Below are 109773 nucleotides of genomic sequence, written 5' to 3'. Positions count from 1 at the left end.
CAACACCGCCAGCTCCGCGAGGACGACCGAGACGACGAGCGACTCCGAGAAGCTCCGGGACACCTGGGTGGCGCCCGCGACCGGCACCACGAGCATCGCCGCGACGAGGATGACGCCCATGATCTGCATCGCGCCGACGACGACCATCGCCGTCAGCATCACCATCACGCGGTTGTACCAGTTGACGGGGATGCCCGAGACCTCGGCCGCGGTCTCGTCGAAGGTGACGTACAGCAGCTGGTTGCGCGTGACCGCGACCGTGCCGACGATGACGGCGAACAGCACCAGGAGGATCGCCGCGCTCTGGGGCGAGACCGTCGAGAGGTTGCCGAAGAGGAACTGGTTGACGCCGACGGCGAGCCCGCCCGCGTTGAGGCTGATGAGCGTCGTCCCCAGCGCGAACCCCGTCGAGAGGACGATGGCCATCGAGACGTCGTTGTAGGCGTCGGTGACCTCCGAGATGAGTTCGATACAGAGCGCGGCGATCATCGCCACGACGACCGCGGTGAGGTAGGGCGACACCCCCAGGTCGATGACGGCGTTGAGGAACAGCCCGACGGCGACGCCGGCGAACCCGGTGTGGGCCAGCGCGTCGCCGATGAGCGCGAGCTGGCGGTGGACGAGGAAGGTGCCGATCAGCGGCGCCATCACGCCGACGCAGAGCCCGACGAGGACCGCCCGGTGCATGAACCGGTAGCGCGGGTTCAGCATCTCCAGGCCCGTGAAGTAGTACACCCAGTCCATCAGCCAGTACCACTGCTCCAGGACCCACAGGAGGACGGCGAAGACGAGGTCGCCGACGCTCCCCAGTCCGCCCTGGAGCGGGAGGGCCACCGACGGGTCCGCGGCGGCGAGGACGGCCGTCAGGAGCGTAGCCGCCACGTCCGCGCTCATTCGGACACCCCCGCGAGCGACCGCGCGCCGGTCCCGAACGCCCGGGCCAGGGCGTCGCTGTCGACGAACTCGTCGGTCGGGCCGTCGAAGTACACCTCGCGGTTGAGGCAGACGACGCGGTCGGCGTGCTCGACGACCGCCCCGAGATCGTGCTCGATGAGGAGGACGGTGATCCCCTCGGCGTTGAGCGCCGCCAGCAGGTCGTAGAAGGCGTCGACCGACTCGGCGTCGACGCCGACGGTCGGCTCGTCGAGGACGAGCAGGTCCGCCTCGCCCGCCAGCGCCCGCGCGATGAACGCGCGCTGGCGCTGACCGCCCGACAGCTCGGTGATGCGGCGGTCGGCGAACCCGCTCATCCCGACGGTCGCGAGCGCGTCGTCGACGACGGCCCAGTCCTCGCTCGACAGCCGGCCGAACCCCACGTGGGGGAACCGGCCCATCTTCACCACCTCACGGACGGTGATGGGCATCCCCGTCGCGGCGCTGGCCTGCTGGGCGACGTAGCCGATCCGTTCGCCGTCGTCGAAGCGGTCGGCGCGGTCGCCGAACAGTCGAGCGGTCCCCGCGTCGGGTTCGAGCAGGCCGAGCATCAACCCCATCAGCGTCGACTTGCCCGAGCCGTTCGGTCCGACGACGGCGACGTACTCGCCCGCTTCGACGGTCAGCGACACGTCCTCGACCACGGGCGTCGCCGTGTAGCCGAAGGTGACGTTCGCGATGTCGACGACCGGCTCGACCCCGTCGGACTCCCGGTCGCTGGCCGCGTCGGCGGTCCCGGCGGTCGTTCGTTCGTCCGCGTCGGTCCCGTTCCCGGGATCGGTTTCCTGCGTGGTCATATCGGTTCGAAGTTCCGCCACTGTTCGAGCCACTCCGCCGACGGGGCCGCCTCCTCCGGCGTCTCGTTGCCGAGGACGATCTCGAAGGTGGGCATGTTGATGTTGTCGGCGATCTCCTCGTAGCCCCAGTTCTCCGCGACCCACTCCTCGCGGACGCCGGCGTACGGCGTCACGGGGAAGTACGCCTCCACCGCCGTCTCGCGGAGGAGCTGGCGGGCCGGCCGCTGGGACTCGAAGACGCCGTTGGCGATGTAGCGGATGTCGTTCTCGCGGATGACCCGCTCGGCCTCGCGGATGTCCGCGGGCTTGACGTCACCGCTGGCCGCGAGGTTCGTCACCAGCGGCCGCATCTCGACGCCGTAGCGCACCCCGAGGTACTGGAAGGCGTTGTGCGCGGCCAGCTGGACGATGTCGCGGTCGGACCGGTCGAAGATGGCCTCGTAGTCGGCGTCGATGCGGTCGAGCACCTCGGACTTGTACGTCTCGGCGTTCTCGCGGAAGGCGTCGGCGTGGTCCGGGACGATCTCCGCGAACCCCTCGGCGATGTTGTCGACGGACTGCTTCGCGCGTCGCGGGTCCAGCCAGAAGTGGGGGTCCTTCCCGCGCTGGGCGCCGACGCCCTCCTCGTCGCGGTCCAGCGACGCGGCCAGGTCCACCAGTTCGACCCCCTCCCGGACGTTGATCAGCGCCGTGTCCACGTCGTCGCCCTCGATAGTCTGGATAGCGCGGTCGGCCCACGGCTGGAACTCCGGGCCGACGTGGACGAACGCGTCCGCTTCGATGATGCGCTGGGTGATGCTGGCGTTTGGCTCCCAGCCGTGGCCGTGCAGCCCAGCCGGGACGAGGTTCTCCACCGTCAGCGGGGTCCTCTCTGCGATCTGCCGGCCGAAGTCGAAGAAGCTGAAGAAGGACGCCACCGCGACCGGGTCGCCCCCGTCGTCGCCGTCGCTCCCGGCCTCGACGGGCGCGCTCGGCAGGGCCGTGCAGCCGCCCAGCCCCGCCAGCGCCGCCGCGCCGCCGGCGCGGAGCGCGTCCCGCCGCGTTACCCCTGGTCCGTCGTCTGTGTCGAGTGACATAGTTTAACACCAAATCCGAAGATTAGACTTGTCTAATCCATAGTTTGGCGACCGAGCGCTTATAAGTTGTGGTCGAAAGAACGGCGGTTGACGGGGACGCTGCAACGGGGACGGACGCCGGCTCGTGCCCGTGGATCGCCGAGCTGAGTCTCCGTCGGGTCCCACCGGTTAGAACGTCGTGCGGATCGCCGGCTCGGCTACGGAGCCGCTGGCCCGCTACAGCCGTTCGAGCACCGCGTCGGCGTCGTAGTTGAGCGTCAGTTCCCGCGAGCGGCCCCGACCGTCCACGTCGGCGTAGCTGGCGGTGATGATCCCCAGCTGGTCGAGCTTGTTGGTCACCTCGGAGTAGCGGGTGTACCCGAGGCCGGTCTCGTCGTTGAACACGTCGTAGATGTCGCCCGCGCGCTTGCCGTCGTGTTCGGCGATCACCTCCAGCAGGGCGCTCTCGGCCTCCGAGAGTTCCTGCAGCCGTCGCGAGAGGTGGACGTACTTCGACTTGTCGTAGGCCTTCTCGACGTCCTCCATCTCGATGGCCTTGCTCGCGCGCATCTCGGCGTTGAGCCCGGCCCGGCGCAGCAGGTCGATGCCGACGCGCAGGTCGCCGCCCTGCTCCTCGGTGAACTCGGCGGCCCGGTCGAGCACCGGCGCGGCCATCACGCCCTCGTGGAACCCCCGGTCGACCCGCTCCTCGAGGATGTCGACGATCTCCGTCTGGTCGTACTTCGGGAAGTACACGTCCTCCGGGCGGAAGACGCTCTGGACCCGGGTGTCCAGCGCGTCGATCACGTCCAGATCGAGGTCCGAGGAGATGCAGACGACGCCGATCTTCGCGCCGCCCTGCTCCTCGTGGGCGCGCAGCAGCGAGTAGAGGGTGTCGGAGGCCTCGTCCTCGTAGAAGAGGTAGTTCACGTCGTCGAGCGCCACCGCCAGCACGCGGTCGTCGGCGACGAGCTGGTCGGTGATCTGCGAGAACAGCTTCTTGAACGAGATGCCCGAGGAGGGCGGCTCGTAGTCGAACACCCCTTCGAATAGCCGCGAGAACACCGAGTACCGCGTCGAGTTGACCTGGCAGTTCACGCGGACGGTCTTCACGTCGGTCTGGGCCTGCAGCTCGCCGAACAGCTTCTGGACGGCGGTGGTCTTGCCGGTGCCGGGCGGGCCGCGCGCGACGACGTTCAGCGGCCGCGACCCCCGGACCGCGGGCCGGAGCGCGTACTTCAGCGTCTCCATCTGCGTGTCGCGGTGGAGAAACGTCTCCGGCAGGTAGTCGATCTCGAAGACGTGTTCGTCGCGGAACACCGACTCGTCCCACGACAGCATCCCCTCCTCGGGGTCCTCCGTCATTACTTTCACCACGCTCCCCGCGCCACTTAACCGTTTGCCAGTCGGAGCGAAAGTGGGACGCAAGCGCGGGCAGACGGTATGTTTCCGACGCGTACGGGCCGAAATCTGGTCGGCGTCCCGCGGAATCCCCGTCGAGCGGCCTGGAAGTGAAAGGGCGGGGTCACGGTGGCGCGCGCTGTCGCGGCCTCTGTGCCGCGACGTAGCCGCGCGAGGGATGAGAGAGCGACCAGCGGGAGCGAGCGAATCGGGTGGGGAGGTGTGTGGCCGTCTGCGGTGCTGTGCGGTGTTGTCCTGGCGGACTGAAAGGGCGAGGGGCGCTCGCGTGCAGTTCAGTCGCCTGAGCGACCTCTACCCGAGTGCAACGAGGGTATGTCGCTCAGCGACCGCGAGCGGGCCGAGGGCTTTCAGCACCTTCTGTGTCCTGCGGTCACTTCGATCCAGAGCGAGCAGGCCGAGGGCTATCATCACCCCCAGCCGAATCGACTCACAGAACGACCTCACCTCGCGACCGCGTAATCGAAGTTTCCAAGAGCGTCGGGCGGGTCCGTGAACGTATGAGCACGGACGACGCCGACGGAGACGGGGAGCCCGCGGCCCGCACGGAGCGGTTCGCGGACGTGCCCGACCAGTACGACCCCGACGCGGTCGAGGACCGGGTGTTCGACTACTGGGACGCCGTCGACGCCTACCAGCGCACGAAAGAGCACCGCGCCGACGGCGAGGACTACTTCTTCGTCGACGGCCCGCCGTACACCTCCGGGTCGGCCCACATGGGCACCACCTGGAACAAGACGCTGAAGGACTGTTATATCCGCTACCTCCGCATGCAGGGGTACGACGTGACCGACCGGCCGGGCTACGACATGCACGGCCTGCCCATCGAGACCCGCGTCGAGGAGCGCCTGGACTTCGAGAACAAGAAGGACATCGAGGCGTTCGGCGAGGACGCCTTCATCGAGGAGTGCAAGGCCTACGCCGACGAGCAGCTCGAAGGACTGCAGGAGGACTTCAAGTCCTTCGGCGTCTGGATGGACTGGGACGACCCCTACAAGACGGTCGAGCCCGAGTACATGGAGGCGGCGTGGTGGGGCTTCGAGAAGGCCCACCAGCGCGGCCTCGTCGAGCAGGGCCAGCGTTCCATCTCCCAGTGTCCCCGCTGTGAAACAGCCATCGCGAACAACGAGGTCGAGTACGAAGATGTCGAGGACCCCTCGATCTACGTCAAGTTCGACCTCGAAGACAGGGAGGGCTCGCTGGTCATCTGGACGACGACGCCGTGGACCATCCCCGCCAACACGTTCGTCGCGGTCGACGGCGAGGGGGAGTACGTCGGCGTCGACGCGACGAAGGACGGCGAGACCGAGCGGCTCTACGTCGCCGCGCCAAAGGTCGAGTCGGTGCTGTCGGCCGGCCGCTACGACGACTACGAGGTCGTCGAGGAACTGACCGGCGAGGACCTGGTCGGCTGGACCTACGAGCACCCGCTGCGCGAGGAGGTCCCCGACGCGCCCGGCGGCGAGGGCGCGCTCGAAGTGTACACCGGCGAGTACGTCGACACCGAGGGCGACGGCACCGGCCTCGTCCACTCCGCGCCGGGCCACGGCGAGGAGGACTTCGAGCGCGGGACGGAACTGGGGCTGGACATCTTCTGCCCCGTGGGCGCCGACGGCGTCTACGACGAGTCGGCTGGCGCCTACGCTGGCGAGTTCGTCAAGGACGCCGACCGCGACATCATCGCGGATCTGGACGACAACGGCGCCCTGCTCGCCGAGGGGACCACCACTCACAGCTACGGTCACTGCTGGCGCTGCGACACCGGGATCATCCAGATCGTCACCGACCAGTGGTTCATCACGATCACCGACATCAAGGACGAACTGCTGGAGAACATCGAGGACTCGGAGTGGTACCCCCAGTGGGCGCGCGACAACCGGTTCCGTGACTTCGTCGAGGACGCGCCCGACTGGAACGTCTCCCGCCAGCGCTACTGGGGCATCCCGATCCCCATCTGGATCCCCGAGGATTGGTCGGGCGAGATGGCCGACGCCGTCGTCGTCGGCGACCGCGAGGAACTCGCCGAGCGCGTGGATCAGGACATCGACCCCGACGAGGTGGACCTGCACAAGGACACCGTCGACGACCTGACGATCACCGAGGACGGCGTCGTCTACGAACGCGTCCCGGACGTGTTCGACGTGTGGCTGGACTCGTCGGTCGCGACGTGGGGCACCCTCGATTACCCCGAGGACGACAGCCGCTTCGACGACCTGTGGCCCGCCGACCTCATCATGGAGGCCCACGACCAGACCCGCGGGTGGTTCTGGTCCCAGCTCGGCATGGCCACCGCGGCGATGGGCGAGATTCCCTACGAGCAGGTGCTGATGCACGGCTATGCCAACATGCCCGATGGCCGCGGCATGTCCAAGTCGAAGGGCATCTTCGTCGACCCCCACGAGGTCATCGACGAGTACGGCGTCGACCCGATGCGCCTCTTCTTGCTGTCGGTCACGGCCCAAGGCGAGGACATGAACTTCTCGTGGGACGAGACCCAGGAGATGCAGCGCCGGCTCAACATCCTCTGGAACGTCGCGCGGTTCCCGCTGCCGTACATGCGCGCCGACGACTTCGACCCCGAGGCGACGACGCTCGCCGATGTCGAGGACGACCTCGAACTCGTCGACGAGTGGGTGCTCTCGCGGCTCCAGAGCGTCGAAGCGGAGATGACCGACGCCATGGAGGACTTCGAGAACGACCGCGCGGTCAACGCCCTCATCGACTTCGTCGTCGAGGACGTGTCCCGGTTCTACATCCAGGTCGTCCGCGAGCGGATGTGGGACGAGTCCGACTCGCCGAGCAAACAGGCCGCGTACGCCACGCTCTACACCGTCCTCGAAGAGGTCGCCGCGCTCTTCGCCCCGTTCGCCCCCTTCGTCGCCGAGGAAGTCTACGGCTCGCTCACCGGCGACGTCGGCCACCCGACGGTCCACATGTGTGACTGGCCCGAACCGGACGACGAGTACCGCGACGTGGGGCTGGAACAGGATATCGAGATCGTCCGCGAGATCGAGGAGGCGGGGTCGAACGCCCGACAGCAGGCCGAGCGGAAACTGCGCTGGCCGGTCAAGCGCGTCGTCGTCGACGTCGACGAGACGGGCGACGAGGCCGACGCCACCGACGTGGCCGGCACCGTCGAACTCCGCGCCGACCTGCTGGCCGACCGACTCAACGCCCGCGCCATCGAAGTGGTCGACCCCGACGAGGACTGGGGCGAACTCACCTACTCCGCGGAGGCCGACATGAGCCTCCTGGGACCGGAGTTCGGCGACGACGCCGGCCGAGTCATGAGTGCGCTCAACGACGCGCGCGTCGCCGAGCCGACCGTCGCGGCGCTGGAGTCCGCCGTCGCCGCCGAACTCGACGAGCCGGTCGACCTCGACCGGGAGATGGTCGAGTTCGTCCGCCACACGCCCGACGGCGTCGCCGGCGCCGAGTTCGAGGCGCTCGACAGCGAGGGCGTCGTCTACGTCGACACCACCCTGACCGAGGACATCGAGTCGGAGGGCTACGCCCGCGAGGTCGTCCGCCGCGTCCAGGAGATGCGCAAGGAACTGGAACTGGACATGGAGGAGTCCATCCGCCTGGAGTACGAGGTGCGCGACGACCGCGTGGCCGACCTGGTCGCCGACCACGCCGACCTGATCGCCGAGGAGGTCCGCGCCGAGGAAGTGGGGAGGGTCGCCGACGGCCACCGCAAGACCTGGGAGGTCGAGGGCATCGAGGTCGAGATCGCCATCGAACCGCTCGCCGCGGCCGAGGCGTCTGACTGACCACGCCGTCCCCGGGCAGTTTCTCGCCGCCTGTCGTGTGACCGTACCGTCACGTTGATTCGGCGCCCGTTCGATCTGCGGGTGTGGATCCGGACCGATTCGAGCCGTGGGCTTCGGGCACGCTGGCGGTCGCCGGCGCCGTCCTCGCGGTCGGCAGCGCCTACGGCGCGGTCGCGCTCGCCGAGACGCCGCTGACCCTGGCCGCCTACGTCGCTGCCGTCGTCGGGTTCGGCGTCCACGCCGTCGCGAAGGTCGGGCACGCCCGAGCGTACGCGGCCGGCCGTCGCGACGCCGAGTCGGTCGGCGGAATCGACACCACGTTCTTCTGCTTTCTCGGCGCCGTGGTGTTGACGACGGTTCCGAACGTCGAGCCGTCGTGGCGTCCCCTCTTCTTCGCGCCGGCGGCGTTCACCGTCCTGCTCGGCGTCGCCGGACTCCTCGCCGGGAACCGCCGCGTCCGCGAGCGACTCGGGTGGGAGACTCCGGAGTGACTCGCGACGGCCCACCGGGCGATCCGCGACGATCGCTCGCCGGCGCCGTGACCGACCGGCCAGCGATCGAAGCGAGTTCCTCGACTATCGCAACCGCTTTTGGCACGTACCGCAGACGCCCGAGCAGTGACAGACACCGGGAGACAGTTGCGCGCGCTCTACTTCACGCGCTTCGCGAGTTCGTTCGGCTTCGTGACGCTGCTGACCCTGTTGCCGAAGTTCATCAACCAGCTCGGCGCGGAGGGGTTCGTCCTTGGCCTGTTCGCGACCGGCCTGACGTTCGCCCAGGCGGTCGGTATCGTCCCCATCTCGTGGGCGGGCGACCGCTACGACAAGCGGACGGTCCTGCTCGGCGGGCTCGGCCTCGCCGTCTTCGTCTACCTCGGGTTCGCGCTGGTGGAGACGAGCTGGCAGTTCATCGCCGTCCGCGCGGTCCAGGGCATCTCGATGACCGCCGCCGGCCTGATCGCGCTGGCGCTCGTCGGGGACCTGGCCCGCGAGTCCGAGCGCGGGACGACCATCGGCACCTCCAACGCCTGGCGGTTCGCCGCGGCCATCGGCGGCACGTTCTCCGCCGGCGCGCTGTACGACCTCTTCGGCTTCGAGGCCGTCTTCGCCCTGCTGATGGTGATCGCCGCCTCGGCGTTCGTCGTCGTCTGGCTGTGGGTCGAACCCGACGACACCCGGGTCCACGGGTTCCCGTTCACCGACCTCGCGCTGAACAGGCGCATCCTGACGATGACGAGCTTCCGCGCCCAGTACGCCGTCGCGGTGACGCTCGTCCGGACGTGGGTCCCCATCTACGCGGGGCTGGCGGCCGCCCGCGGCGGCCTCGGGTTCGAGGCCGCGACCGCCGTCTCCGTGATCATCGCCGCCGAGAAGTTCACCAACATGCTCGGCCAGCCCTACATGGGCGGCCTCTCCGACAGGTTCGGCCGGGCCAGGTTCGTCTTTATCGGCGGCCTCTTCTACGGGACCGTCGCCGTCGTCGTCCCGTTCACCCCGGCTATCGGCGAGGCGCTCGCGCTGCCCGCGGCCTTCCCGTTCCTCGGGACGCTCTCGGCCGCCTTCCTCCCGCTGGTCGCGCTGAACGCCCTGCTGGGCGTCGCCGACTCGATCCGCGAGCCCGCCAGCATGGCGCTGTTCGCCGACGAGGGCAAGGGCAAGGGCGTCGCCTCCAGTTTCGGCGTCCGTGATCTGGTCTGGCGGCCGGGCTCCGTCCTCGCCCCGCTGGCCGGCGGCTGGCTGACGAGCAACGTCGGCATCGGCTGGGTGTTCTTCCTCGGCGGCGCGTTCGCCTTCACCGGCGTCTTCGCCTTCCTCGGCATCCTCTCGTACAGCCACGGCCGCGACGCCCTCGCTGCGTGGTGACGAGGATTCGGTAGGGCGATCGGAATCGGTACCGCGACTGCCGCTACTCCTCCTGCGAACAGCGTGAAAGCCCCGACCCGCTCGACTCGGGGGCCTCGTTGCGCTCCTCGGCCTTCGGCCTGCGGTGTCTGAGGGCAACGGCCTCAGATTAGCGGGACCTCCGGTCCCGCGTCACTTACGTCGTCCGCCTTCGTCGAGCGGGTCGCCCCTTTCATTCCCACCCGTGTCGCTAACCGGCCAGTCTATGCGGGCGGGAATGAAAGGGGCCGCGCGCTGCGGGAAGACGGGCGCAGTAAGCACTGGAACGAGCGAAGCGAGTGAAGCGCGCAGCGAGCCCCTCGACCGCAGCGCGCGGGGGCTTTCACACTGTCTGCGGTTCCAGCAACGGGAGCGGTCGCGGTAGCGACGGTTGTTCGAGCGTCTTTCACGCTGTACTCGGTCGCGGAGTTGTCCGTCGCCGCGGATCCGTCGTCGTCGACAGCCGCTCCAACCCCTCGACCACAACGCACACTATGGACCCCGACGACGGACACACCATGTCACCGACGGTCCACGCGCTGCGCAACGAGATCCGCGTCTCGGTCGGCCGCTTCGAACGGGAGGTCTCCAGCGCCTTCACGAAGGAGGCGCTCGCGGCCATCTGCGACGCCGTCGACGCCGATATCGACACGGACAGCCAGCCCTCGAAACCGGCGATGCGGACGGCGATCCGCGAGGCAGTCGACGGGCTGGGCGGCGACGGCGAGGACAGCGGCGACTCGTTCAGAAAGGCGGACCTGCAGGCGATAGCGGAGGCGCTCCGAGACGACGAGCAGTAACCCAGCGACGGCGACGGTCGCTCAGAACTCCCGGGCCATCACGAGCGCGTCCTCGCCGTTGGAGTAGTAGCTGGGGAGCCGGCCCTGGCGCTCGAAGCCGAAGCCACGGTAGAGTCGCCTGGCCGTGTCGTTGGATTCGCGGACTTCGAGCTTCACCGAGCCGACGCTCTCGGTCGCGAGGACGGTCAGCGCTCGCTGGAGCAGCCGGCGGCCGACGCCCCGGCCGCGACACTCCTCGGCGACGGCGATGTCCTTGATGTGCCCGAGCGAGTCGCCGTGCTCGGGGACCACGTCGGCGACGACGTAGCCGACGACGCGGCCGTCGTCGCCGACCGTCGCCGTCTCGCGGGAGTCGGCATCGTCGCGGACCTGCGCGACGAGGAAGCCGGGTTCGTCGAGGAAGCGCTCGAACGCCGAGAACGGCCACGGCTGGGGGAACGCCTCCTGCTCGATGTGGAAGACCGCGAGCAGGTCCGCGCGTTCGGCCTCACGGACGTGCACGTCCGAGCCCGACTCCTCGTCCGCTGGGACGGTCGTCACTACCGCCGGGTAGGCGACGGCCCTACAAATGTCTACTGCCGGCTGACGAGCCCGGTCCCCGCGCTTCGCCCGAACGCGTCGCCGACCGCCGATCCCTCACGAAAAACCACGCGACGCCGCGGTGATCAGAAAATTCATAACCGCGACCCACCCACCGGCGAACGCACCCGCAATGGGTGCCACCCCACCCTCCCCACCCCACCCACTCTCTTTCCGTTTCCGCGGTTCCATAGCTGAGCGGCGCCGCCGCTCACCGAGTTGCGCGCGAAAAATGCGAAGGTGTGGCGGGCCGGTCAGTCGTCGGCGGGCGCGGCGCCGTCGCCCGACTCGTACTGCTGTTTGACGTGGGTGAGCTTGCCGCCGTCGGCGAGGATCTCGCGTTCGCGCTCGGAGGCGTCGAGGTTGGCGGTCGCCTCCCAGTCGTCGTTGATCCGGACCGTGATCTCCTCCTGGCCGGAGCGGACGGCCTCGGCGACGTCGTCGACGATCTCGACGGAGTCGCCCTGGTCGATGTCCTCGTAGGTGTCCTCGTCGATGGTCAGCGGCACGATGCCGAAGTTGAAGAGGTTCGCCTTGTGGATGCGGGCGAAGCTCTGGGCGAGGACGGCGTCGATGCCGAGGTACATCGGGCACAGCGCCGCGTGCTCCCGGGAGGAGCCCTGGCCGTAGTTCTCGCCGGCGAGCAGGACGCCGCCGTCGGCCTCTAAGGCGCGCTCGGGGAACGTCTCGTCGACCCGGGTGAGCGTGAACTCCGACAGCTTCGGGATGTTCGACCGGTACATCAGCACGTCGGCGTTGGCCGGGCTGATGTGGTCGGTCGTGATGTTGTCGGGCATCTTCAGGAGGACCTCGCCCTTCAGGTCGGCCGGGAGCGGGTCCTTCAGCGGCACGTCGCCGATGTTGGGGCCCTTGATGAGCTCGTCGTCGACGGCCTCGTCGGGCGCGATGAGGTCCGAGCCGCTCACGCCGACGTAGTTGTCGCCGAGCTCGAAGCCGGGGTCCTCGAGGTCGCCGAGTTCGTCGGCCAGGTCACGCGGGTCGACGATCTCGCCCTTGAGGGCGGCCGCCGTCGCGACCTCCGGCGAACAGAGGTAGACGGAGTCGTCCTCGATGCCGGAGCGGCCCTCGAAGTTGCGGTTGAAGGTGCGCAGCGAGACGGAGTCGGAGGCGGGCACGTGGCCGTTGCCGATACACGCGCCGCAGGTCGCCTCGGAGAAGTTGACGCCGGCAGCCATCATCTCCGCGGTCCAGCCCTCGCGGGCCAGCATCTCGGAGGCCTGCTTGGAGCCGGGCGCGACGATCATCTCGGTCGTCTTGTTGATCTCGCGGCCCTCAAGCATCTTCGCGGCCGGGAGGATGTCCTCGTAGGCGCCGTTCGTACAGGAGCCGATCATCACCTGGTCGACGTCGGTGCCCTCGACCTCGCGGACGGGCACGACGTTGTCGGGCATCGACGGCTCGGCGATCAGCGGCTCGAGCTCCGAGAGGTCGACCACGATCTCGTCGTGGTACTCGGCGTCCTCGTCGGGCTCGACCTGCTCGAAGTCCTCGGGGCGACCGACGGCTTCGAGGTACTCTTCAGTGCGCTCGTCGGTCGGGAAGATCGAGGAGGTGGCGCCCAGCTCCGTGCCCATGTTGGTGATGGTCGTCCGCTCGGGCACCGAGAGGCTCTCGACGCCGGGGCCGGTGTACTCGAAGATCTTGCCGACGCCGCCCTTCACGGACAGCCGCCGGAGCAACTCGAGGATGACGTCCTTGGCGGTGGCCCACTCGGGCAGTTCACCCTCCAGGCGGACGTTGACGACCTCGGGCATGTCGATGTAGTAGGCGCCCCCGCCCATCGCGACGGCCACGTCGAGGCCGCCGGCGCCGATGGCGAGTTCGCCCAGGCCGCCGGGGGTCGGCGTGTGGGAGTCCGACCCGAGCATCGTCTTGCCGGGCGCGGCGAAGTTCTCCTTGTGGACGTTGTGGCAGATACCGTTGCCCGGCCGCGAGAAGTGCGCGCCGAACTTGCCGGCCGCCGACCGCAGGAAGCGGTGGTCGTCCGTGTTCTTGAAGTCGAACTGGTAGGTCTGGTGGTCGCAGTACTGGGCGGCGATCTCGGTCTGGACGTTGTCCAGATCGAGCGCGTCGAACTGCAGCCAGACGAGCGTTCCCGTCGTGTCCTGCGTGAGGACCTGGTCGATCTCGATCCCGATCTCCTCGCCGGGCTCGAGTTCGCCCTCGACGAGGTGGTCGTCGAGGATCTTCTCGGTGAGTGTCTGTCCCATAACGTCCCACAATGGCACACGAGCGGATATAAAACCCGCGAGTCGCCGCGAGTGTTGTCAGGTGCCACAGCCGCGCAGTCCTGCGATTTCGACCATCGTCGTTCGCGGTCACGACTAACGTCGCCGTCGGACGTTCGGCTTCGGTGAACGCGTTCGGTCGGCGGGGCGACGCGCGCGGTCACCGGACGAGCGGTCGCACGGGCGCTCTGGGGGAGAGACGGGGGGTCCGCGGACGCTTTCCGGAACGAAACGGCTATGCGGGCGAGGTGTCCACGGCCGGTATGTTCAGGAGCGGGCGGTTCGTCGCCGACGCGCTCGGCGACGTGGACGACGAGCAGGTACAGCCCAACGGCGTCGACCTGCGGCTCGGCGCCGTCTACGAGCAGGTCGAACCCGGCCGGGTCGGCACCGACGGCAAGACCGTCGGCGAGCGCCGGAAGCTCGACCCCGACGAGGCGGACGGGACGGCGGTCTACCGGCTGGACGCCGGCGGGTACGTCGTCGCCTACGCCGACACCGTCCGGATCCCGGAGGGCCACGTCGGGTTCCTCTACCCGCGGTCGTCGCTGCTGCGCAACTCCTGCATGCTCGACACCGCCGTCTGGGACGCCGGCTACGAGGGCCGCGGCGAGGGGTTGCTGGAGGTGTACCACCCGGTCGAACTCGAGGCCGGCGCCCGGATCGCACAGCTGGTCCTCGCCGAGGCGAACCACGCCGACACCTACGACGGGTCCTACCAGCGCGAGGGCATCTGACCCGCGGGTTCGGCGGTCCGGCCCGCCGGTCAGAAACCGGGGTCCGACCCCCCCGGGACCGGCCGCCGCCGGTCCCGGCCCGCTATCCGCCACCGCCCCGAACTGTCGGTCGCCGGCGCGGCGGCGGCCGTATTTAAATACACTTGTTCTACCATGCCAAAAGATTAATCGAGGTTGTCGAGTATGATACGGACGGTGTTGGGGGGAGCAGCCGGACCGTGCCTCTGACATCCGACTTCCGGACGACGCCTCCAACACCGGTGTATCGGGGCATCCCCGATTTCGATCGCGCCCGTCCCGCGTGCCGGACATCCCCGACAGCGGCGACTCCGGCCGGTCGGGACGCGGATAGCGGTCGTCGGGGAGCGTAAAAAGCGCCGGTCCCGGCGACCGGGGCGCCGCCCGGAGTCGGCGGACGGGCCGGGGCAGTTCTTTCAGAGCGTGAAATCGCAGTCGTAGTACTATATAGCGCTCCGGTGACGTACAGGGTATGCCAGCCAGCGAGGACCTGTACGTACTCGCCCCAGGGGAGGGCGAGGACGAGAGCGACGGGTGGGTCAGTCCGCGACCGATCGACGGGGCCGTACGGACAGCCGTCGCCGACGCGACGGACACCGACCCCGACGAGATAGACGAGGCCGAGTCGTACGTCGACCTCGAGGCGGTCGCGGCGCTGCTCGACGGCGACGGCGAGGAGGAGTCGCTGACCTTCACCGTGGAGGGCCACGAGGTCACCATCGACGGCGGCGGCCACGTCACCGTCGACCCCGAGTGAGCGGCCACGTCACTCGACTCGGCGCACCCGCCGGACCGGGGGCCGCGGGACAGGCCTAACCCGCCGGGGCGCGAAGCCGCGGGTATGACGCGCCTGGCGCTGATCGCCCACGACGACGAGAAGCCCGAGATGATCGACCTCGCGGAGACCTACGAGTCGCTGCTGTCGACGTTCGACCTGGTCGGGACCGGCACCACGGGCAAGCGGGTGGCCGAGGCGACGGGCCTGACGGTCGAGCGCAAGGAGTCGGGGCCGATCGGCGGCGACGCGCAGATCGCCGCCGAGGTCGCCGAGGAGCGCCTCGACGGGATCATCTTCCTGCGGGACCCGCTGACCGCCCAGCCCCACGAGCCGGACATCAGCGCGCTCCTGCGGATCTGCGACGTGCACGACACGCCGCTGGCGACGACCCGGACCACCGCCGAGTACCTCCTCGACGGGCTGGCGGCCGACGCGGACCCCGACGAGTGAACGGCGGGCTCGCGGTCCGACGGCAACGCGATCCGGAACGGGGCGGGGAGAAGCGGGAAGAACGGGGACGGGATGTGGGTGGAGGGCCGACAGCGGGGAGGGATGGGAAGGCGTCCCGTGCTACACACCACCAGCTTAAACCCCTTCGCGAGACTCAAAGAGCCGTTGTACCTATCGCCCGCCGTCGCCGACGGACCGTCCTGGCGCCGCCCGCCCGAGGACAAGACCTAACAGCCGGCCGCGCTTCGGGTCGGGCATGAGCGATTCGTCCCTGCGAGCGCCAGCCGAGACCGCGGTCAGGCAGTGCATGAACCTGGGGAGCGACGAGTCCTGTGCCGTCGTCACCGACGACGAGCGACAGGCCATCGGCGAGGCGCTGCACGCCGTCGCGAGCGAGATCGCCGACGACGCCGCCATCGTCCGCTACCCGCCGGGCGACCAGCACGGCGAGGAGCCGCCCGAACCCGTCGCGGCCGCGATGGCCGGCGCCGACGTGGTGCTCGCGCCCACCACCAAGAGTCTCACCCACACCGAGGCCCGCACCGACGCCACCGGGGCGGGCGCCCGGGTCGCGACCCTCCCGGGGATCACCGACGGGGTCTTCCTGATGGGGCTGGACGCCGACTACGACTCCATCGCCGCCGAGTCCGAGCGCCTGCTCGACCAGGTCGCCGGCTGCGAGCGGGTCCGCGTGACGACCGACCGCGGCACCGACATCACCTTCGATCTGGGCGACCGGGCGTGGCAACTGGACACCGGGATCGTCCACGAGCCCGGCGAGATGTCGAACCTCCCGGCCGGGGAGATCTTCGTCAGCCCCGAGGACGCGAACGGCCGCTTCGTCGTCGACGGGACGATGATGCCCCACGGCAGGCTCGACGACGGACAGACCCTCGAGTTCGAGGTCGAGGACGGTTACGTCACCGAGGTCTCCGACGACGCCGTCCGCGAGGAGCTCGAGACCGCGGCCGACGAGGTGGGGAGGGACGCCTACAACCTGGCGGAGCTGGGTATCGGCTCCAACCTCGCCGTCGAGGAGCTCGTGGGATCGGTCCTGCTCGACGAGAAGGCCGCCGGCACCGTCCACATCGCCGTCGGCGACGACCACGGTATCGGCGGCGACACGCACGCACCGGTCCACCTCGACGGGATCATCACCGGGCCCACGGTGTACGCCGACGGGGAAGAGATCGAACTGCCGTCGACCGAGTAGGTCGTTTCAGACGCTTTCGGTGCCGGAATCCGACCGACCCGTTTCGCCGGGGTAGAGCCAGTCGGTCCGGACGAACAGGACGGCGGCGACGGCGAGCCACGGGGCGACGCCGACCAGGCCGACCGGCGTCGGGCCGAACACGGGGTTGGGGACGGCGGTGGCGAACAGCGTCGCGAGGCCGGCGCCCCCGTTTATCATCGCGTGGCCGACGACGGCGGGGAAGACGCTCCCGCTCCGGAGCGTGACCCAGCCGAGGAACACCCCGAGTCCCACGGTCGCGACGGTCATCGCGAGCAGGCCGAGCCACGGCGCGCCCGTGTACGCCAGGCCGTAGTTGTACCCCATCGCGATGACCGGCCAGTGCCAGACGCCCCAGACGACGCCGTGGGCGACCAGCGCTCGCCGCCAGCCCAGCGGCGCGAGCTTCGGCAGCAGGTACGCGCGCCAGCCGAACTCCTCGCCGAAGGTGGCGACGCTGTTGACGAGCGGCGCGGCCACGAGCGCCTGGACGAACTGGACGGCGAGAAACGCCGTCGGCGAGAGCGGGACCGCCTGGCCCGTCTCTTCCTCAACCGCCGCGAGCAGGTCCGCGACCGCCCCCATCCCGCCGAAGAGATCCGGATACACCAGGAAGTACAGCCCCGCGCCGGCGAGGATCAGGACGAGGGGGCCGACCCACCCGACGAGCCACGGGCGCGGCCGCGTCCGCACGCGGAGGAGCAGCTCGCCGCGGTCGAACCCCTCGTCGGTCACCCACCGGGTCGCGACGTGACCGACGGCCGGTCCCCACATGTAGGGGCCGGCGAGCAGGACCAGCCACAGCGGGATCCCCAGCGCCAGCGTCGGTCCCCCGTCGATCCCCCCGAGCCAGTAAATGACGGCCGCCGTCGCCCACGACACCGCGAACGTGACGCCGAGGAAGACGGCGATCCGGCGGCGCTGCAGCCGTTCCCCAGTCCGGGGTCGGCCCTCCCATTCGCCCCCCGGTCGCTCGGATCCGGTGTGCATGCCCCGTTCGTTCGATGCCGACCCACGTGAATATTCTCCCCGTCCCGGGGTCTCAGAGGTCGGGTCCGTTCCCTCCGCCGACCGGTCGGGCGGCCGACCGGCCGCGGCCGCCCGCGGGCCGACTCAGCGGACTTTTACGCGCTCGGGGGCAACACGGGGGTATGACCGAGTCCGCCGAGCGGGTCGCCGTCGCCTGCCCCTCGTGTTCGCCCTCGCTGGAGACCGTCCACGAGGTGCTCGCGACGGGCGGCGGCCACGCCACGATCCGCTGTACCGAATGCGGCCACACGCACAAGGACCAGCTCCCCTCGACCACGGAGTACGAGCGCGACGTGGTCGTCTCCCAGGACGGCGAGTCCTTTACCGCCACCGCCGACGTGCCGGAGGGCGAACAGCTCGCCGTCGGCGAGGAGTTCCTGCTGGAGACGGAGGAGGCGATCATGACCGTCCGGATCACCAGCCTCGAACTCGGCGAGGAGCAGCGCGCCGAGGAGACGACCGCCGAGGAGGTCCGGACCATCTGGACCCGCGCGGTCGGCAACGTCAGCGTCGACCTGACGCTGCACCCCAAGGACGGCACGCACGACGAGACGGAGTCGCTGACCGTTCAGGTGCCCGGCGACTACGAGTTCGTCGTCGGCGAGACGGAGGAACTGGGCGACGAGGAGTTCACCGTCGAGGGCATCCACGTCCGCGACGACGCCGTCGGCTACGAGCACGCCAAGCTCGACTTCGACGGCGACAGCGCCTTCGCGAAGGACATCAACCGGGTGTACGCGCGCGACGAGTCCTCGTCGGCCTGGTCGGCGTGGTAGCATGGACTTCGCGGCCGCCCGCGAGCGGTTAGTCGAACGGCTCGACGACCGCGGCCGGATCGACGACGAGCGGGTCCGCGAGGCGATGGCGACCGTCCCCCGCCACGAGTTCGTCCCCGAGGCCCAGCGCGAGGACGCCTACCGCGACACGCCGCTGCCCATCGGCGAGGGCCAGACGATCAGCGCCCCGCACATGGTCGCGGTCATGACCGACCTGCTCGACCTCTCGCCCGGCGACGACGTGCTGGAGGTCGGCACCGGCTGTGGCTACCACGCCGCCGTCACCGCCGAGGTCGTCGGCCCCGAAGGCGTCTACTCCGTCGAGTACCACGATTCGCTGGCCGGGGAGGCTCGGGAGCGGCTGGACCGCCTCGGCTACGGTGCGGTGTCGGTCCGCGCGGGCGACGGCAAGGAGGGGTGGGCCGAGCACGCCCCCTACGACCGCGCGTATCTGACCTGCGCCGCTCCCGAGTTCCCCGAGGCCGTCGTCGAGCAGGTCCGTCCCGGTGGGATCCTGCTCGCCCCCATCGGTCGACGCCAGCAGACGCTCGTCCGCGCCCGCCGCCGGGCCGACGGCTCGCTGGACCGGAACGAGTACGGCGGCGTCCGGTTCGTCGAGCTGCAGTAGCCCGGCGTTTCCTCGACGACGGTTCTCGACGGCCGACGAGCGCGTCACGCTCGACCCGACCTCGTTCTCATCTCTCAGTAGTGTATTCTAGAATAAATTAGAATTAACGGTACAATTATGTAGAAAGCATATGTAACCGAAACTGGAGTTATGGAGTACAAAACCGCAGGCCGGTTCCTGGCATCGCTGGTAGTACTGTCGATGATCGCGACCAGTTTCACGGCGGGGACCGCCGCCGCCGACACGACGGCGGCGGCGGATGCGGCCGTCAGCGGCGCGGAGGGCGCGACTGCGGAGTTCGGGTCGATCCTCGTCGGCGAAGCGTGTGAGAAGGCCGACTCCTTCCAGGCGGAACTCGCCTGTCAGGTCCTGCTCGGCGCGTCCACGGTCACGAAGTACACGACGCTCGCCAGTCTGGTCGGCGGTCCGTACGGGTGGGCCGCCTCCATCCTGATCGGACTCTGACCGCCGGGTGACCCACACTTTTTTATCCGTCACACGACAACCGATAATGAAGTTACATCAATCAGAAAAACATATGAATTCGAAAGAGACAGTCCGCTCGTCGTCGGACCCGGACAACGCGCGCGGTGACCTGGTACAGTTGCTCGTCGTCGTGGTGCTCGCGACGCTACCGCTCGACGCGCTCGGGCTCTCCTTCGCGGGCGTCCTCCCCGAGAGCGTGTCGCTACTCGCGCTGGATCCGGTCTGGGCCGGCGTCGTCGCGGTGCTGGGCCTGGCCTTCGGGGCCGTCGTCGCCCACAACCACAGCCTCCCGGCCGAAAACCAGCGCGCGGGCCGAGTCGCGGCCGCCGGCATCGCGCTGGCCGTTCCGGCGCTGGCCGCGAACGTGTTGCTCGCCGCCAACGGATACCTGTTCGCGTACGTCCTGTGCAACGGCACCGGCTACGGGGTCGGGTACCTGTACTACCAGTACGGTCCCGGAGCCTAGCCCGGTACCAGCGGATGACGGTCACTGACGGGCCGGTCGTCGCGGGGGCGCTGACGCGTCGGTTCGCGGTGCTCCGGTCGGCGGTCCGAGCCAACGGACGGCTGATCGGCGCCGCGGCGGCCGTCTATCTGTCCGGCGCGGTGCTGGGGCTGGGCGTCGGTTCGACGCTCGACTACGCGCGACTGGCACGGGCCAGCGGCGACACCGCGGTCGCCGGGGCTGGAGCGGGCGCTTCCTTCGCCGACCTGCTGGTGATCAACCTCGCAGTGGCCGTCGCGCTGCTCGCCGGCACCGTGACGTTCGGCACCGTGTCGCTCGTGGTACTGTTCTCCAACGGGGTGTTCCACTTCTACTTCGTCGGGCTGGTTCCGGCCGCCCCCCTCGAGGTCGCCGCGTTGCTGGTCCCACACGGGCTGTTCGAACTCCCCGGGCTGTGGATCGCGGGGGCGGCGGGGTTCCGACTCCCCGTCAACTTCCTGTCGTACCTGCGCGAACGACGCGACACCGTGGTCGACCGGTCCGAACTTCGCGAACTCGGCGTGCTCGCGGCGCTCGCGCTCTCGCTGATCGTCGTCGGCGCGGTCGTCGAAGCCACGGTCACGACCTGGCTGGCCGGTCACGTCCTGTGACTCGCTGTCGACCGCGTCCGGCAGCACCCGCGCGGAGGCCCGGACCCGCGGCGGCGTCAGAGTCCGAGCAGCCGGGCGTTGAACACGAGGACCGTCAGGAGGACGCTACAGACCGTCGGCACCGCCGCGATCGCCCCCGCCGTCCGGAGCTCGATGTCGTAGGCGTGTTTGACCGCGAACGCCCAGATGAACCCCCGCCAGAGCAGGATCACCGCCGTGACGGCGACGGTCATCCGCATCGCGGTCGCGCCCTGCAGCGACGCCGCCAGCACGCTCGCGTCCAGCTCCGACGGCTCCGCCGTGGCGAAGACGGTTCGCACCGTGAGAAACGTCGCGACCGCCTTGTTGATCCCGGCCAACACGTCCGGGAGGAACCCGCATCCGACGAACAGACTGAGCCGTCTGAACGACCCCTCCGGAACGGAGAGCATCGACCCCTCGGTGATCCCCATGGCGAGGAGGTGGATCACGACGGCGTACACGAACCAGAACGCGAACACCGAGAGGACGTTCGCGAGGAGCGTGACCACCCCTCCGGTCAGCAACAGCGTCGTCGCCGCTCCGGGCACGATCTGCAGCTGGTAGTAGAGGAGCACGATCGCCGACAGGGAGCTGGCCACGCCCGCCAGCCCGACGATCCCGAGCACGTACCGCACGCTCAGGCCGCTCTTTCCCCGCTCGTAGAATCCGTTCGGGTCGCTCACGACCGACACGGCCGGTCCCCCCCGTCCGACGGTGTGCGCTGTCTCCGGACGTCGCCGCCCCCGTCGAGTGCGACCGTCGGTTCGTCCGCGCGACCCGGGGGCTTCGGGACCGGACCGCGGGTCGCTCGACGCTGTCGAACCCCTGTCGTTCCGTCGACCATGTATCTGCCCGAATGATATTTCTCAAAGGATAAAAAACTAACAGTAAGTGGGGGCGGGTCCGGCTGGCCGAACCCGCCCCCCGCGAACACGGGGTGGCAGGGATCGGAGCCGCGCCATTCATTACCGTCGAGAGCGGACGGGCGGGCATGGATCCGGCGGTGGTGCGCGACGACATGGTCGACAGCCTGGAACACGAGAGCAAGGGCTGTCTCCGCAGCGAGGCCCTCTCGGTCGCGATGCGCGAGGTGCCCCGCGAGGCGTTCGTCGCGGAGGACCGCGGCGCCTACGCCGACCGGCCGTTCGAGCGGCTGGGGACGCGCGTGCTCGCGCCGAGCACCGTCGCGCGGCTGCTCGAAGCCCTCGACGTCCGCGAGGGCGACTCGGTCCTCGTCGTCGGCGCGGGCGTCGGCTACACCGCCGCCGTCGTCGCGGAACTGGCCGGCGCCGAGCGCGTCCACGCGATCGACATCACGCGCCGGCTGGTGGTCGAGGCCAGGGAGAACCTCGCCGAGGCGGGCTACGGCGGCGTGCTCGTCGACCGCCGCGACGGCGCCGACGGGCTCCCGGAGTACGCGCCGTTCGACCGCATCCTGCTCGAGGCGGCGGCGGTCAGCCCGCCCGCGGCGCTGGTCGACCAGCTCGCCGAGGGCGGCCGGCTGGTCATGCCCCACGGCGCCGGCGAGCAGCACCTCGCGGTCGTCGAGGACGGCGAGGTGGTCGAGCGGCTCGGCGGCGTCGCCTTCCGGCCGATGCTCGTCGAGGGCGAACAGGCCGACACGGTCGAGCGCAACCGCACCCGCCGCGAGGACCGCGAGTTCGCCCGCCGCAACGCCGAGGGCCGGACCGGCTGGGAACAGGAGTGGATCGACTGGGACGACGCCGTCGGGCGCTGAGCCGACCGACGCCTATCCGTCGGCGACCACCAGCACCTCCGTGTTCCCGCGCTCGTCGGCGTACTGGCCGCCTGCGGGCGGTTTCACGTCGAACTGTATCGTCCCCTCCTGCTGGTTCGGGCCGAGCGACGGCGACAGCGACAGCGTCGCGGTCCCGTTCGCGTTCGTCCGCGCGGTCGCGACCGAGTCGAGCGTCGCGGTGCCGCCGGTGGCGACGACGGTCGCGTTGGCGACGCGGCCGCCCTCCGGTTCGACGACCGCGACACTGATCTCGGTGCTGGCCTCGTCGACGACCTCGGGGGTGGGTTTCACGTCGAGTTCGGTGACCCCGAGCGTCTGGATGCCGCCGAGCGTGTTCATCATCACGCTGAGGCTGGCGACCCCGACGACCAGGGCGATGACGAGTCTGATGGGCAGTCCCTCGATGGCGCGTTCGTCGCGCCCGAGCGCTCGTGGCTCCATGGGCGGCCCTGGTCCCGTCTCCGGGGATAAACGCTCGTGCGAAGGTTTTCCACGGGTCGGGAACCAGTCCGACGGCTGTCGGTTCGCGGCCGTCAGGTAGGTCCGGACAGCTCCGGCACCGGCACGACCACGACCGGTACGGCCACGTCCCCCAGCAGCGCGCGGACCGTCGAGCCGGGAGCGACGCCGGTGGTCGAGTCGTCGCCCCCGCCGCTCGCCGCCGGGTCGCCCCGGCGCGGCCCGAGGAGGAGCACGTCGGCGTCTCGCTCGGCGAGGACGGTCCGGATCTCGTCGGTGGGCTCGCCCTCCTGTTCGACGACCTCGACGGTCGCGGGCAACAGTCGAGAACGGGCGACGTTGGCTGCGTCGCCGGCGTCCCGACCGTCGAGGTCGGGTTCGGCGACGGTCAGGACGACGACCTCGTCGTCCGCCGAGAGCCGGTCGGCGAGGTAGTCGGCGGCCGCGGCGGTCGTGTGGACCGACGCGGTCGCGAGCAGATAGCGGGTCACGCCCGACGAGTGGCGCCGCGCCTACTCGAAGGCGGCGAACTGCGTCCGGCAGTCGGGACAGACCAGGGCTCGCAGCGGGTGGCCCTCGGCGTCGGTGCGGGGCGGGCCGCAGCAGCCGCCGGCTTTCCGCTCGGCCAGGTCGGCGTTACAGACCGGGCAGGAATCGAGGAAGACCGACAGGCCGTGGGCGGCGACGGCGCGGCGCGCGGGGGCGAGGTCGGTGGTCGCGCCCAGCGCCCGCGCGGCGGCCGTCTCGGCGACCGCCACCGGCCGGCGGATCCACACCTCGCCGGCGGGCTCGTCGGCGCCCTCCGAGAGGACGACGTAGGTCCGGTCGCGGTCGGTCGTCGTCTCGACGGCCGACGCGGCCGGTGCCGCTGCGAGCGTCGCGGCCGCCAGGTCCGCCGGCTCGGCCTCCCGCAGCGTCTCGATCTCCGCCTGCCACCGCCGCCCGAAGTCGGCCGCGAGGGCCACGTCGTCGCCGCCCGCGTCGACGGCACCCGCGTCGATCAGGTCGGCGAGGACCGCCTCGCCGTCGGCGGCCGTCGCGTCGGCGAGTGTGGCCGGTGTCGGTCGGTCGTCACTCCCGCTCGCCCGGTCGCTCGAAGCGTCGCGAGCGGCCCCCGCACCGTCACTGGACTCGGTCCCCCCGTCGCCGCCGGGACGCGACTCCCCGCCCGGGCGGCCGCCGTTTGGCTGCATGGCCCACACTGCGACGCTCGCCCGTTTGAGGGTGTCGTCGGTTTCGACAGGTACGGTCGCCTTACCGGGCGTAGGCGGGTACTACGGGCGCGGGAGATCCCAGGTGTCGGTCGTCACGCCGTCGACGCCGCGGTCGGCCAGCGCCCGGACCGTGGCGGCCCGGTCCGCCCGGTCGTCGGCTGCCGGCCCCTCCCGGTCGCCGGTCGTCGGGTCTTCCCGTTCGCTGGCCGCCGCTTCGAGTCCCCACGCGTAGACGCCGAACCCGGCCTCGTGGGCCCGTTCGACGAGGGCGCGGCCGCCGGGGTCGAGACACAGCCGCGCGTGCGGGTGGACGTTCGCACAGTCCAGGCAGGTCGCGAGGTCGAGGTTCGCCGTCGGGTGGGCGCCGAACAGGAGGCCGGTCTCGGGGTCCCAGTCGGAGCGTGCGATCTCGGCCAGCGCCGGCGCCGAGAACGACGACAGGCGGACGTTCGAACGGCCGTCCGCCGCCAGCGCCGCCCGCACGTCCCGCCAGAGCCCGGGCACCTTCAACTCGACCTGCAGCGTCACCGCACCGGGAACGGCGTCGAGGATCTCGGCGAACGTGGCGACGTACTCGTCGGACCCGTCGACGCGAAACTCCCGTAGCGCGGCCAGGTCGAGGTCGGCGACCCGGCCCGTCCCGTCGGTGACGCCGTCGACGCGCTCGTCGTGGACGGCGACCAGTTCGCCCGAGCCGCAGCGCCGGAGATCGATCTCGACGGCGGGGAGGTGACGGGCGGCCGCCCCGACGGCCGCGGCGGTGTTCTCCGGTCCGTGGTCGGGACAGCCGCGATGGGCGACGAGTTCCATGAGGTGTGTCGGACTGCCGTCATCAAGTCGGCGGCGACCGTTTCGACAGCGGGGCCGGCGGTAACCCGGGATTATTCCGAGCGTGTCAGCGGATGCCGGACTATACCTTAGTCTGGAAGCATCGATCGTGAAAGACATGTCGCACGACTCATCGTCGGGAGCGGAGAGCGGGCCCGGAACGTCGAGGTCGCGGCGGCGGTTCGTCAAGGCCGTCGGCGTGGCCGGGGCGGTCGGGCTCGCCGGCTGCCAGGACGGCGCGGGGCCCGGCGCGGGCAACGGGACGAACGGCGACGGCGGTGACGGCGGGGACGGCGCGACCGTCGAGATGGCGATGCCGTCGAACGTCACCGACCGCGCGGAGGACACCCGCCAGGCGCTGTACGACGCCGGCCTCTCCGAGGACATCGAGGTGACCTTCCTCTCGACCTCGGAGATCTCCGGCGACGTGCAGGCCCAGTACCGCAGCTGGCTCAACGCCGGCCGCGAGACGCCCGACATCTTCCGGATGGACAGCGGGTGGACGATCCCCTTCATCGTCCGCGACCAGCTGGTCAACCTCAGCGAGCACCTCTCCGACGACGCCCAGTCGATGCTCGACGAGCACTACTTCGAGGCGCCGCTGGAGAGTGCGCGGGCCCCCGCGCAGGCGGTCGGCGGCGGCGCGACCGACACAGACACCGAGGCCGGCGGGGGCGGCGGCCCGCGGGGCGAGCTGTACGGCGTCCCCTGGCAGGTCGGCTTCCCCACGATCCAGTACCGCAAGGACCTGGTGACCGACGCCGGCTTCGACCCCGAGGGCGAGAGCTGGGCGACCGAGCCGATGACCTGGCAGCGCTTCTCGGAGGTCGTCGCCGAGACCCACGGCAACGCCGACGTGGAGTACGGCTTCAACTGGCAGGGGACCGACTACGTCGGCCTCTCCTGCTGTACGTTCAACGAGTTCATGTCGACCTGGGGCGGCGCCTACTTCGGCGGCCGCGACACCCTGTTCGGCCCCGTCGGCGACCGCCCGGTCACCGTCGACGAGGAGCCCGTCCACCAGGCGCTGCGGATGGTCCGGACGCTCATCCACGGCTCCGACGACGAGTTCGCGCTGGACGGCTACCAGCAGATCTCGCCCAACGCGGTCCTCGAGTGGACTGAGGGGCCGTCGCTGTCGCCCTTTACGAACGGCAACGCCGTCGCCCTGCGCTACTGGCCCAGCGGCATCTTCGAGGCGGCGACCGCCTTCGAGGAGTCCGAGGATCTCTCGCCCGACGACCTCGGGACGATGCCGATCCCCTACGCGGTGACCGAGGACGAGTCGGAGTACGAGGGCATCGGCGGCACCGCCTCGGCGCTGGGCGGGTGGCACCTCACGGTCAACCCCAACTCGGGGAACGTCGACGCCGCGGTCCAGGTGATCGAGGCGACGATGCAGCAGAGCTTCCGGACCTTCCAGTTCAGCGAACTCGGTTACCTCACCGGCGACCGGCGGCTGTTCGACCCGGAGAACGTCGGCGACGTGGACCCCTGGGGCCCGCACCTGGAGACGCTCCGGATCGCCGGCGAGAACGCCATCCCGCGGCCGGTGACCGTCGTCTGGCCGGACCAGTCGTCGCAGATCGCCGGCAGCGTCAACGCCGTGATCGCCCAGCAGGAGGAGCCCGAGCCCGCGATGTCGGGTCTCGCCGAGAGCCTCCGGGAGCTCGAAGAGAGCGTCTAGCATGGCGACCAGCGACGAACACTCGCGGGGCCGCCTGCGGTCGGCGGCCGTCGCGCCGGCCAACTGGACCGAGCGCCTCTCCGAGCAGGGGTTCGCGTACGTCCTCCTGGTCCCGACGCTGCTGCTCGTCTCGACGATGGCGCTGTGGCCGCTGGTCAGCACCTTCGAGATGTCGCTGCGCGCCGACGCGCTGTTCTCGGCGGAGTACGTCGGCGAGTTCGTCGGCCTCGAGAACTATGTCGAGCTGCTGACCGGCGAGCGCAACGCCGTCCTCGGCAGCCCGTTCGTCGACTTCGGCCAGCCGCTCCAGAGCGCGCTGACGGTCACGCTCGTCTACGTCGCCATCGCGGTCACCCTGGAGACTATCATCGGCTTCGGCCAGGCGCTGGTGCTCGACCAGAGCTTCCGCGGGCGCCGGTGGGTCCGCGTGGCCATCCTCATCCCGTGGGCGGTCCCCATCGCCATCCAGGGGCTGATCTTCTGGCTGTTCTTCCAGCCGGGGATCGGCGTCGGCACCCAGTTCATGCAGGACCTGGGCATCTTCTCGGCGAACCCGCTGATCAACACCACCGACACGCTGATCATCGTCATCGTCGCCGACGTGTGGAAGACCTCGGCGTTCATGGCCCTGCTCATCCTCGCCGGGCTCCAGAGCGTCGACCGCAGCCTCTACGACGTGGCGAAGGTCGCCGGCGCCTCGAAGGTCCAGCAGTTCCGCTACATCACCTTCCCGCTCGTGTTGCCGGCGCTTCTGGTCGCGCTCCTCTTCCGCACCATCCAGTCGATGCGCGTCTACGGGATCATCGAGACGACCGGCGGCTGTTCGACCCTGCCGTCGCTGACCTGCATGGTCGTCTCGACCTTCCGCGCGGGCCGGTACGCGACCTCCGCGGCCGTCGCGTTCATCACCGCCGGCATCGTCGCGCTGGTCGCGCTGGTGTACATCGTCAAGTTCGCCGACCTGGAGGTGGGGACGTGATGGCCTCCCAGACCGTCGAGGAGGGAGAGAGCGACGACGACGGCCCCATCGCCCGCCGCACGCGGGAGGCGATCCGCAACCCCGACGACGCCTACCAGTTCCTCTTCTACGTCGTCACCGCCTTCTTCCTCGTGACCACTCTCTTCCCGTTCTACTGGCTGCTCGTGCTGGCGCTGACGCCCGGCGACCGGATGACGAACGTCGGCCTGGTGCCCAACGGGTTCAACCCCTACTCGTTCGTCGAGATGTTCCAGCGCCTGCCCTTCCACGTCTACATGTTCAACAGCATCGTCATCGCGCTGACGACGACGGTCATCGTCCTGCTGGTGGCGAGCTTCGCCGGCTACGCGTTCGGCCGCCTGGAGTTCCGCGGCAAGACCGCCCTGTTGCTCGTCCTGCTCGCAATCTCCTACTTCCCGCCGGCCGCGTTCATCATCCCCCTGTTCCAGTTTTTCACCGGGAACGTCGAGCTCCTCACGCTCCCCGCTGTCGGGACGATATCGAGTCCGAACTGGTTCAACACGCCGGGGGCGATGGTGACGCCCTTTAGCGCGCTGTTCCTCCCCCTGTCGATCTTCATCCTCACCACCTTCTACAGCCAGATCCCGGACGGGCTGGAGGACGCCGCCCGCGTCGAGGGCGCGACCCGCATCGGCGCGCTATTCAGAGTGATCATCCCGCTGTCGGCGCCCGGCGTCGCGACAGCCGGAGTCCTCACGTTCATCGGCGTCTACAACGAGTTCTTCATCTCGTTTTTGATGACCGACGGGCAGGCCCAGAACTGGGCGCCGATCGTCTGGGGCGTCGTCAACTACCAGGGCCAGTACCAGGCCTTTTATAACCTGATGGCGGCGGCGAGCATCGTCGGCGTCCTCCCCGTGGTGATCCTCGTCGTGGTCGCCCAGGAGCGCATCGTCAGCGGACTGACCGCGGGCGCACTCAAGGAGTAATTATGGGAAACGTTACACTCGAACACGTCACGAAACGCTACGCGGACGTCACGGCGGTCGACGACATGAACCTCGACATCACCGACGGCGAATTCGTCACGCTCGTCGGCCCGTCGGGGTGTGGCAAGTCGACCACCCTCGAAACCATCGCCGGTCTCACTATCCCCTCCGAGGGGACGATCACCATCGCCGGCCAGGACGTGACGACCAAGCCGCCGAAGGACCGCGACATCGCGATGGTCTTTCAGAATATCGCGCTGTTCCCCCACATGGACGTCCACGACAACATGAGCTTCGGGCTCCGGCTGCGCGATTTCCCCCAGGAGGAGATCGACCGCCGGGTCGACCGCGCCGCCGAGATCCTCCAGATCGAGGAGCTGGTCGACCGGATGCCCGACGAACTCTCCGGCGGCCAGCGCCAGCGGGTCGCCATCGGCCGCGCCATCGTCCGCGAGCCCGCCGTCTTCCTCATGGACGAGCCGCTGGCGAACCTCGACGCCAAGCTCCGGGTCCACATGCGCACGGAACTGCAGCGCCTGCACAAGGAGCTGGACACGACCATCATCTACGTCACCCACGACCAGGCCGAGGCGATGACGATGTCCGACCGCATCGCGGTCATGAACGAGGGGCACCTCCAGCAGATCGCACCGCCGCTGGTCTGCTACGACGAACCGGCCAACCTGTTCGTCGCCGGCTTCATCGGCTCGCCGAGCATGAACTTCGTCGAGGGGACCGTCGAGGGCGGCGAGATCCGGACGGCCGGCTTCGACGTGGAGTTCGACCCGGCGCAGGTGGCCGAACTCGCCGCGGGCGACGACGTGACCGTCGGCGTCCGCCCCGAGGACGTCTACCCCGCGACGAAGGCGGACGAACTCGCGAACCCGACCCGTCCCATCCGCGCCCGGACGGACGTGCTCGAACCGATGGGCGACGAGATCTTCGTCTATCTCGTCCTCCGCGGCGAGGACGCCGCCGGCGACGACGCCGGCACCAGCGGCGCCGCCTCCGCCCGCGGCGCCGACGAACTCCTGATGAGCGTCGAACCGGACAGCGACCTGGCCGGCGACGAGGACATCGAGGTGGTCCTGGACCGCCGGAAGATACACGTCTTCGACACCGAGACGGGCGACGCCGTCTGCCACGACATCCTCCGCTCGGAGGCGATGGGCGGCGGCCACCGCAGCGCCCGGGAGGAGACCTGATGGTCTCGACCGCTACCCTCCTGTACTTCGGGATGGGGACCCTGCTCTTCTTCTTCTGGGTCTACGGCATCTGGGCGTTCGTCCGCGACTGCCGGCGGACGTACGTTCCGGGGTTCAAGGGGTGGCTCGCCCGCCGCCGGGAGTCGAAGGCCGAGGGGGAACGTGAACAGGAGCGCGAGGAGAAGGAGAAGCAGCTCTACTGAGCCGGATCGACGGATCTCCAGGGTTCGGAAGCCGCCGGAACCCTTATCACGAGTTATCGATAATTCACAATCGAGATGGCGAAGTCCCCGACGCGGTCGGATCACCCGCCGATCCGGCACCTCCAGACCGTAGTGGACGTGCTGGAGACGCCCGCGCTGGCCCGGATCTACGCCCACATCCTCCGTGACGGTCCGGTGACCGTCGCAGACCTCGTCGAAGAACTCGGCGTGCCCCAGGGGACGGCGTACGACTACGTCGAGAAGCTGGAAACGGCGGGCCTCGTCGAGACGGTCCGCGACCAGCGGCCGTACGAGTACGACGCAGAGCCGGTTTCGCTGACGCTGACGACCGACGGGGCCTCCCGGACGATCACCCCGGCGCTGATCGCGGCCGTCGCGCGCCGCGAGGACGACGGCGACATCGACACCTTCGTTGACCGCCACGGCCTCGACGGCCTCGCGCGGGCGCTCGACTACGCCGCCGAGTACGTCGAGGGGTCGGTCAACAGCCGTATCGCGGCCCGCGAACTCGATATCTCGCCGCTCGAAGCCGAGATCGTCCTCCAGGCGCTCGAACCGGTCGTCGAGGCGTACGCCGTCGAGGAATGACGACCGCCTACGTCGCCGATACGGGTGTCTTCGTCCGATGCGGTGGTCCGGACAACGACAAGTTTCAGCGGCTGCGCGGGGCGGTCCGCCGGGCCGGCGTCACGCTCACGGTCCCGCGGCGCGTGTACGAGGAACTCGGCGGTGACCCGATCGCCGAGGAGTACCCGTCCGGGGACATCCCGTACTCGACCGGGTTCGAGGAGGGGTGGATCGCCGTCGCCGACGAACTCGACTACGCGAACCCTGTCGTCTCGACGGCGATGGACGACGCGCGGCGAGCGATCGCGAACGAAACCGGCCGCGACGAGGACAGCATCGAGAAGGCGGACACGGCGCTGGTCGGCCTCGCGGCTCAGTTGCTCGACGAGGGTGGCGCGGAGTCGGTCGTCCTCCTGACGACGGACAAACCGGCGGGACGGGCCGCCGAACGACTTCTGCCCGAACGCGGTTTCGACGGGCAGATCGAATACCGATACGCCGGCGAGTCGTATCTGGAGAATGTGACGGCGGCGGAGTTTCAGTGAGGTCGGCCTCGTATCGCTCCGTTCGGACGCACTGACGACTAGTACAGCTCGAAGGACTCGACGGCGGACTCCTCGCCGCCGCGGCGCCACAGCACGGAAACGCGCTCGACGAGACCGATCTCGACACGGACGGTCTCGCCGGCGATCCCGTCGTCCGGGGCCAGACCGCCCAGTTCGTGCCACGGAACGATCCGCCCGGTCTCGGGTTCCGGCGGGTAGTCGTCGGCGACGCCGGTCAGGAACACTTCGTCGGCCGGCAAATTTTGACCGTCGACGTGGCGGACGGCCAGCCGGTCCAGCGCGTCGTCGGCCCCCCGGTGGATGGCCTCGAAGCAGGCCGCGCCGCGCTCGCAGTCCGCCACGCGGAACGCGCCGAGTTCGACTGGCTCGCCGTCGCGAGTCCACGAGAGCCGGACGGCGTCGACCAGCGCCGGCTCGACGGTCAGGGACCGACCGGCGATCCCCGCCTCGGGATCCAGGTCGCTCAACTCGGCCCACGAGTAGGTGAAGCCGGACTCGCGGGCGGGCGGCCAGTCGAACGCGACTCCGGAGACGGCGACCGCCCCCGCGGACAGGTCCCGACCGGCGACGTGGGTGAGCGTGAGGCTGTCGGGACCGTCCTCGGCGCGTTCGAGGTCCGCCTCGAAGCAGGCCGCGTCGCAGTCGGGCGTGGCGGTCCGTCCGCCGATGGCCCCGCAGCCGGCGAGGCCGGCGACCGCGGCGGCCGGGACCGCCTGCAGGAAGCGGCGGCGGCGCATCCGGCCGACGTTTCAGTCACTGTCGGCAAGTATTTTCCGCCCGTCCGACAGATCTGCGCCAACGACACCCACACCACCACAGCGGCTTTGCCCGGCGGCTCGGTGGCGTTCAGTAGCCATGCCGGGTCCGTTCGCGCAGGCGCTCTACGACCATCACTTCGGCGAACAGTCCGGACCGCTCCGCTACCGGAACGGCGAGGAGATCGAGGAACCGGGCGTCGAGATCTACTTCGACGAGGCCGCGCCCGAACCCGACGACTGGCTGCCCGCGCACCTCGACGGGCCGCTCGTGGACCTGGGCGCGGGCGCCGGTCGGCACGCGCTCGCCTTCCAGGAGCGCCACGGGACGGTCGCGGTCGAGCGGAGCGACCTGCTCGTCGAGGTGATGGAGGACCGTGGGGTGCGCGACGCCCGACGGGCCGACATGTTCGCGCTCCGGGAGCACTTCGAGCGCGACCGCTTCCGGTCGGCGCTCGCCGTCGGTACCCAGACGAGTCTCGCCCGGTCGATGCGGGGGTTGCGGGCGTTCCTCGGCGACCTCGCCTACGTCACCGCGCCCGACGGGACGGCCGTGATCGACGGGTTCGACCCCGACCACGAGCGGACGCGGGGGAAACTGGACTACTACGAGGACCCGTCGGACGGCCTCGCCTACCGGGTGATGCAACTCGAGTACGACGGAACCCTGAGCGAGCCGTGGCTCTATCGGCTGTTCTCGCCCGACCGCGTTCGGGAGGCGACGGCGGGAACCGGCTGGCGCGTCGCCGACGTGAGATACGGCGACGACGGATGGGACCACCTGTTCGAGGTCACGCTCGAAAAGCGGTGAGTGGCGGGCACCCGTCGGCCCCGGGACCGTGCCGCTACAGCGTTGAATCCGCCCGTGACGGCCGCAACAGGTGTAGCCGCCCAGCGGCCAGCCCGATCAGCAGCCCGGCGAAGTGAGCGACCAGCGCGACGCCGGGGCCGGCGGTGGCGACGGTGACGGCGCCGGCGACGAGGACGAACACGCCCAACTGCGCCCGCGGGCTGAGCGGCGTCTTGTCCAGCAGCGTGTCGCTCATGCGGTTGCCCGCGAGGACGTACCCGACCAGCCCGGCGATGCCACCGCTGGCGCCCAGCACGGCGACGCCGGGGCCGAACAGGTCGCTGACCCACACCTGGACGAGCCCGGAGAGCGCGCCGGTGGCGAGGAAGAAGGCGTGGAAGCGCCACCGGGAGGTCTGCCGTTCGAGGTAGAGCCCGACCAGCAGGAGGACGGCGACGTTGGCAAGCAGGTGCCCGACCGAGACGTGGGCGTAGACGCTCGTGACCAGCGTCCACGGACGGGCGCCGGCCGGCGGCGCGAGCGCGAACGTGAAGGGGACCTGCAGCAGCGCCACGGCGCGCTGGGCGAGGAAGACGACGACGAAGACGGCGACCAGTGTCAGGGTCGGACTGCGGGACACGACCGTCTGTTGGGGCAGCGACTACATGAAGGATCGCCCGGCGGCTCGGGACCGCGGCGCCGCCGGCTGCGCTATCGGTCGGCGACCCCGCGCACTACCGGTCGGCGATCTGCACTCCTCGTCGGCGGCAACGCTGAAGGCCCGCGCGGGCCGACCGACGGGTATGGGCAAGCGACTGTTCGTCAGCGTCGACCTCGACGGGCTGGCCGACGAGGTGGCGGCGGTCCAGGAGCGACTCGAAGGGGCGTCGGGACTGAACTTCACGGATCCCGAGCAGGCCCACGTCACGCTGAAGTTCCTCGGCGACACCGACCCCGACCGGCTCGACGACCTCGTCGACGAACTCGCGGGGGCGGTCGACGACGCCGGCGTCGACCCCTTCGACTGCGAGTTCGGCGGCCTGGGCGTGTTCCCGAGCCTCGACTACATCAGCGTCGTCTGGGTCGGGACACGTTCGGGCGGCGAGGAGCTGACACGGCTCCACGAGGCCGTCGAGGAGCGGACGACGGCGATGGGGTTCGACGCCGAGGACCACGAGTTCACGCCCCACGTCACGATAGCGCGGATGGAACACGCCGGCGGGAAGGAACGAGTGCAGGAACGGGTCCGCGAGGACGACCCCGACGTGGGGACGCTCGCGCTCGAGGAGATCCGGTTGAAAGAGAGCGTGCTGGGGCCCGACGGGCCGACCTACGACACCGTCGAGCGGTTCCCGCTGTAGCGGGACGGAAAGCGCCAGTCAGCGGCGACGGGCGGAACTCAGAGCGCCGGGAGACCGCCGGGGAGGACGCGGGCGGCGACGTACCCCTCGCCGTCGGTGGCGGGGGAGAGTTCCATCCGAACGGTGGTGCCGGGCGGCGTCCCGTCGAGCCGCTCCGCGACGAGGCGGTCCAGACAGCCGACGACGGTGCGTTCCTCGCCCGACGGCGTCTCGACGGTCATCCGCCCGGTCGCGCCCATCGGGTTGACCACCCGGTGGGGCTCGGCCCCTCGCTCCCCCTCCGCCGCGTCCGCGTCGGTCGTGCGCATCTCGGTCGTTGACATATCGTTTTATTCAGCGAACCTGTATTTATATCCTCCCGCATAGGAGTTCGAACGTTCATAGTGCATATAAGGTGCATTAACTACGGCGTGACACGCCGGACCGACGGCACTGTGACGCCTCGTCGCTCGCTCCCCATCGCCGACCGTCCGCTTTAGGTCTCCCAAAAATAGTCAGATTCGTGATAACTGTTAAGGGCGCGGTCGGCGTAGGTTCGGGTACGGATGGTCGATCTCGGGAACCTCGCGCTGGTGTTCGTCGCGGGGCTACTGACGGCGCTGGCGACGGGGTTGGGGGCGATCCCCTTCTTCCTGGTCGAGGATATCTCCGACCGGTGGAACGTGGTGCTGTGGGGCCTCGCCTCGGGCATCATGGTCGCCGCGTCGCTGTTCGGCCTGATACGGGAGGGCGTCGCGGTGGTCGACGGCGGGGTCGTCGACGCGGCGGCGGCGGTCGGGCCGGGCGTGGTCGTCGGCGTCCTGCTGGTGGTCGTCGCCCACGAGGTGCTGGCGGACACGGAGTTCGACGCCCGGGACTACGAGGAGGCGGACTTCCGGAAGCTCGTGTTGATCCTCGGCATCCTGACGGTCCACAGTTTCCCCGAGGGCGTCGCGGTGGGGGTCTCCTTCGCCGAGCTGGGGATCGAGGAGCCGGGCCTTGCAACGGTCACGCTCGCCGGGCTGACGCTGCCGGTGCTGGCGGTGTTCATGACCGTCGCCATCTCGATCCACAACGTCCCGGAAGGGGTGGCCATCTCGATCCCGCTGCGGTCGATGGGCGTCGGCGAGTGGCGGATGGTGTGGTGGGCGGTGTTCTCCAGCCTGCCCCAGCCGCTCGGTGCCGTGATCGCCTACTACTTCGTGACGCTGGCAGAGCGGTTTCTCCCCTTCGGCTTCGGGTTCGCCGCGGGCGCGATGGTGTACCTCGTCGCGACCGAGTTCGTCCCGGAGGCACTGGAGCGGGGGGCAGACCTGCCCGGCGGCGGCCGGCGGGAACTCGTCGGCGGGATCGCTGCCGGCGTGCTCGTGATGGTCCCGCTCGCGTTCGCCTGAACGGCGGGGACTGCCCGGCGGCGACCGTCCGGACACCGCCGCCGAACCCGGTCGCCGCTCAGATCAGCTTCCGTCGGGTGACCGTCAGGTCGACGAACACCTCCAGCGGCGACGGCTGTTCGGGGTCGGGCGGGTGTTTGCCGCGGTAGCCCGAGTGGTCGACGACGAAGTAGTACGGCCCGGAGTCGTCGATCGGCTGGCGGGCGCCGCCCTTTCGGGTCTCGGCGGCGTAGGTGTCCTCGCCGACCTTCTCGGCGCCGGCGCTCACGTCGCCGTCGCCCCTCGGCATCCGCGCCGGTTCGCCCCCGTCGGTGTAGGTATCGTAGAACATGAACGACTCCCGGGAGGTGAAAAAGTACACGTCGAACGGTCGGTCGGCCCTGGCGCGGTAACGGATCGCCCCGCCCGGGTCCGACACGTCGGGGATCTCTTCGATCCACCCCTGACCGGGTCGGACCGACACCGACCGCTGGACGGTCGCCACCACCTCGCCACCGCCGCCGACACAGCCGACCGCGCCGCCCGCTGCCGCGACCGCGGCCGTGGACAGCAGCGCTCGCCGTTGCATACTTACCAGACACGAATTTTCGTATAAAGAGACTCGCACTAGAGAATCAGATCTGATACGGAAGGGCTGGATATAGCCGTTCGGCGTAGATGCGCGCAAAAAGAGCTATTACGGCCGGAAATGGGATCTGGGGGAAACCTCTGAGATTCAGATCCGATATTTCGAAACTAGCGGTCGAATGGCCGTGGGTCGGCCGTGTCGTGGAACGGCGGCGCGGTCGGGCGACGGGCGGTCGCGGACAAAAGGAACAGGAATTTAAGCGCCGGGGCGGAAGGAGGTGACACTATGGGCAAGAAGTCGAAGTCGAAGAAGAAGCGCCTGGGGAAACTCGAGCGCCAGAACACGCGCGTTCCGCCGTGGGTCATGCTCAAGACGGACCGCAACGTCGAACGCAACCCGAAGCGGCGCCACTGGCGCCGTAGCGACACGGACGAATGAGCGCCGGCGACTTCGAGGAGCGGGTCGTGACCGTCCCGCTCCGCGACGTGAAGGCCGCGCCCAACGAGGAGCAGGCCGACAAGGCCGTCTCCATCGTCCGCGAGCACCTCGCCAAGCACTTCGCCGTCGACGGCGACGCCGTCCGCCTCGACCCCTCGATCAACGAGGCGGTCTGGGCGAACGGTCGGTCGAACCCGCCGCGCAAGCTGCGGGTCCGCGCCGCCCGCTTCGAGGAGGAGGGCGAGGCCGTCGTCGAAGCCGAAACGGCCGAGTAAACTTGCTCCGCGCGGCTTTCTCCGGATCGGCGTACGTCGGTGTCTTCGCACGCGCTACCGACGACTGCGTGCTCGTCCGCCCCGACGTGGACGAGGACCTCCGCGAGGACCTGAGCGACGAACTCAAGGCCCCGGCGGTCGCGACGACCGTCGGCGGCTCGGGCACCGTCGGCTCGCTGGCGACCGGCAACGGCAACGGCCTGCTCGTCAGCAGTCGCGTCCGCGACCGCGAGCGCGAGGCGATCACCGAGGCGACCGGCCTCGCCGTCGGCGAACTCCCCGGCCGGATCAACGCCGCCGGCAACGTCGTCCTCGCCAACGACAGCGGCGCGTACGTCCACCCCGACCTCTCGGAGTCGGCCGTCCGCGCCGTCGAGGACGCGCTGGACGTGCCCGTCGAGCAGGGCACCCTCGCCGGGACGCGAACCGTCGGGACGGCCGCCGTCGCGACCGACGAGGGCGTGCTCTGCCACCCCGACGCGACTGACGCCGAACTCGACTTCCTCGAGGACCTGCTGGACGTGCCCGCCGACATCGGCACCGTCAACTACGGCGCCCCGCTGGTCGGGTCGGGGCTGGTCGCCAACGACCACGGCTACGTCGTCGGCCAGGACACGACCGGGCCGGAGCTGGGCCGCATCGAATCCGCGCTCGGCTACATCGACTGACTCCCGGAGCCGGTCAGAAGATCTCCTGCGGGATCCGGGCGGCGTTGTCGGCGAGCGTGTCCAGTACCGGCTCCACCTCCTCGAACCGCGGTCCCCGCCGCACGACCTCGGAGCCGCGCTCCCAGTCGACGAGGTCCTCGGCGTCCAGCTTCGGCAGGTCGACGTGGTACAGCCGAACCATCGCCTGGCGCCGCAACCGCGACCGGGCCTCGCCGTCGCCCGCCGTTCGCGCGGTTGCCCCCCGCGTCAGCACCGCGTCGGGCACGCGTACCGACTCCTCCTCGCACAGCAACAGCAACACCCGCCGTCGGCGGTCGTTCGACAGGATCCCGAACACCTTCGAAGCCCCCATCATACCCCTCCGTTCGTGACGGGTGTACATAATTGTTGTTTCAAAAGAAGGTAACCGCTTCTCGGCGGCTCCGACGCATCGCGACGCGACACGACACGACACCCCTCCCGTCCGGAAAGGCGGGAGGGGCGAGACTGCGTTGCGGAAGGTACTTCCCGCTCGCTCTCCCAGCGGGACACATGAGTGAATTCACAGTCACCGGGCAGTGGAGCGCCCGCGACGGCTGGCAGTCGTTCGAGAAGCAGATCGAGGCCGAGAACGAGAACGTGGCGCGCGAGCACGTCCTCGCCGAGTTCGGGTCGAAGCACGGGCTCAAGCGCACGCAGGTCGAGATCGAGGGGGTAGACGCATGAGCCTCGGCGGTGGCGGCGGCGGTCAGCAGCAGATGCAGCAGATCGCCCAGGAGATCGAACAGATCGAGGAGCAGATCGAGGCCATGGAGGAGGAGATCAGCGGGCTCCAGGACGAACAGCAGGAGATGGACGAGGCCATGGAGGCCATCGAGGCCATCGAGTCCGGCGACACCGTGCAGGTGCCGCTGGGCGGCGACGCGTTCCTCCGCGCCGAGGTGCAGGACATCGACGAGGTCATCGTCGAGTTCGGCGCCGGCTACGCCGCCGAGCAGGAGCAGGACGACGCCATCGACATCCTCGAGAACAAGCAGGACACGCTCGACGAGCGCATCGAGGAGATCCGCTCGGACATCGCCGAGCTGGAGGCCGAGAGCGAGGAGCTCGAACAGCAGGCCCAGCAGATGCAGCAACAGCAGATGCAGCAGATGCAGCAGATGCAGCAGCAGGACGACGACGAGTAAGGCCAGATGTTCGACGGACTGAAGGAGAAACTCGGCCGCTTCAGCGACGACGTCGAGGAGGACGTCGACGACGAGGCGGTCGACGAGGAAGCGGCCGAGGACGCCGAACCCGAGGCCAGCGACGCGTCCGCCGAGGACGAGGAGTCCGTTGCGGCGGACCCGGCCGAGGCCGAACCGGCCGAGCCGGACGAACCCGGGGCCGACTCCGAGGTGCCCGACGCGGACGGGGCGAGCGGCGCCGACGACGACGCGGCCGCCGAACCCGGCGACACCGAGGGAGACGAGCCCGGTGATGACGGGGACGACGACGGCCGGAGCCTCGGCGAGCGGGCGAAGCTGTTCGCGACCGGCAAGACCGTCATCGACGAGGACGACCTGCAGGACCACCTCGACGACCTGGAGCTGGCGCTGCTCCAGAGCGACGTGGAGATGGGCGTCGCACAGGAGATCCTCGACGGCGTCGAGGAGAACCTCGTCGGCGACACGCGTCGGCGACTGTCCTCGACGGGCAGCCTCGCCCGCGACGCGCTCCGGGAGGCGCTGTACGACGTGATCAGCGTCGGGCAGTTCGACTTCGACGAGCGGGTCGCCGAGGCCGACGCGCCGGTCGTCATCATCTTCACCGGCGTCAACGGCGTCGGGAAGACGACGACCATCGCCAAGCTCTCGCGGTACTTCGAGGACCGGGGGCTGTCGACGGTGCTGGCCAACGGCGACACCTACCGCGCCGGCGCCAACGAGCAGCTCCAGCAACACGCCGACGCACTCGACAAGCGGGTCATCTCCCACGAGCAGGGGTCGGACCCCGCGGCCGTCATCTACGACGCCGTCGAGTACGCGAAGGCCAACGACGTGGACGTGGTGCTGGGCGACACCGCCGGCCGGCTCCACACCTCCGACGGCCTGATGGACCAGCTGTCGAAGATCGACCGGGTCATCGACCCGGACATGACGCTGTTCGTCGACGAGGCCGTCGCCGGCCAGGACGCGGTCAACCGCGCCCGCGAGTTCGACGACGCCGCGGCGATCGACGGCGCCGTCCTCACGAAGGCCGACGCCGACCCGCAGGGCGGCGCGGCCATCTCCATCGCCCACGTGACCGGCAAGCCGATCCTCTTTCTCGGCACCGGCCAGGACTACGACGACCTCGAACCGTTCGACCCCGAGGAGATCGTCGACCGGCTGCTCGGCGAGGAGTAGGTCGTCCGCCGTGGCATCCGCCCGCGGGAGCGTGCGTCAGCGGCCGACACCGACGCGGCTTTCGCGGGCGTTCGTCGCCACGCGACACGTCTCCGAGTAGCGTCGCCGCTGTGGTCCCCTGATCCCATCGGTGACACGCGGACCACAGTCCCGTACTACTGCAGAAGGAACCGTGTGGACCTACTCGTCGCGTTCGTCGGAGAGATGTTCCCACACCTCGGCACAGCCACAGCCGTCCTCGACCCCGTCGAGGTGGGAGGTGTCGACCTCGCGTTCGTCGTCCTGTTCGACCTGCGCTTCGTCGTCGGCCGCCTGCACGTTCTTCGTGTCGCTCATTCGATTGTCCTACCGGACGGCCCCGCTCTATATAAAGGACCACCTCGCCGCACCCCTCGCCGTCACTGCCTGAAACAGGCAACATTATCCGGGTCGTCGAACCGGTGTCGTTGACCGGACCGCCGGACTGCGTCGTGAAATCCGCCATTGACGCGCCGCGGCGGGAAATGACGGCCACGGGACCGTTCGCTCCGGACGCAGTCCGGTTCGATGTGTCGCTGGAGGTGAAACGGAGGTGCCACCGGCTCGACCGGCTCGTCCGTGGTAGCGGCAACCCGTGTGGGGTTTCCCGCAGTCGTGGCAGGGCTGTCCGTGAGGGAGACTTACACGGTGGGCCACGCTGTGAGTGGGACACAACGCGAGCGCCGCGTGATTCTCACTTATGAACGGGACAGACACACACGCTTCCGGCGATCGGGGGGATCGGACATGAACACCGAGAGAGCGGAGCTCTCTCGAGCTCACGGCGACCACTGGAGGTGGTCGCCGTGAACACGGTCGAGCAGCACAAACAGGAGAAACACCCGCTGGACGTGATCGAAGATGTCGCCGAGTACGCCGAGGAGGGGCTGTCGTTCGACGAGATCGAGGAGCGGGCCGGCGACGGCGAGTGGGAGCGGCTCAAGTGGGCCGGCCTCTACTCCCACGGCCGCAAGCAGGGCTACTTCATGATGCGGACGAAGGTCCCCGGCGGCTACCTCACCCCCGAACAGGCGGAGGTCATCGGCGAGGTCGCCGAGGAGTACGCCGTCGCGCCCGAGGAGTACGGCGGGGAAGACCAGAACGACATCTGGGGCGACGCCTTCCTCGACATCACGACACGCCAGGACATCCAGAAACACTGGATCCGCGTCGAGGACGTGCCCGACATCTGGGAGACCTACGAGGAGGTCGGCCTGACGACCGTCCAGGGCTGTGGCGACGGCGCGCGCAACGTCCTGGGCTGTCCCGCCGCCGGCCTCGACGACCACGAGTGTTTCGACGCCCAGCCGGTGATCGACGCCGTCTCGGACTACTTCACCGGCAACCGCGAGTACGCCAACCTCCCGCGGAAGTTCAAGATGACCATCACGGGCTGCAAACACGACTGCGGGCAGTCGCAGATCAACGACGTGGGGATGACGCCGGCCCGGAAGGAAGTGGACGTCTCCGGCGGAGCCGGAGGCTCGTCGGACTCGTCCGACGGTGGCGAGGAGATCTACGGCTTCCACTGCAAGGTCGGCGGCGGTCTCTCGGACGGCCCGCGCATGGCCACACAGATGGACGTGTTCGTCCCGCCGGGCGACGCCGTGGAGTTCTGCCGCGCCATCGCCCAGACGTTCAAGGAACTGGGCGACCGGAACAACCGCGGCGTCTGCCGGATGCGCTACCTGGTCGAGCAGCTCGGAACGGAGGAGTTCGAGCAGGCCGTCCGCCGGCGCTGCGAGGTCGACCTGCCGACCGCCGGCACGGACCTCACCGAGGGGTACACCGGCGACCACGTCGGTGTCCACGACCAGAAGGGCGAGGGCCTGAAGTACGTCGGATTCAACGTCATCGCGGGCCGGATGGGCGGCGACGAGTTCGCCGAGGCCGCCCGCGCCGCCGAGAAGTACGGCACCGACGACGCCTCGATCCGCCTCGCCACCGACCAGAACTTCCTGATCACCCACATCCCGGCGGAGAACGTCGGCGACCTGCTGAACGAGCCGTTCGCCCGCAAGTACGAGCCCGACCCCGGCCCGTTCTCCCGCGGTGCGGTCGGCTGTACGGGCTCGGAGTTCTGCAACTACGGCATCATCGAGACGAAGAATCGCGTCTACCGCTGGGCGAAGGCGCTCGACCGGCGGATCGACACACCCGACGACCTGGACGTGGTGCGGATGCACATGTCCGGCTGTTCCGCGTCGTGCGCCCAGCCGCAGATCGCCGACATCGGCTTCCGCGGCGAGACGGTCAACGTCGACGACCCCGAGACGACGACCAACGAGGAGGGCGACAACATCGTCGAGGGGATGGACTTCGGTCTCGGCGGCGCCCTCGGGACCGACAACGAGTTCATCGACTGGGTCGAGAACGCCGTGCCCGCAAGCGCCGTCATCCCGGCGCTGGAGGAGCTATTCGCCGTCTACACCGACGAGCGCGAGGACGGCGAACGGTTCTACGAGTGGACCCGTCGTGTCGGCAACAACCGTCTGCGGAAGATCATGCAGCGCGCCGACGCGAACGTCGCCGGTGGGACCGCCCACGAGACGGGCGGTCGCGGGAGGGCCGACGATGACTGAGGACCACTCGACCGACCGGACGGACCGACAGACCGCCCCCGCCGACGTGGCGCCGGAACTCGCCGAGACGGACGAGACCCGCGACGCGACCGCGGAGTCCGAACTCGACGATTCCCGGCTGTTGACCGACGGCGGCCGCGACGAACCCATGCCCGGCGTCCCCGACGTGGGGAGCGACGGCGGCGACGACTGCGGCTGCGGGAGTTCCTGCGGCTGCGGCGGCCACTCCGGGGAGGACCACGCCCACGGCGCCGCCGACGGGCAGTCCCGGGAGTCCGACGGCGGCTCGCCCCCAGTGCCCGACGGTGGAGCCACGCCGGCGAACGTCGACGAGCACGGCAAGCTCCGCGACGTGGAGTTCACCGAGCCCGCCGAGGACGTGAGCCAGGACGTCTACGAGACGCCGGCCGACCAGCGGGTCCAGCGGCCCGGCGAGGAGGACCTGGCGCTGGACACCCCCTCCTACGAGATCCGGTCGCGGATGAACGACATCGAGACGCCCGACGACAAGACCTGGTTCATGGAACTGGACGAGGCGGTCATCGACGACGGCCGCTGCATCCAGTGTGGCACCTGCGTCGCCTCCTGTCCCTCCGATTCGATCGGCATCGGCGACGACGGCCTGCCCGAACTCGTCAAGATGTGCACGGGCTGTTCGCTGTGCTGGGACTTCTGCCCGCGGGGCGGCCTGCGCTACGAGCGCCAGTGGAAGATCACCGGCGGCGACGACAACGTCAAGGGCGCCGGCGACCCCATCACCGAGTTCTCCGCGAAGGTCGAGGACGACTGGCGCGAGAACGCGCAGGACGGCGGGCTCGTGACGGCCGTCCTCTGCACGCTCCTGGAGGAGGGCGAGATCGACGGCGCACTCATCGCCACCGAGAGCGACGACGAGCCCTGGAAGGCCGAGTCGTTCCTCGCCACGACGCCCGAGGAGTGCATCGACAACGCCGGGAGCTTCTACAACCAGACGATGGCCCTCGGGAACCTGAACCTCAAGCAGTGGGAGCACAAACTCGACGTGCCCGTCGAGGAGGCGTCCCTGGCGCTGGTCGGCACCCCCTGCGAGATCGAGGGCATCCGCGCCCTGCAGGACTTCGAGTGGGACTACGCCAGCCAGGAGGACGGCGTCCGCTCGATCGACTACTGCATCGCCCTGATGTGCACGAAGAACTTCAACTACCAGAAGCTGATGGGCGAGAAACTCGAGGAGGAACGGGACATCGACCTCGATAACGTCGGCAAGATGGACGTGCTCGACGGCCGGATGATGGCCTACGACCACGAGGGCGAGCTCATCGTCGACGAGGACGTCGAGGAGTTCCACGACGCCGCGCTCAAAGGCTGTGACGAGTGCGCCGACTTCACCGGCTACTGCGCCGACCTGACCGTCGGCTCCGTCGGCTCCAGCGACGAGTACTCCAGCGTCATCGTCCGCACCGAGCAGGGCCTCGACGCCTGGAACCTCACCAAGGACGATCTGGACTACCACGACCTCGAAGACCGGTCGGCTATCGGCGGCCTGCAGTCCTGGGACAAGAAGAAGGCCTTCGACTCGCTGAAACGCCCGTTCGATCCCGACGCGCCGCGGTTCATCGACTACACCGACCACGCCGACAAGTACGGGACCGAACTCAACCCCCACGAGGCCGAGCACTGAGCGGCCACCGCGGCCCGGTTTTCTCTCAGTAATCGTCGGGCGTTACCCGCTTGTGCTGTCGCCGAAACGCCGACCGATCGAACACGGTCGCCGAAACAACTACCGCCGAGCCGGTCGACAGACCGACAGGATGAGCGAGCGGCTGTACACCGACTACCCCGACCTGTACGACGCGATCCAGCGCGGGTGGGACTACGACCGGGACGTGGCGTTCGTCGACGAGCGGGTGGCCGCGAGCGACCCGTCGGTCCTCGACGTGGGCTGTGGGACGGGCGAACACGCCCGCCGGTTCGCCGAAGCGGGGTTCGACGTGACCGGGGTCGACCCACACGAGGGGATGCTCGACCGCGCACGCGAGAAGTGCGGGGACGGGGTCACGCTCCGTCGGGACGCGCTCCCCGACCTCGCCGTCGACGGGCGCTTCGACGCCGTCGTCGCCGTCAGGGGCGTGGTCAACCACCTGCCGCCCGCGGACCTCGGTCCCGCGGTGGCGGCGCTGGCCGACCACCTCGCGTCGGGGGGCGTCCTCGTGTTCGACAACTCGCCGCTCCCGCCCGGAGGCAACGAGCCCGCGCACCACGTCGGCGAGTACGACGGCGGCCGCTACGTCCGGGTGGCGCAGATGCAGTCGCGAGCGGACGGCCGGCTGGACTGGGTGTCGGTCGTGTTCACCGAGGACGGCGAGGTGTTCACGAACAGCCGGCCGATGACGCCGTTCGACGACGAGGCGGTCGCCGCGGCGCTCGACGACGAAGGACTCGCCGTCGAGACCCGCGAGGGCTACGGACCCGACGACCGCCGGACGGTGTTCGTCGCCCGGAGCTGAGCATCACATCTCCGAGCGCTTGACCAGCGCGTAGACCAGCAGCGCCGAGAGGACGACGCTGAGGTACGCCTCGCTGGCGGCCAGCACCTCCGCGGCCCGCCCCTCCGGGCCGAGGAAGCCGTAGCCGATGGTGGTGTAGGAGATGTAGCTGAACCGCGCGACCTCGAACAGCGTGGCCAGCCCCTCCGCCGTGGCCGCCTCGGCGACGGAGAGCTGGCCCGCGGCGGTCCGGAACGGGTCGCCGCCGAACGCGTAGAGGGGCACGTACAGCAGCGGCGCGAGGACGAACGTGAAGCCGATCCGGATGGGGCGCATCCCGTGGCCGCAGGTGACCCCGAGGAAGTAGTTCTCCGCCGCCCGGCCGAGGTTCTTCACGCGGGTCCACGTCGACGCCGACGAGTCCCGCACGACCGAGAGGTTCTCCTTGCGGCTGAACTGCTGGCGCTTGACGCGGAACTCGCCGGCGACCTTCATGTCGCCGACCGCGGCGGCGCTCTGTTTGGCCTTGAGGTAGGTCGTCTCGATCACCTCGGGGGTCATCTCCAGGGCGTAGTCGGGGTCGGCGTCGGGCGGCTCGTGGAACTCGTGGATCGCCCAGGCGTTGCGGTCGAGGTACTGCCGGTGGCCGCTGAAGTCGAACTCGTGACCGTCGAACTCGGTGAACTCCGTGCGACAGAACCGGAAGAAATCGAGCAGGCGGCGGTGGTCCCCGTCGGCGGCGACCAGGTCCACGTCGCCGAGGGAAGCGAGCGTCAGGTCGTAGCGCACCCAGTCGTCGGCGGGCTGGGCGATCTCGCCGCTCCTGATCTTCGCGCGGGTGAAGTCCACCCAGGCGTCGCCCTCGACCTGGCTGGCCTCGAAGTCGATGCGCTCGGAGAAGCGGGCGCCGCTGAAGTCGATCTCCCCGCCGAAGGCCGTGTCGACGAAGTTCGCCGACGTGATCTCGGCGTTGTGGAAGTCGGCGTCCGCGCCGAAGTGGGCCGCCTCGAAGGTGAGGTCGTCCTCCAGGAAGTTCGCGCCGCCGGCGAACTCGGCGCCGCGGAAGACGGCGCGCGCGGCGAACTCGACGCCCGAGAAGTCGGCGTCCTCGCGGAAGCGCGTCTCGTCGAAGTCCGCCTCCGCCGCGAAGCGGGCGTCGGCGAACGTGGCGTCGGCGTCGAACTCCGCCTCCTCGAAGTGCGCGACGCCCTCGAAGGCCACCTCGGCGAAGGTGACGAACCGGAAGCGGGCGTGGCGGAAGTCCACGTCGCCGGCGAACGTCGAGCGCTCGAAGGTCACGTCCTCGTCGAGCGCGCGCTCGTGGCCGGAGAAGGCCGCCCCGCGGAAGTCGGCGTCCCCCTCGAATTGCACGTCCGCGAACCCGGTGTCGCCGTCGAATCGGGCCTCGTCGAAGTCGGCGAACCCCTCGAAGACGGCCTCGTCGAACTCGGCGTCGCCGTCGAAGCGGGCCTCCTGGAAGTCCGCCTCGCCGGCGAAGGTCGCCCGCTCGAAGTGGGTGAAGCCGAACGTCGTCTGCCGGAAGTCCGCCAGGTCCGCGAACGTCGCGCCGGTGAAACTGGTGTTGTCGTCCAGCAGGTTCGAGGCGCCGTAGAACTCGGCGCCCCGCGCCTCGGCGACCCCCTCGAAGGTCGCGCCGTCGAAGCTCACGTCGTTCGTGAACGTCGACTCGTCGACGTCGAACCGCCCCTCGAAGGTCGCCCCCTCGAACTCCACGTCGCCGGCGAACGTCGCCTCGAACGCCTCGAAGTCGCCGGTCACGGTCGCGCCGTCGGCCAGGATCGCCTCCTCGACGTGGGCCTCGTCGAGGGTCACCTCGCCGAGTGTCGCCTCGTCCAGCCGGAGCGGCAGGCGGATCGTCGCGAACGTCGCCGACAGCGACTCGACGGTCGCCCCCCGGAGGTCGACCGGGTGGCGGTCGGCCCCCTCGACGGTCAACCGGTCCAGTTCGATGGCGGGGAGTTCGACGCCCCGCAGGTCCTTCGCGTCGGCGTCGCCCTCGCGGACGACCGTCAGGAACGCCTCGCGCACGTCGTCGTCGTCGATCCCCTGCTCGGCCCGCTCGTCGGGCGAGAGGTGCAGGACCGCGGCGGCCGCCGCCGGACCGTCCCCCGGTTCCCAGGCGTCTGCGGCCGCTCCGGGCGCCTCGACCGCGCCGGAGTCCGGGCTCCCGTCCCCTCTATCTGTCATATTTTCTCACAGGAGAGGGGCAGAACATAAATATTGCTGACGCTGGCGGGTCCTCGCGGGCGGGTCAGTCCGTCGGCTGGCCGGTCCGGTCCGCGCGCCGCTGTGCGTCGCCGTCGAGCGCTTCCGCGACCGCGCCGCCGGGCACGGACGCGAAGGTCGTCCGCGTGAACAGCGCGAGGTCGAACTCGGGGTAGGTATGGTAGGTCTCGTAGCCGTCGGCGCCGATATCGACCGTCGTGTAGGCGTCCTCGGCGAACCGGTAGGCGAGGTCGAAGTCCTCGTCGGCCGGGAATGCCGCGAGCGGGCGCCGCTCGACGAGCGTCGCACAGCGGAGGCCGTCGGCCGCGTAGGTGAGGCGGCGACGACCCCCGTCGGTGGAGCGGTCCGACCCCCCGGAACCGTCCACTGTCGGACCGTCGAGCCGCACGGTCGTCGCGCCGTCGGCGTCGACCGGGTCGCAGGTGGACAGCTCGTGGAAGCCGTAGGCGGGGGCGCTGACGTAGTGGGAGCTGCCGACGACGCGGAAGGTGAACTCGGCGCCCAGGAACTCGCGGGTCAGCGAGTCGAACACGCGCACGTCGTCGGCGGGGGGAGCGTCGCCGTGGACGAACTGGAGGGTCTCTGTCATGGGTCGACGATCACGTCGTAGTTGGGGTCGAAGACGCTGTTCGGCTCGACGCCGCGGTAGGCGGGGACCCGCCGCCACTCCAGCCCCTCGTAGCGGCCGGCGACGGCGTCGAGGTAGTCGCTGCGGGCCCGCGAGACGTTCGGGCTCGGCGTCGGGCCGTCCGACAGCAGGTAGAACCGCTCGCCGCGCTCTAGCCGGTCGTCGCCGTCGGGGTCCTCGTACACCGAGTAGGGGAGATACCGGTCGAAGCCGGCCTCGCGGACGGTGTTGACGTACACCTTGTGGTGCTGGGCGTACCAGTACTTCGAGTAGACCCACGTGGCGACGACGCCGTCGTCGGACAGGTGGTCCCGGAGCAGCCGGTAGAACTCCGTCGAGTACAGCGCCAGGGCGTCGTCGCTGCGGGCGCCCGGCACGTCCAGCAGGATCAGGTCGTAGCGCTGCTCGGTGCCGCGGAGGTAGTTGTACGCGTCGCCGACGGTGGTGTTCAGCCGGTCGTACGCGTAGGCGTCGTCGTTGTAGCGGGCGAACGCCGACTCCTCGCGGGAGTAGGCGAGGAACTCCCCGTCGATGTCGACCTGGTCGACGCTCACGCCGTACTCCCGGAGCCGGTCGACGGCGATGTAGTCGCCGCCGCCGACGAGCAACACGTCGAACGAGGCGTTGCCGGCCGCGGCGGCTCCGGTCGGGGCGCCGCCGGCCGCGTCGCCGTCGGTGCGAGCGTCGGCCGCACGGGCGTCTGCCCGCGGGTCCGCGCGGACGGTCCCCGAGCTGTCGACGTAGGCCGACAGCGGCACGTCGACGAGGCCGGCGTGGTAGGAGTCGACCCAGCTCTCGCAGAGCTGGATCGCGCTGTCGAGGCGGAGACAGGTCTCGGTGCCGGGGTCGCCGGCCACGTCGCGGCGGTAGGTGGTGATCCGCTGGTAGCGGGTGCGCTCGAAGCCGGTGACGGTCACCTCCGCTTTCCCGGGCTGGTACTCGCTCTCGATGCGGTCGCCCATGTAGGCGCCGGTGACCGCCCGGTCGACCGCGCCGGCGTTGGCGACCAGCCCGCCGTAGGTGCCCGTCAGGACGAGTCCCGCGAGGACGACCGCGCGCCACCGCGCCAGCGAGAACGACCGGTCGGCGCCGCGCGCGGATGGCGCACGCGCCGACCAGGCGGCGAACGCGAGGGCGGCGACGCCGTTCAGCAGTCCCAGGACGAGCACGGACACGACGAGGCCGTAGCTGGGGTACAGCACCAGCGCGTAGACGACCGTCCCGGCGAGCCCGCCGAGGTAGTCGACGCCCAGCACCTCCGAGACGGATCGGCCCTCGGGCTCGGTGAGCGAGAAGAACGTGCCGAGGACGCCGCGGACGATCCGCCGGGGGTAGATCCCGCCGAGGGCGGCGAACAGCGTCCGCTCGCGGTGCTCGACCAGATCGTTCAGCAGCGGGATCTCGAAGCCGGAGAGCACGCCGACCACCAGGATCGGGACGTGGGCGAGCCCGAGGGTGAGCGGCTCCTTCAGCGCGAGCCGGCCGACGGTCAGCGTCGCGTCCGGGAAGGAGTTCAGGACGATCATGAACCCGGCGCCGGCGGGACCGGCCAGCGCGAGGTACACCTCCGTCCGGAGGAAGTTCCCCGCGGGGTCGTCGAGATGGGCCGAGAGGAAGGAGCCGACGCCCATCGAGAACAGGTACAGGCCGATGGTGATCGAGTACCGCAGGACGGTCCCGCCGTAGAAGACCGTCAGCAGCTCGGAGTAGACGAGCTCGTAGGCGATCGAACAGAACGCGACGACGAAGGTGAGCGCGAGCAGGAGCCGCCGGTCGGTCACCAGCGGCGACGCGTCGCTCGGCGAGCCCCCGTCGGTTCCCGACACCGGCGGCTCCTCGTCGGCTGAACGGTCGGGCGGCGGGCCCGCCCGGCCGGCGGCGTCGTCGCTGTCGCGGGCCATCGGCGGTCAGGGGCTCACACTCTGGGCTTGACGTACCAGGCCTTGTCCATCTGGGGGTCGCCGAGGCTCCTGTCGACCTCCATGTCGACGGACTGCCAGCCGAAGTTCGTCGAGCCGTCCTCGGAGACCAGTTCCGTCCCGACGCGGTACCAGCCCTCGCGGACGGCGTCGCCCGGGGAGAGCGAGGCCACGTTGGCCGTCAGGTCGGCGCCGTCCTGGGGGTCGTCCCACGTCTCGTCCCAGGAGACCGACCCCGGACCGGGGCCCGGCGCGTCGTTCTCGTACTCGTTGTCGGTGCCGAGGTAGGCGACGCCCAGCGTTGCGACCGTCGCGTCGGCCATCCGGAGTTCGTCGTCGTGGTCGTCGCGCCAGTCGTCGCTGTAGGCGCCGCCGTGCCAGACCGCCCAGCCGTGGCGCGGGTGTTTCGGCGCCGAGGCGTAGCCGCCGGTGCCGCGGCCGCCGGCGCCCTTCGCCGCGCGGGCGCGTCCGACCGGGACGAGCCCGGCGACGGCGCCGCCGCCGAGGCTGCTACTGTTCTCCCGGCGCGTCTCGACCTCGACGTCGGACAGCAGCTCGATCTGCAGCGTCGTTCCCTGGAGGGCGACGTCGTCGAACACTCTGGACCGTCGGGGCGGCGGGGAACTGCTCCCACCAATTCCCAGACACCCGGCCAGCGCCGCGCCCGCAGCGAGCCCGGCACTGCCGCGTACGAAGCGTCTGCGCTTCATACCAACTACCGCAACGGGCATCGAATAAGTATCTTTATATCATAGTTTCAGCCATGGCGAACGTTCGCGGGGCCGCCGGCCGGGGGTCCGAGCGACGGGGACCGGAGCCGACCGCGACGGGCGGCGTCGGCGACGGATCGTGGCCCGGGATTCAAGTGGGGACCCGCGGTAGGGAGACGGTAACTGACAATGAGCGACACCTGGGACGGGACGACCGAGCGCTACTCCGGCGACGTGCGGCTCGCCGGCAGTCACGAGACGCCGGTCGGCCTCCGGGGCGCCGCCGACGTGTTCGTCGGTCCGGACGGCGTCGCGGGCACGCTCCGGCTGGCCGACGCCGAGTACGTCTACACGGACGTGACGCCGCCCGGCGAGGGGGGCGCCGACCCCGACGGGAGCGACCCCGACGTGGCGACCGAGGTCACCGGCGACATCGAGGACGGCTACGTCGAGAACGTCGACGGGGACGTTGCGGTCCGGGGCGTCGAAGACGTGTTCGTCGCCGCCGGTGCCGCCGAGGCGGTCGACCCCGCGGGCGCCGAGCAGGTCTTCCACGACGGCGCCGCGACGCCGACCGACGACCCGGCGGGCTACGACGTGACCGTCACGGGATGGGACCACGCCCGGGAGGCCCGGGACCCGCGCGACGGCGTCGCCGTCCGCGGCGCGAAAAACACCGTCGAGGTGGCCGAGGGCAAACACGACCTGACCGTCTACGTCGTCGGCTGGGACAACGAGGTCCGGATCGAGGGCCGGGGCGTCGACGCCACTGTCTTCTTCGTCGGCCGGGACAACCGCGTCAGCGTCGGCCCGTACGTCTCGGTCACGACCGCCGCCGAGAGCGGCTTCGACAACGTCGTCGAGTCGGACCCCGTCCCGCCCGAGGCCGTCGTCCAGACCTCGAAGGCGGAGGCCCACTCGGACGCCACCATCGGCCGCCACCGCATCACCTGGCAGGAGCCGGCGCCCGACAAGGACTGGTGTCCCAACTGCGGCGAGGACGCCGACGCCGTCATCGCGCGCCGCCAGAAGGACGCCTTCTTCCTGTTCGGCACTGCCGTCCGGACCTACGACGACGGCGGCGTCTCCTACGAGTGCGAGCGCTGCAGCCCCCACGTCGCCGGCGACGTGGCGCTCTCGGAGGACGAGCGCCGCGACGCGCTGCGGTGAGTCGGTAGTCCGGCACCGGCCGGCGACTCCCAGCACGGGCCGAGACTTCCGGCACCGGCCGGCGACTCCCGGCGGCGGCCGCGACTCGCAGTGACCGGCGGGAGAACCCGGCGAGTTCGGCGGCGATCCGAACCCTGAAAAGCGCCGATCGGTTCCACCCGGGTATGGAGGTGTACGCGCGGCTGGGCTACCTGCTGGCGCTGTTGCTCGCGGGCCTGGCCGCCCGCCGGGTCGGCCTGCTGACCGAGCGCCGGACGGGCTGGCTCAACGACATCGCGTTCTACGTCGCCCTGCCGGCGCTGGTCTTCTCCTCGACGTACGACCGGGCGCTGGGCGAGCTCGTCTCGCCGGCGCTGGTCGGGGGCGTCCTGCTGGTGTTCGCGACGGTGATCGGCGTCGCCTGGCTGGTTCACGGTCGCCGTGCCTCGCACAGTCGGCGCAGCGTCGCAGTCGTCCAGTCGTACCACTCGAACCTCGGCTTTCTGGGCCTTCCGCTCGTGGAGGCGACGCTGGGCGGCGCCGCCAGCGGAACCGCCGCGGTCGTCCTCGGCGTCGGCGTCCTCGTCCAGACGCCGCTCACGGTGGGCTCGCTGATCGCCATCAACGACGCCGACGCCGCGGTCGCCGACGAACTCCGCGGCGTCGCCACCAATCCCGTCCTGCTCGCCCTGGTCGCCGGTCTTGCCGTCTCGACCGCCGGCCTCGGCGTCCCCGGCGCCGCCGCGACCGGGCTCGGCGCCGTCTCGGAGCTCGCCCTGCCTATCGCCCTGCTCTGCGTCGGCGCCTCGCTGGAGGTGGTCGACGCCGACGTGGACTACGGGCTGACGGGCTCGGTCGTCGCGACGAAGATCGGCCTGATGCCCGCCGTCGCGTGGGTGGTGTTCACCCTGCTGGCCGTCGACCCCACCGCCGCGGCCGCCGTCGTCGTCATGCTCGGGATGCCCTCCGCGGTCTCGACGTACGTCTACGCGACGGAACTCGGCGGCGACGCGCAGCTGGCTTCCCTGAACGTCTTCGCGACGACGCTCGCCTCCCTGGGAACCGTCGGCGTCATCCTGCAGGTGATGGGGTAGCCGGCCGTCGCTCGCCGACCGACTTTATCAGCACCCGGAACCCATCGACGGCCATGGGCTACCACCACGTCGACCCCGACGACCTCGACTCGACGCCGGACTACCCCTGCGACCGCCGCGGGGTCTCCGACGCGGCGGAACTGGCGGCGCTCCACCTGGCGACCTACGAGATGGACCCCGGCGAGCAACTGCCCCGGACCTACCACTACCACGACAACCGCGAGGAGGCGTTCTACGTGATTTCGGGGACGCTCCACGTCGAGACGCCCGAGGAGGAGTTCGTCGTCGAGGAAGGAGAGGTGTTCGTCGCCGAGCCGGAGAGTCCCCACCGCGCGTACAACCCCGAGAACGCCGACGGGTCCGTGCGAGTACTGGGGACCGGCGCGCCGAAATCGGACATCGCCCACCCCTACGAGCCCGAGGACGAGGCGTGAGCGGAAGCGGCCGACCGGTCAGCCGACGAACAGCACGTAGAGGACGAGCAGGAGGATCAGGAGGCCGACCAGCAGGGCGCCGGGCATCCGGGGGAAGCCGTCGCGGGCCATCGTCGTGCGGGGGTCGGGGGCGTCTGTCATGCTCAACCTAAGTGTCGGCGGAGGATAAACCGCTCGACGGAGAGGGCCGCGGCGGCGGAATGGCCGCGAGCGGTGGTGCCCCACGGCGGGCCGGACCGTGTACCCTTTTGACCTCGCCGACCGCAGGTCCGGCCATGACGGACAAACACGAGATCCAGCGACAGATCGTCGACAGCGGCGTGACGGCGGTCCTGCGGGGTATCGACGAGGACGACATCGTACCGGTCGCCGAGGCGGTCCACGAGGGCGGCGTCACCGCGCTGGAGGTGACCGCCGACGCCACGCGCTGCAGCGAGATGATCGCCGACGTGGACCGCGCGATGGAGGGGACCGACGCCATCGTCGGCGCGGGGACGGTCATGGATGCCGCGGCCGCGCGCAACGTCATCGAGGCCGGCGCGGAGTTCGTCCTCGCCCCCAACCTCAACGAGGACGTGGTCGACGTGTGCAATCGCGAGGGCGTCGTCTGCATCCCCGGCGTGATGACACCCACGGAGGCCGCCGAGGCGATGGAGGCCGGCGCGGACATGCTGAAGATGTTCCCCGCCTCGACCGTGGGGCCGGGCCACATCGGTGCGCTCCAGGGCCCGCTTGGCGACGTGCCGATCATGCCGACCGGCGGCGTCTCGACGGACAACGTCGCCGACTACTTCGAGGCCGGCGCGGTCGCGGTCGGCGCGGGCTCGGCGCTGGTCGACTACGACGCCATCGAACGGGGGGACTGGGACGGCGTCCGCGAGTCGGCGGCGGCGTTCGTCGAGGCCGTCGAGGACGCGCGGTCGTAGCGGTCGGCGTGCGGTCGTAGTCGAACCGATAGTTCGCGGCGGGCCGCCGACACGGCCCGGGCCGCCAGCGCTAAGAGGGGCGAGCGACCACCACGACGCATGGGAGACCGGTCGCTCGACGACTTTCTGGACGGGGAGAGCGAGTCCGACGGTGGCGACTCGGACGGCGCCGCCGAGACGGGCGGCTCCGGCGAGTCGAACGACGCGACCGAATCGAGCGATTCGGACGGGGAGATGACCCCGGAGGGAGATATCGACGCCGACGACAGCGGCGTGAGCGACGCCGAAACGGCCGCGACCGCCGAAGCCGGCGAGGCCGACGAGGACGGCGGTGAGACAGAGGACGGCGTCCGCGTCGACCCGTCGACGGTCGAGCCGGCCGAGTCGACCTACGCCTGGAGCGGCGACTGCGGGACCTGCGCGGCCTGCGGCGAGACGGTCGAGCGGCGCTGGCGGAGCGACGCCGGCCTGGTCTGTCCGGACTGCAAGGAGTGGTAGCGTCGGGGTCCGGCGCGATGCAACCGTACCCGGGCCGGGTTCGGGGGTGGCGACTACCGGGATGCCGCGAGCGTGCCCGTGTACGGGGTGTGCACAGCCAGCAAAGTTACCTATCTCCGGCCATAAGGCACGATACTGAACGCCCTGTGGGGGTTCGTCCCACGCCGTCCGTGGGGGAGCGTCCCACGCCACCGGTCGCCGCCGGCGCCGCCGACCGCGCCGCGGCGGGTCGGAGCCGTAGCCACCAATGACAGACACAGACACCCCAGTCTCCGGTCGCCAGGAGAGCACGGTCGAAGACGTAGACGACGCCCAGACGGTCGCCTCGCGGGTCGTCGACAACGTCGAACAGGTGATCGTCGGCCACCACAACGAGGTCGAGCACATCCTCACCGCCCTGCTCGGGCGCGGGCACATCCTGCTGGAGGACGTGCCCGGCGTCGGCAAGACGATGCTCGCCCGCGCGGTCTCCCGGTCGTTCGACGGATCCTTCAAGCGGGTCCAGTTCACGCCCGACCTGCTGCCGTCGGACGTGACCGGCGTCAACGTCTACAACCAGGAGACCGAGACCTTCGAGTTCCGCCCCGGGCCCGTCTTCGCCAACGTCGTCCTCGGCGACGAGATCAACCGCGCGCCGCCGAAGACCCAGTCGGCGCTGCTCGAAGCGATGGAGGAGGACCAGGTGACTGTCGACGGGGAGACCCACAGCCTGCCCCACCCGTTCACCGTCATCGCGACCCAGAACACCGTCGAGCGCGACCGCACCTACGAGCTGCCGATGGCCGAGCTCGACCGGTTCATGAAGAAGCTCCAGCTGGGCTACCCAGGCCGCGACGAAGAGACGGAGATGCTCGACCGGATGGTCGGCCACCACCCCATCGAGGAGCTGGGGTCGGTGGCGACGCTGGACGACCTGCGTCGGGCCCGCGAGACGGCCGCGGACGTGACCGTCGAGGAGAGCGTCCGCGCGTACGTGACGCGGCTGTCGCAGTTCACCCGCCGCCACGCCGAACTCGGCGTCAGCCCCCGCGGCGGGCTCGCCGTCCTGCGGGCCGCGCAGGGCCGGGCGATCCTGGAGGGCCGGGACTACGTCATCCCCGACGACGTGCAGACGGAGGCCGAGGTCGTCTTCCCGCACCGCATCCGGACGAGTACCGACGAGACGACGCCGCGGGCCGTCGTCGAGAACGCGCTCGAATCAGTCCGCGTCGAGTGATGCAGCTGACACGCAGGGGCTACGGCGTCCTGGGGGTGGTCGTCCTCGCGGAGGTGCTGGCGCTCACCTACGGCGCCCGCGCGCTCAACGCCGTCGCCGCGCCGGCCGTCCTCGCGCTGGTGGCCTCGACGGTCCAGCTGTGGCGCACGCCGGCGCCGACGGTCGAACGCGACCACGTCCCCGCCGCCTTCCCGGGCGACACCCGCGAGGTGAGCGTCGCGGTCGACGGCGGCGGCGTCGCCGAGATCGAGGAGACGATCCCCGAGGGGCTGGCCGCGGAGGGCGCCAGCGCCGAGGCGTCGCTACCGACGACGCTTACCTACACGCTGACCTGTGTCGAACGGGGCCGCCACAGGCTCGGCCCGCTGGAGATCCGCGTCCGCGACATGCTGGGGCTGGTCCAGCGGACCACCCAGTCGGGGGCGGCGACGCGCGTGCTCGTCTACCCGCCCGTCTACCAGGTCGCCGGGCGGGAGGTCATCCTGCAACACGTCCTCGAACGTTCGGAGATCGAGCGCCAGGAGTTCGACTCCGTCCGCGAGTACGCGCCGGGCGACCCGCTGCGGGACATCAACTGGAAGTCGACCGCCAAGTCCCCCGACGAGATCTACGTGACGCAGTTCGCCGACAACCGCGTCGAGGACGACGACATCACGGTCGCGGCGACGGGGGCGGCGGGGTCGATCGACGGGATGGCGGCGGCGGCCGCCAGCGTGGCCGTCATGGCGCTGGACGCGGGGCTGGCCGTCGAGCTGCGGCTGCCCGACGCCCACGTCCGGCTGGGTCGCGGCGAGGGCCACCGCCAGCGGCTGCTGGCCGCGCTCGCGGAGACGGACACCGACTTCACCTCGCCGTTCAAGTCGTACGCGCTGGACGACGACGTCCTCGCCGACGCCGACGTGGTGGTCCGGGCCACCGGCGACGGCGTCTCGATCACCTTCGGCGCCGACGAGCGCGACTTCGAGGAGATTACGGTCAGCCGCGAGAACCCGCTGACCACGCGGGGGGTCGAGTCGTGAGCGTCGGGACGCGCGCGGCCGACGCCGCGTTCGACCTCGACGAGGTCGACCCCGTCAGGGCCGTCGCGCTCGGCGGGGTGGGGTTGCTGGTCGCGGCCTACGGCTCCGTCTTCTATCGGTTCATCGACGTGACGGGCGACCCGACGGGCTTTCTCGTCCTGTCGGCGCTGGCGCTGGGGGCGGCGACGGCGCTGTCGCGGTCGCTGCGGCTGCGCTGGGCGGCCGTCGTCGCCGTCGGCCTGCTGGCCGGCGGGCTGACGCTGTACATCTTCAGCCTGCCGCGCCAGCCGCCGCTGGTCCCGCTGGTCACCGACGCCATCGCGCTGATGACCGGGCGGTCGCTGCTGCAGGTGACCAACGTCGACCTGTGGGTGCTCGGCGTCTCGCCCGGCCCCCTGTTCCTGACGTGGTATCTCGCCATGCGGCGCCGCTACGTCGGGAGCGTCGTCGCCGGCGGGGCGACGCTGGGCTTCCTCGTACTGACCGGCGACGCCGCGAACGTGACGACGCTGCTGGGCGTCGTCGGCGCGATCGCGGCCGTCGCGGTCGGCGACATGGACCGCCGGGGCGACTCCCTGAAGGCGGCGGAGCCGCTGGCGGTCCTGCTGGCGGCGCTGATCGTCCTCTCGGCGGTCGCGCCGGTCGTCCCGGCCGGTCCCTCGCGGACCGCCGACACGTGGTCGAGCTTCCAGACCGGCGGGCCCGGCGCCGGCGGCACCGTCGAGGCGAACCTCGTCCGGGCCGACAGCCAGCTGGGGGTCGCCGGCAACCTCTCGCTGTCGCCGGCGGTGCGGTTCCGCGTCGAGAGCGACGCCGAGTCCTACTGGCGGATCGGCAGCTACGACCGATACACCGGCGACGGCTGGGTCCGCACCGGGAGCAGCCACTCCTACAGCGGCCGCCTGCGCGGGCCGGCCGGCCAGAGCCGGACGGTCCGCCAGACGGTCACCGCCATCGACGAGATCGGGGTCCTGCCGGCGGCCTGGAAGCCCGTGGAGGTCGACGGGAGCGTCGCCGAGCGGACGCGCGTGACCGACCTCGACGGGCTGGCGCTGGACGGCACGCTGGCGAGCGGCGAGCGCTACAGCGTCACCAGCCGCGTCCCCGTCGCGAGCGCCCGCGACCTGCGGTCGGCCGGGACGGACTACCCCTCGGCGGTCGCCGAGCGGTACACGCGGCTGCCGTCGAGCACGCCCGACCGCGTCGGCGAGCGCACCGCCCGGATCACCGCCCGCGCGGACAACCCCTACGCGACCGCCCGCGTCGTCGAGCGGTGGCTGGAGAACAACAAGAACTACTCGCTGGACGTGCAGCGGCCCCGCGGCAACGTCGCCGACGAGTTCCTCTTCGAGATGGACGCCGGCTACTGCACGTACTTCGCGACGACGATGGTGACGATGCTGCGGAGCCAGGACATCCCGGCGCGGATGGCCGTCGGCTACACGCCCGGCGAGCGCGTCGCCGAGGACGAGTGGGTCGTCCGCGGCTACAACGCCCACGCGTGGGTCGAGGTGTTCTTCCCCGACGTGGGCTGGGTGCGCTTCGACCCGACGCCGGCCGGCCCCCGGCTGAGCGCCGAACAGGGCGAACTCGCGGAGGCCCGCGCGAACAACCGCACAGACGTGGACACGAACGAGACCGGGGACGGCGAGTGGACGCCGACGCCGACGGCGACGCCCGCGCCGCTGACCCCACGCGCCGAGCAACCCGCCCAGGAGGCCCCCGGCGAGGTCACCGTCCCCGACCGGATCACCCGCCCGGGCGGCGGTCCCTCCGAGGACGTGAACGTCTCGGGCCCGACCATCACGTCCCCGCCGACCAACCCGCCCGGCGGCGAGGCCGGCGACGGCGGAGGCGACGACGAGGGGGCGACCGGACCGTTCGGCGGTCGGCCGCCCACCCGCGCGGAGGCGGCGCTGTCGGTCATCGTTCTGGTCGGCGCGGTCGTCGCGCTCCGGCGGACGGGCGTCACCGGCCGGGTCTACCGGGCGGTGTGGCTGCGCTACCAGCCGACGAGCGACCCCGAGACCGACGCCGAACGGGCCTTCGAGCGCCTGGAGTACGTCCTCGCCGAGCGCCACCGCCCGCGCCGCCCGGAGGAGACGCCCCGGCAGTACCTCGCCGCCATCGGCGCCGACGAGCGCGCCGCGCAGGTCGCGGCGGTCCGTGAACGCGCGAAGTACGCCGGCCGGGTCACCCGCGAGGAGGCCGACCGGGCGGTCGACATCGTCGACGAGATGGTCGGCTGGCGCGGTGCCTGAACGTCCGGCGCGGCGCCCGGGTTCCGGCGGGGGTTTCCGCGACGACACGGCACCCGCCGGACCGGCCGCCGGGACGGCGCCCGTGGGAAGTCCCGACAGTGTTTAATAGGTCGATTTCGTAGGCGGATGCGTAATGTCGGAAGTCTGCTCGCTGAACAAGGCGAGTACGCCGCACGACCTCAGTCACAGCCCGTCAACCACCGAAGCCGAGCGCACGGGTCAGCATGTCTGAGGTCTGCTCCACGTGTGGGCTGCCCCAGGAGCTCTGCGTCTGCGAGGACGTCGCCAAGGACTCCCAGGAGATCAGCGTCCGCATCGACGAGCGCCGATACGGGAAGGAGGTAACGATCATCGAGGGATTCGACCCGAAGGACGTCGACATGGACAGCCTCTCGTCGGACCTCAAGTCGAAGTTCGCCTGCGGGGGGACCGTCGAGGACGGCGCCATCGAACTCCAGGGCAACCACACTGGACGCGTCGAGGACTTCCTTCGAGACAAGGGCTTCAACGTCGCCTGACCACCCTCGCGGCCCCGTGAGCACCACGGGTAGCCGGTTTTGGCCCCTCCGAATCCACTGTTTCCGCCGCCGAGCCGCGGGACCGTCGGCCAGCGTAGTCGACGATGAGAGTCTTCGGCCCATAGCAGTATCGGTGACTGCAGGGGACAGCAGGCGGTGAAAGCCCTCGGCACGCTCGCTAGCAGTGACCGCAACCGCAGGAAACGGAAAGCGCTGAAAGCCCTCGGCACGCTCGTTCTGAATCGACTCGATAACACTCGACAGCAGGCGGTGAAAGCCCTCGGCACGCTCGCGGTCGCTGAGCGACATACCCTCGCGGCCGGAGGCCGCTTCGGGTAGGGGTCGCTCAGGCGACTGAACTGCACGCGAGCGCGCCTCGCCCTTTCAGTCCACCGGGAGAGCAAGCTCTCCCGAGCCCGCGCTCACACGTTCGCGCGGACACCAGGGACCGCGACCGCACAGCACCGCAGACAGCCACGAACCACCCCAGCCGATTCGCTCGTTCGTTCCACTCACTCTCTCAGCCTTCGCGCGGCTACGGTCGCGCGCATGAACGCGCGCTCCAGCGCGCGCCGACCGCACTGCAACCGCTCACCGCAACTGCAACAGCGCTCGCCGGTCCTGAACGCCACTCCGCGAGGCAGTTCGTCGGTCAGCACGCGGCGGCCGCGTCGAGGAGGGCGCCGCGGTTGTCGACGTACGTCGAGTAGTGGGCCCCGTCGCCGAGGTAGAGGTCGGCCTCGGGGAGCAGGTCGCCGAACGCCCGCGCCAGGTCCGGACCGACGGTCGCGTCCGCGCGACCGTGCCAGAGGTCGACCGGGACCCGACACTCCCGGACGTCGAACCCCCAGTCGTTGCCGACGAGCGGCAGGTCGTGGGCCGGGCCGCGGGCGCCGTTGCGGAACGCCTCGACGCCGTCGGCGAACAGCGTCTCGCCCGCCGGACTGTCGAACACCGCCCGGTCCTCGGGCGGCGAGCCGGCCTTCAGCGCGGTGCGGAACTGCGACCGGGCGTTCTCCGCCAGCCACGCCGAGGAGGCGAACGCCGCCTGGGAGAACCCCGGCACGAACCGCGTCGCCGACAGCACCGCCTCGTTGAACGGGTCCGCGCGGTCCCGCGTCTCGGGTGGCGTGACAGTGCTCACCAGCGAGACACCGCGGACCCGGTCGGGCACGGCGTGGGCGCAGGCCATCGCGTGGGGCCCGCCGCCGGAGAAGCCGACGGCGCCGAAGCGGTCGACGCCCAGCGAGTCGGCCAGCGCGCACACGTCGGTCGGCCAGTCGAGCAGCCGCCGGTTGCGCTGGAACGCCGAGGCGCCGAACCCCGGGCGGTCGGGGGCGACCAGTCGGATATTCCGTTCGCGAGCGGCCTCGTCGCACAGCGACCACATCAGCCGCGACCCGATGACGCCGTGGAAGGCGAACACGGGCGTCCCCTCGGGGTCGCCGTACTCTGCGTAGGCGAGCGTGCGGCCGTCCGGCAACTCGATCGTCGACGGCTCGGTCATGTGTTCGTAGGTACGGGTCTGTACACAAACGGGTATCGCTCCGAGGTGTACCGGTTCCTCATGCGATCCCTCCGATCGCGACTGCCCCGACCGCGAACTCCACGACCGCGAACTCCACGACCGCGAACTCCACGACCGCGAACTCCACGACGACCGCGAACAGCGTGAAAGCCCCCACTCGCTCCGGTCGAGGGCCTCGCTGCGCTCCTCGCCTCGTTCCACTCGGCTGCGGTGCTTACGTCGTCCGTCTTCCCGGAGCGAGCGGCCCCTTTCATTCCCGCCCGTGTCGGCTGATCGGCCAGTCTGTGCGGGCGGGAATGAAAGGGGCGACGCGTTCGACGACGGCCGACGACGCAAGCACTGCAGCGAACGCAGTGAGCGAAGCGCGCAGCGAGGCGCCCGAGTCGAACGCGTCGGGGCTTTCACGCTGTTCTGCGGTCCAGTTCGCGCTGCGGTCGCGGTAGCGTTCACCGTGCCGACTCCCCGCTCTCCCGCGGTCGTCACGGATTCACATCGGACCGACACGCCTACTTCCCTCCATCGAGAACCGGCGACCATGTTAAGCAGGCAGTTCGTCCGGGAGAACCCCGAGGCGGTCCGGGACGCCATCGAGCGCAAGGGCGTCACGGGCGTCGACCTGGACGAGATCCTCGAGATCGACGAGGAGTGGCGCGAACTGAAGGCCCGCGGCGACAGCCTCCGCCACGAGCGCAACGAGGTCTCCAGCAAAATTGGCGAACTCAAACAGGAAGGAAAAGACGAGGAGGCCCAGGAGGCCATCGAGCGCTCCCAGGAACTCAAAGACGAACTCCAGGAGGTCGAGGACCGCGCGGACGAACTGGAGGCCGAACTCGAAGAACGGCTCCTCGAAATCCCGAACGTGCCCCACGAGTCGGTGCCGACCGGCGAGGACGAGAGCGACAACGTCGAGCGCTACCGCGAGGGGTTCGACGACCTGCGGGTCGACCCCGACGAGGTGACCCCCCACTACGACCTGGGCGAGGAACTCGACATCCTCGACTTCGAACGCGGCGCGAAGGTGTCGGGCGGCGGCTTCCAGTTCGTCAAGGGCGACGGCGCGCGCCTGGAGCGGGCGCTGGTCGACTTCTTCCTCGATGTCCACCGCGAGCAGGACTACGTCGAGGTGATGCCCCCCATACCTGTGAACTCCGCGTCGATGCGCGGGACCGGTCAGCTCCCCAAGTTCGCCGAGGACGCCTACCGCGTCGAGGCCCGCCAGGACGACGACTACGACGACGACGACCTGTGGCTGCTCCCCACCGCGGAGGTACCGGTCACCAACATGTACCGCGACGAGATCCTGCTGGACGACGACCTCCCGCTGAAACACCAGGCGTTCTCCCCGAACTTCCGGCGGGAGGCCGGCGAGCACGGCACCGAGACGCGCGGCTACGTCCGCGTCCACCAGTTCAACAAGGTCGAACTGGTCAACTTCGTCCGCCCGGAGAACAGCTACGACCGGCTGGAGGGCCTGCTGAGCGAGGCCGAGGCGGTGCTCCAGCGGCTCGGCCTGCCATACCGCGTGCTCGACATGTGCACCGGCGACATGGGGTTCACCCAGGCCAAGAAGTACGACATCGAGGTGTGGGCGCCGGCCGACGACATGGACGAGGGCCCGGACGCGGGCGGCCGCTGGCTGGAAGTGTCGTCCGTCTCGAACTTCGAGGACTTCCAGGCGCGCCGCGCCGGCCTGCGCTACCGCCCCGAGCGCCACGAGTCGGCCGAGTACCTCCACACGCTCAACGGCAGCGGCGTGGCAGTCCCGCGCGTGATGGTCGCCATCCTGGAGTACTACCAGAACGACGACGGCACCGTCACCGTCCCGGAGGCGCTGCGCCCCTACATGGACGGCCAGGAAGTCATCGACGGCCGCGAGCCGGTCGGCGAGAGCGCCGTCGGCGCCGGCGAGAAGGAGTGACGCGCACGGGAGCGCGTCGGGCTCGCCGGCGATACCCAGCGGTCGGCGCCGGCGAGAAGGAGTGACGCAGAGAGCGCGTCGGGCTCGCCGGCGATACCCAGCGGTCGGCGCCGGCGAGAAGGAGTGACGCAGAGAGCGAGTCGATGTCTGCGCCCCGGAGCGCTCCGCGCGACAACCGCGCTCAGTCGGTGTAGGTCTCGATCCGCTCGATCCGGCCCTCGACCAGTGAGAACACGTCGACGAAGCCGGTGATCGCCGACCCGTCGGCGGCGAGCAGGCGACCCCGGACGGCGACGCGCTCGCGGTCGGTCCCGGCGGTGCCGTCGGCGTCCCGGTCGCCCGTACCGCTGCCGGCCTCGAACACCGCGTCGACGCGGTGGCCGGTGTCTTTCTGCGGGCGGTCCTCGCGCATGAACCGGACGAAGCGGTCGCGACCCTCGATAGTCCTGTCCGGCCGGTCGTGGACGAACCCCTCGGCCAGCAGGGCCGCGAGTGCGTCGTAGTCCCCCTCGTCGAGCGCGCGGTAGTAGGAACGGGCGCGCTCGGCGGCACGGTCGGTCATACCGACGGTTGGCGGGGCCGCGACAAGAGGACGGCGGTCCCGGGCGTCAGCGCCCGGGGATGTCCCAGTCCGCGCGCTCGTCCTCCTCGTCCTCGTCGTCTTCTCCCTCGGTCGGGTCGGCCAGGTCGAGTTCCTCCATGGACGCTTCCCCGGTCTCGTTCGGCTCCCCGTCGTCTGCCTCCTCGTCACCCGATTCGGCCCTCGAATCGGGTTCGGCCGGCGTCTCCCGGTCGCCGGTCGACCCCCCGCGGGAGACCGGGTCCGCGTCGGGGTCGCCCGCCCCCGTCGATCCGCCGCTCGCCGTGTCCGACTCGCTGTCCGCCGCGTTCGACTCGCCACTCTCGGTGTCATCGGCCTGCTCGGCCGCCTCCACCGCGTCGAGGTCCATCTCCAGGTCCCCCTCGACGGTGTCGCCCTCGACGTTCGACTGCTCGGAGTCGTCCTCGTCGTCAGCTTCGGCCGCGTCGACGGCGTCTAAGTCCATCTCCAGGTCGCCCTCGACGGTGTCCGGTTCGTCGCTCCGCTCGTAGTCGTCGGCGTCGCCGGCCACCGCGGCGTCGAGGTCGGCGTCGTCGACGCCGAGTCCGGTGTCGGCGCCGCCGTCGCCGTCGTCGGCCCGCCAGTCGTACCCCTCGTCCGCCTCGGGGTCGACGACGACCGAGTCGCCCAGTTCCACGCCGTCGGCGGCCAGCCGGAAGGCGTCGCGGTCGGGCGGCTCCGGGAGGTCCGTCGCGGCGTCGAGCAGCCGCTGGGCGTCCTCGCGGTACTGCGCGCCCTGCTTGCCGCGACCGCTCGCGAGCGCGTCGGCGGAGTCGGCCAGCCAGCTGGCCGCGTGGGCCAGCGTGTCGGCCTTCTCCTCCCCCCGGTCGACGACCGTCTCGAAGTCCGCCGTCTCGGCGAACCGCACCGCCGTGTCGAAGTGGTCGGCCGCCGCGGTGAAGGCCGGCTCGGCGTCCTCGAACCCGCTCCGGGCGTCCATCCACTCGCGGTCCTCGTAGTCGGCCATCGCCGCCCGGAACGCCGCCCGGCCCTCGGCGTAGTGGTCGTGGCCGACCCGGTAGCGCTCCAGGGCGGTGTCGTCGCCGCCGATGTCGCCGACGGCTTCCTTGACCGGCGCCACGTCCAGCGACGCCGCCAGGTCGTCGGCCGCCTGCGCGTACTGGACGGTCCCGCGGTGGTCGACGACGAAGACGGCCCGCCGAACGAGGCGCTCGCCGACCCCGTTCTCGGTCGCTACGCCGTAGGCCTCTGCGGCCCGCCCCTCGCGGTCGCTCAACAGCGGGACGTGCAGCCCGTACCGGTCGGCGAACGCCTCGTGGCTGTAGGTGCTGTCCGGCGACACGCCGAAGACGGACACGTCCTTCTGCATCGTGAACAGGTCGAGGTCGCCCAGGTCCGACTCCTGCATCGTACAGGCGGGGTTGAAATCCGCCGGGTAGAAGGCGAGGACGACGATCCCCTCCCCGAGGTAGTCGTCGAGGTCCACCCGCCGCCGCTCGCCGTCGACGTACGCCGGCAGCTCGACCGCCGGCGCCGCCGCACCCTCCGAGAGCATTGGTACACACACTGAATTTATCGTATTTAGACCTTCCCAGCGTTTTCACGAGTTGTATACGCCGGATCGGGTCCCGAAGGGATCCGACCCGAGCGGCTTTTGCCACCCCGGCGAGTACTGGAGGCCGTGGAGTTACACGTCCGCTACGAGGGCGACGACGACCCCGAGAAGTGCTCGGCCCGCCGGCTCGCGAAGTTCGACGAGGCCGAGCTCCACCGCTCGACGCGGGCGACGCCGCCGGGGATCGTCCTCAACCCCTTCGCCGACCGGGCGCTCTCGCCGGCCGACCGCGAGGGGACGGGCAGTCGGCGGGACCGCCTCGTCGCGCTCGACTGCTCGTGGGAGACCGCCGAGCGCGAGGCGTTCGACCTCGAGGGGGTCCACCGCTCGCTGCCCTTCCTCGTCGCGGGCAACCCCGTCAACTACGGGACTGCCTTCCGGCTGAACACCGTCGAGGCGTTCGCCGGCGCGCTCTGCATCCTCGGCGAGCGCGAGCAGGCCGAACGGATCCTCGACCGGTTCTCCTGGGGCCACACGTTCCTCGAACTCAACGAGGAGCCGCTCCGGCGCTACGCCGACTGCGCGGACTCGACCGAGGTGTTGGCCGTGCAGGACGACTACCTCGCCGACGAGAGCGAGGCGTAGACCCGGTCGGAGCGACCGCTGGAGGTCGTTCGACGGCAGAACCGCGCCCCCGGTAGCCCGGGGACGGTGGCCGGTCAGGGGCCGCTAGTTCGAGGCGGCGAACGGGCCGATCACGGGCAGCGCGTAGCGCTCACCCTGGTAGGCCTTGACGACCAGCAGCAGCCAGACGGCGAACGCGCCGAGCCCGACGACGGCGTTCAGCGGCAGCGCCAGCAGTGCGAAGATGTCGCCGACGTACGGGATCGCCGTGAGGATCCCCATGACGATGCCGACGACGACCCAGGCGGCGATGGCGACCGCGCCGAAGCCGATGCTCTGGATCGAGTGGAAGCGCACGAAGTCGTCGTCGTCGCCCTCGATCAGCAGCATGACGATGCCCGTCAGCGGCGCGAACAGGTAGGCGATCGCCGCCGCGACGTTCGGCTCCAGGTCCGTCCCGCCCGCGGCCGGGCCGGTCATCTCGTCGCTCGGCTGTGTGCCCGTGGACCCGCCAGCGGACCGCCCGCCGGTCTGTCCGCCGGCCTGTCCGCCAGCCTGACCACTGGCCTGTCCGCCGGCCTGACCACTGGCCTGTCCGCCAGCCTGACCACTGGCCTGTCCGCCGGCCTGTCCGCTGGCCTGCCCGCCCGACTGGGCATTCGTCCTTCCCGCGGGCTGGCCGCCGCTCTGACCACCGGACGGCTGTCCGCCGGACGATCCCCCGCCCGCGGACTGGCCGCCAGCCGACTGCCCGCCGGTCGACTGCCCGCCGGCGGACTGGCCGCCGGCCGACTGACCACTCGTGGACTGGCCGTCAGCCGACTCGCCGTCGGGGGATGTCCCGTTCGCGGACTGTCCGCCAGCCGGCTGCCCGCCGGTCGACTGGCCGCCCGCGGACTGTCCGCTGGTCGATTGCCCGTCGGTCGACTGCCCACCGGTCGACTGCCCACCGGTCGACTGGCCGCTCGTGGATTGCCCGTCGACCGACGCTCCCTCGGACTGCCCGTTCTCGTCGGTTGCGTCGGCGGACTCGTCGTCCGTCATCGCTCCACCTCCGCGGCGTGCGGAACCCGTCGATACCCCGTCTCCCTCGGTCGGTGCTTCCCAACCATGTCAGCACGGGCGAATGCACCGCTTGTAATACTTTTCACTGGTGGATGATATTTCTGAAACTCTCGCGCGGGACCGGTCAGTGGCGTGATCGCCAGCGTCGGCGGCGTTACTCGACGCCGACGGCCGACGCGGGGGTGAACTGCGCCAGCGCGACGACCAGCGGCGCGGCGTAGTCGATGGCCGGCTCGTTCGAGGCGTAGGAGGCCGTCTCGTCGAGGTAGCACTTCGCCGGCGGCGGGTCCTCGGTCGCGATCAGCTCGTCGAGTGCCGGGTCGCCGCCCTCGGCGTTGGGGCCGCCGACGAGGTTCCCGGGGACGTTGACCCCGGTACTCTCGACGGTCCGGCTGTGGGGGTTCTCCGGGGCCGCCTCGCCCGACCCCGTGACGTACGAGCGGGCCGTCGGCGTCCGCCCGAGGACGTAGTGGACCTGGTCGAGCGCGGCGTCGACGTAGGCCTCTCGCGCCTCGACCTCGTTCGCCAGCAGGAGTTTCACGCCCTGCGCGACCGCCAGCTTCGCCGACGCCCAGTAGTACTGGTCGGTCGACAGCGCGACGCGGTACCCCTCCGAGCGGACGCGCTCGACCAGCCGGTCGGCGTCGGCGACGAGCCGGTCGCCGACCGCCGCCCGCCGCCCGGGGTCGGCCGCCTCGGCCGTGTAGTACGCCCAGTGACCCAGCAGGAGCGTGTTCGCCCACGAGACCGCCGGCGGCGTCGCCTCGAACTGCGGGGCGAGTTCGCTCTCCAGGTACTCCGTGAAGCGCGCGTCGCCGGTGGTCTTCAGTAGCTCCGCCGCCGCCCAGAACCGCTCGGTCCGGTCGGTCTCCTTGGCGTAGCCGCCGGATCCGGCGTTCTGCCCGTCGTCGCGCCGGAAGACCGGGTCCGGGTTCGCCTCCAGGAACGCGAAGGCGTCGCGGGCGCTGGCGAGCATCCGGTCGGCGAAGTCGGCGTCGAACTCGCGGTAGGCGCGCGCGGCCATCGCCATCGCACCGGCGACCATCCCCGTCCCGTACGTCGAGAGGCCGAACACGTACCGCGGCTGGGTGTCCTCGCTCGGGCGGGTGTCCATCGCCGGCCAGCTCCGCCCGGCGACCTTGTGGTAGACTGCGCCGTCCGGCCGCTGCATCCGTTCGAGCCACTCCAGCTCGAACTTCGCCTCCGCGAGCAGGTCCGGTAGCCCGGCCTCGCGCTCGGCCGTCGAGACGCCCGCCGGCAGCGACAGCTGCCCCGACTCGAAGGTGTCGGGGTCGCGCTCGTAGGCCAGCAGCAACTGCGCGACCGTGACCGCGCCCGGCGTCACGTACTTGCCGTAGTCGCCGGCGTCGTACCAGCCGCCGTGCACGTCGACCCGCTCGCCCTCGTCGCGGAACTCGCCGTCGAAGTACAGCCGGGCCTCCCGGTCCTGGGGGTGGCCGGGACCGTACGCCAGGTCGGTCACTGGGTCCTCGATCCGGGTGTTCGCCCGCCGGAGCGTGTAGCGGCGGCAGATCTCCGCGAGGGTCCGCCCGTAGATCCCCGCGCCGACCTCGAACTCGCGGGACTGGGCCGCTCCGTCGCCGGCCGCGAGTCGGTAAGTCCCCGGCTCGCGAACGTCGAAGGTCGCGTGGCGCACCGTGTCGCCCGAGGCGTCGTCGTCGGTCGGCGCCGAGAGGTCGCCGCTCGTCACCGTCTCGCCGCTCGCGGCGTCGACGACCTCGAACGTCGCCTCGTCGGCGCGCACGACGGCTTCCTTCGGGTCGTCGGGCCGGTAGCCGACCTGGTCGACGAGGACGGCCTGCCCCGGTTCCGCCGCGTCGCCGTCGCTCGCGGACGCGTCCGTCTCCGCGTCGTCGGTCGCTGTCTCGCCGTCGCCCTCGCTGTCAGGGGACGCCGTCGGCGTGTCACCGCGCGCACTTGCGTCGCCGTCGCTCGACCCTTCGTCGTCCGGCGTCGCGGTCGACCCGCTCCCGCCGGGACAGCCCGCGACCGCCGCCGCGCCCGCCACGCCCGCGGCGAGCAACGCTCGCCTCGATGTCCACCGTTCGCCGTCGTCCACCATAGCGAACGGTGTTACCGGAGCACCGACTAATAATTTGCCCACAGGAGCGTCGAGAAATTTACAGCGCGTTGTTGTGTAGCGTCGTCGTCACAGTCCGACGGACGCGCGGTGGGGCGGATGCGAGTTCGCGGTCCGTCGCGGGGTCGCGGAGGACGACCCTGGGCGGCCAGGGTAACGCTTTACTCCGGCCGGGAGCAGGGTTCGGCATGGAGACGGATCGACTCCGCGAGGCGCTGGAGCGCGCGGGGCTGACGGAGTACCAGGCGGCCGTCTATCTGGGGCTGCTCGACCAGGGGACGGCGCCGGTCGTCGACGTGGCCGAGCGGGCCGGCGTGCCCACCTCGCAGGTGTACGACGTGGTGCGCACGCTGGAGGACCGCGGGTTCGTCGAGACCGTCGAGGGCGACCGCCTGCACGCCCGCGCGGACGAGCCCGGCGACGTGCTCGACGAGCTGCGTTCGACGGGGGAGCTGCTGGCCGACGCCGCCGACGAGATCGAGGACCGCTGGGAGCGGCCGGACCCGAGCGAACACCGGGTCAGCGTCGTCAAGCGCCGGCGGACGGTCGTCGAGAACGCCCGCGCCGCCGTCGAGGACGCCGAGGTGTCCGTCGAGTTCGGCGGGACGGCCGCGCAGTTCGCCGACCTCCGGCCCGCCCTGGAGGCCGCCGCCGAGCGCGGCGTCGTCGTCCACGCCTCCGTCAACGGGTCCGTCGCCGACACCGACGTGTCCGCCGAGCGCCTCGCCGACAGCCCCATCACCGAGGTGCGCCACTCCCACTCGCCCGGCTCCTTCCTCACGGTCGTCGACCGCCGGCAGGGCTTTCTCTCGCCGAACGTCCACACCGACGAGGAGTACGGCGTCCAGGTCGGCGACGACCTGCTGACGTTCCTGTTCCACTGGGCGTTTCTCACCTGCGGGTGGGTCCCCGCCGAGCGGCTGCACGTCGCCGACGGCGACGAGAGCGCCTACATCAGCATCGAGGAGTTCGTCCGCCACGCCGCCGTCTGCTGGCACGAAGGGGCGACGGTCACCGCCCGCGTCCGCGGCCGCGACACCGACACCGGCGACCCCGTCGCGGTGCGCGGCGACCTGGTGGACGTGCGTCTCGGCCCCGACGACGAGGCCGTCGCCGACCCCACCTACGACCGCCTCGGCGGGACTGTCGCTATCGTCCTCGACACCGACGAGGGCGAGGTCGAGGTCGGCGGCTGGGGCGCCGTCGCCGAGGACGTGGAGGCCGAGGTCGTCCGCGTCGAGGGCATCTCGGAGTGACGCCCCACAGCGTCGTTCCGGCCCTCACTCGCGCTGCCACCGCAGCCCGACCGGTTCGTCGGGCACCGCCAGCGGACTCTTCGGTACGTCCGCGTGCGGCTCGGGGCTATGGTAGGCGCTGGGCGCGATGTCGTTCGGCGAGTCCGGGTAGAACGCCGACGCGACGGCGTGGAGGTGTTCGCGCCCGACGCCGAGTTCGTACTGGCCGCCGCCGTACAGCGTAATCTCCCGTTCCAGGCAGTACTCGACCGTGTCGAGCAGGTCGGCGACGGTCCCGAACCGCGAGGGTTTGATGTTCAGCCACTCCGGTTCGACAGGGAGGGCCTCGACGCTCGCCACGTCCGTGATCGGGTAATCCCAGGAGAGGCGGTCGGCGACGCCGTCCAGTAGCTCGCGTGTCTCGTCGGTGAACTTCGCGTCTTCGAGGACGGCGTCGGGGAACGCCTCGGCGACCTGCCGGTAGCGCTCGGGGTCGGCGTCGGTGTCCACGTCGGTTCCCTCGTAGTAGCTCTTCAGGTCGAGGACCCGCACGCGGTCGGTCGCCGCCAACTCGTCCATCAGTTCGGGCGTCCACTCGGCGGTCGGGTCGAGCTTGAACTCCACGTCGGGGTCGACGTCGAGCCACCCGTGAACCCGGTCGGCCGAGGGGTCGCCGTCGGTGTCGAGCCGCGTCGAGACGACGAACCGGACGGGGTCGTAACTCCGGCCGAGCGCCGCGGCGAAGGTGGTGTCCGCCTGCCGGAGCGCGAGGTCCAGCGCCGCGCTCTCGACGGCCCACCGGCGGTAGTGCCGCGAGGCCTCCCGCTCGGGCGGCTCGGGAAACAACCCGGCGCCGTCCAGCGTCGCCGAGAACTCGTCGAAGGTGTACTCGCCGGCGAAGTCCCAGCCCAGGTCGTCGTTCTCGTGTGCGTCGCGCAGCCGGTCGTGGTCCTCGGTGTCGTATGCCACGTCCTCGCCGCGGCCGACCGTCCCGTCCGGTCCGCGTAGCTCGACGGCGGTCGTCACACGCGTGAACCCGGCGGAGGTGTCCATCTCGTGGCGGCTCAGCTCGAAGCCCTCGACCGCCAGCGGCAGGTCCGCGATCCGGTCGTACAGGTCGCTCATACCGCGGCTTCGGACGGGAACCGGTTAACCCTGGTTCAACCGGCAGGGGGCGCTCGCGGTCGACCCCCCGGGGAGGTGTCCGTTCGCGCCCGTCCCGGAGAAGCAACGCTTAAACGCGGTGACGAGGAAAGGCGGGTATGCCCAAGTTCGATCCCGCCGAACACCGCGAGCTCGAGAAGCAGATCTGCATGCGCTGTAACGCCCGCAACTCCGTCGAGGCCGAGAGCTGCCGCAAGTGCGGCTACAAGAACCTCCGGCGCAAGAGCAAAGAGCGCCGCAACGCGTAACTCGGCCGGTCTCTCTTCCGTTCTCTCTCACCGGGCCAGCGACGCCACCGTTTCGAGTGGAACCGTCCGCCGTCGATTCGGATCCGTTCTCCACGTTACTCGTCGGGGTACTTCGGTTCGCGCCGTTCGGCGCGTTCGAGCGCCCGCTCGACGACCGCGCGCACGTCGCCCTCGAAGACGCCGCCGTGGCCGCTGTACATGTGTTCGACGCCCTCCGGCATCCGATCGAGGAGATCCTCGATGGACTCGATGAGTCGCTCGCGCGACTGGCCGGCCATGTCGGTGCGGCCGAAGCTGCCGTCGTCGAAGGCCCCGTCGTCGTGGACGACCACGTCGCCCGAGAACAGGGAGTGCTCCGAGACCAGCGAGACGTGGTCGTCGGCGTGGCCCGGCGTGTAGACGACTTCGCAGGTCTCGTCGCCGACGGGCACGGTGTCGCCGTCGGCGAGTTCGTCGGTGCGCCGCGGGTGGTCGGCATAGGCGAACAGGTCGGCGTCGAAGGCGTCGAGCACGGCGTCCAGTTGCGAGACGTGGTCGCCGTGCTGGTGGGTGAGGACCACCCGGTCGAGGTCGTCGGTGTGTTCGGCGATGGCGTCGGTGACGCCGGGCATCGCGCCCGCGTCGACCAGCGTCGGCGACTCGCCGAGCGCGAGGTAGGCGTTGCTCGTGAACGTCTCTGCGTCGGCGGTGACGTTGACGACTTCCATGTGCGAGGTGTCGGTTTCTGCCCGCTTTAGTGTGGTGACGTTCGTGGTGGTCCCGTCGCAGCGGTCCGCTCGTGACGACAGCGACCGCGTGCTCGACCGCTCGACCTACCGCGACCGCACACAGCGTGAAAGCCCCCGCCCGCTCCGGTCGAGGGGCTCGCTGTCACCGAAAATCGGAGATTTTCGAGATGACGAGAGAGCTTTGCTCTCTCGAACCACGCGCTTCGCTCGCTCCGCTCGTTCCAGTGTCTGAGGGCTACGCCCTCAGATTAGCGAGACCGGAGGTCTCGCGTCACTTGCGTCGCCCGTCTTCCCGGAGCGGGCGCCGGGAGAGCGAAGCTCTCCCGAGCAATCGGGCGGCTCTGCCGCCCGATGACGGCCCCTTTCATTCCCGCCCGCATCGGCTGATCGGCCAGTCTGTGCGGGTGGGAATGAAAGGGGCGACGCGTTCGACGATGGCGGCTGACGCAAGTGACGCGGGACCGGAGGTCCCGCTAATCTGAGGCCGTGGCCCTCAGACACCGCAGGCCGCAGGCCGAGGAGCGCAGCGAAGCCCCCGAGTCGAACGCGTCGGGGCTTTCACGCTGTTCGCAGTCTCAGTCGTTCCCGCGGTAGCAGTGCTGTCGGTTCCATTTGTCGCTCAAACGGTCGACACACCAGATCCCGAGACTCCGGAGAGGGTTTCGACCACCCACAGAGTCAAGCGTCGGCCGCGTGAGAACGGAACTCATGGGTCCCGAGTACGACTTCGACCTGGACGAGGAGCCCCGTACGCTGGACATCACCGATCTGGAGCGCATCGAGCGGTTCAAGGAGGCCGGATACGGCGGCAGCGTCGCCGACGCGCTGTACAACGTCGGCGTCCGCCGGTTCGTCTTCGACCAGGACTTCTTCGGCGTCAACCGCGGCCAGACCCTCGCCGGGCGCGCGCTGCCGGTGAAGCTCCACACCTACCCCAAGACCGACGAGGTCGAGGAATACCTCGAGGAGAAGTGGGAGGAGGAGAACGACGGCGTCCACCCCCAGAAGCGGATGATGCGGACCGTCGAACAGAAGGAGGACGGGACGGTCCTCTGTTTCGACACGGGCGGGGACATGCAACCGGCGCACTTCGGCGAGATGTCCTGCACGCTGGCGAAGGCCCACGGCGCCCGCGGGATGCTCTGTGCGGGCAACGTCCGCGACACGCGCTACATCAGCGAACTCGAGGACTTCCCCGTCTACACGCAGGGGACGGTCCCCAACTGGCACGGCGGCTGGGAGATCATCGAGGTCGACCAGCCGATCCACGTGCCCGGCCACCTCTCCCACTACGTGACGATCCGGCCGGGTGACTTCGTGTTTGCCGACTTCGACGGCGCCCAGCTCATCCCCCGCGAGGTCGTCGACGAGGTGTTGCTGCGGGTCGAATCGATCCACGAGGAGGAACAGGCGGAACGCCGGAAGATCGAGGAGGGGATGCCCATCGACGAGGTCTACGAGGAGTACGGCGTCCTCTGAACGGCTTGCGCTCGCCGGCCGGTCGCGTGGGATACGTCCACAGATCACGGGACGTGTCCGTCGCTGGCAGTTCTCGCAACTCCCCGGGGGTTTCGTGTGCAGGCCGATCGGGGCGCTCGCGCCGGGCGGTCCTTTTCCCGGGCTTTGCGTCGCGCCCCACAGACTCACCCCCAGAGTTCCCGTAATCGGGCCACCCGCGAGGGTGAGTGAGTACGAATATGTCCGATCAGAACGCGACTACTGGCGAGACACGGCGATCGATCCTCAAGAAAGGCGCGCTCGCGACCGGCGCGGCGGCGGGCCTCGCCGGCTGTGCCGCGCTCGACGGCGAGGAGGGACCGGCCGCCGAGACGGAGACTGACGGAGACGGAACAGACGTGCTCGGCGACGGGACCGACACCGACGACGGAACCGAGACGGACGGCGACGGCGCCGTCGCGGGCGGCCGCGGCAAGGCACTGATGTTCGCGGACGCGTTCCGCGCCGGCGCGCAGTTCCGCGTCACGTCGCCGGTCATCGAGCAACAGCCCGAGGTCGAGGGCGTCGAGGACGGCTCGGTCTGGAGCGACTACAACACGCGTGTCGTCGAGTACGTCAACACCGAGGAGGACGTGCTGCTGTTCCCCGCTCACGACGCGGAGGTCACCGAAGGGCGGGTGTACGAACTCCACGACAACTTCACGTGGCTGAGCGACGACGCCGGCGACCAGGGCGTCGTCGACGTGCGGTTCAGCGAACTCGACCAGGAGCGGGTCTTCGACCCCGACGACGTGAACGTCTTCGACGAGGGCGGCGGCAAGGCGCTCGTCCGGTGGTCGAACTACCGACCGGGCGCGATCCTGGAGATCACCTCCGAGGTCGTCGAGTGGACGCCCAGGGACGACGTGGCCGGCTCGGACATCTTCTCCGACTACAACACCCGCTTCGCCCGGTGGATCAACGGCGGGACCTTCCAGATCTACCCCGCCGGCGACGCCAGCGTCGAGGAGGACCAGGCCTACCGGATGACCAGCGAGTTCGACGTGACCGACCCCGGGGGCAACCTCGTCACGACCGACCTCGAACGCGTCGAGTTACCCGAGGGGATCGCGGGCGGCGACGGGACTCCCGGGACCGGCGGGACGACGGCGAGCGACGACACCGCGACCGGCGGGACGGAGACGAACAGCGGGACGGACACGCCGACCGGGTCCTGACCGCCGTCGCGGGGCTATCGCGTCGCAGCCGGTGACGTTCGGTGCGGGGCCGCTCGCGGTCGACCCGTCGACGGCCCGTACCGCGAGCGAAGCGGATGATTTTTGATGGGGTCTACCGTGGGCTATGGTATGTCGACACAGAGCGCTCGCGACGGGGCGTCCGGGCGCGGCGAGGGCGGGCTCCCCGACGCCGTCCCCGTCTCGCTCGACCGGACGACGCGGCTCAGCTGGGAACTGGGCGACCGGGTGACGACCGGGGCCGACGCGACGCTGGCGGGCGAGTGGCGCTGTCACGCGACGCTGTGGGCGGTGGCCGTCTTCGACGTGACCGACCACACGGCCGTCCTCCGCGTCCGGACGCCGGTCGGCCGCGAACTGTTCTACGGCGTCGCCGACGCCGACCTCGTCGCGGCCCGCGACGCCCTCGCCGACGCGCCCGACTGGGAACGCCTGGACTGACACCCCGGCGGGCTCGGGACTGACACCGCGACGCGACCCGTCCGTCGGATCGCTCGGCTGGAGGCTCGCCCGGCGAGCGCCTGCGAACACCTGCCCAAGCCTTTTCGCCGCCTCCGCCGATATCGCGGTATGGAGTACGTGACGGCCGCGAACGTCGACGTGCCGGCCCTGGGATTCGGGACCGCGCGGATGGACAGCCACGACGAGCAGCGCCGCGCCGTCTCGGCGGCGCTCGACGCGGGCTACCGGCACATCGACACCGCGCAGATCTACGGCAGCGAACCCGCCGTCGGCGAGGCCGTCCGCGACGCGGCACTCGACCGCGAGGAACTGTTTCTCACAACCAAGCTCGCGAGCGACAACCGCGCGTACGACGACGCCGTCGCGTCGACCCGCGCGAGCCTCGACCGCCTCGACACCGACTACGTCGACCTGCTGCTGATCCACTCGCCTAACGACGAAATCCCTCACGCCGAGACGCTGCGGGCGATGAACGACCTCCGCGACGACGGGCTCGTCCGCCACGTCGGCGTCTCGAACTTCTCCGTCGAAGAGACGCGCGAGGCGATGGACGCCTCCGAGGCCCCGATCCTCACGAATCAGGTGGAGTACCACGTCCGGCAGCGGCGGGACGACCTCCTGCGGTTGTGCGTCGAGGAGGGCGTGATGCTGACCGCGTACAGCCCGCTCGACGTGGGCGGGCTGGCTGACGACGGCGACCTCGCCGAGATCGGCGACCGCTACGGGAAGACCGCGAGCCAGGTCGCGCTCCGCTGGCTGGTCCAGCAGCCGATGGTCTCGGCGATCCCGATGTCGTCGGACCCGGAGCACATCCGGTCGAACCTCGACGTCTTCGACTTCGAACTCGCGGCCGACGAGATGGAGCGGCTCTTCGACCGGGGCGGCCCGGTCGACGCGATCCGGTCGACGCTGGGGATCTGAACCGCGCCGTCCCGGCGAGCGTCAGTCGTCGGCCTCGGCCGCGGCGGGCGCGCCGATCCGGCGGTCGAGGAAGCCGTCGAGCAGGCGGAACAGCCGGAGCTTCTGCTCCTGGTCGGAGGAGGCGTGGCCCTCCTCGCCGAGTTCGACGTACTCGAAGTCGCCGTTCGCGCCCTCGACGGCGCCGCCGCCTTCCCGCGACGCCTCCGGTGTCACGCCCTCCTCGTAGCCGGCGTCGTCGAGCGCCTCGCGGACGATCCGGGCCTGCGAGACGGGCACCCGGCGGTCGTTGACGCCGTGGACGACCAGCAACGGCGAATCGACGTTCTCGACGTGGGTCACCGGCGAGCGCTCCGCGTACAGCTCGGGGTTCTCGTCGGGCGTCCCGAGGTACTTCTCCATGAGTTCCGTCCTGAAGTGGGGCATCGTGTTCTCGTACATGTCCTCCAGATCGGAGATGCCGATCCAGGCGACCGCGGCGTCGTAGAGGTCGGGGTACTGGACGGCCTGCCAGTAGGCGGAGTAGCCGCCGTAGGAGCCGCCGAAGACGACGACGCGGCCGTCGTCGATCCAGTCCCGTTCCTCGACGACGGCCTCGGCGGCGGTCGCCACGTCGCCCTGTTCGGCGCCGCCCCAGTCGTCCAGCAGCCGCTCTTTGAACTCCCGGCCCCGACCGGTCGAGCCGCGGTAGTTGACCTGCAGGACGGAGTACCCGCGCATCGCGAGCACCTGCGTGTAGAGGTCGAACCGCTTGGCGTCGCGGGCCATCGGGCCGCCGTGGGGGTTGACGATCAGCGGCGAGGGGCGCTCGCCCGAGTCGTACAGCAGGGCGCCGATCTCGAGTTCGTCGTAGGGGTCGTGCTCGACGGCGGCCTGCTCGGTGTCCGGAACGCCGTCCGACTCGACAGTGACGTACTCGGCGTCGGCGAAGTCGTCGGGCTCGAAGGGGCCGTGGTCGGCCTCCAGCAGGGCTTCGTGGCTGTCCGAATCGAGGTCGTAGGCCAGCAGTTCCGTGCGGCGGGTAGGCGTGGTGTGCTCGACGAGCACCCGCCCGTCGCCGAGGTCGGCGCTGGTGTAGGTCCACCCGGTCGAGGCCACGCCCTCGGGCAGGTCGAGTTCCCGCCCCTCGCCGCTCTCCAGGTCGTAGACGACGGGAACCGTCACGGCCTCGCGGTCGCGGCTCGCGAGGACGCGCCCGTCGTCGACGAACGCGACCGCGTCCTCGTCGTACTCGCCGTCGCCGAGCCAGGTCACCGAGTCCGCATCGAGGTCGTAGACCCCGACACGTCCCAGGTCCGGTGTGTTGTCGCTGACGAGCAGCCGCCGACCGTCGGGGCCCCAGCCGGCGGGGCCGCACTCGGCGCCGACCTCGCCGAGTTCGAGGTTCCGGGGGTTCGAGCCGTCGGCGTCGGCGACGTAGGCGTCCTGGTTGTCGAAGTCGTCGGTCTCGTTGGTCGCGTAGGCGATGCGCTCGCCGTCCGGCGAGCAGTGTGCGCCCCACACCGCCCGCTCGTAGTCGGTGAGCTTCGTCGTCTCGCCGGTCGCCAGGTCGCGGGCGTAGACGTTCATCTGGCCGTCCCGGGAGGAGCCGAAGACGATGCGTGAGCCGTCGGCGGCGACGCTGGTGAGCATGCACTGGCCGTCCATCTCCACGACCGGTTCGACCGTCCCGTCGCGGTCGATGGCGTAGATGTCGTTTTGCTCGTCGCCGTCCTCGTCGCGGTGGAAGAACACGCGGTCGCCGTCGGCGCCCCACTTGGGGAACCAGCGGGCGTTGCGCGGCACCTCGCCGTCGGACCACTGGGTCAGTTCGCCCGTCTCGACGTCGAGCACGTGGAGTTCGTTGCGCCCGGTGGCGTCGTAGTACAGCGCTACCTCGTCGCCGTCGGGCGAGGCGGTGGGATGGGCGACCGTCGGCAGGCTCGCGAGTGCTTCGAGCACGTCGGTGTCGTCCGTCGGGGACATGCGTGTGCTGTCGACCGGCCATCACTTCAGCTCTCGCAGAAACGGCGTTCGGTAACGGATCCGAGAGGTCGCCGGCCGAACGGTTTTCGCGCCGGGGCTGCAAACGGGCGTATGGCCCACGACCTCGACGACGTGGACCGGGGGATCCTCCACGCGCTGCAGGAGAACGCCAGGGAGGCGACGGCCGCCGAGATGGCCGAGGCGGCCGGTGTCTCTGCCAGTACCGTCCGGAACCGAATCGACCGACTGGAGTCGACCGGCGTGATTCGGGGATACCACCCCGAGATCGACTACGAGCGGGCGGGGTTCCAGCTGTACGTCTTCGTCGTCTGCCGGGCGCTGCCCGCCGAGCGGTCGAGGCTGGCCGACGACCTGCTGGAGCTGTCGGGCGTCGTCCGGGTCCGCGAGCTACTGACCGGGACCGAGAACCTCCACGTCGAGGCGGTGGCCACCGACTCCGGCGCCGTCGACGAACTCCTCGCCGCGGTCACGGACCTGGGGATCGAGATCGTCAGCTCCGACATCGTCAAGACGGACCACGTCCAGCCGTTCAACCACTTCGGCACGGCGGCGACCGACGGGTGACCGCGGCGCGCCGACGGGTGACCACGAGGCGCCGACGGGTGACCGCGAGGCGGCGACACGTCTCCCCGTCCAGTGGCCGATCCCACGAGTCAACGCCCGGATAAAACTGCGAAATCCGCAGAAATATCCCTTCTTCCTACAGAATCTTGCGTACGCACCGCCACCGTTAAGCCCGTCGCTGGCGCACGGTCGCACGGTGATGGGTGAAATGTTGAGCACCAAGGTGAGCACGGAGATCGCGGCGCGGGAAGGCGTCGACCCGCTGCAACTGGACGAACCGCTCTACGACGCGGTAGACGTCGGCGCGCTCGAACGACTGGTCGAGACGGCCGGACGGGAGGACGGCGAGTTCGAGGTCGAGTTCACGTACTACGGCTACGACGTGGTCGTCGACGGGTCCGGCGAGGTGACCGTCACCGGCGGCCCGGCCGCCGCCGGCGAGACCGCCGGGGAGTCGGTCGACCGGCAGGCGACCGGCCGATAGCCGCGACCGGCCGCGCGAGAGCGAAACCTGCGAGCGACCGCGCCGTCCGTTGCCTGGGGGTGTGGTGGGTCATCGGCGACGACGAGCGGGCCCGGGCCGTCGGCTCACGCTCGCTCGCCGTTCCCGTGGGCCCGTTCGACGGCCCGCCGGAGCGCCGCGCCGTCCTCGGCGTAGACGAGATGGGAGTCGCAGTCGCAGTCCGAGGCGCCGAACCCCTCGACGCGCTCGGTCCCGTCCTCGCCGGCGAGCGCGCGGCCGACCGCACACTCCACGTCCGCGCCGGCGGTCCGGACGACCGCGTCGATCCCCGCGTCGGGGTGACCCAGCAGGTAGTCGACGTGCCAGTGGCGGGCGTCGCGCTCGCCGGCGGCCAGTTCGCGGTGGCGCTCGACGCGGGCGAACCCGCCCGGCCCGAACGCGCTCCCGGTGTAGGCGTAGTACCCCGCCCGGAACTCCCGGTCGCCCAGCGCGCCCACCTCGACCGTCGCCGGCGCGGCCAGTTCGACGACCAGCGTGTACGTCCCCTCCGTCATCGCCGCCCGCTTGGGTCACCACCGGCAAGTGTCTGCCGAGTTCCGCCGCCGCCCGGACGAGCCGTGCGGGCGAAGCGACGGCTGTGCTGTGTGGTGACGCCCTCGGTGAGCGAGCCCGGAAGTGGTGTGCTTTTCACGGCGGGCCGACCACTGAGAGGTAATGAGTACGACGCTCCGGCTGGGGACTCGCGGCTCCGACCTGGCGCTGCGCCAGGCGGCCGCCATCAAGGAACGGCTGGAGAACCGCCGCTTCGACGTGGAACTCGTCGAGGTCGAGACCACGGGCGACCAGATCACCGACGAGGCCATCCACGAACTGGGCAAGACCGGCGCGTTCGTCCGCGCGCTCGACGAGGAGGTGATCGAGGGCGACTGCGACGCGGCCGTCCACTCGATGAAGGACATGCCTACCGAGATGCCCGAGGACATGGTCGTCGCGGGCGTCCCCGAGCGGGCCGCGCCGCGGGACGTGCTGGTCACCCGCGACGGGGCCTCCCTCGCGGGACTGCCCGAGGGCGCGACGGTGGGCACCTCCAGCCTCCGCCGGGGTGCGCAGTTGCTCGCCGAGCGCGACGACCTGGACGTGCAGCCGCTGCGCGGGAACGTCGACACGCGCATCCAGAAGCTGCTCGCCCCGCCGCTGCTGGCCGAGCACGAACGTCGCGTCGTCGCCGAGGCCGACGAGGAAGTCGAGGACATGGCGGAGTACAAGCACCTGAACGACGGCGATGACGGTGACGACGAGAACGGTGACGACGGGGCCGACGAAGACGACGACTCCGAGTACGACCGCACCGTCGAGGAGTGGTTCGAGGACCTGACCGAACTCCAGCGGCGGGCGCTGGAGCGCGACCCGGACATCGAGTACGACGCCATCGTCCTCGCGGAGGCGGGGCTGGAGCGGGCGGGGCTGCTCCACCACGTCGAACACCGGCAGCTGAACCCCGACGAGTTCGTCCCGGCGCCGGGCCAGGGGACGCTGGCAGTCACGGCCGTGGACGGCGACCTCGCGGAGGACCTGCGGAGCGTGCTGGACCACTCGCCGACGCGCGTCGAGGCGACCGTCGAGCGCACCATCCTGGGCGAACTCGGCGGGGGCTGCGTCGCACCTATCGGGATCTACGCCGTCCTGCAGGGGTCGGTTGTCCGTGCCTCCGTCCGGGTGCTCGACCGCGAGGGCGACGAGGAGATCCGCGAGACGCGCGAGTTGCCCGTCCAGCGCCACGCGACGGCCGCTCGCGAGTTCGCGGCCGACCTGGCTGACGCCGGCGCGGCCGACCTGATCGAGCAGGCCCGCCGGGACGCCGGCGAGGAGAGCGGCGCCGCCAGCGCCTCGCCGGACACGCCCGCCGGCGACCGGACGGCCGCCGACGACGGTGGCGACGGAGACGCCGACGCCGGCGCGGGTGACGAGGAATGACCGGCACCGTCTACCTCGTCGGCTCCGGCCCGGGCGACCCCGACCTGCTGACCGTCAAGGCCCGTCGACTCCTCGACGAGGCCGACGTGGTGCTCCACGACAAGCTCCCCGGTCCCGAGATCCTCGGGTTGATCCCCGAGGAGAAACGCGAGGACGTGGGCAAGCGGGCGGGCGGCGACCGGACGCCCCAGTCGGTCACCAACGAGCGGCTGGTCGAACTCGCCGAGGAGGGGCAGACCGTCGTCCGGCTGAAGGGCGGCGACCCGTTCGTCTTCGGCCGCGGCGGCGAGGAGGCCGCCTACCTCGCCGACCACGGGGTCCCCTTCGAGGTCGTCCCGGGCGTCACCTCGGCGATCGCCGGCCCGGCGGTCGCGGGCATCCCCGCGACCCACCGCGACCACGCCTCCTCGGTCTCGTTCGTCACCGGTCACGAGGACCCCACGAAGGACGAATCGGCGGTCGACTGGGAGGCGCTCGCGGCGACGGGCGGCACCATCGTCGTCCTGATGGGCGTCGGCAAGCTGCCCGACTACACCGCCGCGCTCCGGGCGGCCGGGATGGATCCGGACACGCCCGTCGCACTGGTCGAGCGGGCGACCTGGCCGGACCAGCGTGTCGCCACCGGCACGCTCGACACTATCGTCGACGCCCGCGACGAGGCCGACATCTCGCCGCCCGCGGTCACCGTGATCGGGGAGGTGGCCGGCGAGCGCGAGCGGGTCGTCGAGTTCCTCCGTGGCTACGGGAGCGACGCGCCTGCGGAGGACGACGGCGTGCCTGACGGCGACGCCGCGAGGGCGGCGGACGGGGTCGAGTCGAACGGGGGGAGCGATCGATGAGCGCCGCCGACCGTCCGCGGGTCGCCGTCTTCCGGCCGCCGGACGAGCGGCTGGACGCCGCCGTGGAACTGCTCGAATCGCTGGGTGCCGAGGCCGTCGCGGACCCGATGCTGACCGTGGATCCGACCGGCGCGACCCCCCGGACGGACGCCGACCACGTCGTGTTTACCAGCAAGACCGGCGTCGAACTCGCGGCCGGCGAGCGGGCCGACGACGGTGGCCCCGCCGACCGCTGGGAGCCCGGCGACGCGACCGTCTGCGCCATCGGCGAGCCGACCGCCGACGCGCTCCGGGCGCGCGACTACCGCGTCGACCGGGTGCCCGCGGAGTTCTCCTCGTCGGGGCTCGTTGCGGAACTCGAGGACGAGGTCGCGGGCGCCCGCGTCGAGGTCGCCCGCTCGGACCACGGCTCGGCGGTCCTGCTCACGGGACTGGAGGACGCCGGCGCGTACGTCCACGAGACGGTGCTCTACCGGCTGGAGCGGCCCGCAGACGCCGGCGACTCCGCGGAGCTGGCCGCCGAGGGACGGCTCGACGGTGCCCTGTTCACCTCGTCGCTGACCGTCCGGCACTTCCTCGCGGCGGCCGACGAGCGAGGCGTCCGCGCCGAAGCTATCGAGGGACTGGCCGACGCGGTGGTCGGCGTCATCGGCGACCCCACGGCCGACACTGCCGCCGACGCCGGCGTCGCCGTCGACGTGGTCCCGGAGGTCGCCGACTTCGAGGCGCTGGCCGAGGCGGTCGTCGACGCGGTGGGCGACGCGGAGTGACCGAACGGCCACGGTGACCGCCGGCGCCCGCCGGGTGGTCGCCGGCAAACGCATGGCTTTTCGCCGTCGCCGGAGTTGTCCGGGTATGCGCGTGACCGAGGGCGACGTGACGGTCGAGGTTCCCGAACAGGCCGACGCCGGGGTCGGCGAGGACGTGTTCTTCAACCCGGTCCAGGAGCTCAACCGCGACCTGACCGTCGCCGTCCTGCGCGCGCTCGAAGCCGACATCGACCGCGACGCCGACCGCACCCCCCGCTATCTCGACGCCACCGCCGCCTCCGGCATCAGGGGGGTCCGCGCCGCGGCCGAGGGCTGGGACGCCACCTGTTGTGACGTGGACCCCGACGCGGTCGAACTCGCCCGCGAGAACCTCGTGCGCAACGATCTGGAGGGGCGGGTCCTCCACCGCGACGCCAACGCCCTCATGCACGAGGAGCGGTTCGACGTGGTGGACGTGGACCCGTTCGGCACGCCGATCCCCTTCGCCGACGCCGCCTTCCGGGGCGCGAGCCGGCTGGTCTGTATCACCGCGACCGACACCGCGCCGCTCTGTGGCGCCCACTTCGAGAGCGGCGTCCGCAACTACTCGACGGTCCCGCGAAACACCGAGTACCACGCCGAGATGGGCCTCAGAGTACTGCTCTCGGCGCTCGTCCGGACCGCCGCCCGCTACGACCTGGCGGCCCGGCCCGTCTTCAGCCACGCCACGAAACACTACGCCCGCACCTACCTCCGGCTGGACTCGGGCGCGCAGGCCGCAGACGCCCTGGTCGACGAACTCGGCCACGTCGACCACTGCGAGCACTGCCTCTACCGCGAGGCGACGCCCGGCCTCATCGCCGACCCGCTCGACTGGTGTCCCGAGTGCGGCGAGGCGATCCAGACGGCCGGTCCCATCTGGCTGGGGCGAACCTGCGACCCCGAATTCGCCGGGGCGGTCCGCGACGCGGTGGACGACGGGATGGGCACCGCCGAGGAGGCCCGGGAGCTGTGCGAGACGGTCGCGGCGGAGGTCGACGAGCCGACCCACTACGACCAGCACCGCCTGTGCAAGCGCTGGGGCGTCGGCGCCGTCGCCATGGACGAGTTCGTCGAGCGACTGCGGGCGGCCGGCCACTCGGCCTCGCGGACCCACTACGGCGGGACGACGTTCAAGACCGACGCCGACGTGACCGAGATCCGCGCGGCCGCCGTCGAGGAGTGAGCGCGACTCACAGCGACGCGACGCGGCGGGCGAGGCCGTAGACCAGGTGGTAGAACGGGCGCAGGAAGTAGTTGAGCATGCCGACGAGGCCGACGAGCCCGCCCAGCGCCTGCACCTCGCCGGCGCTCGCGCCGAGGTAGAACCCGCCGACGGCGGCCGCGAGGAACGGGCCGAGCCACAGGTCCGCGACCACCGCGCGCAGGTCGAGGCGGCCGCCGTCGGTGGCCGCGTCCCCGGTCGCGTCGAACCGCTCCGCGACGAGGAAGAGGGCGACGCCGACGGCGACGAGCGCGGCCACGAGCGCGAACGAGCCGGCCACGCCGGCCGTCCCGGCCACGACGAGCAACAGGCCCGCCGCGAGCAGGACGACCGTCCCGCGCATCACGACCGCGTCGAGTCCCCGGTCCATACCGGTAGGGGCGGCGGGCGCGTCTTGGTCCTTTCGTCACGCGATGTCCGGGGCGTCGCGGCGAGTCAGGCGACGCCGGCGCGCCGGAACGCTCCGTCACGGGAGCCGCGACCGACGACCGGAGCCCGCGGCTATTAGTGCGCGAGGCACGCAGACGGGAGCGTGCAACCGGACTCGGTCGGCCAGCGGGCGCGAGCGGGCGGTCGGGAAGCCGTCGCAGTCGGGCGGGCGGTCGTCGCGCTGGTGCGCGAGCGGGAGGTGACCTTCCTGGCGGCGGCCATCGCCTACTACGCGTTCGTGTCGCTGCTGCCGTCGCTGCTGCTGTTGCTGGTCGTCGCGTCGACGGTGGGCGGGCCGGAGCTGGCCGCGGAGGTCGTGGCCGCGACCGGGAACGCCCTCTCGCCGGTGGGGCAGGACCTCGTCCGGTCGACGCTGGTCGACGCCGCGGGCGCGGCGCCGGCGACGCTCGTCGGCGTCGGCCTGCTGGCCTGGAGCGCGCTCAAGGTGTTCCGCGGCCTGGACGTGGCGTTCTCGCGGATCTACGGCACCGACCCGGCGGACTCGCTGGTCGGCCGCGTCCGCGACGCGGCGGTCGCCCTGGGCGCGGTGGCGGTCGGCCTCGCGGCGCTCGTCGTCGTCGGCGTCGCCGTCAGCCTCGCCGGCGTCGCGCTCGTGGGGCTGGTGGGGACCGTCGCGCTCGCGGTCGTGCTCACCGTCGTCTTCTTCCCGCTGTTCGTGGTCTTCCCGGACACCGACGCGGGGCTCGCCGAGGCGCTGCCGGGGACCGTCTTCGCCGCGGTCGGCTGGACGCTGCTGGGGACCGGATTCCGGCTCTACGCGGGGATGGCGGGGCAGTTCGACATGTACGGGGTACTGGGTGTCGTCCTCCTGCTGGTGACGTGGTACTACGCGGGGGCGACGGTGCTACTGGTCGGGGCGGCGCTGAACGCGGTGCTGGCAGACCGCCGGACCACCAACACCAAGGGGGAGCCAGGCGACAGTGGAGGTACGCGCCCATGACCGCCGACACCGGTGCCGACGACGATTCCGCCGCGGGCGACGAGCGCACCGCCTCCGCGGGCCCGACCGCGAGTCCGAGCCCGGGCTCGGAGGAGGCGGGCGTCGACGCGGAGGTCGCGGAGCTGCGTGAAGAGCTGGAGTCGCTCCGGACCCGCATCGACGAGAAGACGGTCCACCGCGACGACATCCGCGAGGAGCTCCGCCGGTACGTCCGCAAGCGCCAGCGCCGCGGCCACGCGACCGGCTGGGGCCCCTACCTGGTGCTCCTCTACGGCACCGCGATGACGGTCGGCGCCTTCTACTACCTGAACAACTGGGCCGCCGTCGCCGCCATGCTCGTCGTCTGGCTCTCGACGCTCGGTCTCTACGTCTTCATGGTGGTCCTCGGCTCGTTCCTCGCCGCCGGCCGCAAGGCCGCCGGGCTGACCGACCTCCTCGGGAAGTTCCGGTAGCCGCGGCGACGACGCCGCGCCGACCGTCCCGTCCTGTCCCGCCCCCCACCGCACAGTCGCCCGACGGCGCGCCTCCGGGCTTCGTAACACATAAAGTCCGGCTTGCGTAGTTCGTGGCATGGCTCAGGGTGGCGCGTCGACCGACGGGGAGTCGCGCGTCGACCTCCACGTCAAGGTCTTAGACGAGGAGGTCGTCCGCCGCGCCAAGGCCGTCGGCCTCGACGCCATCGTCTACGCCCCCCACTTCACCCATCTCTCGACGATCCGCGAGCGCGCCGCCCGCTTCTCCGACGACGACCTCCTGGTGGTGCCGGGCCGGGAGTACTTTACCGACAGGTGGTCCGCCCGCAAGCACGTCCTCGCCGTCGACCCCGACGAACCGGTCCCGGACTTCCTCACCCTCGAGGACACCATGGCCGAGATCGCCGACCACGACGCCGCGGTTCTGGTCCCCCACCCGGAGTTCCTCACGCTCAGCATGACCGAGTCGGACATCGAGGCCCACGCCGACGCGGTCGACGCCGTCGAGGTGTACAACCCCAAACACTGGCCGTGGGACGACCGCCGCGCCCGCGAGATCGCCCGCGAGTCGGGCCTGCCGACGTACCTCTCCTCGTACGCCCACCTCACGACCACCATCGGCGAGGCCTGGGTGGAGTTCGACCGGCCCATCGACTCCGCGGGCGACCTCGTCGAAGCGCTGCAGTCGGGCGCGCGCCGCCGGATGTACCACCGGAGCGGCCTCGCTCACGCGCTCAAACGGCGCGTCGAGTTCGCCCACCTCGGCTGGGAGAACTCCTACGACAAGTTCAAACGCGTCGTAGTCGAGGGCGACGAACCAACCCACCCCGCCGGCGACTACCCCGACCGCTTCGCCGACATGAACGCCTACGGGACCGACGGCGGGCTCCTCTAACCCCTCTCCTCACGCCAGTGTCGCCAGCACGGTCACGCCGCCAGCGCCGTCAGCGCCGCCAGCGCCTCGGCGAACTGGTCGGCCAGCAGTAGCCGGACGACGACCGCGAAGACCGCGGTGACGGCGACGGCCGCGACGGCGACCCCCTGCCAGTCGTGGACCCACGCGCGGTCGGTCTGCTCGCGCGCGATGAAGACCGTGTAGTCGACGACCGCGGCGGCGGAGGCGACGCCCAGCGCCCACAGCAGCGCCTCTGTGGCGGTCGCCGCGGGGACGAGCATCCCCACCATCGCCAGGAACTGCAGGTTCGTGACGACCTTTCCGGGTAGGCGCGCTTTCACCTTCTCGGTCTCGAAGGCGAGGACGGGCACGAGCGGCACCAGCGCCACGACGAAGGCGTCCCGCGCGAAGAAGAAGACGAGGTACGCGAGGTCCAGCCCCGTCGCCGGGTAGAGCGCGGCGACGAGGACCAGCGCGGTGAGCTTGTCCAGCGCCGGGTCGAGCAGGGCGCCGAGTTCGGTGGTCTGGTCGAGCCGGCGGGCCACCCAGCCGTCCACGCCGTCCGAGAGGACGACCAGCGCGAACAGGACGTAGCGGACCGGCGACTCGGGGGCGAGGACGATCCCCGCGACCAGCGGCAGCCGGAAGAGGGAGATCAGGTTCGGGACGGTCCACACCTCGCCCGCCCGCGCCCGCCAGTCGATTTCCATCTCGTGGGTGGATGCTCCGCCGTCGCCCATGTGTCCACCGATCCGTCGTAGTTGGTGTGGGAGTCGGATCGGTGACCGGGCTCGTCGCAGTCGACGGTGAGCCCTGAAAGTCTTCGGCGCGCTCGCTGGGATCTGGATCGACCACATTCGACAGCAGGCGGTGAAAGCCCTCGGCGCGCTCGCGGTCGCTGAGCGGGATATCCGCGCTCTCCGCACCGCCCGCGCGGATAGTGGCCCGCTCAGACGACTAAACTGGACGCGAGCGCGCCTCGCCCTTTCAGTCCACCAGGAACAGCACCGCAGACCGCCCCGCACAGCACCGCAGAGGCCTCACACCTCCCCAACCTCTTGCGATGCTCGCAGGCTGCGCTTCTCATCCCTCGCGCGGCTACGGTCGCGCGCATGAACGCGCGCTCCAGCGCGCGCCAGTTCGAAAAGTCAATCTTCGGAGTCGTCGGCGTCTCCGTCATCGGGGAAGGGGACTTCGAGCTGTTCGCCGTCGTCGGGGATCCAGGCGTCGCCGTCGAAGTGCTCGCGGGCCTCGCGTTCGATAGGGGAGGGGTCGCCGGCGTAGCGCGTGGAGATGTGGGTCAGGGCGAGCCGTTTTGCGCCGGCGCGGTCGGCGATGGCGGCGGCCTCGCGGGCGGTGGAGTGGGCGGTCTCCTTCGCGCGGTCGGCCCAGTCGCTGGCGAAGGTGGCGTCGTGGACGAGCAGGTCGGCGTCCTCGGCGGCGGCGGCCACGGCGTCGGTCGGCCGGGTGTCGCCGGTGTAGACGAGGGTCCGGCCGGGCCGGGGCGGGCCGACGACCTCCTCCGGCTGGACGGTCCGGCCGTCGTGTTCGACGGGCTCGCCGCGGTGGAGCTTCGAGTACTTCGGGCCGGGCGGGATGCCGAGCTCTTCCTCGGCTTTCTCGCGGTCGAAGCGGCCCTTGCGGTCGTCCTCGACGAGGGCGTAGCCGACCGAGTTGGTGTGGTGGTCGGTGCGGACGGTCCGGACCTCGTACTCCTCGCGGTCGAGGACGGTGTCGCCGGGGCCGACCTGATTGATCCGGACGGGGAACGCGGGGTCGTTGCCGGCGGCGTGGACGAGGTCCTCGACCTGGCCGCGGGTGCCGTGAGGCGCGTGGATGGCGAGCGGGCGCTCGCGGTCGTTGAAGTCGAAGGTCTGGACGAGGCCGGGGATGCCGAGGACGTGGTCGCCGTGGAGGTGCGTGACGAAGACGTGGTCGACGCCGAACCCGGTGCCGAAGCGCATCATCTGGCGCTGGGTGCCCTCCCCGCAGTCGAACAGGAGGCGGTCACCCTCCCGCTCGACCGCCAGCGCGCTGGTGTTGCGCTGGGTGGTCGGGACCGCGCCGCTCGTGCCGAGAAACGTCACGCGCATGTCCGCTCCTCGGCGGGCGCCCGGTAAACGCGTGTCGGATCGGGCGCCGACCGGCCGTCAGACCCGCTCGAGCAGCTCGTCGAGGTACGCCCCCTCGACGTACAGCAACGCGACGAGCCCGACGAGGATGACCGTGTAGGAGACGGCCGCAAAGAGCGCCTCCGTCGCGGAGGCGTACTCCCCGGTCCGGAAGATGATCGCCTTGCGCACCATCGCGATGACGCCGGTGTAGGCGACCAGCCGGACGATCCGCCGGGTGTCGTCCTCCTGGATGTAGGCGACGACGGTCTGGTAGACCTCGACGATGATCAGCAGGAGCAGGCCCGTGTCGATGAACCCGATGACGACCAGCGGGTCCGTGATCGCGCCCGACAGCGCCGCCTCGACGATCCCCAGCGTCAGGTCGAGCACGCCGACGGCGAACAGGACCGCGAACACGGCCGCCGCCGCGAGTTCCACGCCGCGGACGAACCGCCCCGTCAGCGCGGCGTAGCGCTCGACGGCGTCCGGCGTCGCCTCCACGCCGCGCTCCCCGGACCCGTCTCCGTCCCCCGCGTCCCCGTTCGCGTTCGAACCTTCGGCGACCATAGCGAAGCGACCTCATCGTACCATGTGCCCGCTTGCCACATAGGGGCCGTACCGACGTTCGTTGGGGTCGGCCCGCGACGGCTTCTCATATAAAAAACATTCGGCCGTTCAGACCCACTTCCGTGAGGGCGACTTCGAATCGACGGCGGACGGCGGGATGACGGACGCGTTAATCCGGATTGAACCGTCGAAATCCGGCTTCGGCGTCTCCCTTTTATATGGGTGTGGGGCCGGAAGGGGAGGATACGATGTCACGGAACCACCGACCGACTGCGACCGCGGAGCGACCGACCGGACGAGCGAACCCGGGAACAGGAGCGAACCCGGGAACGGGGGTGTCGCGATGAGGCGCGCGGTCGCCGTCGTGGCGACGGCACTGCTGGTCGTCACCGCCGGCTGTGCCGGAACGGTCGGCACGGCGACGCCCGGGGACGGAGCGGGCGCCGACGGCGGGAGCGCGACCGACGGCGGCGACGCCGGGACGGTCAACTTCTACGTGAGCGACGAGCCCAACGACATGGACGACTTCGAGCACCTGAACGTCACGATCACGACGGTCAGGTTCCACCTCGTCGACGCCGCTAACGGCTCGGCGGACGGGAACACGTCCGTCGCGAACGCGACGGCGACGCCCGTCAACGAGACGGCGACGGCCAACGGAACGGCGACGCCCGCGAACGGCACCGCCGCCGACGAGGCCGGCGAGGGCGACGACGCTGACGACGCCGACGAGCGAGCGGACGAGGAGATGGGCGACGACGAGCGCGAAGACGACGGGGCCGGCGAGGGCGACGGCCGCTGGGTCACCCGGGACGTGAACGCCACGTCGGTCGACCTCTCGCAGCTGCGCGGCGCGAACGCGACGCTGCTCGAACAGTTCGACCTTCCCGCGGGCGAGTACGACAAGGTCCACATGGAGGTCGGCGAGGTCGAGGGGACCCTGACGAACGGCGACGACCAGCGGGTCAAGCTCCCGAGCGGGAAGCTCCAGCTCAACACGGAGTTCACCGTCGAGAACGGTTCAGAGGTCGACTTCGTCTACGACGTGTCCGTCCACAAAGCGGGCAACAGCGGGAAGTACATCCTCAAGCCGGTCGTGAGCGAGTCCGGCACCGAGGTCCCCATCGAGCGGGTCGACGACGAGGACGATGACGACGACCGCTCCATCGACGCCTCGTTCGTCGGCAACGTTTCGGCGGGCGAGAACGTCACCGTCCGCGTCACGGAGAACGGCTCGGCGCTCGCGAACGCGACGGTCGGCGTCGACGACGGCGCGACCGGGACGACCGACGCCGACGGCGAGTACGTGGTGTCCGTCCCGAGCGACGCCGAGGAACTCGAGATCGAAGTCGAGGACGGCGACGCGGAGGCGGAACTCGAAGCCGAGTTCGAGGAAGACGACGATGATGGCGAAGGCGGGGACGGATCCGGTGAGGGTGCCGGGGACGGCGAGGACAGCTAACGCCGCGACGACGGCAACGAACGGCCACCGCAGCCAGTTCTCGCGGTCAGTTTCCGGTTTCTCCGTGCGGTCAGTTCTCGCCCGCACAGTCAGTTCAGTTCTCGCCCGCACAGTCAGTTCAGTTCTCGCCCGCACAGTCAGTTCAGTTCTCGTCCGCACAGGGCACGTCGCGCTCGGCGACTTCCACCGTGCGCGAGGCCGTGGCGACGGTGGTGTTCTCCGTCGTGACGGTCGCCCGGACGGGGACGGTGTCGCCGCCGTCCAGCGACGGCGGTCGCTCGGTAGTCCTGAACAGGACCACCCGCTCCGAGTCGCCTGTCGAGAGCGCGACGGTGTGCGTCTCGACGAGCGCACCGCCGTCGACGGAGACGTTCACGCGGAACGACGGCTCGGGCGGCCCGTCGTCGCGGAGCGGACGTTCGACGACGAGCGAGCCGCTCAGCCCGGCGTTGCCCGGCAGCGGTCCCCGGTCGTTGCAGGTGACGACCCCGTCGGAGTCGGGGTAGGGGTCCTCGGACTGGTTGCCGACCGCCACCCGCGGCTCGAACGTCGAGACGGTCGCGTTCGCGGGGCGGTCCTCCGACGTGATCGCCGACAGGGCGACGGTCGCGCCGCCGACGATGGCGAACATGAGGACGATCCCCGCGATGGCGAAGCGGCGCATACGTCGGCGGTGGCGCGGACCCGATATGTGTCTTGTCACCGACGGGTCGGGGCGCAGCCGGGACCCGGCGTCCGAGCGCGCCGATGCCCTTCCGGCCGCCCGACTGGACGCGCGTCCGGTGCGGAGCGGCCGGACCGGCGGGATCCGCCGCGAGTGTCCGCGAGCGCCGTGCGGGCGGGGATCGCACCTTCGGAACTGTTTTAGGCGCCGCTGGGCCAACTAGCAACGAATGAGCGAGCTCGAACAGGAGTATCGACTCGACTACTTCGAGGAGCACGGCTTCCACCGGAAGGAGTGCTCCGAGTGTGGGGCCCACTTCTGGACGCTCGACGGGGACCGGGCGACCTGCGGCGAGCCGCCATGCGAAGAGTACGGCTTCATCGACGACCCCGGCTTCGACGAGGCGATGTCCCTCGAAGAGACCCGCGAGGCGTTCCTCTCCTTCTTCGAGGAGCGGGGCCACGAGCGCATCGACCCCTACCCGGTCGCGGCCAACCGCTGGCGCGACGACGTCCTCCTGACGCAGGCGTCTATCTACGACTTCCAGCCGCACGTCACCAGCGGCGAGTCGCCGCCGCCGGCCAACCCGCTGGTCGTCTCGCAACCGTGTATCCGGATGCAGGACATCGACAACGTCGGCAAGACCGGCCGCCACACGATGGCCTTCGAGATGGGCGGCCACCACGCGTTCAACGCCGACGAGGGCACCGACTACGCCTACGAGGGCGAGGTCTACTGGAAGGACCAGTGCGTCGAGCACTGCGTCGACCTGCTCGACGAGGTGGGCGCCGACATGGAGGACCTCACCCTCATCGAGGACCCCTGGGTCGGCGGCGGCAACGCCGGCCCCGCCTTCGAGGTCATCTACCGCGGGCTCGAACTCGCGACGCTCGTGTTCATGCAGTTCGAGCAGGACCCCGACGGCGACATCGAGATGAAAGACGGCAACACGTACAGCCGGATGGACCGCCGGGTCATCGACACCGGCTACGGCATCGAGCGCTGGACGTGGATGTCCCAGGGCACCCCCACCGTCTACGAGGCCGTCTACCCCGAGACCATCGACTTCCTGAAGGACAACGCCGGCCTCGACTACTCCGAGCGCGAGGCCGAGATCGTCCACCGCGCCGCCAAGCTCGCGGGTCACATGGACATCGACGAGGCCGAGGACATGGAGTCGGCCCGCGACAACATCGCCGACCAGCTCGACGTGTCCACAGGCGAACTGGCCGACCTGCTCGAACCGCTGGAGGACATCTACGCCATCGCCGACCACTGCCGGACGCTCGCGTACATGCTCGGCGACAACATCGTCCCGTCGAACGTCGGCACGGGCTATCTCGCCCGGATGGTCCTCCGGCGCACGAAGCGGCTGGTGGACAACGTCGGCGTCGACGCGCCGCTGGACGAACTCGTCGACATGCAGGCCGAGCGGCTGGGCTACGAGAACCGCGACACGATCCGCGACATCGTCCGCACCGAGGTCGAGAAGTACCGCGAGACGCTCGACCAGGGCGGCCGTCGCGTCCGCCGCCTCGCCGACGACTACGCCCAGCAGGGCGAACCCATCCCGGTCGGCGAACTCATCGAACTCTACGATTCGCACGGCATCCAGCCGGACATGGTCGAGGAGATCGCCGCCGAGAAGGGCGTCGACGTCGAGACGCCCGACGACTTCTACGCGCTCGTGGCCGAACGCCACGGCGGCGGCGGGGCCTTCGAGGAAGGCGAGGAGCGGCCCTACGAAGATAGGCTGGAGGAACTGCCGAACACCGACCGCCTCTACTACGAGGACCAGCAACGGACCGAGTTCGAGGCCGTCGTGCTGGAGGTCTTCGAGCGCGAGGACGACCGCTACGACGTGGTGTTAGACCAGACGATGTTCTACCCCGAGGGCGGTGGCCAGCCGCCGGACCACGGCACGCTGTCGACCGACGACGTGACCGCGGAGGTCTCGGACGTGCAGATCGTCGACGGCGTCATCGTCCACACCGCCGACGCCGACCCCGGCAAGGGCGAGTTCGTCCGCGGCCAGATCGACGGCGCGCGGCGGCGCCGGCTGATGGCCCACCACACCGCGACCCACATCGTCATCCACAGCGCCCGGCAGGTGCTCGGCGAGCACGTCCGCCAGGCCGGCGCCCAGAAGGGCACGGAGTCGTCGCGCATCGACGTGAGCCACTACGAGTCGGTCTCCCGCGAGGAGGTCAAGGAGATCGAGCACCGCGCCAACGACATCGTCCGCTCGAACGGCCCGGTCAAACAGGAGTGGCCCGACCGCCACGAGGCCGAGGACGAACACGGCTTCGACCTCTACCAGGGCGGGATCCCGGCCGGCGAGAACATCCGGCTCATCCACGTCGCCGAGGACGTGCAGGCCTGCGGGGGGACCCACGTCGCCCGCACCGGCGACGTCGGCGCGATCAAGATCCTCGGCACCGAGCGCGTCCAGGACGGCGTCATCCGCATCGAGTTCGCCGCGGGCGACGCCGCCGTCCAGGCCACCCAGGACACCGAGGACGCCCTCTACGAGGCCGCCGACGTGCTCGACGTGGCCCCCGAGGAGGTGCCCGAGACGGCCGAGCGGTTCTTCACCGAGTGGAAGGAGCGCGGCAAGACCATCGAGGACCTGAAGGAGGAACTCGCCGAGGTCCGCGCTTCGGCCGGCGGGGACGCTGGCGAGGAGGTCGCGGTCGGCGACGAGACCGCCGTCGTCCAGCGGCTCGACGCCGACATGGACGAACTGCGCGCCACCGCCAACGCCCTCGTCGAAGAGGGGAAGATCGCCGTGCTCGGTTCCGGTCGCGACGGCGCCACCTTCGTCGTCGCGGTCCCCGACGACTCGGCGGTCAACGCCGGCGAGGTCGTGAGCCAGCTGGCGCGGAAGGTCGGCGGCGGCGGCGGCGGCCCGCCGGACTTCGCGCAGGGCGGCGGCCCCGACGCCGAGGGCCTCGACGACGCGCTGGCGGATGCGCCCGACGTGCTCCAGCAGGTCGCGAACGTCTGAGGCGGCACGCCGACCTGCCGGACTGGGCTCGCGGCGGTCCGGTCCCGTTCCCGGTCCCGCCGGTTTCCGACCGGGAACCGCTCTCCGCCCGCTCCCCCTCTGCATCTAATCGGGATCCGACGACCGGGCGGCGCCACGAACGGGAAACGTCACTCCGACAGACATTTTTAGTAATGGGAATACGATCCGTTCATCGGGGGAGACGATGACCGAAGCGGACACAGCGCAGTTGCGCACGTGTTCGGACGGAGCCACCGTCACGGTGACGGTGAGAAACGACGGCGGCGAGCTGGTCGTCGAGTCAGAAGCGGACGCCCGGGTCGCCTTCGCCGAGGCGCCGTCGGTCCCGGAGAGCCAGACACGGAGCGTCCGCGCGACCGTGGTGAAGACCGTCACCGGCCACCGCGAATCGGCGGACATGGTCGTTCTCAGACCGACGGCGGTCCACGAGTCCGGTCCGGAAAGAGGCCGGACGCGAACCGACGCCGACGAACCCGGCTCGCGGACCCGGTCGTCGGACGACTCCGGTCAGCGCGGTTCGGCGGGCGATCCGGACGGTGACTCGTCGCCGTGCTCGCTCGACGACATCGCTGCGGAACTCATCGGCGACAGGGAACTCGCCGTCACCGGAGAGGAACGGTCGGCCGTCGCCGAGGCGAAGGACCGCGCCAGAGACCAGGGTCGCGACCCCGCGATCGACCCGAAACTCGACGACGTGTGAGCGACTCCAGAGACCCCCTCTCGGTGCCCGGAGTCGAACTTTGACTACCCGCCGCTGACCGGCGGAAAGAGCGCGAGTTCGTCGCCGTCGTCGACCGGTGTCTCGAAGCCATCGGCCTCGGCGAACGGGTCGCGGCCCTCGTGGAGCAGGCGGACGTGGTCGTAGAGGTTACCCTCGTCGTCCAGCACTTCGGATTCGAGGTCGGGATGCGTATCGAGGAGCGCGTCGAAGGCGTCGCCGACGGTCTCGGCGTCGGACCCGACCGCGATCTCGGTGTCGCCGGCCGTCTCGGCGAGCGTGGCGAACAGTCGCCAGTGCATACACGAGGGAGGGCGCCGCCGCCCAAAGAGCGTTCCGCACTGCGGCGACGAGCGACCCGAACCGGTTCGCTACTCGTCGTCCTCGCGGCGCTGGTCGAGCGCGACCGTCCAGTCGCTGTCGCTCGACCCGTCGGTGTCGTCCCCGTCGTCGCTCTCGCCGTCGGCCCCACCGACTTCGCCGTCGGTCTCCTCCGCGGCGTCGGCCGATCCGGTCGCGTCCTCGTCGTCCGACGCCTCGTCTGTGTCCGGCTCGGCGATGGTCTCCCAGTCGTCGCCGACGGCGTCGTCGGCGTCGCCGATCGCGTCCTCGTCCCCGAGCGCGTCGCGTTCGTCGTCCGAGTCGGGGCCGTCCGCCGACGGGGCCGGCACGTCGCCGACCGTCTCGTCGGCCCCGGTCAGCTCGTCCACGTCGGTCCCCGGGAGGTCGGCCAGCTCCTCACGCGTCGGATCCACGGGCGGCTCGTCCGGTCCGTCGTCGGCTCCGGGGCCGGCGTCCACTGACCCGGCGTCGTCGACGGCCGGAGGTTCGTCCCCGGGCGGGGCGCCGTTCGACTGCCCGTCCGGTTCGTCGGTTTCGAGCGTCTCGATGCCGGGGGCGTCGGCGTCGGCGAGCGGGTCGGCGGCCGATCCGGCGGGCGGCGTCTCCCCGTCAGCGCCCGTGTCGGACTCCGACGGTGCCGCTTCCGGCGGCGTCCCGGTGTCGTCGGTTCCGTCGTCGGTCGACGCCGCGCCGACCGTCCGCCCGGCGTCGACCTGCTCGTCGGGGGACAGCGCCGGGCCGGTGGCGGCGGGCCCCTCCGGAGCGGCGCCGTCGCGGGGCCCCGCGGCCGCTTCGACCTTGCGGATGGCCTCCGGAGCGGCGACGAGGTAGACGGCGTCGCCGGCGGCGAGCGTCCGGTCGCGGCCGGGCAGCGGTTCGACCGGCCCCGACTCCGGGCGGACGGCCACGACGGTCACGTCGAGGGCGCCGACGGGCTGGCCGGCCAGGTCGCTCCCGGCGGCGACGGTGACGGCGGCCATCGTCTCGTCGGCGGCCCGGAGCACGGAGGCGAACTCCCGGTCGGGGCGCGTCTCGACCGGGAGGGTCACCAGCTTGTACTCCCCCTCGGCGTCGAGCTTGCGCGTGTCGGCGGCGTCGATGGCCAGCGTCGCCACGTCGTCGACGGTCCCGCGCAGTTCCGCGGTGAGGACCCGCTCGAAGGGGTCCGTGCGCCACACCTGGACGAGGTCGCCGGCGCTGGCGGCCAGCGCGGGGTCGGCCTTCACCGCGACCGCGGCGGTCTCCGGCGGGAGCGTCGGGCCGATACCCGCCGCGCGCGAGCCGACGGCGAGGTACTCGACGCTTCCGTCGTCGGCGAGTTCGAGGTCGACGTGGCCGACCGCGTAGTCGGCCTTCAGCCGGGTCACGAGGCGGTCGCGCAGTTCCCCGACGGTCAGCCGCCGGGGGAAGACGAAGGTCCTGCCCGCGAGGTTCTCCTTGGTCTCCGCCGGGACGGGGTCGTAGCCGACGATGTCGTCGACCTCCTCGGGGAGTTCGACGGTGATGACGCGGCCGACGGCCTGGACGACGCGGCTCACCTCCGTCTCGACGGCGCGTTCGCCGGTCGCGACGGCCACGTCCGACCCGATGCGGTCGCCCGCGTCGGCGCCCGCGCGGGTCGCCGCGAGGGCGACGAGGAAGGCGACGACGTGGAACAGGACCCCCGCCTGGTCGAGGGGGTCGCCGCTCCCGTCCGGCGCGATGACCTCCCCGAGCGCCTGGTTGGTGTTGAGGACGACTGCGACGGCGCTGAGCCCGAACAGCGCGGGGAGCTCGCCGGGGACGCGCTCGCGGACGTACCAGCGGTAGAGGAGCGCGACGGCCGCCGCCACGCCCGCGGCGAGGACCGCGTAAGCGACCACCTGCACCGCGTTCGTCAGCGCCCGATCGGTGAGCGACCCGCTCTGGCCGACGGCCGCGGCCGCGAGGTCGGCGGCGGCTCCGGCGTCGGGGGCGAGCGCGCCGTCGACGAGCGCCGCGAGGGCGGCCCCGACCGCGGGCGCGGACCCGAGGCCGACGACCGCGGCGAGACCGCTCACGCGACCCCCTCCCTGAAGGCGTCGAGTTCGCCGCGCGTCCCGACGGCGAACACCTCGTCGCCGGCCGACAGCGTCGTCGACCCCTTCGGCGCGACGACCCAGCCGCTCGCGCCCCGCACGGCCATCACGGCGACGCCGTAGGCGCTCCGGACGTTCGCCTCGCCGACGGTGGCGCCGTCCAGCGGGCCGCCGGCGCCGACGGTCACCCGCCCGAAGCGCCGGCCCGCCCGCCGCAGCAGGCTGAGCAGTTCGTACTCCCGGCGGACGCCGCGCGATTCGACGACGACGCGGGCGCGGTCGGCCTTCAGCAGCGGCTCGGCGTCCGTCCGCGTGACCGCGACCGTGACTCGCCCCTCGCCACCGGTCGTCGTCGGCGCCCGCACCGGCTGGGGGACGCCCTCCTCGTCGTCGGCGTCCTCGTCGTCGTCGGCGCCGGTCGCCTCGGGGTCGGGCCCGGCGGCGGCCGTCGTCGTCTGGGTCTTCGCGCTGACGACCGTCCCGCTGACCTGTGCGTCGGGGGTGATGAGCGTCACCTCGTCGTTGCGGGCGACGCCCGTCGGGACGAGCGCGTTCACCGAGACCGCCCGTTTCCCGTCGGGGACCCGCTTGGAGAGCCCGGAGAAGGGGGGCGCGGCGACGACGGCGGCCCGCCCGCGCTCGTCGACGGTGACGGCGGCGTCGCCGAGGTCGTACTCGGTCTTCAGGCGCTCGGCGAGCCGCGCTTCGAGCTCCGAGATGCGCAGGTCCGCGGGGAAGGTCCACTCGCTGTCGCGGATCTCCGCCCGGAGGTCGTCCGAGAGCGGGGGGTACCCCTCCATGTCGGCCACCTCACCGACGACGCGGACCCGCGCCTCGTCGCGGCCGGCCAGCGCCCCGCGCACGTCCGCGGCGAGCGTCCGCTCGCGCAGTTGCTTCAGCGACAGCCGCTTGGGGAAGGTCGCGCCCATCTGGTCGCCCCGCGAGTGGGCGTACAGCGAGATCATCAGGACGACGAGGATGGCGGTCGTGACCGTCACGGCGTTGGCCGACTGGGTGATCGTCGGGTCCGCGAGCGCGAGCAGCCCGCCGTTGACCCCCGCCAGCGCGACCGAGAGGACGACCACACCGAACCCGGGGATCGTGACGCCGGTGAAGTACTTGAAGACGAACCCCAGCGACCACGAGACCAGCCCGGGGATGATCCCCGTCAGGATACCGAGGTAGATACCGAAGAGTAGCTCGACCGGGAACGATGCCATGGCGGGGTGTGACGGCGGCCTCTCGTAAACCCCTATCGGCGCCCGCGGCGGCCGCCGGTCGGACCATTATCTACCCTGACACGACCCGTCGCGGGTCGGTGGGATTTTAGCCGCTCGGCCGCCTCGAAGTGGGTATGGACGCGAGGCGGCTGGTGGGCCATCCGCGGGCGGTGTTCGTCGGGACCCGGGCAGCCGTCTGGCTGCCGACCGTCGTCGCCATCCTCTCCTTTGCCACCGGCGTCGCGAACATCAGCGCGACCGAGGTCAACCCGCTCATCGAGGCGTACATCCAGATCCCACGCGAGGTGCAGCGCGCGGCCGGCTTCACCGGCGCGCTGACGGGCTTCCTGATGCTACTGAGCGCCTGGGGGATGCGCCGGCGGCTCCGCGCGGCGTGGTTCTCGACGGTCGTGCTCCTGCCGGTGACGGCCCTCCAGGGGCTGGCCCAGTCGAGCCGCTACTCGCTGCCGCTGATCGCGCTGTCGCTGCTCTCGCTGCCGACGGTGCTGGTCAACTTCCGGCGGTTCGACCGGCGGGCGGACCTCTCGACGACGCAGCTGGCCGCGGCCGCCGCGCTCTCGGGGACGCTCGTCTACGGCACCGCCGGCGCCTACCAGCTCCGCGAGGAGTTCACCAACCTCTCGACGCTGACCGACGCGCTGTACTACACCATCGTCACCGCCAGCACCGTCGGCTACGGCGACGTGACGCCCGCGAGCCAGCAGGCGAAGCTGTTCGGGATGAGCGTCCTCGTCCTCGGCGTCGCGAGCTTCACCGTCGCGCTGGGGTCGCTGCTCGGCCCCGCCATCGAGGCGCGGCTCTCGCAAGCACTCGGTACCATGAACGACTCAGACCTGGAACTCCTGGACGACCACGTCGTCGTCCTGGGCTACGGCGACCTGACCGAACCGCTGCTCGAAGAACTCTCGACCGCCGCCGAGTTCGTCGTCATCACGCCCGACAACGAGCAGGCGGCCGCGCTGCGGACCCGGGACCTGCACGTCGTCGTCGGCGACCCCAGCGACGAGGACCCCCAGAAGCAGGCGGGGATCGAACACGCCCGGGCCATCATCGCCGCCACGAACGACGACGCGCAGGACGCCCTGTCGATCCTCACCGCCCGGCAGTTCCACCCCGACGCCCGCATCGTCGCCGCCGCGACCGACCGCGAGAACACCGAGAAGCTCCGCCGCGCCGGCGCCGACGCCGTCATCAGCCCCGCCGTCATCGGCGGCCACCTCCTCGTCGAGTCCGCGCTCGGCGACGCCGACATGGAGGGGCTCGCCGAGCGGCTGCTGGACACCGAGGGCGGGGACGACCCGTCCGGCACCGACTGACGCCGGGAGCGGTCGATCCCCCGCCGTCCCCGCCTCCGCTCTCGTCCCCGTCCTCGTTCCCGCCCGGCGGTCGCACCGCTCACGACCGGTCGACGATCGCCACGTCGGTGTCCAGGTGCTGGATACGTTCGAACGTCGGCGGCGAGACCAGCCGCGAGGCCGCCGAGCGGTCGGTGCTGGCGCCCATAAAGACCAGGTCGAAGTCGTCGGCGTTGTCGGCGAGGTAGCGCTCGATGGACTCGGTGGCCACCCGGGTCTCGAAGCCGCCGTCGAACGGCTCGACCAGGTCCGCGAGCATCGCCTCGGCGCGGCGGCGCTCGCGGTCGCTCGACACGCACGAACAGACGCTGATCCGCCCCGAGCGGCCGACGAGCCGGCGGGCGAAGTCGAGCATGCTGTGGGCCACGTCGCTGGCCCGGCGGACCGGCACCAGGGCGCGCTTCCAGCGGGTCCGGCCGGCCGCCGAGCGGTGGACGACCACGTCGATCTCGCCGCGGAACAGGTCGTAGATGTAGGGCGTCAGCGCGCCGTGGCGCTGCTCGTAGGCCGTCGCGACCAGGTCGCAGCCGGTCTCGCGGGCGGTCCCGAGGACAGTGGCCGCCGGCGACCGGCCGCCCACGGCGACGACCACCTGGCAGGGGACCCCTACCCGCGTCTCGATCTCGTCCGCGCGCGCCTCGAGGTGGGTGGCCGCCTGGGCGACCGCCCGCTCCTCGGCGCGGTCGTCGAGCCCGGCGTCGTCGACCGTGCGGTCGGGCCCGTCCCCGGTCCCGCCGGCGTCCCCGCTCTCCGTGTCGGCGTCGCCGCGGTCGTCACGGCCGTCGTCCGGGACCGGGGCGCCGTCGTCGTGCCCTCCGCGGCCGCCGTCGGTCGCGACCCGGCGGTCGGCCCGCCGGCCGTCGTCGAGGAGGTCGCGCTCGGCGCTGGCGACGGCCTCGTCGTCGACCACGTCCAGCAGGACGACCTTCCCGGCGTCGTGGGCGGCCGCGAGGCGGGCGCCGAACATGGCCGTCGCGTCGGGGTTCTCCCCGCGCATCGGGACGAGGACGTGGTCGTCGCCGTGGGTCGACTCGTAGAGGAACTGCGCGCGGCGGTCGTAGAACTGCTCGCGCCAGGCGACGAACACCAGCGCGACGACGCTGCTCGCCAGCAGCACCGACAGCGCGAACACCAGCTCCTGGCCCGGGCGGACGAGCAGCCCCAGCAGCGCCGTCGAGTAGGCCGACGGCTCCTCGACGTCGAGCGCCCAGGTGCTCGCCCCCGCGAGGAAGACGGCGACGGCGGCCTCGAACGCGCCGACGGTCAGCCCGCCCGGGGCGCTCGCGCCGGCCCCCGCCGCCCCCACGCCGAGCGCCGACCCCAGCGCCAGCGCGGCCCAGCCACAGAGCGACCCGACCGTCAGCCCCGCGACGAACCGCGCCGGCGAGGAGTACTTCCCCTCCGGGTTGGCGAAGAGGGTGTACGTGCCCGACGCCAGCGGCGGAAAGAGCAGGAACGAGAGCCGGTCGATGCTGTTGAACAGCAGCGTCACGACGGCGATCAGCAGCGGGACGAACACCAGCACCGACAGGTGGACGAGGTTGCTCGTCCGCTCGACCCAGCGGCGGAAGGCCCGCAGCTCCCGCCGTTCGAGCCGCCGGAGCCGCGCGACTGCCGCGTATATCCGGTCGCCGAACGGCCCGCGCATGCCTGCCACTATCCCGCCCCGACACAAAAAGTGTCGTCCGACGGTCGTCGACCCGGGACCGTTCGTCCCTCGCGGAGCCTGCCACTCAGAGCCGCGTGGCGGCCTCCAGCGAGATGCGGATCGCGCGCTCGACGTTGTCCTTCGCCTTCTCGGGCAGTTCGTCGTCGTCGGTCTCGCCCTTCTGGGTGCCCTCGACGAGGTTGCCGTCGACGGTGCAGATGGCGCCGGCGCGCAGCCCCTTCCGCCGGGCGAGCGTGAAGACGGCGGCGGCCTCCATCTCGACGGCCAGCAGGCCCGCCTGCTCCCAGTCGTCGACGTACTCGTCGGTCTCGGCGTAGAAGGCGTCGTCGGTCGCGATCGGGCCGACGTGAACCGACTCGCCGCGCTCCTCGGCGCTGCGGACGAGCGTGTCCAGCGTGTCGTAGTCGGCGACCGCCGGATATTCGACGTCCTCGTAGCGTTTCGTCGTCCCCTCGTTCTTGGCGGCGCCCGTCGCGACGACCATGTCGCCGATCTCGATGTCCGACTGGAGCGCCCCCGTCGTGCCGACGCGGACGAACGTGTCCACGCCGACCGCCGCGAGTTCCTCGACGGCGATCGTGGCGGAGGGGCAGCCGATCCCCGTCGAACAGATGGTGAGGTCTCGCCCCTCGTAGGTCGCGTTGACCAGTTTGTACTCGCGGTTCTCGGCCACGTGTTCGACGTTCTCGCAGTGGCCGGCAATGCGCTCGACGCGCCCGGGGTCGCCCGGGATCAGCGCGATGTCGTGTACGTCGCCCTCCTCGACCAGCAGGTGCGGCTGTTTCGCCATGGCCGCCCCTGGGACCGGCGGCGGCAAAACGGTACCCGTTCCGGCCGCTCGCGCGCTCGCCGACTCCCGAGCGCTCCCGTTCGGTGGGGAGACCTCCGGAGCCGGACGGGGGTGCGTTTCGGCAGCGATTCGAGGGCCGAAAACCGCAGGAGTGCGACGGGCTTCGACCCGAAACGAGGGGGTTCGCTGGCGCGGGAGGGTTCGACCCGAAGCGGAGGTCCGGGGCGGCCGGTGCCACGGAGAGGCCGGGTGTCACGGGGCGACCGAGTCACCCGCTCAGATCGCGGGGCCGATCAGGAACAGGAAGAGGTTGTTGGCGGCGGGGCCCATGCCGACGGCGGCAACGAAGGCGAACAGGACGTTGCCCTGTGTGGGTTCCTCCTCGACGAGGTCGGCCAGCAGGACGACGATGCCGGCGGCGACGACGAGCTTGACGGCCGCGAACAGCCACCCCTTGCCGATGTAGGGGTAGGTGGGGAGCGTCTCGGCGAAGTCCATGATCCGGCGGGGGATCGGGGTTCGCTCGCCGGTCCCGACCACGTCGACGCCGATGGCGGTCGAGAAGCCGTCGAGCGCGTGGGCGAACACGACCAGCGGGCCGGCGACGCCCGCGTGGTCGACCGCGGCTGTCCACTTGAGCGCGACCAGGTAGTAGACCGGCGCGGTGAGCACGGCGGCGCCGAGGAACCCGAGCGGGAGCCACACGAGCGCCGTCGTCGAGTCGACGCGGCCGGCGGCGAAGGCGTAGGCGAGGGCGGTCAGCGCGAGCACGAGCGCCCCGCCGACGATCCCCAGATGGCGGGCGATCGGGGCGGGGTCGTCGAGCATCTGGGCGCGGACGACCGCGGGGAGCCAGACGCCGGCGGCGAGGACGAACGTCGTCACGTACACCGCGGGCGCGGCGAAGAACGGTTCGAGCGGGTCGAGTACGAGCCCGGCCTGGTACAGCGCGTGGAAGGCGCCCCCGGCGACCATCCACGGCGAGAGCGCGAGGGTCTGCCGGGCGGTGACCGGCGGGTCCAGCAGGTAGAGCGCGGCGACGGCCGCCACCGACAGGGCCGCCAGCGTGATCGCGTACGGCAGCGGCGGGACCACGAGCCCGCTCGGGAGAATCTGCATACCCTGTGGCGCGGCGTGGACGGACGAAAGGGTTGCGGTCGGCGCGGTGTCGGGCGGTCGCGGGGTTTCGGCTGGGGCACGGGGTTCGCCCGGGATGTGGGGTTCGCCCCAGATGCGGGGTTCGGTCGGGGTGTGGACCATCACGGGAGGGAGACTGCGGCGCGACACTGCCGCGACCGCCGACGCGGCCGATCCGGGCGGGCTTTAGTGGTGGGGGTGCGAGGAGTGAGCCATGACCACGGACGCGGCGGACGTGACCGGCCGCATCGAACACACGGTCCTCGGGCCGGAGACGACGCCGGACGACGTGATCGGCGTGCTCGACGCCGCCATCGAGTACGGACTGCGCGCCTGCATCCCCCCGTGTTACCTCGAACTCGCCGACGGCTACGCGCCGACGGTGCCGCTGTCGACCGTCGTCGGCTTCCCCCACGGCCAGCACACGACCGAGACGAAGGTCGCCGAGGCCGAGGACGCCTGGGAGGCGGGTGCGGACGAACTGGACATGGTGATCAACGTCGGGCGCCTGCGGGCGGGCGAGGACGAGGCCGTCACCGACGAGATCGAGGAGGTCGTCGCCGCCGTCCCGGTGCCGGTGAAGGTGATCGTCGAGACGCCGCTGCTGGCCGAGGAGGAGAAGCGCCGCGCCGCGGAGTGCGCCCTCGAAGCGGACGCCGACTACCTCAAGACCGCCACCGGCTTCTCCGGGGGCGGGGCGACCGTCCCCGACGTGGAACTGCTCGCCGAGTACCTGCCCGTGAAGGCCTCCGGCGGGGTCGGCTCGTGGGCGGAGATGGAGGCGATGCTGGAGGCGGGTGCCGAGCGGATCGGGGCGTCGAGCGGGGCCACAATCGCCCGGGAGTTCCTCGACCAGCACGACACCGCCGAGCGGTCGGACGTGAGCGGGTGGGACGATTAGCGCCAGTCGGCGACCGCGGGACGCGCCTGGCCACCCCGATCCGTCGCGCTTTTGACCGCGAGCGCCAAGAGTGGAGTAACGCGATGGCCCGCTATCACATCGAGACCTACGGCTGCACGGCCAACCGCGGGGAGAGCCGCCAGATCGAGCGGGCGCTCCGCGACGGCGGCCACCACCCCGCCGACGGCCCCGAGGAGGCCGACGTGGCGATCCTCAACACCTGCACCGTGGTCGAGAAGACGGAGCGCAACATGCTCCGGCGGGCCGAACAGCTCGACGCCGAGACCCCCGCGGACCTCGTGGTGACTGGCTGCATGGCGCTGGCCCAGGGCGAGGAGTTCGAACAGGCCGACGTGGACGCGGAGATCCTCCACTGGGACGAGGTGCCCGAGTACGTCCGCAACGGCGAGTGCCCGACGACGACGCCCGACACCGAACCCGTCCTCGACGGCGTCGTCGGCATCCTCCCCATCGCTCGGGGCTGTATGAGCGACTGTTCGTACTGCATCACCAAGCACGCGACCGGCAAGATCGACTCGCCCTCCGTCGAGGAGAACCTGGAGAAGGCCCGCGCCCTGGTCCACGCCGGCGCGAAGGAGATTCGCATCACCGGCCAGGACACCGGCGTCTACGGCTGGGACGAGGGCGAGCGCAAGCTCCACGTCCTGCTCGACCGCATCTGCTCGGAGATCGACGGCGAGTTCCGGGTGCGGGTGGGCATGGCCAACCCCAAGGGCGTCCACGGCATCCGCGAGGAACTGGCCGAAGTCTTCGCCGAGCACGACGAACTGTACAACTTCCTGCACGCGCCGGTCCAGTCGGGTAGCGACGACGTGCTCGGCGACATGCGCCGCCAGCACCAGGTTTCGGAGTACGTCGAGGTCGTCGGGACCTTCGACGAGTACCTCGACGAGTGGACCCTCTCGACGGACTTCATCGTCGGCTTCCCCACCGAGACCGACCGCGACTTCGAGCAGTCGATGGCACTGTTGCGGGAGACTCGCCCGGAGAAGATCAACGTGACGCGCTTCTCGAAGCGGCCGGGGACCGACGCGGCCGACATGAAGGGCCTGGGCGGCACCGTCAAGAAGGAGCGGTCGAAGGCGATGTCGGAACTGAAGATGGACGTGATGGACGAGGTCTACGAGTCGATGGTCGGCGAGACCCGCTCGGTGCTGCTCACGGAGGACGGCACCGACGACTCGCTCGTGGGCTACGACCGCGCCTACCGGCAGGTGGCGATTCCAGGTGCGGAGACGCAGGGCGTCGAACTGGGCGACACCGTGGACGTGGAAGTGACGGGCCACAACACCGTCTACGCGCTGGGCGAACTGGCGTAGGCGACTCGCACCGACCGACCACCGGCCCGCGAGTTCGCCGCCAGTGCGGGACCACCTTCGCCCCCGCTCGGACGTGTGAGGATCCGGATGAACACCGGGGTTCAATTATCTCTCTCTCAAGAGACATCTGTGAACGATTCCGGACGGCAGTCGTCCGACCGGGAGACAGTCGCTACCGGGTCCGGGGACGGGCATCTGGAACTGGCGGAGGACCACCTCAGACGGGCGCTGGACGCGGAAGAGGGGTCGCGGCGAACGTTCCACATCCGGTCGGCGCTCCAGTCGATCGTGATCGAAACCGGGAGCGAAGACGACTGACGGGGCGGGCGCGGGTCCGTCGCGGACCGGCCGCCCGTGTACATTTCGTCCGGCACTCCCCTGTCGCTGACCGCGGGAACTCGGCGCCGAGCGCGTCGTCGACACCGGTCGCGCCCCGCCTCACCACTCGGGGAAGTACCGCCCGTGGAAGCCGAACGGGACGGCGTGTGGCAGCGGCGCCCGCGCACGCTCGTCGAGCGTCTCGCCGTCCAGCACCAGGAGGTCGGTCCGCCCCTCGGTCGTGTTCAGTGCCGTCACGAGCACCACGCCCTCGTCGCCGGGCCGCTCGGCGTCGGGCGCCCGGACGAAGACCGGTTCCTCGACGAACAGCCCGGACTGCTCCCAGCGCCGGGATTCGCCCGTCTCCACGTCGACTTTCGCGACGTGGTTCCCGTCGCGCTCGGCGGCCCCCTGGGCGTAGGCGTACCGGTACGGCTTCGTCCGGTCGCCCGGGGCGACCCGCGGGAGTTCCAGCCCCTCGTACAGTGATTCGCTCGTCACTCTGCCCCCCGAGAGCGGGACCCGGAACCGCCGGAGGTGGCCGTCCCGCCCGCTCTCGAACCAGTCGGCCGCTTCCGAGAGGTACAGCCCCTCGACCACGTCGGCGTCCGGGTACGCGACCAGATCGACGACGAGTTCGTCGGCCCCACCGGCGTCCCCGCCGGTCGCGGTGTCGCCCGTCGCGTCCCCTGTCTCGGCCTCGAAGGCGTTGACGTGGTGGAAGACGAACCAGGCGTCCGTCACGCGGGTCGCGACCACGTCGCCGGTGTCGCGGTCGACGACGCGAAAGCGGGTCCCCCGCTCGGGCTCCCAGTCGTAGTTGTCGACGAAGCTATCGTTTCCGGGCAGGAGGAATGAGGCGGGGTTCGTGACGAACGGGTGTTCCGTGAGGACGACGTACCGCTCGGTCAGCGCGAAGCTGTGGACGTAGGCGGGGTCGTCGGCCGGCAGCGTCGCGATCCGCTCGCGGGAGCGCGAGCCGTCGGGGAGCCGGTAGAGCGTGTACTCGCTGGGCCGGCCGAAGGTGGTGAGGAGGCCGACCGTCTCGCCGCGGTGGGGGTCCGGGACGACGTGCGCGCAGTTGACGTGGCCGGCCAGCGCGTCGGCGAAAGCGAACTCGCCGACGGTCGCCAGCGACTCGGGGTCGACCGAGCGAAAGCGGGGGACCTCGGTCATCGCGACCAGCGAGCCGTCCACGCGGGCGACGTGGACGTTGCAGTTGTCCGTCGGCTCGCCGAACAGCAGTTGCCGGACGCGACGGAGGTAGCCGCCGCCGGTGGCGAACTGCCCCGCGATCTCGCCGGTCGCCATCGCGCGGCGGTAGGTCTCCGAGCGCAACGCGCGGTTGGTGTAGCGGACGGTGTCGCTCCCGCCGTCGAACCCGAATCGGTGGAGCATCGCCAGCCCGTCGAACCAGTGGGCGACGCGGTCGCCGCCGACCTCGAAGATGGCCGGCCCGTTGCGGACCAGGGCGCCGTCGAGCCACTCCGGGAGGGATCCCTCGACCGCGAGCGCGCGGTCGTCCACCTCGTCGTCGAGCGTCGCGAACCCCAGTTCGAAGCCGGCCTCCATCGACATACCCGCCCGTTGGGCGGCCAGGGGTGAGTGGCTGGCGGTGGGGCCGCCCGGGGCTACTCCTTCTGGGAGCGCCAGCGGTCGTCGGCCAGCTGGTCGACCTCCTCGTCGGCCTTCCACTCGTCGAGTTCGCGGGGGTCGACGTGGACGAACACGTCGTCGACCTCCGGGAGGTCGCGGATCGAGTCGACGACGGCCGACTCGATGTCGTGGGCCTCGTAGAGCGTCCGCTCGCCCTCGACCTCGATGTGCAGCGACACGTCGATCTCGGGGCCGACGTAGTGGGCGATCACGTCGTGGGCGCCCTCCACGTCCGGGTGTTCGAGCGCCCGGCGGATGATCTCCCGGCGGAGGTCCTCGGGCGGCGCGCGCCCGAGGAGATAGCCGAGGTTGTCGCGGACGACCTCGATCCCGGTGTAGACGATGCCGACGGCGACGACCATCGCGGCCAGCGGGTCCAGCACCGGGTAGCCGGCGCCGGCGCCGAGGACGCCGACGATGGCCGCGCTCGCGGTCAGGATGTCGTTGCGGTTGTCGACGGCGGTGGCGGTCAGCGCCGGCGAGTTGTGCCGGTCGGCGGCCGCCAGGACGTACCGGTAGAGGGCGAACTTCGCGACGGCGGCGACGGCCAGCACCGCGACGGCGGTCGGGCCACGCGAGACGGCCACGTCGCCCGACAGCAGTGCCGTCGCCGACTGGTAGAGGACCGTGCCGCCCGCGACGAAGATGCCCAGCGCGACGAACAGCCCGACGAACGGCTCGATGCGCTCGTGGCCGTGGGGGTGTTCGAAGTCCGGCGGCCGCGTGGTGAGGTAGAGGCCCGCGACCGTGACCAGCGAGTAGACGGCGTCGGAGGCGCTGTTGACCGCCTCGGACTGGACGGCGAGGCTCCCCGTCGCGAACCAGGCGCCGCCCTTCAGCAGCGCGAGGGCGACGTTGGCCCCGAGCAACAACAGGCCCACCCGCCGGAGCACCCGCGGCCGGTCGTCGGTCATCGTCCGGGATTGACCGTCCCGGGTCAAAGCGGTGTCGGGACGGCGAGCGCGCTCACCTGTCGAGCGCACTTACCCGTCGAGGGCGAGTCGGACGGCGTGGTCCTCGCCGTCGACTGTGGCGCCGTCCTGTTCGGCGAACGCCGCGCGGAGGCGGTCGTAGGTGTCGTCGACGGCCTCGACGATGACCTGGGTGTCCGAGATGACGGGCATGAAGTTGGTGTCGCCCTCCCAGCGCGGGACGACGTGGGTGTGGAGGTGGTCGTCGATGGAGCCGCCGGCGGCGCCCCCGCCGAGGTTGAGCCCGGCGTTGTAGGCGTCGGGGCCGAGCCCGTCGTCGAGCGCGTCGAAGGTCCGCTGTTTCAGCCGGGCGTGGTCGAGCAGTTGCTCGTCGTCCAGCTCGCGGTAGTCGCCGGTGTGGTTGTGGGGGATGACCATGACGTGGCCGGGGTTGTACGGGTAGTTGTTCAGGAGGACGAAGGCGCGGTCCGAGCGGGCGACGACCCGCCGGTCGCGGTCCTCGGCGGGGTCGCCCTCGGCGAACGCGCAGAAGACGCAGCCATCGACGTCGTCGTTGCCGCCCTCGCGCTCGACCCACTCGATGCGCCACGGGGCGAAGACCTGGTCCATGCCGGCCCTGCGGGACCGACCCACT

General features: G+C 70.8%; 112 protein-coding genes (1 of these 112 cut by a window edge). 66 read left to right on the top strand and 46 right to left on the bottom strand.

The annotated features are described in order from the left end of the window. The 4 genes from ACMGFG_RS01680 to ACMGFG_RS01665 form a co-directional block, all read right to left on the bottom strand. A protein-coding gene (locus ACMGFG_RS01680) for a metal ABC transporter permease (RefSeq protein WP_436928619.1) crosses the window boundary here: on the bottom strand, window positions 1–894 show its 5' portion. Its footprint begins 192 nt before the window's first position; 894 of the gene's 1086 nt are visible here — the first part of the coding sequence; the start codon lies at window positions 892–894; the stop codon falls past the left edge of the window. Next, the gene (locus tag ACMGFG_RS01675; protein WP_436928618.1) at window positions 891–1730 is read right to left on the bottom strand and encodes a metal ABC transporter ATP-binding protein; all 840 of its coding nucleotides are present in this window, start codon (window positions 1728–1730) and stop codon (window positions 891–893) included. The genes ACMGFG_RS01680 and ACMGFG_RS01675 overlap by 4 nt, the downstream gene beginning before the upstream one ends. Further along, window positions 1727–2806 carry a metal ABC transporter substrate-binding protein gene (locus ACMGFG_RS01670; protein ID WP_436928617.1) on the bottom strand — a complete coding sequence of 360 codons (1080 nt, stop codon included), beginning with the start codon at window positions 2804–2806 and terminating at the stop codon, window positions 1727–1729. The genes ACMGFG_RS01675 and ACMGFG_RS01670 overlap by 4 nt, the downstream gene beginning before the upstream one ends. A 216-nt stretch (window positions 2807–3022) precedes the next feature. After that, window positions 3023–4150: an ORC1-type DNA replication protein gene (locus ACMGFG_RS01665; protein ID WP_436928616.1), complete on the bottom strand. Its 1128-nt coding sequence runs from the start codon at window positions 4148–4150 to the stop codon at window positions 3023–3025. Between the two features lie 554 nt (window positions 4151–4704). On the opposite strand from ACMGFG_RS01665, the gene ileS reads away from it, so the two are divergent. From ileS to ACMGFG_RS01645, 4 genes are all read left to right on the top strand, one after another. Then, window positions 4705–7977, top strand: a complete 3273-nt coding sequence (ileS, locus tag ACMGFG_RS01660) for an isoleucine--tRNA ligase (RefSeq protein WP_436928615.1) — start codon at window positions 4705–4707, stop codon at window positions 7975–7977. An 83-nt stretch (window positions 7978–8060) separates the two neighbouring features. Then, window positions 8061–8468 carry a hypothetical protein gene (locus ACMGFG_RS01655; protein ID WP_436928614.1) on the top strand — a complete coding sequence of 136 codons (408 nt, stop codon included), beginning with the start codon at window positions 8061–8063 and terminating at the stop codon, window positions 8466–8468. A gap of 126 nt (window positions 8469–8594) precedes the next feature. Beyond that, window positions 8595–9839: an MFS transporter gene (locus tag ACMGFG_RS01650; RefSeq protein ID WP_436928613.1), complete on the top strand. Its 1245-nt coding sequence runs from the start codon at window positions 8595–8597 to the stop codon at window positions 9837–9839. 536 nt (window positions 9840–10375) lie between these two features. Next, entirely contained in the window at window positions 10376–10657 is a 282-nt protein-coding gene (locus tag ACMGFG_RS01645; RefSeq protein WP_436928612.1) for a hypothetical protein, read from the top strand. 21 nt (window positions 10658–10678) lie between these two features. Here the strand turns inward: ACMGFG_RS01645 and rimI are convergent, their stop codons facing one another. After that, window positions 10679–11197 carry a ribosomal protein S18-alanine N-acetyltransferase gene (gene rimI, locus ACMGFG_RS01640; RefSeq protein ID WP_436928611.1) on the bottom strand — a complete coding sequence of 173 codons (519 nt, stop codon included), beginning with the start codon at window positions 11195–11197 and terminating at the stop codon, window positions 10679–10681. Between the two features lie 293 nt (window positions 11198–11490). Continuing rightward, complete coding sequence (locus ACMGFG_RS01635; RefSeq protein ID WP_436928610.1) at window positions 11491–13467, bottom strand: aconitate hydratase; 1977 nt, start codon at window positions 13465–13467, stop codon at window positions 11491–11493. 281 nt (window positions 13468–13748) lie between these two features. Here ACMGFG_RS01635 and ACMGFG_RS01630 point away from each other — a divergent pair, with 281 nt between their 5' ends. From ACMGFG_RS01630 to ACMGFG_RS01615, 4 genes are all read left to right on the top strand, one after another. Further along, entirely contained in the window at window positions 13749–14222 is a 474-nt protein-coding gene (locus ACMGFG_RS01630) for a deoxyuridine 5'-triphosphate nucleotidohydrolase (RefSeq protein WP_436928609.1), read from the top strand. Window positions 14223–14712: 490 nt separating this feature from the next. Beyond that, the gene (locus ACMGFG_RS01625) at window positions 14713–14997 is read left to right on the top strand and encodes a HalOD1 output domain-containing protein (RefSeq protein WP_436928608.1); all 285 of its coding nucleotides are present in this window, start codon (window positions 14713–14715) and stop codon (window positions 14995–14997) included. An 84-nt stretch (window positions 14998–15081) separates the two neighbouring features. Then, complete coding sequence (locus ACMGFG_RS01620; RefSeq protein WP_436928607.1) at window positions 15082–15468, top strand: methylglyoxal synthase; 387 nt, start codon at window positions 15082–15084, stop codon at window positions 15466–15468. A 256-nt stretch (window positions 15469–15724) separates the two neighbouring features. Next, window positions 15725–16681, top strand: a complete 957-nt coding sequence (locus tag ACMGFG_RS01615; protein ID WP_436928606.1) for an aminopeptidase — start codon at window positions 15725–15727, stop codon at window positions 16679–16681. Window positions 16682–16687: 6 nt separating this feature from the next. Here the strand turns inward: ACMGFG_RS01615 and ACMGFG_RS01610 are convergent, their stop codons facing one another. Beyond that, window positions 16688–17689, bottom strand: coding sequence for a CPBP family intramembrane glutamic endopeptidase (locus ACMGFG_RS01610; RefSeq protein ID WP_436928605.1), 1002 nt, complete (start codon window positions 17687–17689; stop codon window positions 16688–16690). A gap of 161 nt (window positions 17690–17850) precedes the next feature. On the opposite strand from ACMGFG_RS01610, the gene ACMGFG_RS01605 reads away from it, so the two are divergent. The 5 genes from ACMGFG_RS01605 (at window position 17851) to ACMGFG_RS01585 (ending at window position 20713) form a co-directional block, all read left to right on the top strand. Next, entirely contained in the window at window positions 17851–18504 is a 654-nt protein-coding gene (locus tag ACMGFG_RS01605; RefSeq protein ID WP_436928604.1) for an HVO_0476 family zinc finger protein, read from the top strand. 1 nt (window position 18505) lies between these two features. Then, window positions 18506–19132, top strand: coding sequence for a protein-L-isoaspartate(D-aspartate) O-methyltransferase (locus ACMGFG_RS01600; RefSeq protein ID WP_436928603.1), 627 nt, complete (start codon window positions 18506–18508; stop codon window positions 19130–19132). Window positions 19133–19282: 150 nt separating this feature from the next. Next, window positions 19283–19597 (top strand): hypothetical protein, encoded by a 315-nt coding sequence (locus ACMGFG_RS01595; RefSeq protein ID WP_436928602.1) that lies wholly within the window; start codon window positions 19283–19285, stop codon window positions 19595–19597. A 73-nt stretch (window positions 19598–19670) separates the two neighbouring features. After that, complete coding sequence (locus ACMGFG_RS01590) at window positions 19671–20084, top strand: hypothetical protein (protein ID WP_436928601.1); 414 nt, start codon at window positions 19671–19673, stop codon at window positions 20082–20084. Window positions 20085–20098: 14 nt separating this feature from the next. After that, a complete protein-coding gene (locus ACMGFG_RS01585) occupies window positions 20099–20713 on the top strand; it encodes a stage II sporulation protein M (protein WP_436928600.1) in 615 nt (204 codons plus the stop codon). 56 nt (window positions 20714–20769) lie between these two features. Here the strand turns inward: ACMGFG_RS01585 and ACMGFG_RS01580 are convergent, their stop codons facing one another. Further along, the gene (locus ACMGFG_RS01580) at window positions 20770–21417 is read right to left on the bottom strand and encodes a hypothetical protein (protein ID WP_436928599.1); all 648 of its coding nucleotides are present in this window, start codon (window positions 21415–21417) and stop codon (window positions 20770–20772) included. A 308-nt stretch (window positions 21418–21725) separates the two neighbouring features. Between ACMGFG_RS01580 and ACMGFG_RS01575 the strand changes: the two genes are divergently transcribed. Continuing rightward, entirely contained in the window at window positions 21726–22472 is a 747-nt protein-coding gene (locus ACMGFG_RS01575) for a protein-L-isoaspartate O-methyltransferase family protein (protein WP_436928598.1), read from the top strand. A 12-nt stretch (window positions 22473–22484) separates the two neighbouring features. On the opposite strand, the gene ACMGFG_RS01570 is transcribed toward ACMGFG_RS01575, so the two are convergent. The 4 genes from ACMGFG_RS01570 to ACMGFG_RS01555 form a co-directional block, all read right to left on the bottom strand. Then, entirely contained in the window at window positions 22485–22934 is a 450-nt protein-coding gene (locus tag ACMGFG_RS01570; protein WP_436928597.1) for a DUF7382 domain-containing protein, read from the bottom strand. Window positions 22935–23026: 92 nt separating this feature from the next. Beyond that, window positions 23027–23443: a universal stress protein gene (locus tag ACMGFG_RS01565; RefSeq protein ID WP_436928596.1), complete on the bottom strand. Its 417-nt coding sequence runs from the start codon at window positions 23441–23443 to the stop codon at window positions 23027–23029. Window positions 23444–23464: 21 nt separating this feature from the next. After that, window positions 23465–24145: a DUF8054 domain-containing protein gene (locus ACMGFG_RS01560; RefSeq protein ID WP_436928595.1), complete on the bottom strand. Its 681-nt coding sequence runs from the start codon at window positions 24143–24145 to the stop codon at window positions 23465–23467. A gap of 81 nt (window positions 24146–24226) precedes the next feature. Further along, a complete protein-coding gene (locus ACMGFG_RS01555; RefSeq protein ID WP_436928594.1) occupies window positions 24227–24976 on the bottom strand; it encodes a glycerophosphodiester phosphodiesterase in 750 nt (249 codons plus the stop codon). 136 nt (window positions 24977–25112) lie between these two features. On the opposite strand from ACMGFG_RS01555, the gene ACMGFG_RS01550 reads away from it, so the two are divergent. The 7 genes from ACMGFG_RS01550 (at window position 25113) to ACMGFG_RS01520 (ending at window position 31151) form a co-directional block, all read left to right on the top strand. Continuing rightward, window positions 25113–26681 (top strand): extracellular solute-binding protein, encoded by a 1569-nt coding sequence (locus tag ACMGFG_RS01550; protein ID WP_436928593.1) that lies wholly within the window; start codon window positions 25113–25115, stop codon window positions 26679–26681. A gap of 1 nt (window position 26682) precedes the next feature. Continuing rightward, window positions 26683–27660, top strand: coding sequence for a carbohydrate ABC transporter permease (locus ACMGFG_RS01545; protein ID WP_436928592.1), 978 nt, complete (start codon window positions 26683–26685; stop codon window positions 27658–27660). Continuing rightward, on the top strand, window positions 27660–28610 hold the full coding sequence (locus tag ACMGFG_RS01540) for a carbohydrate ABC transporter permease (RefSeq protein ID WP_436928591.1): 951 nt from the start codon (window positions 27660–27662) through the stop codon (window positions 28608–28610). The genes ACMGFG_RS01545 and ACMGFG_RS01540 overlap by 1 nt, the downstream gene beginning before the upstream one ends. Before the next feature lie 2 nt (window positions 28611–28612). After that, window positions 28613–29815 (top strand): ABC transporter ATP-binding protein, encoded by a 1203-nt coding sequence (locus ACMGFG_RS01535; RefSeq protein ID WP_436928590.1) that lies wholly within the window; start codon window positions 28613–28615, stop codon window positions 29813–29815. Beyond that, window positions 29815–30018, top strand: coding sequence for a DUF8005 family protein (locus ACMGFG_RS01530; RefSeq protein WP_436928589.1), 204 nt, complete (start codon window positions 29815–29817; stop codon window positions 30016–30018). Before ACMGFG_RS01535 ends, ACMGFG_RS01530 begins: the two co-directional genes overlap by 1 nt. A gap of 75 nt (window positions 30019–30093) precedes the next feature. Next, window positions 30094–30627: a DUF7437 domain-containing protein gene (locus ACMGFG_RS01525; RefSeq protein WP_436928588.1), complete on the top strand. Its 534-nt coding sequence runs from the start codon at window positions 30094–30096 to the stop codon at window positions 30625–30627. Further along, window positions 30624–31151, top strand: coding sequence for a PIN domain-containing protein (locus ACMGFG_RS01520; RefSeq protein WP_436928587.1), 528 nt, complete (start codon window positions 30624–30626; stop codon window positions 31149–31151). Before ACMGFG_RS01525 ends, ACMGFG_RS01520 begins: the two co-directional genes overlap by 4 nt. 38 nt (window positions 31152–31189) lie before the next feature. Here ACMGFG_RS01520 and ACMGFG_RS01515 read toward each other — a convergent pair whose 3' ends face one another. Next, window positions 31190–31909: a hypothetical protein gene (locus ACMGFG_RS01515; protein ID WP_436928586.1), complete on the bottom strand. Its 720-nt coding sequence runs from the start codon at window positions 31907–31909 to the stop codon at window positions 31190–31192. 118 nt (window positions 31910–32027) lie between these two features. Between ACMGFG_RS01515 and ACMGFG_RS01510 the strand changes: the two genes are divergently transcribed. Next, window positions 32028–32738: a class I SAM-dependent methyltransferase gene (locus tag ACMGFG_RS01510; protein ID WP_436928585.1), complete on the top strand. Its 711-nt coding sequence runs from the start codon at window positions 32028–32030 to the stop codon at window positions 32736–32738. A gap of 34 nt (window positions 32739–32772) precedes the next feature. On the opposite strand, the gene ACMGFG_RS01505 is transcribed toward ACMGFG_RS01510, so the two are convergent. Continuing rightward, window positions 32773–33357 (bottom strand): rhomboid family intramembrane serine protease, encoded by a 585-nt coding sequence (locus ACMGFG_RS01505; RefSeq protein WP_436928584.1) that lies wholly within the window; start codon window positions 33355–33357, stop codon window positions 32773–32775. Between the two features lie 163 nt (window positions 33358–33520). Between ACMGFG_RS01505 and thpR the strand changes: the two genes are divergently transcribed. Continuing rightward, entirely contained in the window at window positions 33521–34078 is a 558-nt protein-coding gene (gene thpR / locus ACMGFG_RS01500; RefSeq protein ID WP_436928583.1) for an RNA 2',3'-cyclic phosphodiesterase, read from the top strand. A gap of 38 nt (window positions 34079–34116) precedes the next feature. On the opposite strand, the gene ACMGFG_RS01495 is transcribed toward thpR, so the two are convergent. Continuing rightward, complete coding sequence (locus ACMGFG_RS01495) at window positions 34117–34401, bottom strand: DUF7999 family protein (protein ID WP_436928582.1); 285 nt, start codon at window positions 34399–34401, stop codon at window positions 34117–34119. A gap of 222 nt (window positions 34402–34623) precedes the next feature. On the opposite strand from ACMGFG_RS01495, the gene ACMGFG_RS01490 reads away from it, so the two are divergent. Beyond that, a complete protein-coding gene (locus ACMGFG_RS01490; protein ID WP_436928581.1) occupies window positions 34624–35451 on the top strand; it encodes a ZIP family metal transporter in 828 nt (275 codons plus the stop codon). A gap of 58 nt (window positions 35452–35509) precedes the next feature. Here the strand turns inward: ACMGFG_RS01490 and ACMGFG_RS01485 are convergent, their stop codons facing one another. Next, window positions 35510–36019 carry a hypothetical protein gene (locus ACMGFG_RS01485; RefSeq protein ID WP_436928580.1) on the bottom strand — a complete coding sequence of 170 codons (510 nt, stop codon included), beginning with the start codon at window positions 36017–36019 and terminating at the stop codon, window positions 35510–35512. A gap of 285 nt (window positions 36020–36304) precedes the next feature. Between ACMGFG_RS01485 and ACMGFG_RS01480 the strand changes: the two genes are divergently transcribed. From ACMGFG_RS01480 to ACMGFG_RS01470, 3 genes are read left to right on the top strand one after another with little or no spacing between them, the layout of a single operon-like run. Beyond that, window positions 36305–36457, top strand: a complete 153-nt coding sequence (locus tag ACMGFG_RS01480) for a 50S ribosomal protein L39e (RefSeq protein WP_006882001.1) — start codon at window positions 36305–36307, stop codon at window positions 36455–36457. Beyond that, entirely contained in the window at window positions 36454–36732 is a 279-nt protein-coding gene (locus tag ACMGFG_RS01475) for a 50S ribosomal protein L31e (protein WP_436911422.1), read from the top strand. Before ACMGFG_RS01480 ends, ACMGFG_RS01475 begins: the two co-directional genes overlap by 4 nt. 2 nt (window positions 36733–36734) lie before the next feature. Continuing rightward, complete coding sequence (locus tag ACMGFG_RS01470; protein ID WP_436928579.1) at window positions 36735–37400, top strand: translation initiation factor IF-6; 666 nt, start codon at window positions 36735–36737, stop codon at window positions 37398–37400. A 13-nt stretch (window positions 37401–37413) separates the two neighbouring features. Here ACMGFG_RS01470 and ACMGFG_RS01465 read toward each other — a convergent pair whose 3' ends face one another. Next, window positions 37414–37755 carry a DUF7344 domain-containing protein gene (locus tag ACMGFG_RS01465; RefSeq protein WP_436928578.1) on the bottom strand — a complete coding sequence of 114 codons (342 nt, stop codon included), beginning with the start codon at window positions 37753–37755 and terminating at the stop codon, window positions 37414–37416. 176 nt (window positions 37756–37931) lie between these two features. On the opposite strand from ACMGFG_RS01465, the gene rpl18a reads away from it, so the two are divergent. The 3 genes from rpl18a to ftsY are packed head-to-tail and all read left to right on the top strand — an operon-like array spanning window position 37932 to window position 39766. Continuing rightward, complete coding sequence (gene rpl18a, locus ACMGFG_RS01460; RefSeq protein ID WP_436928577.1) at window positions 37932–38105, top strand: 50S ribosomal protein L18Ae; 174 nt, start codon at window positions 37932–37934, stop codon at window positions 38103–38105. Next, window positions 38102–38566 (top strand): prefoldin subunit alpha, encoded by a 465-nt coding sequence (pfdA, locus tag ACMGFG_RS01455; protein ID WP_436928576.1) that lies wholly within the window; start codon window positions 38102–38104, stop codon window positions 38564–38566. The genes rpl18a and pfdA overlap by 4 nt, the downstream gene beginning before the upstream one ends. A 6-nt stretch (window positions 38567–38572) precedes the next feature. Next, window positions 38573–39766 carry a signal recognition particle-docking protein FtsY gene (gene ftsY / locus ACMGFG_RS01450; RefSeq protein ID WP_436928575.1) on the top strand — a complete coding sequence of 398 codons (1194 nt, stop codon included), beginning with the start codon at window positions 38573–38575 and terminating at the stop codon, window positions 39764–39766. Window positions 39767–39946: 180 nt separating this feature from the next. Here the strand turns inward: ftsY and ACMGFG_RS01445 are convergent, their stop codons facing one another. After that, window positions 39947–40102 carry a DUF8595 family protein gene (locus tag ACMGFG_RS01445; protein WP_436928574.1) on the bottom strand — a complete coding sequence of 52 codons (156 nt, stop codon included), beginning with the start codon at window positions 40100–40102 and terminating at the stop codon, window positions 39947–39949. A 488-nt stretch (window positions 40103–40590) separates the two neighbouring features. Between ACMGFG_RS01445 and ACMGFG_RS01440 the strand changes: the two genes are divergently transcribed. From ACMGFG_RS01440 to ACMGFG_RS01430, 3 genes are all read left to right on the top strand, one after another. Continuing rightward, window positions 40591–42366, top strand: a complete 1776-nt coding sequence (locus tag ACMGFG_RS01440; protein ID WP_436928573.1) for a nitrite/sulfite reductase — start codon at window positions 40591–40593, stop codon at window positions 42364–42366. Further along, window positions 42359–44026: a Coenzyme F420 hydrogenase/dehydrogenase, beta subunit C-terminal domain gene (locus ACMGFG_RS01435; protein WP_436928572.1), complete on the top strand. Its 1668-nt coding sequence runs from the start codon at window positions 42359–42361 to the stop codon at window positions 44024–44026. Before ACMGFG_RS01440 ends, ACMGFG_RS01435 begins: the two co-directional genes overlap by 8 nt. Window positions 44027–44156: 130 nt before the next feature. Further along, window positions 44157–44852 carry a class I SAM-dependent methyltransferase gene (locus tag ACMGFG_RS01430; protein WP_436928571.1) on the top strand — a complete coding sequence of 232 codons (696 nt, stop codon included), beginning with the start codon at window positions 44157–44159 and terminating at the stop codon, window positions 44850–44852. A gap of 3 nt (window positions 44853–44855) precedes the next feature. On the opposite strand, the gene ACMGFG_RS01425 is transcribed toward ACMGFG_RS01430, so the two are convergent. The 4 genes from ACMGFG_RS01425 to ACMGFG_RS01410 all read right to left on the bottom strand — a co-directional run bounded on the left by ACMGFG_RS01425 (window position 44856) and on the right by ACMGFG_RS01410 (window position 50224). Beyond that, window positions 44856–47039, bottom strand: a complete 2184-nt coding sequence (locus ACMGFG_RS01425) for a pentapeptide repeat-containing protein (protein WP_436928570.1) — start codon at window positions 47037–47039, stop codon at window positions 44856–44858. 64 nt (window positions 47040–47103) lie between these two features. Then, window positions 47104–47667 carry a DUF2617 family protein gene (locus ACMGFG_RS01420; protein ID WP_436928569.1) on the bottom strand — a complete coding sequence of 188 codons (564 nt, stop codon included), beginning with the start codon at window positions 47665–47667 and terminating at the stop codon, window positions 47104–47106. Next, on the bottom strand, window positions 47664–49607 hold the full coding sequence (locus ACMGFG_RS01415) for a spermidine synthase (protein WP_436928568.1): 1944 nt from the start codon (window positions 49605–49607) through the stop codon (window positions 47664–47666). The genes ACMGFG_RS01420 and ACMGFG_RS01415 overlap by 4 nt, the downstream gene beginning before the upstream one ends. A gap of 14 nt (window positions 49608–49621) precedes the next feature. Beyond that, window positions 49622–50224, bottom strand: coding sequence for a hypothetical protein (locus tag ACMGFG_RS01410; RefSeq protein WP_436928567.1), 603 nt, complete (start codon window positions 50222–50224; stop codon window positions 49622–49624). 300 nt (window positions 50225–50524) lie between these two features. On the opposite strand from ACMGFG_RS01410, the gene ACMGFG_RS01405 reads away from it, so the two are divergent. From ACMGFG_RS01405 to ACMGFG_RS01395, 3 genes are all read left to right on the top strand, one after another. After that, entirely contained in the window at window positions 50525–51505 is a 981-nt protein-coding gene (locus ACMGFG_RS01405; protein WP_436928566.1) for a DUF8108 domain-containing protein, read from the top strand. A 164-nt stretch (window positions 51506–51669) separates the two neighbouring features. Beyond that, on the top strand, window positions 51670–52578 hold the full coding sequence (locus ACMGFG_RS01400; RefSeq protein ID WP_436928565.1) for an AEC family transporter: 909 nt from the start codon (window positions 51670–51672) through the stop codon (window positions 52576–52578). 53 nt (window positions 52579–52631) lie between these two features. Beyond that, window positions 52632–53012 carry a cupin domain-containing protein gene (locus ACMGFG_RS01395; protein WP_436928564.1) on the top strand — a complete coding sequence of 127 codons (381 nt, stop codon included), beginning with the start codon at window positions 52632–52634 and terminating at the stop codon, window positions 53010–53012. Window positions 53013–53030: 18 nt separating this feature from the next. Here ACMGFG_RS01395 and ACMGFG_RS01390 read toward each other — a convergent pair whose 3' ends face one another. Continuing rightward, a complete protein-coding gene (locus ACMGFG_RS01390; RefSeq protein ID WP_436928563.1) occupies window positions 53031–53153 on the bottom strand; it encodes a hypothetical protein in 123 nt (40 codons plus the stop codon). Window positions 53154–53287: 134 nt separating this feature from the next. Between ACMGFG_RS01390 and ACMGFG_RS01385 the strand changes: the two genes are divergently transcribed. From ACMGFG_RS01385 to yciH, 6 genes are all read left to right on the top strand, one after another. Beyond that, window positions 53288–53938, top strand: coding sequence for a bifunctional 4-hydroxy-2-oxoglutarate aldolase/2-dehydro-3-deoxy-phosphogluconate aldolase (locus tag ACMGFG_RS01385; protein WP_436928562.1), 651 nt, complete (start codon window positions 53288–53290; stop codon window positions 53936–53938). 99 nt (window positions 53939–54037) lie between these two features. Beyond that, complete coding sequence (locus tag ACMGFG_RS01380; protein ID WP_436928561.1) at window positions 54038–54436, top strand: DUF7573 domain-containing protein; 399 nt, start codon at window positions 54038–54040, stop codon at window positions 54434–54436. Between the two features lie 247 nt (window positions 54437–54683). After that, window positions 54684–55652 (top strand): AAA family ATPase, encoded by a 969-nt coding sequence (locus tag ACMGFG_RS01375; protein WP_436928560.1) that lies wholly within the window; start codon window positions 54684–54686, stop codon window positions 55650–55652. After that, the gene (locus ACMGFG_RS01370; RefSeq protein ID WP_436928559.1) at window positions 55652–56671 is read left to right on the top strand and encodes a DUF58 domain-containing protein; all 1020 of its coding nucleotides are present in this window, start codon (window positions 55652–55654) and stop codon (window positions 56669–56671) included. The genes ACMGFG_RS01375 and ACMGFG_RS01370 overlap by 1 nt, the downstream gene beginning before the upstream one ends. Beyond that, on the top strand, window positions 56668–58932 hold the full coding sequence (locus tag ACMGFG_RS01365) for a transglutaminase TgpA family protein (protein WP_436928558.1): 2265 nt from the start codon (window positions 56668–56670) through the stop codon (window positions 58930–58932). Before ACMGFG_RS01370 ends, ACMGFG_RS01365 begins: the two co-directional genes overlap by 4 nt. A gap of 224 nt (window positions 58933–59156) precedes the next feature. Next, on the top strand, window positions 59157–59450 hold the full coding sequence (yciH, locus tag ACMGFG_RS01360; RefSeq protein WP_135365294.1) for a stress response translation initiation inhibitor YciH: 294 nt from the start codon (window positions 59157–59159) through the stop codon (window positions 59448–59450). A gap of 652 nt (window positions 59451–60102) precedes the next feature. Here yciH and ACMGFG_RS01355 read toward each other — a convergent pair. Then, complete coding sequence (locus tag ACMGFG_RS01355; RefSeq protein WP_436928557.1) at window positions 60103–60957, bottom strand: alpha/beta fold hydrolase; 855 nt, start codon at window positions 60955–60957, stop codon at window positions 60103–60105. A gap of 556 nt (window positions 60958–61513) precedes the next feature. Here ACMGFG_RS01355 and serS point away from each other — a divergent pair. Further along, entirely contained in the window at window positions 61514–62896 is a 1383-nt protein-coding gene (gene serS, locus ACMGFG_RS01350; RefSeq protein ID WP_436928556.1) for a serine--tRNA ligase, read from the top strand. Between the two features lie 181 nt (window positions 62897–63077). On the opposite strand, the gene ACMGFG_RS01345 is transcribed toward serS, so the two are convergent. Both ACMGFG_RS01345 and ACMGFG_RS01340 read right to left on the bottom strand, forming a co-directional pair. Next, window positions 63078–63458, bottom strand: coding sequence for a nuclear transport factor 2 family protein (locus tag ACMGFG_RS01345; RefSeq protein ID WP_436928555.1), 381 nt, complete (start codon window positions 63456–63458; stop codon window positions 63078–63080). A 46-nt stretch (window positions 63459–63504) separates the two neighbouring features. Next, window positions 63505–65013: a redoxin domain-containing protein gene (locus ACMGFG_RS01340; protein WP_436928554.1), complete on the bottom strand. Its 1509-nt coding sequence runs from the start codon at window positions 65011–65013 to the stop codon at window positions 63505–63507. Window positions 65014–65139: 126 nt separating this feature from the next. Here ACMGFG_RS01340 and ACMGFG_RS01335 point away from each other — a divergent pair, with 126 nt between their 5' ends. Next, window positions 65140–65658 (top strand): DUF367 family protein, encoded by a 519-nt coding sequence (locus ACMGFG_RS01335; protein ID WP_436928553.1) that lies wholly within the window; start codon window positions 65140–65142, stop codon window positions 65656–65658. Window positions 65659–65742: 84 nt separating this feature from the next. Here ACMGFG_RS01335 and ACMGFG_RS01330 read toward each other — a convergent pair whose 3' ends face one another. Next, window positions 65743–66681, bottom strand: coding sequence for a DUF4870 domain-containing protein (locus ACMGFG_RS01330; RefSeq protein WP_436928552.1), 939 nt, complete (start codon window positions 66679–66681; stop codon window positions 65743–65745). 175 nt (window positions 66682–66856) lie between these two features. Continuing rightward, entirely contained in the window at window positions 66857–68785 is a 1929-nt protein-coding gene (locus ACMGFG_RS01325) for a glycoside hydrolase family 9 protein (RefSeq protein WP_436928551.1), read from the bottom strand. A gap of 206 nt (window positions 68786–68991) precedes the next feature. Between ACMGFG_RS01325 and ACMGFG_RS01320 the strand changes: the two genes are divergently transcribed. Further along, window positions 68992–70059, top strand: coding sequence for a TrmB family transcriptional regulator (locus tag ACMGFG_RS01320; RefSeq protein WP_436928550.1), 1068 nt, complete (start codon window positions 68992–68994; stop codon window positions 70057–70059). Between the two features lie 24 nt (window positions 70060–70083). Here the strand turns inward: ACMGFG_RS01320 and ACMGFG_RS01315 are convergent, their stop codons facing one another. Next, window positions 70084–71163: an enolase-like domain-containing protein gene (locus ACMGFG_RS01315; RefSeq protein ID WP_436928549.1), complete on the bottom strand. Its 1080-nt coding sequence runs from the start codon at window positions 71161–71163 to the stop codon at window positions 70084–70086. 137 nt (window positions 71164–71300) lie between these two features. Here ACMGFG_RS01315 and ACMGFG_RS01310 point away from each other — a divergent pair, with 137 nt between their 5' ends. After that, entirely contained in the window at window positions 71301–71450 is a 150-nt protein-coding gene (locus ACMGFG_RS01310) for a 50S ribosomal protein L40e (RefSeq protein WP_436928548.1), read from the top strand. A gap of 95 nt (window positions 71451–71545) precedes the next feature. Here the strand turns inward: ACMGFG_RS01310 and ACMGFG_RS01305 are convergent, their stop codons facing one another. Continuing rightward, complete coding sequence (locus ACMGFG_RS01305; protein WP_436928547.1) at window positions 71546–72157, bottom strand: MBL fold metallo-hydrolase; 612 nt, start codon at window positions 72155–72157, stop codon at window positions 71546–71548. Window positions 72158–72886: 729 nt separating this feature from the next. Between ACMGFG_RS01305 and ACMGFG_RS01300 the strand changes: the two genes are divergently transcribed. The 4 genes from ACMGFG_RS01300 to ACMGFG_RS01285 all read left to right on the top strand — a co-directional run bounded on the left by ACMGFG_RS01300 (window position 72887) and on the right by ACMGFG_RS01285 (window position 76254). Next, window positions 72887–73657, top strand: coding sequence for an RraA family protein (locus ACMGFG_RS01300; RefSeq protein WP_436928546.1), 771 nt, complete (start codon window positions 72887–72889; stop codon window positions 73655–73657). 218 nt (window positions 73658–73875) lie between these two features. After that, entirely contained in the window at window positions 73876–74853 is a 978-nt protein-coding gene (locus tag ACMGFG_RS01295; protein ID WP_436928545.1) for a hypothetical protein, read from the top strand. Window positions 74854–74982: 129 nt separating this feature from the next. Beyond that, window positions 74983–75312, top strand: a complete 330-nt coding sequence (locus tag ACMGFG_RS01290; RefSeq protein ID WP_436928544.1) for a hypothetical protein — start codon at window positions 74983–74985, stop codon at window positions 75310–75312. 129 nt (window positions 75313–75441) lie between these two features. Continuing rightward, a complete protein-coding gene (locus ACMGFG_RS01285; RefSeq protein WP_436928543.1) occupies window positions 75442–76254 on the top strand; it encodes an aldo/keto reductase in 813 nt (270 codons plus the stop codon). Between the two features lie 21 nt (window positions 76255–76275). On the opposite strand, the gene ACMGFG_RS01280 is transcribed toward ACMGFG_RS01285, so the two are convergent. Beyond that, complete coding sequence (locus ACMGFG_RS01280) at window positions 76276–78216, bottom strand: S9 family peptidase (protein WP_436928542.1); 1941 nt, start codon at window positions 78214–78216, stop codon at window positions 76276–76278. 111 nt (window positions 78217–78327) lie between these two features. Here ACMGFG_RS01280 and ACMGFG_RS01275 point away from each other — a divergent pair, with 111 nt between their 5' ends. After that, a complete protein-coding gene (locus tag ACMGFG_RS01275) occupies window positions 78328–78801 on the top strand; it encodes an Lrp/AsnC family transcriptional regulator (RefSeq protein ID WP_436928541.1) in 474 nt (157 codons plus the stop codon). A 199-nt stretch (window positions 78802–79000) separates the two neighbouring features. Then, entirely contained in the window at window positions 79001–79285 is a 285-nt protein-coding gene (locus tag ACMGFG_RS01270) for a HalOD1 output domain-containing protein (protein WP_436928540.1), read from the top strand. Between the two features lie 104 nt (window positions 79286–79389). Here the strand turns inward: ACMGFG_RS01270 and ACMGFG_RS01265 are convergent, their stop codons facing one another. Then, window positions 79390–79818, bottom strand: a complete 429-nt coding sequence (locus tag ACMGFG_RS01265) for a GIY-YIG nuclease family protein (protein WP_436928539.1) — start codon at window positions 79816–79818, stop codon at window positions 79390–79392. A gap of 160 nt (window positions 79819–79978) precedes the next feature. Here ACMGFG_RS01265 and hemC point away from each other — a divergent pair, with 160 nt between their 5' ends. The 4 genes from hemC (at window position 79979) to ACMGFG_RS01245 (ending at window position 84051) form a co-directional block, all read left to right on the top strand. Beyond that, entirely contained in the window at window positions 79979–81238 is a 1260-nt protein-coding gene (hemC, locus tag ACMGFG_RS01260; RefSeq protein ID WP_436928538.1) for a hydroxymethylbilane synthase, read from the top strand. Next, window positions 81235–82077, top strand: coding sequence for a uroporphyrinogen-III C-methyltransferase (gene cobA / locus ACMGFG_RS01255; RefSeq protein WP_436928537.1), 843 nt, complete (start codon window positions 81235–81237; stop codon window positions 82075–82077). Before hemC ends, cobA begins: the two co-directional genes overlap by 4 nt. Continuing rightward, complete coding sequence (locus tag ACMGFG_RS01250) at window positions 82074–82847, top strand: uroporphyrinogen-III synthase (RefSeq protein WP_436928536.1); 774 nt, start codon at window positions 82074–82076, stop codon at window positions 82845–82847. The genes cobA and ACMGFG_RS01250 overlap by 4 nt, the downstream gene beginning before the upstream one ends. 85 nt (window positions 82848–82932) lie before the next feature. Next, window positions 82933–84051, top strand: coding sequence for a tRNA (guanine(26)-N(2))-dimethyltransferase (locus ACMGFG_RS01245; RefSeq protein WP_436928535.1), 1119 nt, complete (start codon window positions 82933–82935; stop codon window positions 84049–84051). A gap of 7 nt (window positions 84052–84058) precedes the next feature. Here the strand turns inward: ACMGFG_RS01245 and ACMGFG_RS01240 are convergent, their stop codons facing one another. Continuing rightward, window positions 84059–84460, bottom strand: coding sequence for a hypothetical protein (locus tag ACMGFG_RS01240; protein ID WP_436928534.1), 402 nt, complete (start codon window positions 84458–84460; stop codon window positions 84059–84061). 162 nt (window positions 84461–84622) lie between these two features. Here ACMGFG_RS01240 and ACMGFG_RS01235 point away from each other — a divergent pair, with 162 nt between their 5' ends. The 3 genes from ACMGFG_RS01235 (at window position 84623) to ACMGFG_RS01225 (ending at window position 86848) form a co-directional block, all read left to right on the top strand. After that, on the top strand, window positions 84623–85480 hold the full coding sequence (locus ACMGFG_RS01235) for a YihY/virulence factor BrkB family protein (RefSeq protein WP_436928533.1): 858 nt from the start codon (window positions 84623–84625) through the stop codon (window positions 85478–85480). Next, window positions 85477–85932 carry a ribonuclease BN gene (locus ACMGFG_RS01230; protein WP_436928532.1) on the top strand — a complete coding sequence of 152 codons (456 nt, stop codon included), beginning with the start codon at window positions 85477–85479 and terminating at the stop codon, window positions 85930–85932. Before ACMGFG_RS01235 ends, ACMGFG_RS01230 begins: the two co-directional genes overlap by 4 nt. A 118-nt stretch (window positions 85933–86050) precedes the next feature. Continuing rightward, window positions 86051–86848, top strand: coding sequence for a PHP-associated domain-containing protein (locus ACMGFG_RS01225; protein WP_436928531.1), 798 nt, complete (start codon window positions 86051–86053; stop codon window positions 86846–86848). Between the two features lie 32 nt (window positions 86849–86880). On the opposite strand, the gene ACMGFG_RS01220 is transcribed toward ACMGFG_RS01225, so the two are convergent. From ACMGFG_RS01220 to ACMGFG_RS01210, 3 genes are all read right to left on the bottom strand, one after another. Continuing rightward, complete coding sequence (locus tag ACMGFG_RS01220) at window positions 86881–87588, bottom strand: CDP-alcohol phosphatidyltransferase family protein (RefSeq protein WP_436928530.1); 708 nt, start codon at window positions 87586–87588, stop codon at window positions 86881–86883. Window positions 87589–87996: 408 nt separating this feature from the next. Further along, window positions 87997–88941 (bottom strand): ribonuclease Z, encoded by a 945-nt coding sequence (rnz, locus tag ACMGFG_RS01215; protein ID WP_436928529.1) that lies wholly within the window; start codon window positions 88939–88941, stop codon window positions 87997–87999. A gap of 57 nt (window positions 88942–88998) precedes the next feature. Next, on the bottom strand, window positions 88999–89529 hold the full coding sequence (locus ACMGFG_RS01210; protein WP_436928528.1) for a phosphate-starvation-inducible PsiE family protein: 531 nt from the start codon (window positions 89527–89529) through the stop codon (window positions 88999–89001). Window positions 89530–89872: 343 nt separating this feature from the next. Here ACMGFG_RS01210 and ACMGFG_RS01205 point away from each other — a divergent pair, with 343 nt between their 5' ends. After that, a complete protein-coding gene (locus ACMGFG_RS01205) occupies window positions 89873–90991 on the top strand; it encodes a DUF4382 domain-containing protein (RefSeq protein ID WP_436928527.1) in 1119 nt (372 codons plus the stop codon). 142 nt (window positions 90992–91133) lie between these two features. On the opposite strand, the gene ACMGFG_RS01200 is transcribed toward ACMGFG_RS01205, so the two are convergent. Next, window positions 91134–91655, bottom strand: a complete 522-nt coding sequence (locus ACMGFG_RS01200) for a hypothetical protein (protein ID WP_436928526.1) — start codon at window positions 91653–91655, stop codon at window positions 91134–91136. A gap of 229 nt (window positions 91656–91884) precedes the next feature. Here ACMGFG_RS01200 and alaS point away from each other — a divergent pair, with 229 nt between their 5' ends. Together alaS and ACMGFG_RS01190 are read left to right on the top strand one after the other, a co-directional pair. Further along, the gene (alaS, locus tag ACMGFG_RS01195) at window positions 91885–94662 is read left to right on the top strand and encodes an alanine--tRNA ligase (protein WP_436928525.1); all 2778 of its coding nucleotides are present in this window, start codon (window positions 91885–91887) and stop codon (window positions 94660–94662) included. 205 nt (window positions 94663–94867) lie between these two features. After that, window positions 94868–95383 (top strand): hypothetical protein, encoded by a 516-nt coding sequence (locus ACMGFG_RS01190; RefSeq protein ID WP_436928524.1) that lies wholly within the window; start codon window positions 94868–94870, stop codon window positions 95381–95383. A gap of 44 nt (window positions 95384–95427) precedes the next feature. Here the strand turns inward: ACMGFG_RS01190 and ACMGFG_RS01185 are convergent, their stop codons facing one another. From ACMGFG_RS01185 to ACMGFG_RS01175, 3 genes are all read right to left on the bottom strand, one after another. Beyond that, on the bottom strand, window positions 95428–95703 hold the full coding sequence (locus ACMGFG_RS01185) for a ubiquitin-like small modifier protein 1 (protein WP_436928523.1): 276 nt from the start codon (window positions 95701–95703) through the stop codon (window positions 95428–95430). A gap of 69 nt (window positions 95704–95772) precedes the next feature. Continuing rightward, window positions 95773–97782 carry a DUF8167 domain-containing protein gene (locus tag ACMGFG_RS01180; RefSeq protein ID WP_436928522.1) on the bottom strand — a complete coding sequence of 670 codons (2010 nt, stop codon included), beginning with the start codon at window positions 97780–97782 and terminating at the stop codon, window positions 95773–95775. Further along, entirely contained in the window at window positions 97779–99020 is a 1242-nt protein-coding gene (locus ACMGFG_RS01175) for a potassium channel family protein (RefSeq protein WP_436928521.1), read from the bottom strand. The genes ACMGFG_RS01180 and ACMGFG_RS01175 overlap by 4 nt, the downstream gene beginning before the upstream one ends. 134 nt (window positions 99021–99154) lie before the next feature. On the opposite strand from ACMGFG_RS01175, the gene ACMGFG_RS01170 reads away from it, so the two are divergent. Further along, on the top strand, window positions 99155–100357 hold the full coding sequence (locus tag ACMGFG_RS01170) for an NAD-binding protein (protein WP_436928520.1): 1203 nt from the start codon (window positions 99155–99157) through the stop codon (window positions 100355–100357). Between the two features lie 79 nt (window positions 100358–100436). Here the strand turns inward: ACMGFG_RS01170 and ACMGFG_RS01165 are convergent, their stop codons facing one another. The 3 genes from ACMGFG_RS01165 to ACMGFG_RS01155 all read right to left on the bottom strand — a co-directional run bounded on the left by ACMGFG_RS01165 (window position 100437) and on the right by ACMGFG_RS01155 (window position 103974). Continuing rightward, window positions 100437–102044 carry an HPP family protein gene (locus ACMGFG_RS01165; RefSeq protein ID WP_436928519.1) on the bottom strand — a complete coding sequence of 536 codons (1608 nt, stop codon included), beginning with the start codon at window positions 102042–102044 and terminating at the stop codon, window positions 100437–100439. An 85-nt stretch (window positions 102045–102129) separates the two neighbouring features. Next, complete coding sequence (locus tag ACMGFG_RS01160) at window positions 102130–102855, bottom strand: guanosine phosphorylase (protein WP_436928518.1); 726 nt, start codon at window positions 102853–102855, stop codon at window positions 102130–102132. A 276-nt stretch (window positions 102856–103131) separates the two neighbouring features. Further along, a complete protein-coding gene (locus tag ACMGFG_RS01155) occupies window positions 103132–103974 on the bottom strand; it encodes a DUF63 family protein (protein WP_436928517.1) in 843 nt (280 codons plus the stop codon). Between the two features lie 232 nt (window positions 103975–104206). Between ACMGFG_RS01155 and deoC the strand changes: the two genes are divergently transcribed. The 3 genes from deoC to ACMGFG_RS01140 all read left to right on the top strand — a co-directional run bounded on the left by deoC (window position 104207) and on the right by ACMGFG_RS01140 (window position 106551). Beyond that, window positions 104207–104893, top strand: a complete 687-nt coding sequence (gene deoC / locus ACMGFG_RS01150) for a deoxyribose-phosphate aldolase (protein WP_436928516.1) — start codon at window positions 104207–104209, stop codon at window positions 104891–104893. 83 nt (window positions 104894–104976) lie between these two features. After that, window positions 104977–106233 (top strand): tRNA (N(6)-L-threonylcarbamoyladenosine(37)-C(2))-methylthiotransferase, encoded by a 1257-nt coding sequence (locus ACMGFG_RS01145; RefSeq protein ID WP_436928515.1) that lies wholly within the window; start codon window positions 104977–104979, stop codon window positions 106231–106233. A 129-nt stretch (window positions 106234–106362) separates the two neighbouring features. Beyond that, window positions 106363–106551, top strand: coding sequence for a hypothetical protein (locus tag ACMGFG_RS01140; RefSeq protein ID WP_436928514.1), 189 nt, complete (start codon window positions 106363–106365; stop codon window positions 106549–106551). Window positions 106552–106671: 120 nt separating this feature from the next. Here ACMGFG_RS01140 and ACMGFG_RS01135 read toward each other — a convergent pair whose 3' ends face one another. The 3 genes from ACMGFG_RS01135 to ACMGFG_RS01125 form a co-directional block, all read right to left on the bottom strand. Further along, window positions 106672–108129 carry a carotenoid oxygenase family protein gene (locus ACMGFG_RS01135; RefSeq protein ID WP_436928513.1) on the bottom strand — a complete coding sequence of 486 codons (1458 nt, stop codon included), beginning with the start codon at window positions 108127–108129 and terminating at the stop codon, window positions 106672–106674. A gap of 53 nt (window positions 108130–108182) precedes the next feature. After that, window positions 108183–109121, bottom strand: a complete 939-nt coding sequence (locus tag ACMGFG_RS01130; protein WP_436928512.1) for a cation diffusion facilitator family transporter — start codon at window positions 109119–109121, stop codon at window positions 108183–108185. 69 nt (window positions 109122–109190) lie between these two features. Beyond that, the gene (locus ACMGFG_RS01125) at window positions 109191–109748 is read right to left on the bottom strand and encodes an HIT family protein (RefSeq protein WP_436928511.1); all 558 of its coding nucleotides are present in this window, start codon (window positions 109746–109748) and stop codon (window positions 109191–109193) included. Between the last annotated feature and the right edge of the window lie 25 nt (window positions 109749–109773).

The organism is Halosimplex halobium, assembly GCF_051414055.1.
Taxonomy (GTDB): Archaea; Halobacteriota; Halobacteria; order Halobacteriales; family Haloarculaceae; genus Halosimplex; species Halosimplex halobium.
This window is presented reverse-complemented; position numbering and strand designations above follow the sequence as displayed.

Coding starts and splice junctions, on each gene's coding strand:
- ACMGFG_RS01675 (WP_436928618.1), bottom strand. CDS start 1,730: ATGACCACGCAGGAAACCGATCCCGGGAACGGGACCGACGCGGACGAA.
- ACMGFG_RS01670 (WP_436928617.1), bottom strand. CDS start 2,806: ATGTCACTCGACACAGACGACGGACCAGGGGTAACGCGGCGGGACGCG.
- ACMGFG_RS01665 (WP_436928616.1), bottom strand. CDS start 4,150: ATGACGGAGGACCCCGAGGAGGGGATGCTGTCGTGGGACGAGTCGGTG.
- ileS (WP_436928615.1), top strand. CDS start 4,705: ATGAGCACGGACGACGCCGACGGAGACGGGGAGCCCGCGGCCCGCACG.
- ACMGFG_RS01645 (WP_436928612.1), top strand. CDS start 10,376: ATGTCACCGACGGTCCACGCGCTGCGCAACGAGATCCGCGTCTCGGTC.
- ACMGFG_RS01635 (WP_436928610.1), bottom strand. CDS start 13,467: ATGGGACAGACACTCACCGAGAAGATCCTCGACGACCACCTCGTCGAG.
- ACMGFG_RS01630 (WP_436928609.1), top strand. CDS start 13,749: ATGTTCAGGAGCGGGCGGTTCGTCGCCGACGCGCTCGGCGACGTGGAC.
- ACMGFG_RS01625 (WP_436928608.1), top strand. CDS start 14,713: ATGCCAGCCAGCGAGGACCTGTACGTACTCGCCCCAGGGGAGGGCGAG.
- ACMGFG_RS01620 (WP_436928607.1), top strand. CDS start 15,082: ATGACGCGCCTGGCGCTGATCGCCCACGACGACGAGAAGCCCGAGATG.
- ACMGFG_RS01615 (WP_436928606.1), top strand. CDS start 15,725: ATGAGCGATTCGTCCCTGCGAGCGCCAGCCGAGACCGCGGTCAGGCAG.
- ACMGFG_RS01610 (WP_436928605.1), bottom strand. CDS start 17,689: ATGCACACCGGATCCGAGCGACCGGGGGGCGAATGGGAGGGCCGACCC.
- ACMGFG_RS01605 (WP_436928604.1), top strand. CDS start 17,851: ATGACCGAGTCCGCCGAGCGGGTCGCCGTCGCCTGCCCCTCGTGTTCG.
- ACMGFG_RS01600 (WP_436928603.1), top strand. CDS start 18,506: ATGGACTTCGCGGCCGCCCGCGAGCGGTTAGTCGAACGGCTCGACGAC.
- ACMGFG_RS01595 (WP_436928602.1), top strand. CDS start 19,283: ATGGAGTACAAAACCGCAGGCCGGTTCCTGGCATCGCTGGTAGTACTG.
- ACMGFG_RS01590 (WP_436928601.1), top strand. CDS start 19,671: ATGAATTCGAAAGAGACAGTCCGCTCGTCGTCGGACCCGGACAACGCG.
- ACMGFG_RS01585 (WP_436928600.1), top strand. CDS start 20,099: ATGACGGTCACTGACGGGCCGGTCGTCGCGGGGGCGCTGACGCGTCGG.
- ACMGFG_RS01575 (WP_436928598.1), top strand. CDS start 21,726: ATGGATCCGGCGGTGGTGCGCGACGACATGGTCGACAGCCTGGAACAC.
- ACMGFG_RS01570 (WP_436928597.1), bottom strand. CDS start 22,934: ATGGAGCCACGAGCGCTCGGGCGCGACGAACGCGCCATCGAGGGACTG.
- ACMGFG_RS01560 (WP_436928595.1), bottom strand. CDS start 24,145: ATGCAGCCAAACGGCGGCCGCCCGGGCGGGGAGTCGCGTCCCGGCGGC.
- ACMGFG_RS01555 (WP_436928594.1), bottom strand. CDS start 24,976: ATGGAACTCGTCGCCCATCGCGGCTGTCCCGACCACGGACCGGAGAAC.
- ACMGFG_RS01550 (WP_436928593.1), top strand. CDS start 25,113: ATGTCGCACGACTCATCGTCGGGAGCGGAGAGCGGGCCCGGAACGTCG.
- ACMGFG_RS01545 (WP_436928592.1), top strand. CDS start 26,683: ATGGCGACCAGCGACGAACACTCGCGGGGCCGCCTGCGGTCGGCGGCC.
- ACMGFG_RS01540 (WP_436928591.1), top strand. CDS start 27,660: ATGGCCTCCCAGACCGTCGAGGAGGGAGAGAGCGACGACGACGGCCCC.
- ACMGFG_RS01535 (WP_436928590.1), top strand. CDS start 28,613: ATGGGAAACGTTACACTCGAACACGTCACGAAACGCTACGCGGACGTC.
- ACMGFG_RS01530 (WP_436928589.1), top strand. CDS start 29,815: ATGGTCTCGACCGCTACCCTCCTGTACTTCGGGATGGGGACCCTGCTC.
- ACMGFG_RS01525 (WP_436928588.1), top strand. CDS start 30,094: ATGGCGAAGTCCCCGACGCGGTCGGATCACCCGCCGATCCGGCACCTC.
- ACMGFG_RS01520 (WP_436928587.1), top strand. CDS start 30,624: ATGACGACCGCCTACGTCGCCGATACGGGTGTCTTCGTCCGATGCGGT.
- ACMGFG_RS01515 (WP_436928586.1), bottom strand. CDS start 31,909: ATGCGCCGCCGCCGCTTCCTGCAGGCGGTCCCGGCCGCCGCGGTCGCC.
- ACMGFG_RS01510 (WP_436928585.1), top strand. CDS start 32,028: ATGCCGGGTCCGTTCGCGCAGGCGCTCTACGACCATCACTTCGGCGAA.
- thpR (WP_436928583.1), top strand. CDS start 33,521: ATGGGCAAGCGACTGTTCGTCAGCGTCGACCTCGACGGGCTGGCCGAC.
- ACMGFG_RS01495 (WP_436928582.1), bottom strand. CDS start 34,401: ATGTCAACGACCGAGATGCGCACGACCGACGCGGACGCGGCGGAGGGG.
- ACMGFG_RS01490 (WP_436928581.1), top strand. CDS start 34,624: ATGGTCGATCTCGGGAACCTCGCGCTGGTGTTCGTCGCGGGGCTACTG.
- ACMGFG_RS01485 (WP_436928580.1), bottom strand. CDS start 36,019: ATGCAACGGCGAGCGCTGCTGTCCACGGCCGCGGTCGCGGCAGCGGGC.
- ACMGFG_RS01480 (WP_006882001.1), top strand. CDS start 36,305: ATGGGCAAGAAGTCGAAGTCGAAGAAGAAGCGCCTGGGGAAACTCGAG.
- ACMGFG_RS01475 (WP_436911422.1), top strand. CDS start 36,454: ATGAGCGCCGGCGACTTCGAGGAGCGGGTCGTGACCGTCCCGCTCCGC.
- ACMGFG_RS01465 (WP_436928578.1), bottom strand. CDS start 37,755: ATGATGGGGGCTTCGAAGGTGTTCGGGATCCTGTCGAACGACCGCCGA.
- rpl18a (WP_436928577.1), top strand. CDS start 37,932: ATGAGTGAATTCACAGTCACCGGGCAGTGGAGCGCCCGCGACGGCTGG.
- pfdA (WP_436928576.1), top strand. CDS start 38,102: ATGAGCCTCGGCGGTGGCGGCGGCGGTCAGCAGCAGATGCAGCAGATC.
- ftsY (WP_436928575.1), top strand. CDS start 38,573: ATGTTCGACGGACTGAAGGAGAAACTCGGCCGCTTCAGCGACGACGTC.
- ACMGFG_RS01445 (WP_436928574.1), bottom strand. CDS start 40,102: ATGAGCGACACGAAGAACGTGCAGGCGGCCGACGACGAAGCGCAGGTC.
- ACMGFG_RS01435 (WP_436928572.1), top strand. CDS start 42,359: ATGACTGAGGACCACTCGACCGACCGGACGGACCGACAGACCGCCCCC.
- ACMGFG_RS01430 (WP_436928571.1), top strand. CDS start 44,157: ATGAGCGAGCGGCTGTACACCGACTACCCCGACCTGTACGACGCGATC.
- ACMGFG_RS01425 (WP_436928570.1), bottom strand. CDS start 47,039: ATGACAGATAGAGGGGACGGGAGCCCGGACTCCGGCGCGGTCGAGGCG.
- ACMGFG_RS01420 (WP_436928569.1), bottom strand. CDS start 47,667: ATGACAGAGACCCTCCAGTTCGTCCACGGCGACGCTCCCCCCGCCGAC.
- ACMGFG_RS01415 (WP_436928568.1), bottom strand. CDS start 49,607: ATGGCCCGCGACAGCGACGACGCCGCCGGCCGGGCGGGCCCGCCGCCC.
- ACMGFG_RS01405 (WP_436928566.1), top strand. CDS start 50,525: ATGAGCGACACCTGGGACGGGACGACCGAGCGCTACTCCGGCGACGTG.
- ACMGFG_RS01400 (WP_436928565.1), top strand. CDS start 51,670: ATGGAGGTGTACGCGCGGCTGGGCTACCTGCTGGCGCTGTTGCTCGCG.
- ACMGFG_RS01395 (WP_436928564.1), top strand. CDS start 52,632: ATGGGCTACCACCACGTCGACCCCGACGACCTCGACTCGACGCCGGAC.
- ACMGFG_RS01390 (WP_436928563.1), bottom strand. CDS start 53,153: ATGACAGACGCCCCCGACCCCCGCACGACGATGGCCCGCGACGGCTTC.
- ACMGFG_RS01385 (WP_436928562.1), top strand. CDS start 53,288: ATGACGGACAAACACGAGATCCAGCGACAGATCGTCGACAGCGGCGTG.
- ACMGFG_RS01380 (WP_436928561.1), top strand. CDS start 54,038: ATGGGAGACCGGTCGCTCGACGACTTTCTGGACGGGGAGAGCGAGTCC.
- ACMGFG_RS01375 (WP_436928560.1), top strand. CDS start 54,684: ATGACAGACACAGACACCCCAGTCTCCGGTCGCCAGGAGAGCACGGTC.
- ACMGFG_RS01370 (WP_436928559.1), top strand. CDS start 55,652: ATGCAGCTGACACGCAGGGGCTACGGCGTCCTGGGGGTGGTCGTCCTC.
- yciH (WP_135365294.1), top strand. CDS start 59,157: ATGTCTGAGGTCTGCTCCACGTGTGGGCTGCCCCAGGAGCTCTGCGTC.
- ACMGFG_RS01355 (WP_436928557.1), bottom strand. CDS start 60,957: ATGACCGAGCCGTCGACGATCGAGTTGCCGGACGGCCGCACGCTCGCC.
- serS (WP_436928556.1), top strand. CDS start 61,514: ATGTTAAGCAGGCAGTTCGTCCGGGAGAACCCCGAGGCGGTCCGGGAC.
- ACMGFG_RS01345 (WP_436928555.1), bottom strand. CDS start 63,458: ATGACCGACCGTGCCGCCGAGCGCGCCCGTTCCTACTACCGCGCGCTC.
- ACMGFG_RS01340 (WP_436928554.1), bottom strand. CDS start 65,013: ATGCTCTCGGAGGGTGCGGCGGCGCCGGCGGTCGAGCTGCCGGCGTAC.
- ACMGFG_RS01330 (WP_436928552.1), bottom strand. CDS start 66,681: ATGACGGACGACGAGTCCGCCGACGCAACCGACGAGAACGGGCAGTCC.
- ACMGFG_RS01325 (WP_436928551.1), bottom strand. CDS start 68,785: ATGGTGGACGACGGCGAACGGTGGACATCGAGGCGAGCGTTGCTCGCC.
- ACMGFG_RS01320 (WP_436928550.1), top strand. CDS start 68,992: ATGGAGACGGATCGACTCCGCGAGGCGCTGGAGCGCGCGGGGCTGACG.
- ACMGFG_RS01315 (WP_436928549.1), bottom strand. CDS start 71,163: ATGAGCGACCTGTACGACCGGATCGCGGACCTGCCGCTGGCGGTCGAG.
- ACMGFG_RS01310 (WP_436928548.1), top strand. CDS start 71,301: ATGCCCAAGTTCGATCCCGCCGAACACCGCGAGCTCGAGAAGCAGATC.
- ACMGFG_RS01305 (WP_436928547.1), bottom strand. CDS start 72,157: ATGGAAGTCGTCAACGTCACCGCCGACGCAGAGACGTTCACGAGCAAC.
- ACMGFG_RS01300 (WP_436928546.1), top strand. CDS start 72,887: ATGGGTCCCGAGTACGACTTCGACCTGGACGAGGAGCCCCGTACGCTG.
- ACMGFG_RS01295 (WP_436928545.1), top strand. CDS start 73,876: ATGTCCGATCAGAACGCGACTACTGGCGAGACACGGCGATCGATCCTC.
- ACMGFG_RS01290 (WP_436928544.1), top strand. CDS start 74,983: ATGTCGACACAGAGCGCTCGCGACGGGGCGTCCGGGCGCGGCGAGGGC.
- ACMGFG_RS01285 (WP_436928543.1), top strand. CDS start 75,442: ATGGAGTACGTGACGGCCGCGAACGTCGACGTGCCGGCCCTGGGATTC.
- ACMGFG_RS01280 (WP_436928542.1), bottom strand. CDS start 78,216: ATGTCCCCGACGGACGACACCGACGTGCTCGAAGCACTCGCGAGCCTG.
- ACMGFG_RS01275 (WP_436928541.1), top strand. CDS start 78,328: ATGGCCCACGACCTCGACGACGTGGACCGGGGGATCCTCCACGCGCTG.
- ACMGFG_RS01270 (WP_436928540.1), top strand. CDS start 79,001: ATGGGTGAAATGTTGAGCACCAAGGTGAGCACGGAGATCGCGGCGCGG.
- ACMGFG_RS01265 (WP_436928539.1), bottom strand. CDS start 79,818: ATGACGGAGGGGACGTACACGCTGGTCGTCGAACTGGCCGCGCCGGCG.
- hemC (WP_436928538.1), top strand. CDS start 79,979: ATGAGTACGACGCTCCGGCTGGGGACTCGCGGCTCCGACCTGGCGCTG.
- cobA (WP_436928537.1), top strand. CDS start 81,235: ATGACCGGCACCGTCTACCTCGTCGGCTCCGGCCCGGGCGACCCCGAC.
- ACMGFG_RS01250 (WP_436928536.1), top strand. CDS start 82,074: ATGAGCGCCGCCGACCGTCCGCGGGTCGCCGTCTTCCGGCCGCCGGAC.
- ACMGFG_RS01245 (WP_436928535.1), top strand. CDS start 82,933: ATGCGCGTGACCGAGGGCGACGTGACGGTCGAGGTTCCCGAACAGGCC.
- ACMGFG_RS01240 (WP_436928534.1), bottom strand. CDS start 84,460: ATGGACCGGGGACTCGACGCGGTCGTGATGCGCGGGACGGTCGTCCTG.
- ACMGFG_RS01230 (WP_436928532.1), top strand. CDS start 85,477: ATGACCGCCGACACCGGTGCCGACGACGATTCCGCCGCGGGCGACGAG.
- ACMGFG_RS01225 (WP_436928531.1), top strand. CDS start 86,051: ATGGCTCAGGGTGGCGCGTCGACCGACGGGGAGTCGCGCGTCGACCTC.
- ACMGFG_RS01220 (WP_436928530.1), bottom strand. CDS start 87,588: ATGGGCGACGGCGGAGCATCCACCCACGAGATGGAAATCGACTGGCGG.
- rnz (WP_436928529.1), bottom strand. CDS start 88,941: ATGCGCGTGACGTTTCTCGGCACGAGCGGCGCGGTCCCGACCACCCAG.
- ACMGFG_RS01210 (WP_436928528.1), bottom strand. CDS start 89,529: ATGGTCGCCGAAGGTTCGAACGCGAACGGGGACGCGGGGGACGGAGAC.
- ACMGFG_RS01205 (WP_436928527.1), top strand. CDS start 89,873: ATGAGGCGCGCGGTCGCCGTCGTGGCGACGGCACTGCTGGTCGTCACC.
- ACMGFG_RS01200 (WP_436928526.1), bottom strand. CDS start 91,655: ATGCGCCGCTTCGCCATCGCGGGGATCGTCCTCATGTTCGCCATCGTC.
- alaS (WP_436928525.1), top strand. CDS start 91,885: ATGAGCGAGCTCGAACAGGAGTATCGACTCGACTACTTCGAGGAGCAC.
- ACMGFG_RS01190 (WP_436928524.1), top strand. CDS start 94,868: ATGACCGAAGCGGACACAGCGCAGTTGCGCACGTGTTCGGACGGAGCC.
- ACMGFG_RS01185 (WP_436928523.1), bottom strand. CDS start 95,703: ATGCACTGGCGACTGTTCGCCACGCTCGCCGAGACGGCCGGCGACACC.
- ACMGFG_RS01175 (WP_436928521.1), bottom strand. CDS start 99,020: ATGGCATCGTTCCCGGTCGAGCTACTCTTCGGTATCTACCTCGGTATC.
- ACMGFG_RS01170 (WP_436928520.1), top strand. CDS start 99,155: ATGGACGCGAGGCGGCTGGTGGGCCATCCGCGGGCGGTGTTCGTCGGG.
- ACMGFG_RS01165 (WP_436928519.1), bottom strand. CDS start 102,044: ATGCGCGGGCCGTTCGGCGACCGGATATACGCGGCAGTCGCGCGGCTC.
- ACMGFG_RS01160 (WP_436928518.1), bottom strand. CDS start 102,855: ATGGCGAAACAGCCGCACCTGCTGGTCGAGGAGGGCGACGTACACGAC.
- ACMGFG_RS01155 (WP_436928517.1), bottom strand. CDS start 103,974: ATGCAGATTCTCCCGAGCGGGCTCGTGGTCCCGCCGCTGCCGTACGCG.
- deoC (WP_436928516.1), top strand. CDS start 104,207: ATGACCACGGACGCGGCGGACGTGACCGGCCGCATCGAACACACGGTC.
- ACMGFG_RS01145 (WP_436928515.1), top strand. CDS start 104,977: ATGGCCCGCTATCACATCGAGACCTACGGCTGCACGGCCAACCGCGGG.
- ACMGFG_RS01135 (WP_436928513.1), bottom strand. CDS start 108,129: ATGTCGATGGAGGCCGGCTTCGAACTGGGGTTCGCGACGCTCGACGAC.
- ACMGFG_RS01130 (WP_436928512.1), bottom strand. CDS start 109,121: ATGACCGACGACCGGCCGCGGGTGCTCCGGCGGGTGGGCCTGTTGTTG.
- ACMGFG_RS01125 (WP_436928511.1), bottom strand. CDS start 109,748: ATGGACCAGGTCTTCGCCCCGTGGCGCATCGAGTGGGTCGAGCGCGAG.